113 protein-coding genes (2 of these 113 cut by a window edge) are annotated in these 111407 nt (G+C 67.5%); 56 read left to right on the top strand and 57 right to left on the bottom strand.

The features are described 5' to 3' along the window. The 4 genes in view from ugpE to SNE35_RS06680 are tightly spaced (at most 7 nt apart) and all read left to right on the top strand, a layout consistent with a single transcriptional unit that may run on beyond the window. Positions 1–31: the end of a sn-glycerol-3-phosphate ABC transporter permease UgpE gene (gene ugpE, locus SNE35_RS06665; RefSeq protein ID WP_320422080.1), read on the top strand. 821 nt of this gene lie to the left of the window's left edge; only the last 31 of its 852 coding nucleotides appear in the window; the start codon falls outside the window, past its left edge; the stop codon is at positions 29–31. Positions 32–38: 7 nt separating this feature from the next. Next, complete coding sequence (locus SNE35_RS06670; protein WP_320422081.1) at positions 39–1031, top strand: sn-glycerol-3-phosphate import ATP-binding protein UgpC; 993 nt, start codon at positions 39–41, stop codon at positions 1029–1031. Further along, positions 1028–1780, top strand: coding sequence for a glycerophosphodiester phosphodiesterase (gene ugpQ / locus SNE35_RS06675; protein ID WP_320422082.1), 753 nt, complete (start codon positions 1028–1030; stop codon positions 1778–1780). Before SNE35_RS06670 ends, ugpQ begins: the two co-directional genes overlap by 4 nt. After that, a complete protein-coding gene (locus SNE35_RS06680; RefSeq protein ID WP_320422083.1) occupies positions 1777–2616 on the top strand; it encodes a hypothetical protein in 840 nt (279 codons plus the stop codon). The genes ugpQ and SNE35_RS06680 overlap by 4 nt, the downstream gene beginning before the upstream one ends. Here the strand turns inward: SNE35_RS06680 and SNE35_RS06685 are convergent. The 3 genes from SNE35_RS06685 to SNE35_RS06695 form a co-directional block, all read right to left on the bottom strand. Beyond that, the gene (locus SNE35_RS06685; protein WP_320422084.1) at positions 2608–3174 is read right to left on the bottom strand and encodes a GNAT family N-acetyltransferase; all 567 of its coding nucleotides are present in this window, start codon (positions 3172–3174) and stop codon (positions 2608–2610) included. The genes SNE35_RS06680 and SNE35_RS06685 overlap by 9 nt on opposite strands. Continuing rightward, on the bottom strand, positions 3171–4502 hold the full coding sequence (locus tag SNE35_RS06690; RefSeq protein WP_320422085.1) for an MFS transporter: 1332 nt from the start codon (positions 4500–4502) through the stop codon (positions 3171–3173). The genes SNE35_RS06685 and SNE35_RS06690 overlap by 4 nt, the downstream gene beginning before the upstream one ends. Positions 4503–4665: 163 nt before the next feature. Continuing rightward, complete coding sequence (locus SNE35_RS06695; RefSeq protein WP_320422086.1) at positions 4666–6282, bottom strand: gamma-glutamyltransferase family protein; 1617 nt, start codon at positions 6280–6282, stop codon at positions 4666–4668. Positions 6283–6439: 157 nt separating this feature from the next. Here SNE35_RS06695 and SNE35_RS06700 point away from each other — a divergent pair, with 157 nt between their 5' ends. After that, positions 6440–6646 (top strand): hypothetical protein, encoded by a 207-nt coding sequence (locus SNE35_RS06700; protein WP_320422087.1) that lies wholly within the window; start codon positions 6440–6442, stop codon positions 6644–6646. Between the two features lie 135 nt (positions 6647–6781). Next, positions 6782–7429: an urease accessory protein UreG gene (gene ureG / locus SNE35_RS06705; protein WP_320422088.1), complete on the top strand. Its 648-nt coding sequence runs from the start codon at positions 6782–6784 to the stop codon at positions 7427–7429. On the opposite strand, the gene SNE35_RS06710 is transcribed toward ureG, so the two are convergent. Both SNE35_RS06710 and SNE35_RS06715 read right to left on the bottom strand, forming a co-directional pair. Then, positions 7430–8014 (bottom strand): c-type cytochrome, encoded by a 585-nt coding sequence (locus SNE35_RS06710; protein ID WP_320422089.1) that lies wholly within the window; start codon positions 8012–8014, stop codon positions 7430–7432. Next, complete coding sequence (locus SNE35_RS06715) at positions 8014–9747, bottom strand: pyrroloquinoline quinone-dependent dehydrogenase (protein ID WP_320422090.1); 1734 nt, start codon at positions 9745–9747, stop codon at positions 8014–8016. The genes SNE35_RS06710 and SNE35_RS06715 overlap by 1 nt, the downstream gene beginning before the upstream one ends. A 212-nt stretch (positions 9748–9959) precedes the next feature. Here SNE35_RS06715 and SNE35_RS06720 point away from each other — a divergent pair, with 212 nt between their 5' ends. Beyond that, positions 9960–10613: an ankyrin repeat domain-containing protein gene (locus tag SNE35_RS06720; RefSeq protein WP_320422091.1), complete on the top strand. Its 654-nt coding sequence runs from the start codon at positions 9960–9962 to the stop codon at positions 10611–10613. A gap of 12 nt (positions 10614–10625) precedes the next feature. Here the strand turns inward: SNE35_RS06720 and SNE35_RS06725 are convergent, their stop codons facing one another. Both SNE35_RS06725 and bfr read right to left on the bottom strand, forming a co-directional pair. Further along, a complete protein-coding gene (locus SNE35_RS06725) occupies positions 10626–10886 on the bottom strand; it encodes a (2Fe-2S)-binding protein (RefSeq protein WP_320422092.1) in 261 nt (86 codons plus the stop codon). A gap of 103 nt (positions 10887–10989) precedes the next feature. Continuing rightward, positions 10990–11469: a bacterioferritin gene (bfr, locus tag SNE35_RS06730; RefSeq protein ID WP_320422093.1), complete on the bottom strand. Its 480-nt coding sequence runs from the start codon at positions 11467–11469 to the stop codon at positions 10990–10992. Between the two features lie 178 nt (positions 11470–11647). Between bfr and hemP the strand changes: the two genes are divergently transcribed. The 6 genes from hemP to SNE35_RS06760 all read left to right on the top strand — a co-directional run bounded on the left by hemP (position 11648) and on the right by SNE35_RS06760 (position 17072). After that, positions 11648–11872 carry a hemin uptake protein HemP gene (hemP, locus tag SNE35_RS06735; protein WP_320422094.1) on the top strand — a complete coding sequence of 75 codons (225 nt, stop codon included), beginning with the start codon at positions 11648–11650 and terminating at the stop codon, positions 11870–11872. 98 nt (positions 11873–11970) lie between these two features. Further along, on the top strand, positions 11971–13059 hold the full coding sequence (locus tag SNE35_RS06740; protein WP_320422095.1) for a hemin-degrading factor: 1089 nt from the start codon (positions 11971–11973) through the stop codon (positions 13057–13059). Further along, positions 13056–13910 (top strand): heme/hemin ABC transporter substrate-binding protein, encoded by an 855-nt coding sequence (locus SNE35_RS06745; protein ID WP_320422096.1) that lies wholly within the window; start codon positions 13056–13058, stop codon positions 13908–13910. Before SNE35_RS06740 ends, SNE35_RS06745 begins: the two co-directional genes overlap by 4 nt. 11 nt (positions 13911–13921) lie before the next feature. Continuing rightward, on the top strand, positions 13922–14965 hold the full coding sequence (locus tag SNE35_RS06750; protein ID WP_320422097.1) for a FecCD family ABC transporter permease: 1044 nt from the start codon (positions 13922–13924) through the stop codon (positions 14963–14965). Then, positions 14962–15771: an ABC transporter ATP-binding protein gene (locus SNE35_RS06755; protein WP_320422098.1), complete on the top strand. Its 810-nt coding sequence runs from the start codon at positions 14962–14964 to the stop codon at positions 15769–15771. Before SNE35_RS06750 ends, SNE35_RS06755 begins: the two co-directional genes overlap by 4 nt. Before the next feature lie 11 nt (positions 15772–15782). Next, complete coding sequence (locus tag SNE35_RS06760; protein ID WP_320422099.1) at positions 15783–17072, top strand: DUF2325 domain-containing protein; 1290 nt, start codon at positions 15783–15785, stop codon at positions 17070–17072. A gap of 217 nt (positions 17073–17289) precedes the next feature. On the opposite strand, the gene SNE35_RS06765 is transcribed toward SNE35_RS06760, so the two are convergent. Next, positions 17290–18384 (bottom strand): DUF5677 domain-containing protein, encoded by a 1095-nt coding sequence (locus SNE35_RS06765; RefSeq protein WP_320422373.1) that lies wholly within the window; start codon positions 18382–18384, stop codon positions 17290–17292. Between the two features lie 463 nt (positions 18385–18847). Here SNE35_RS06765 and SNE35_RS06770 point away from each other — a divergent pair, with 463 nt between their 5' ends. Together SNE35_RS06770 and udk are read left to right on the top strand one after the other, a co-directional pair. Further along, positions 18848–19657, top strand: a complete 810-nt coding sequence (locus SNE35_RS06770) for a PEP-CTERM sorting domain-containing protein (protein ID WP_320422100.1) — start codon at positions 18848–18850, stop codon at positions 19655–19657. 70 nt (positions 19658–19727) lie between these two features. Continuing rightward, positions 19728–20390 carry a uridine kinase gene (udk, locus tag SNE35_RS06775; RefSeq protein ID WP_320422101.1) on the top strand — a complete coding sequence of 221 codons (663 nt, stop codon included), beginning with the start codon at positions 19728–19730 and terminating at the stop codon, positions 20388–20390. Here udk and SNE35_RS06780 read toward each other — a convergent pair. The 7 genes from SNE35_RS06780 to SNE35_RS06810 all read right to left on the bottom strand — a co-directional run bounded on the left by SNE35_RS06780 (position 20323) and on the right by SNE35_RS06810 (position 27325). Further along, positions 20323–20988 carry a phosphatase PAP2 family protein gene (locus SNE35_RS06780; RefSeq protein WP_320422102.1) on the bottom strand — a complete coding sequence of 222 codons (666 nt, stop codon included), beginning with the start codon at positions 20986–20988 and terminating at the stop codon, positions 20323–20325. The two genes, udk and SNE35_RS06780, sit on opposite strands and share 68 nt — an antisense overlap. A gap of 92 nt (positions 20989–21080) precedes the next feature. Next, entirely contained in the window at positions 21081–23921 is a 2841-nt protein-coding gene (locus SNE35_RS06785; RefSeq protein ID WP_320422103.1) for a serine/threonine-protein kinase, read from the bottom strand. A 19-nt stretch (positions 23922–23940) separates the two neighbouring features. After that, positions 23941–24495: an ECF-type sigma factor gene (locus SNE35_RS06790; protein WP_320422104.1), complete on the bottom strand. Its 555-nt coding sequence runs from the start codon at positions 24493–24495 to the stop codon at positions 23941–23943. 99 nt (positions 24496–24594) lie between these two features. After that, positions 24595–25374, bottom strand: coding sequence for a hypothetical protein (locus SNE35_RS06795; protein ID WP_320422105.1), 780 nt, complete (start codon positions 25372–25374; stop codon positions 24595–24597). A gap of 108 nt (positions 25375–25482) precedes the next feature. Beyond that, positions 25483–25752 carry a hypothetical protein gene (locus tag SNE35_RS06800; RefSeq protein WP_320422106.1) on the bottom strand — a complete coding sequence of 90 codons (270 nt, stop codon included), beginning with the start codon at positions 25750–25752 and terminating at the stop codon, positions 25483–25485. Then, positions 25749–26312: a PEP-CTERM sorting domain-containing protein gene (locus tag SNE35_RS06805; protein WP_320422107.1), complete on the bottom strand. Its 564-nt coding sequence runs from the start codon at positions 26310–26312 to the stop codon at positions 25749–25751. The genes SNE35_RS06800 and SNE35_RS06805 overlap by 4 nt, the downstream gene beginning before the upstream one ends. Then, on the bottom strand, positions 26309–27325 hold the full coding sequence (locus SNE35_RS06810) for a hypothetical protein (protein WP_320422108.1): 1017 nt from the start codon (positions 27323–27325) through the stop codon (positions 26309–26311). Before SNE35_RS06810 ends, SNE35_RS06805 begins: the two co-directional genes overlap by 4 nt. Before the next feature lie 181 nt (positions 27326–27506). On the opposite strand from SNE35_RS06810, the gene SNE35_RS06815 reads away from it, so the two are divergent. The 4 genes from SNE35_RS06815 to SNE35_RS06830 all read left to right on the top strand — a co-directional run bounded on the left by SNE35_RS06815 (position 27507) and on the right by SNE35_RS06830 (position 32234). Further along, positions 27507–28559: a helix-turn-helix domain-containing protein gene (locus SNE35_RS06815; RefSeq protein WP_320422109.1), complete on the top strand. Its 1053-nt coding sequence runs from the start codon at positions 27507–27509 to the stop codon at positions 28557–28559. Between the two features lie 65 nt (positions 28560–28624). Then, positions 28625–29260: a ParB-like protein gene (locus SNE35_RS06820; RefSeq protein ID WP_320422110.1), complete on the top strand. Its 636-nt coding sequence runs from the start codon at positions 28625–28627 to the stop codon at positions 29258–29260. Beyond that, complete coding sequence (locus SNE35_RS06825) at positions 29257–30876, top strand: SulP family inorganic anion transporter (RefSeq protein WP_320422111.1); 1620 nt, start codon at positions 29257–29259, stop codon at positions 30874–30876. Before SNE35_RS06820 ends, SNE35_RS06825 begins: the two co-directional genes overlap by 4 nt. Positions 30877–30884: 8 nt before the next feature. Then, complete coding sequence (locus SNE35_RS06830; protein WP_320422112.1) at positions 30885–32234, top strand: serine hydrolase; 1350 nt, start codon at positions 30885–30887, stop codon at positions 32232–32234. A 7-nt stretch (positions 32235–32241) separates the two neighbouring features. Here SNE35_RS06830 and SNE35_RS06835 read toward each other — a convergent pair whose 3' ends face one another. Further along, positions 32242–32661, bottom strand: a complete 420-nt coding sequence (locus tag SNE35_RS06835; RefSeq protein WP_320422113.1) for a PaaI family thioesterase — start codon at positions 32659–32661, stop codon at positions 32242–32244. A gap of 89 nt (positions 32662–32750) precedes the next feature. On the opposite strand from SNE35_RS06835, the gene SNE35_RS06840 reads away from it, so the two are divergent. Continuing rightward, positions 32751–33566, top strand: coding sequence for a DUF72 domain-containing protein (locus tag SNE35_RS06840; RefSeq protein WP_320422114.1), 816 nt, complete (start codon positions 32751–32753; stop codon positions 33564–33566). Between the two features lie 7 nt (positions 33567–33573). Here SNE35_RS06840 and SNE35_RS06845 read toward each other — a convergent pair whose 3' ends face one another. The 6 genes from SNE35_RS06845 to SNE35_RS06870 all read right to left on the bottom strand — a co-directional run bounded on the left by SNE35_RS06845 (position 33574) and on the right by SNE35_RS06870 (position 38167). Continuing rightward, a complete protein-coding gene (locus SNE35_RS06845) occupies positions 33574–33891 on the bottom strand; it encodes a hypothetical protein (RefSeq protein ID WP_320422115.1) in 318 nt (105 codons plus the stop codon). Between the two features lie 138 nt (positions 33892–34029). Beyond that, the gene (locus tag SNE35_RS06850) at positions 34030–35016 is read right to left on the bottom strand and encodes a lytic transglycosylase domain-containing protein (RefSeq protein ID WP_320422116.1); all 987 of its coding nucleotides are present in this window, start codon (positions 35014–35016) and stop codon (positions 34030–34032) included. Between the two features lie 11 nt (positions 35017–35027). Then, positions 35028–36071 (bottom strand): S49 family peptidase, encoded by a 1044-nt coding sequence (locus SNE35_RS06855; protein ID WP_320422117.1) that lies wholly within the window; start codon positions 36069–36071, stop codon positions 35028–35030. 14 nt (positions 36072–36085) lie between these two features. Next, positions 36086–36484, bottom strand: coding sequence for a Rieske (2Fe-2S) protein (locus SNE35_RS06860; RefSeq protein ID WP_320422118.1), 399 nt, complete (start codon positions 36482–36484; stop codon positions 36086–36088). Continuing rightward, entirely contained in the window at positions 36477–37139 is a 663-nt protein-coding gene (locus tag SNE35_RS06865; RefSeq protein WP_320422119.1) for an HAD family hydrolase, read from the bottom strand. Before SNE35_RS06865 ends, SNE35_RS06860 begins: the two co-directional genes overlap by 8 nt. Further along, complete coding sequence (locus tag SNE35_RS06870) at positions 37136–38167, bottom strand: RluA family pseudouridine synthase (protein WP_431312722.1); 1032 nt, start codon at positions 38165–38167, stop codon at positions 37136–37138. Before SNE35_RS06870 ends, SNE35_RS06865 begins: the two co-directional genes overlap by 4 nt. Positions 38168–38852: 685 nt before the next feature. On the opposite strand from SNE35_RS06870, the gene SNE35_RS06875 reads away from it, so the two are divergent. From SNE35_RS06875 to SNE35_RS06900, 6 genes are all read left to right on the top strand, one after another. Continuing rightward, complete coding sequence (locus SNE35_RS06875; RefSeq protein ID WP_320422121.1) at positions 38853–41882, top strand: Rne/Rng family ribonuclease; 3030 nt, start codon at positions 38853–38855, stop codon at positions 41880–41882. Positions 41883–41972: 90 nt separating this feature from the next. After that, positions 41973–43532, top strand: a complete 1560-nt coding sequence (locus SNE35_RS06880; protein ID WP_320422122.1) for a POT-type proton-dependent oligopeptide transporter — start codon at positions 41973–41975, stop codon at positions 43530–43532. Between the two features lie 90 nt (positions 43533–43622). Further along, positions 43623–44537: a hypothetical protein gene (locus tag SNE35_RS06885; protein WP_320422123.1), complete on the top strand. Its 915-nt coding sequence runs from the start codon at positions 43623–43625 to the stop codon at positions 44535–44537. Positions 44538–44622: 85 nt separating this feature from the next. Further along, complete coding sequence (locus SNE35_RS06890) at positions 44623–45015, top strand: GntR family transcriptional regulator (protein ID WP_320422124.1); 393 nt, start codon at positions 44623–44625, stop codon at positions 45013–45015. Beyond that, positions 45012–45905, top strand: coding sequence for an ABC transporter ATP-binding protein (locus SNE35_RS06895; protein ID WP_320422125.1), 894 nt, complete (start codon positions 45012–45014; stop codon positions 45903–45905). The genes SNE35_RS06890 and SNE35_RS06895 overlap by 4 nt, the downstream gene beginning before the upstream one ends. Then, positions 45902–47296, top strand: coding sequence for a hypothetical protein (locus tag SNE35_RS06900; protein ID WP_320422126.1), 1395 nt, complete (start codon positions 45902–45904; stop codon positions 47294–47296). The genes SNE35_RS06895 and SNE35_RS06900 overlap by 4 nt, the downstream gene beginning before the upstream one ends. A gap of 3 nt (positions 47297–47299) precedes the next feature. Here SNE35_RS06900 and acpS read toward each other — a convergent pair whose 3' ends face one another. The 21 genes from acpS to SNE35_RS07005 all read right to left on the bottom strand — a co-directional run bounded on the left by acpS (position 47300) and on the right by SNE35_RS07005 (position 64946). After that, positions 47300–47695 carry a holo-ACP synthase gene (gene acpS / locus SNE35_RS06905; RefSeq protein ID WP_320422127.1) on the bottom strand — a complete coding sequence of 132 codons (396 nt, stop codon included), beginning with the start codon at positions 47693–47695 and terminating at the stop codon, positions 47300–47302. Continuing rightward, positions 47692–48162 (bottom strand): GNAT family N-acetyltransferase, encoded by a 471-nt coding sequence (locus SNE35_RS06910; protein ID WP_320422128.1) that lies wholly within the window; start codon positions 48160–48162, stop codon positions 47692–47694. The genes acpS and SNE35_RS06910 overlap by 4 nt, the downstream gene beginning before the upstream one ends. Continuing rightward, positions 48155–48922, bottom strand: a complete 768-nt coding sequence (locus SNE35_RS06915; protein ID WP_320422129.1) for a pyridoxine 5'-phosphate synthase — start codon at positions 48920–48922, stop codon at positions 48155–48157. The genes SNE35_RS06910 and SNE35_RS06915 overlap by 8 nt, the downstream gene beginning before the upstream one ends. 1 nt (position 48923) lies before the next feature. Continuing rightward, the gene (gene recO, locus SNE35_RS06920; RefSeq protein ID WP_320422130.1) at positions 48924–49679 is read right to left on the bottom strand and encodes a DNA repair protein RecO; all 756 of its coding nucleotides are present in this window, start codon (positions 49677–49679) and stop codon (positions 48924–48926) included. 2 nt (positions 49680–49681) lie between these two features. Then, complete coding sequence (gene era, locus SNE35_RS06925; RefSeq protein ID WP_320422131.1) at positions 49682–50593, bottom strand: GTPase Era; 912 nt, start codon at positions 50591–50593, stop codon at positions 49682–49684. Between the two features lie 11 nt (positions 50594–50604). After that, the gene (gene rnc, locus SNE35_RS06930; protein ID WP_320422132.1) at positions 50605–51318 is read right to left on the bottom strand and encodes a ribonuclease III; all 714 of its coding nucleotides are present in this window, start codon (positions 51316–51318) and stop codon (positions 50605–50607) included. A gap of 14 nt (positions 51319–51332) precedes the next feature. After that, on the bottom strand, positions 51333–51692 hold the full coding sequence (locus tag SNE35_RS06935) for a DUF4845 domain-containing protein (RefSeq protein ID WP_320422133.1): 360 nt from the start codon (positions 51690–51692) through the stop codon (positions 51333–51335). A 36-nt stretch (positions 51693–51728) separates the two neighbouring features. After that, on the bottom strand, positions 51729–52694 hold the full coding sequence (gene lepB, locus SNE35_RS06940) for a signal peptidase I (protein ID WP_320422134.1): 966 nt from the start codon (positions 52692–52694) through the stop codon (positions 51729–51731). A 42-nt stretch (positions 52695–52736) separates the two neighbouring features. After that, positions 52737–54545, bottom strand: coding sequence for a translation elongation factor 4 (gene lepA / locus SNE35_RS06945; protein WP_320422135.1), 1809 nt, complete (start codon positions 54543–54545; stop codon positions 52737–52739). A 532-nt stretch (positions 54546–55077) separates the two neighbouring features. Beyond that, positions 55078–56577 carry a Do family serine endopeptidase gene (locus SNE35_RS06950; RefSeq protein ID WP_320422136.1) on the bottom strand — a complete coding sequence of 500 codons (1500 nt, stop codon included), beginning with the start codon at positions 56575–56577 and terminating at the stop codon, positions 55078–55080. A gap of 61 nt (positions 56578–56638) precedes the next feature. Continuing rightward, entirely contained in the window at positions 56639–57223 is a 585-nt protein-coding gene (locus SNE35_RS06955; protein ID WP_320422137.1) for an RseA family anti-sigma factor, read from the bottom strand. Between the two features lie 25 nt (positions 57224–57248). Then, the gene (gene rpoE / locus SNE35_RS06960) at positions 57249–57857 is read right to left on the bottom strand and encodes an RNA polymerase sigma factor RpoE (RefSeq protein WP_320422138.1); all 609 of its coding nucleotides are present in this window, start codon (positions 57855–57857) and stop codon (positions 57249–57251) included. Beyond that, positions 57854–58315, bottom strand: a complete 462-nt coding sequence (locus tag SNE35_RS06965; protein WP_320422139.1) for a hypothetical protein — start codon at positions 58313–58315, stop codon at positions 57854–57856. The genes rpoE and SNE35_RS06965 overlap by 4 nt, the downstream gene beginning before the upstream one ends. 16 nt (positions 58316–58331) lie before the next feature. Then, entirely contained in the window at positions 58332–59576 is a 1245-nt protein-coding gene (gene fabF / locus SNE35_RS06970) for a beta-ketoacyl-ACP synthase II (protein ID WP_320422140.1), read from the bottom strand. Positions 59577–59623: 47 nt separating this feature from the next. Continuing rightward, on the bottom strand, positions 59624–59863 hold the full coding sequence (gene acpP / locus SNE35_RS06975; protein WP_320422141.1) for an acyl carrier protein: 240 nt from the start codon (positions 59861–59863) through the stop codon (positions 59624–59626). A gap of 126 nt (positions 59864–59989) precedes the next feature. Continuing rightward, entirely contained in the window at positions 59990–60736 is a 747-nt protein-coding gene (gene fabG, locus SNE35_RS06980; RefSeq protein ID WP_320422142.1) for a 3-oxoacyl-ACP reductase FabG, read from the bottom strand. A 12-nt stretch (positions 60737–60748) separates the two neighbouring features. Further along, entirely contained in the window at positions 60749–61690 is a 942-nt protein-coding gene (fabD, locus tag SNE35_RS06985; RefSeq protein WP_320422143.1) for an ACP S-malonyltransferase, read from the bottom strand. Between the two features lie 22 nt (positions 61691–61712). Next, entirely contained in the window at positions 61713–62702 is a 990-nt protein-coding gene (locus SNE35_RS06990; RefSeq protein WP_320422144.1) for a beta-ketoacyl-ACP synthase III, read from the bottom strand. Beyond that, the gene (plsX, locus tag SNE35_RS06995; protein WP_320422145.1) at positions 62699–63817 is read right to left on the bottom strand and encodes a phosphate acyltransferase PlsX; all 1119 of its coding nucleotides are present in this window, start codon (positions 63815–63817) and stop codon (positions 62699–62701) included. Before plsX ends, SNE35_RS06990 begins: the two co-directional genes overlap by 4 nt. Before the next feature lie 169 nt (positions 63818–63986). Then, on the bottom strand, positions 63987–64172 hold the full coding sequence (rpmF, locus tag SNE35_RS07000; RefSeq protein ID WP_320422146.1) for a 50S ribosomal protein L32: 186 nt from the start codon (positions 64170–64172) through the stop codon (positions 63987–63989). Positions 64173–64376: 204 nt separating this feature from the next. Beyond that, entirely contained in the window at positions 64377–64946 is a 570-nt protein-coding gene (locus tag SNE35_RS07005; protein ID WP_320422147.1) for a YceD family protein, read from the bottom strand. A 32-nt stretch (positions 64947–64978) separates the two neighbouring features. Here SNE35_RS07005 and SNE35_RS07010 point away from each other — a divergent pair, with 32 nt between their 5' ends. Next, entirely contained in the window at positions 64979–65605 is a 627-nt protein-coding gene (locus SNE35_RS07010) for a Maf family nucleotide pyrophosphatase (protein WP_320422148.1), read from the top strand. Next, positions 65602–66390, top strand: coding sequence for an SAM-dependent methyltransferase (locus SNE35_RS07015; protein ID WP_320422149.1), 789 nt, complete (start codon positions 65602–65604; stop codon positions 66388–66390). The genes SNE35_RS07010 and SNE35_RS07015 overlap by 4 nt, the downstream gene beginning before the upstream one ends. 9 nt (positions 66391–66399) lie before the next feature. On the opposite strand, the gene SNE35_RS07020 is transcribed toward SNE35_RS07015, so the two are convergent. Together SNE35_RS07020 and SNE35_RS07025 are read right to left on the bottom strand one after the other, a co-directional pair. Continuing rightward, the gene (locus SNE35_RS07020; RefSeq protein ID WP_320422150.1) at positions 66400–67890 is read right to left on the bottom strand and encodes a DEAD/DEAH box helicase; all 1491 of its coding nucleotides are present in this window, start codon (positions 67888–67890) and stop codon (positions 66400–66402) included. Between the two features lie 27 nt (positions 67891–67917). Beyond that, positions 67918–69063, bottom strand: coding sequence for an MraY family glycosyltransferase (locus tag SNE35_RS07025; protein WP_320422151.1), 1146 nt, complete (start codon positions 69061–69063; stop codon positions 67918–67920). A gap of 152 nt (positions 69064–69215) precedes the next feature. On the opposite strand from SNE35_RS07025, the gene SNE35_RS07030 reads away from it, so the two are divergent. From SNE35_RS07030 to wecB, 27 genes are all read left to right on the top strand, one after another. Continuing rightward, positions 69216–71201 (top strand): SLBB domain-containing protein, encoded by a 1986-nt coding sequence (locus tag SNE35_RS07030; protein ID WP_320422152.1) that lies wholly within the window; start codon positions 69216–69218, stop codon positions 71199–71201. A gap of 2 nt (positions 71202–71203) precedes the next feature. Then, positions 71204–72328: a GumC family protein gene (locus tag SNE35_RS07035; RefSeq protein WP_320422374.1), complete on the top strand. Its 1125-nt coding sequence runs from the start codon at positions 71204–71206 to the stop codon at positions 72326–72328. Between the two features lie 77 nt (positions 72329–72405). Beyond that, on the top strand, positions 72406–72834 hold the full coding sequence (locus SNE35_RS07040) for a MarR family EPS-associated transcriptional regulator (RefSeq protein ID WP_320422153.1): 429 nt from the start codon (positions 72406–72408) through the stop codon (positions 72832–72834). After that, positions 72831–73811, top strand: coding sequence for an NAD-dependent 4,6-dehydratase LegB (locus SNE35_RS07045; protein WP_320422154.1), 981 nt, complete (start codon positions 72831–72833; stop codon positions 73809–73811). The genes SNE35_RS07040 and SNE35_RS07045 overlap by 4 nt, the downstream gene beginning before the upstream one ends. A gap of 18 nt (positions 73812–73829) precedes the next feature. Next, complete coding sequence (locus SNE35_RS07050) at positions 73830–74978, top strand: LegC family aminotransferase (RefSeq protein ID WP_320422155.1); 1149 nt, start codon at positions 73830–73832, stop codon at positions 74976–74978. Further along, on the top strand, positions 74975–76162 hold the full coding sequence (gene neuC / locus SNE35_RS07055; protein ID WP_320422156.1) for a UDP-N-acetylglucosamine 2-epimerase: 1188 nt from the start codon (positions 74975–74977) through the stop codon (positions 76160–76162). The genes SNE35_RS07050 and neuC overlap by 4 nt, the downstream gene beginning before the upstream one ends. Continuing rightward, positions 76159–77226, top strand: a complete 1068-nt coding sequence (gene neuB, locus SNE35_RS07060; RefSeq protein ID WP_320422157.1) for an N-acetylneuraminate synthase — start codon at positions 76159–76161, stop codon at positions 77224–77226. Before neuC ends, neuB begins: the two co-directional genes overlap by 4 nt. 11 nt (positions 77227–77237) lie before the next feature. Continuing rightward, entirely contained in the window at positions 77238–77939 is a 702-nt protein-coding gene (locus tag SNE35_RS07065) for an acetyltransferase (RefSeq protein ID WP_320422158.1), read from the top strand. Between the two features lie 8 nt (positions 77940–77947). Continuing rightward, positions 77948–79003: a nucleotidyltransferase family protein gene (locus tag SNE35_RS07070; RefSeq protein WP_320422159.1), complete on the top strand. Its 1056-nt coding sequence runs from the start codon at positions 77948–77950 to the stop codon at positions 79001–79003. Beyond that, positions 78996–79712 carry an acylneuraminate cytidylyltransferase family protein gene (locus SNE35_RS07075; RefSeq protein ID WP_320422160.1) on the top strand — a complete coding sequence of 239 codons (717 nt, stop codon included), beginning with the start codon at positions 78996–78998 and terminating at the stop codon, positions 79710–79712. Before SNE35_RS07070 ends, SNE35_RS07075 begins: the two co-directional genes overlap by 8 nt. A gap of 50 nt (positions 79713–79762) precedes the next feature. Next, positions 79763–80863 carry a GDP-mannose 4,6-dehydratase gene (gene gmd, locus SNE35_RS07080; RefSeq protein ID WP_320422161.1) on the top strand — a complete coding sequence of 367 codons (1101 nt, stop codon included), beginning with the start codon at positions 79763–79765 and terminating at the stop codon, positions 80861–80863. A gap of 64 nt (positions 80864–80927) precedes the next feature. Continuing rightward, positions 80928–82331 carry a lipopolysaccharide biosynthesis protein gene (locus tag SNE35_RS07085; RefSeq protein ID WP_320422162.1) on the top strand — a complete coding sequence of 468 codons (1404 nt, stop codon included), beginning with the start codon at positions 80928–80930 and terminating at the stop codon, positions 82329–82331. Positions 82332–82351: 20 nt separating this feature from the next. Continuing rightward, positions 82352–83938: a capsular polysaccharide export protein, LipB/KpsS family gene (locus SNE35_RS07090; RefSeq protein WP_320422163.1), complete on the top strand. Its 1587-nt coding sequence runs from the start codon at positions 82352–82354 to the stop codon at positions 83936–83938. Further along, the gene (locus tag SNE35_RS07095; RefSeq protein WP_320422164.1) at positions 83931–84527 is read left to right on the top strand and encodes an acyltransferase; all 597 of its coding nucleotides are present in this window, start codon (positions 83931–83933) and stop codon (positions 84525–84527) included. Before SNE35_RS07090 ends, SNE35_RS07095 begins: the two co-directional genes overlap by 8 nt. Positions 84528–84532: 5 nt before the next feature. Beyond that, the gene (locus SNE35_RS07100) at positions 84533–85453 is read left to right on the top strand and encodes a hypothetical protein (protein WP_320422165.1); all 921 of its coding nucleotides are present in this window, start codon (positions 84533–84535) and stop codon (positions 85451–85453) included. A 1-nt stretch (position 85454) separates the two neighbouring features. After that, positions 85455–86414: an NAD-dependent epimerase/dehydratase family protein gene (locus SNE35_RS07105; RefSeq protein ID WP_320422166.1), complete on the top strand. Its 960-nt coding sequence runs from the start codon at positions 85455–85457 to the stop codon at positions 86412–86414. After that, complete coding sequence (locus tag SNE35_RS07110; RefSeq protein ID WP_320422167.1) at positions 86411–87652, top strand: glycosyltransferase family 4 protein; 1242 nt, start codon at positions 86411–86413, stop codon at positions 87650–87652. The genes SNE35_RS07105 and SNE35_RS07110 overlap by 4 nt, the downstream gene beginning before the upstream one ends. 10 nt (positions 87653–87662) lie before the next feature. Continuing rightward, positions 87663–88502, top strand: a complete 840-nt coding sequence (locus SNE35_RS07115) for a glycosyltransferase (protein ID WP_320422168.1) — start codon at positions 87663–87665, stop codon at positions 88500–88502. Between the two features lie 34 nt (positions 88503–88536). Beyond that, entirely contained in the window at positions 88537–89790 is a 1254-nt protein-coding gene (locus SNE35_RS07120; protein ID WP_320422169.1) for an O-antigen ligase family protein, read from the top strand. A gap of 10 nt (positions 89791–89800) precedes the next feature. Next, the gene (locus SNE35_RS07125; protein WP_320422170.1) at positions 89801–90946 is read left to right on the top strand and encodes a glycosyltransferase family 4 protein; all 1146 of its coding nucleotides are present in this window, start codon (positions 89801–89803) and stop codon (positions 90944–90946) included. A 22-nt stretch (positions 90947–90968) separates the two neighbouring features. Further along, on the top strand, positions 90969–92108 hold the full coding sequence (locus tag SNE35_RS07130) for an N-acetyl sugar amidotransferase (RefSeq protein WP_320422171.1): 1140 nt from the start codon (positions 90969–90971) through the stop codon (positions 92106–92108). Continuing rightward, positions 92105–92716 carry an imidazole glycerol phosphate synthase subunit HisH gene (gene hisH, locus SNE35_RS07135; RefSeq protein WP_320422172.1) on the top strand — a complete coding sequence of 204 codons (612 nt, stop codon included), beginning with the start codon at positions 92105–92107 and terminating at the stop codon, positions 92714–92716. Before SNE35_RS07130 ends, hisH begins: the two co-directional genes overlap by 4 nt. 1 nt (position 92717) lies before the next feature. Continuing rightward, positions 92718–93509: an AglZ/HisF2 family acetamidino modification protein gene (locus SNE35_RS07140; RefSeq protein WP_320422173.1), complete on the top strand. Its 792-nt coding sequence runs from the start codon at positions 92718–92720 to the stop codon at positions 93507–93509. Beyond that, positions 93506–94783, top strand: coding sequence for a glycosyltransferase family 4 protein (locus SNE35_RS07145; protein ID WP_320422174.1), 1278 nt, complete (start codon positions 93506–93508; stop codon positions 94781–94783). Before SNE35_RS07140 ends, SNE35_RS07145 begins: the two co-directional genes overlap by 4 nt. After that, positions 94780–95646, top strand: coding sequence for a dTDP-4-dehydrorhamnose reductase family protein (locus tag SNE35_RS07150; protein ID WP_320422175.1), 867 nt, complete (start codon positions 94780–94782; stop codon positions 95644–95646). The genes SNE35_RS07145 and SNE35_RS07150 overlap by 4 nt, the downstream gene beginning before the upstream one ends. A 30-nt stretch (positions 95647–95676) precedes the next feature. Further along, entirely contained in the window at positions 95677–96687 is a 1011-nt protein-coding gene (locus SNE35_RS07155) for a polysaccharide biosynthesis protein (protein ID WP_320422176.1), read from the top strand. A 4-nt stretch (positions 96688–96691) separates the two neighbouring features. Further along, the gene (gene wecB / locus SNE35_RS07160; RefSeq protein ID WP_320422375.1) at positions 96692–97816 is read left to right on the top strand and encodes a non-hydrolyzing UDP-N-acetylglucosamine 2-epimerase; all 1125 of its coding nucleotides are present in this window, start codon (positions 96692–96694) and stop codon (positions 97814–97816) included. A gap of 71 nt (positions 97817–97887) precedes the next feature. Here wecB and SNE35_RS07165 read toward each other — a convergent pair whose 3' ends face one another. The 11 genes from SNE35_RS07165 to SNE35_RS07215 are packed head-to-tail and all read right to left on the bottom strand — an operon-like array spanning position 97888 to position 109602. Beyond that, on the bottom strand, positions 97888–99759 hold the full coding sequence (locus tag SNE35_RS07165; RefSeq protein ID WP_320422177.1) for a polysaccharide biosynthesis protein: 1872 nt from the start codon (positions 99757–99759) through the stop codon (positions 97888–97890). Position 99760: 1 nt separating this feature from the next. Beyond that, positions 99761–100348, bottom strand: a complete 588-nt coding sequence (locus tag SNE35_RS07170) for a sugar transferase (protein WP_320422178.1) — start codon at positions 100346–100348, stop codon at positions 99761–99763. Next, positions 100345–101508, bottom strand: a complete 1164-nt coding sequence (locus SNE35_RS07175) for a DegT/DnrJ/EryC1/StrS family aminotransferase (RefSeq protein WP_320422179.1) — start codon at positions 101506–101508, stop codon at positions 100345–100347. The genes SNE35_RS07170 and SNE35_RS07175 overlap by 4 nt, the downstream gene beginning before the upstream one ends. Positions 101509–101548: 40 nt before the next feature. Then, positions 101549–102769: a glycosyltransferase family 4 protein gene (locus tag SNE35_RS07180; RefSeq protein ID WP_320422180.1), complete on the bottom strand. Its 1221-nt coding sequence runs from the start codon at positions 102767–102769 to the stop codon at positions 101549–101551. After that, complete coding sequence (locus SNE35_RS07185; protein ID WP_320422181.1) at positions 102766–103836, bottom strand: glycosyltransferase; 1071 nt, start codon at positions 103834–103836, stop codon at positions 102766–102768. Before SNE35_RS07185 ends, SNE35_RS07180 begins: the two co-directional genes overlap by 4 nt. Continuing rightward, the gene (locus SNE35_RS07190; RefSeq protein ID WP_320422182.1) at positions 103833–105143 is read right to left on the bottom strand and encodes a lipopolysaccharide biosynthesis protein; all 1311 of its coding nucleotides are present in this window, start codon (positions 105141–105143) and stop codon (positions 103833–103835) included. The genes SNE35_RS07185 and SNE35_RS07190 overlap by 4 nt, the downstream gene beginning before the upstream one ends. After that, on the bottom strand, positions 105140–106354 hold the full coding sequence (locus tag SNE35_RS07195; RefSeq protein WP_320422183.1) for a DegT/DnrJ/EryC1/StrS family aminotransferase: 1215 nt from the start codon (positions 106352–106354) through the stop codon (positions 105140–105142). The genes SNE35_RS07190 and SNE35_RS07195 overlap by 4 nt, the downstream gene beginning before the upstream one ends. Beyond that, on the bottom strand, positions 106351–106905 hold the full coding sequence (locus tag SNE35_RS07200; protein ID WP_320422184.1) for an acyltransferase: 555 nt from the start codon (positions 106903–106905) through the stop codon (positions 106351–106353). The genes SNE35_RS07195 and SNE35_RS07200 overlap by 4 nt, the downstream gene beginning before the upstream one ends. 5 nt (positions 106906–106910) lie before the next feature. Beyond that, entirely contained in the window at positions 106911–107981 is a 1071-nt protein-coding gene (locus tag SNE35_RS07205; RefSeq protein ID WP_320422376.1) for a DegT/DnrJ/EryC1/StrS family aminotransferase, read from the bottom strand. A gap of 2 nt (positions 107982–107983) precedes the next feature. After that, on the bottom strand, positions 107984–108553 hold the full coding sequence (locus SNE35_RS07210) for an N-acetyltransferase (protein ID WP_320422185.1): 570 nt from the start codon (positions 108551–108553) through the stop codon (positions 107984–107986). Between the two features lie 2 nt (positions 108554–108555). Next, complete coding sequence (locus SNE35_RS07215) at positions 108556–109602, bottom strand: Gfo/Idh/MocA family protein (protein WP_320422186.1); 1047 nt, start codon at positions 109600–109602, stop codon at positions 108556–108558. A 57-nt stretch (positions 109603–109659) separates the two neighbouring features. Here SNE35_RS07215 and lysS point away from each other — a divergent pair, with 57 nt between their 5' ends. After that, positions 109660–111165 carry a lysine--tRNA ligase gene (gene lysS, locus SNE35_RS07220; RefSeq protein ID WP_320422187.1) on the top strand — a complete coding sequence of 502 codons (1506 nt, stop codon included), beginning with the start codon at positions 109660–109662 and terminating at the stop codon, positions 111163–111165. Positions 111166–111213: 48 nt separating this feature from the next. Here the strand turns inward: lysS and SNE35_RS07225 are convergent, their stop codons facing one another. Beyond that, a protein-coding gene (locus SNE35_RS07225) for an enoyl-CoA hydratase (RefSeq protein WP_320422188.1) crosses the window boundary here: on the bottom strand, positions 111214–111407 show its 3' portion. Its footprint extends 595 nt past the window's final position; only the last 194 of its 789 coding nucleotides appear in the window; its start codon lies off the right edge, out of view — the gene reads right to left on this strand; its stop codon occupies positions 111214–111216.

The raw sequence follows: 111407 nt of genomic DNA on the forward strand, positions 1-111407 counted from the left end.
CGTCAAGGGCCTGGTCGACTCTGAAAAGTAAAGCATCCATGGCAAGCGTCTCATTGCGTCAGGTCGTCAAGCGCTATCGCGATCAGGAGGTGATCCATGGCATCGAGGCCGAGATCGCCGACGGCGAGTTCGTCGTCATCGTCGGACCTTCGGGCTGCGGCAAGTCCACCTTGCTGCGCATGGTGGCGGGGCTGGAGGAGGTGAGCGGCGGCGAGATCGCGATCGGCGCGCGCGTCGTCAACGAGATCGAGCCCTCCGAGCGCGACATCGCGATGGTGTTCCAGAACTACGCGCTGTATCCACACATGAGCGTGTTCGAGAACATGGCCTACGGGCTGAAGATCGCCAAGGTGCCGCCGGCGGAGATCCGCACGCGGGTGGACAAGGCGGCGGCGATCCTCGAACTCGGCGGCCTGCTGCAGCGCCGGCCACGCGAACTCTCCGGCGGCCAGCGCCAGCGCGTCGCGATGGGCCGCGCGATCGTGCGCAGCCCGCAGGTCTTCCTGTTCGACGAGCCGCTGTCCAACCTCGACGCCAAGCTGCGCGGCCAGACGCGGCTGGAGATCCAGAAGCTGCACCGCGAGCTGGGCATCACCTCGCTGTACGTGACGCACGACCAGGTCGAGGCGATGACCCTGGCGCAGCGGATGATCGTGATGAACGCCGGCCGCATCGAGCAGATCGGCACGCCGGACGAGGTCTACGCGCGCCCGGCCACGACCTTCGTCGCCGGCTTCATCGGCTCACCGCCGATGAACCTGCTGCGCCACCAGGACGGGAAGAAGATCGTCGGCATCCGGCCCGAGCACCTGTTCATCGCCGCCGACGGCTGGCCGCTGCAGGTCGAGACGGTGGAGATGCTGGGCGCCGAACGCCTGGTGCATGGCCGCCTCGGCGACGAGCAGGCGCTGACCTTGCGCATCGACGCCACCCAAGCCGCACCGCAGCCGGGCGATGCGCTGAAGCTGGCCGTCAGCCCCGATCATCAACACTGGTTCGATGCCGAGACCCGACGGAGAATTCCTGCATGACATGGCCCCTGCCCTTCTGGGTTGCCCACCGCGGTGCCGGCAAGCTCGCACCTGAAAACACGCTGGCGGCCTTCCGCGTCGGCGCGCAGCACGGCTACCGCGCCTTCGAGTGCGACGTGAAGCTGAGCCGCGACGGCCTGCCCTTCCTGCTCCACGACGACACGCTGAACCGCACGACGCGCGAGCGCGGCATCGCCGGCGCGCGTGACTGGGCCGAGCTGTCACGCATCGACGCCGGCGCCTGGCACAGCCGTGCCTACGCCGGCGAGACTCTGCCGAGCCTGGACGCCATCGCGCAGTTCTGCATCGCCAACGGCCATGCGCTGAACATCGAGATCAAGCCGACCACTGGCAGCGAACTTGAGACCGGCGAGGTCGTCGGCCGCGAGGTGCTGCGCCTGTGGACCGGCCAGCCGAACCACCTGCCGCTGTTCAGTTCCTTCAAGCCCGACGCGCTGATCGGCGCCGCCCGCAGCGCGCCCGAGGTGCCGCGCGCGCTGCTGCTGGACGCGCTGAAACCCGGCTGGCTGGAGCAGGCGAAGACCCTCGGCTGCATCGGCGTGGTCGCGAACTACACGCTGATGGATCGGACGACGATCGACGCGATCCACGCGGCGGGCATGAAGGCCGCTGTCTACACGGTCAACGATCCGGCGAGCGCGCAGTGGCTCATCTCCAACGGCATCGACGGGATCATTACGGACGCGGTGGATCGCTTCGCGCCGGCTCAGCCAGGAGGTCGTGCGTGAAGCGACTCGTATCGACAGTGCTTCTTCTTTCCGTCCTCATCGGCCGCGCCGAAGCCGCTGCCGATTGCACTGCGCAGACCCAGTTGGACGTCGCGACCGTGAAGACCCAGGTGTTCGTCGTCGGCGAAATGCATGGCACGGCGGAAGTCCCTGTCTTTGTCGGCGGACTCGTCTGCAGCCTGCTGCAGGCCGGGCGCCCGGTGATGCTGGCGCTGGAGCGGCCAAGCAGCGAGCAGGCCGCGTTGGACCGCTACATCGAATCGGACGGCAGCGAGGCGGAGCGCCAGGCCCTTCTCGGGCAAGGCATGTGGGTCTGGCCGATGCAGGACGGGCGCAACAGCCGCGCCATGCTGGCACTGATCGAAAGCGTCCGTGTGCTACGCCGTGCCGGGCAGCCGATCGGCATTCTCGCCATGCAGCACCAGGCCGATCCGCGTCTGCCCAGGGACCGCCGGGCGATGGTGCTGGCGCACGATCTCGCGAGCCGGATGAACGATCGCCTGATGGCCGACTCGATCGCGGCCTTCTTCGCCGAACATGGCGACTACACGGTTGTTGCCTTCGCCGGGGACTATCACACGGCGACTGTCGCTCCGACAGGAACCGGCCCGGGCTACCGTCCGATGGCCCAGGTGCTGGAGGAGTTTTTGCCGATCTTTGTCGTTGGCCTGGCCTCGACCGAGCCGGGAACGGTCTGGATGTGCTCTCGCAGCAATGATTGCGGCGTTCATCCGGCGATTCAGCAGCCCTTGTTCATCGAAGGCACGCGAATCGACGCCGAGGTGAAACTGGGGCGACTCAGCGCGTCGGAGCCGGCGGCGCGCCCTTCAAAGTGACAGCCGCGCGTAGATGCAGGTATCGCGCAGCACGCCCTGCGGCGTGAGGCCGTCGTTGCGCAGGATGCCTTCGAGCTCGAAGCCGCAGCGCTCGGCCACCGCGCGGCTCCTGGTGTTGTTCGGATCCATGCGGATCTCGACGCGGCGGGCACGCAACTGCTCGAAGGCCATCTTCGTCAGCGCAAGTACCGCCTCGGTGACATAGCCCTTGCCCTGGGCGGAGCTGCGGATCCAGTAGCCGATCTCGAAGCGGCGCACTTCCCAGTCCATGCGCAGCAGGCCGATGCCGCCGAGCAGTTGCCGGCCTTCGGGCGCGCGGTCGTAGATCTGGTAGCGCAGTGCCTCGCGCAGCACGAACTCGGCGATCTGCCGGCGCACGACGGCCTCGGCCTGTTCAAGGTCCGGCAGCTGCTGCGCCCAGTGCAGCCAGGTCTGCAGCAGTTCGGCGGACTCGGCTGCTGCGGCGCTCAGCGCCGGCCCCACGCCAGGGCGCGGCACGGCGATCAGCAGCCGCTCGGTCTCGATCTTCTCCGGCACCTCGATCAGCAGCGGGTTCATGGGTTGGCCAGCTCCGTCGCCAGCGCCGCCTTGTCGCCGGTATCCATCTTCGGCAACTCCCTCACCCGGCGGATGACCGGATGACGCCAGGCCACGGCGCTCAGCAGCAGCGCGCCGACGCCGGCGAACAGCAGTGCCGAGCGCAGGCCGACGTGCTCGCCGAGCCAGCCTCCCAGCAGCGCACCGGGGCCGGCCGGGATCAGGATCAGCCAGCGCATCGTGCTGGTCATCCGACCCAGCATCGGCGCGGGCGTGACGCTCTGGCGCAGCGACAGGAAGTTGATGAAGATCAGCACTGCGCCAACGCCGAAGCAGAACAGCATGAAGGCGAAGGCCGCCACGCCGAAGGCGTTGGCCGGCATCACCGACAGCACCAGCCAGCCCAGGCCCGTCACGGCAGCCCCAGCCACCAGGCAGGGGCCGGGGCCCAGGCGGCGGCTGATGCGGTGGCCGAAGACGCTGGCCAGCACCGTGCCCGCGCCCAGCGCCACGTAGCAGAGGCCCACGCTCTGGCCGCTCAAGTGCAGTTCGCGCGTGGCGAACAGGATCTGCACGACCTGGGCCGCGTTGTTGCACATCTGCCAGGCGCCGACGGTGGCCGCCAGGCTCACCAGCAAGCGCCGCTCGCGCACGAAGCGCAGGCCGGCCTTCAGGTCACGCCAGAAGTCGCCGTCGGCCTTCTTCACCAGTTGTTCCTCGATGCGGATGCCGCGCAGGATCATGGCCGAGCCGAACACCAGCAAGGCATCGACGGCCAGCGCCAGCGGCGCGCCGAGGATCTTGATCAAGAGGCCGGCCACACCAGGCCCGGCCACCTCGGCGCCGGACGAGGCCAGCGCGTTCTTGGCATGGGCCTCGACGAGCCGGTCGCGCGTGACGACCTGCGTCAGCACGATCTGCGCCGCGCTGCCGGCGCCGGTATTGACGCAGCCGAGGATGAAGCCGACGAAGTACAGCCAGTTCATCGTCAGCCAGCCGGCCCAGTGCGCCACCGGCACGGTGCCGACGGCCAGCGCCAGGGTCAGCTCGCCGCTGACGTAGACGGGCAGCTTGCGCACGCGGTCCAGCCAGACGCCGCAGGGCAGCGAGAACATGACGAAGGGCATGATCTCCATCGCCGTCAGCAGGCCCATCTGCGTGGGGCTGGCGTGCAGCAGCACGGCGGCCGTCAGCGGCAGGGCCAGCAAGGTGATCTGCCCGCCGAGCGAGCTGATCAGGATCGAGGACCAGAGGCGCCGGTAGATGGCGTCGCGCAGCAGGTCGCCAGGCGGCAGGCGCACGGCATTCAAGAGCGCATCGAACCAGGTCATCGGCCGGGTTGTCTGCATGGGGTACTCCAGGAAAAACAGGCGCCGCGGGAGCGGGCGCAGGACCAAGGGCTGCGCGGGAGCGCAGCGGATCAATTCATCGTCAACGCGAGGTCGCTGGCGAGCAACGTCGGGTGCGGTCGAGGAGCTTGGTCATGGTCGGGCGATCTTAGCTGCGCGGCGCTCAGAAGCCAACGGCCGCACCGTCGCGGCGTGGGTCGCTGGCGGCGACGTAACCCGCCCCGTCCTCCGGGAGCCGCCAGATGAACTGGCCGGCGCCGAAGTCCTGGTAGCTGTCGTGAATATCGCCAATCTGATGGCCCAGCGCGGCGAGGCCGGCGATCGTGTCCGGCGGCATGTGGGGCTCGACATTGATCGACAAGCCCTCATTGAAGCGCCAGCGCGGCGCGTCGCAGGCGGCCTGCGGCTGCTGGCGGTAGTCCAGCATGCGCAGCAAGGTCTGCACATGGCCCTGCGGCTGCATATTGCCGCCCATCACGCCGAAGCTCATCTGCGGCTGGCCGTCCTTGGTCAGGAAGGCCGGGATGATCGTGTGGAAAGGCCTCTTGCCCGGCGCGACGACGTTGGCATGGCCCGGCTCCAAGGTGAAGCCGTGGCCGCGGTTCTGCAGCGAGACACCATAGCCCGGCACAACCAGGCCCGAGCCAAAGCCCATGTAGTTGCTCTGGATGAAGCTGACCATCATGCCGCTCTCGTCGGCGGCGGTCAGGTAGATCGTGCCGCCCTTGACCGGGTTGCCGGCCTGGAAATCCTGGGCGCGGCTCATGTCGATCAGCGCCGCGCGCCGCTTCAGGTAGGCCGGGTCCAAAAGCTCATCGACGCTGACCTGCATGGACTCCGGCGCGCTGACGTAGCGATACACGTCAGCGAAGGCGAGCTTCATCGCCTCGATCTGCAGGTGCGTGGAGGCGACGCCGTCGACCGGCAGCGCGGCCACGTCGAAATGCTTCAGCAGGCCCGGCGCGATCAGTGCGGCGATGCCCTGGCCGTTTGGCGGGATCTCGTGCAGCTCGTGGCCGGCGTAGGCCTGCGAGATCGGCGTGACCCACTCGGGTTGGTAGGCCGCCAGGTCCGCCTCGCCCATCGCACCGCCGGTAGCGCGCGCGAAGACGGCGATGGCGGCGGCGATCTCGCCACGGTAGAAGGCCTCGCCCTTCGTCTGTGCGATCAGCCGCAGGCTGCGCGCGGCGTCCGGAAAGCGGAACAGCTCGCCCACCTGCGGCGCACGGCCGCGCGGCATGAAGGTGTCGCGGAAGCCGGGTTGCGTGTTCAGTTCGTCCAGCGCCGCGGCGAGCGCCCACTTGCCTTGGACGACGACGGGCACCGCGTAACCCCGCTCGGCGATGTCGATGGCCGGGGCCATCAGGTCGGCGAAAGGCAGCTTGCCGAAGCGCTCGCTCAATGCCATCCAGCCGGCCACGGCGCCGGGCACCGTCACCGAGCCCCAGCCGCGCTTCGGTGGCGTCTTCGCGTCGGCACCGTAGGTCTTGTGCATGAAGTCGGGCGTCCAGGCCTGGGGCGCGGTGCCGGAGGCGTTCAGGCCGTGCAGCTTCTGGCCATCCCAGAGGATGCAGAAGGCGTCGGAGCCGAGGCCGTTGCTGCAGGGCTCGACCAAGGTCATGCAGGCCGCGGCCGCGATCGCCGCGTCCACCGCGTTGCCGCCCGCGGCCAGCATCCGCAGGCCCGCCTGCGCGGCGAGCGGGTGCGAGGTGGAGACAATATTGCGCGCGAAGACGGGGCTGCGGGTGCTGGGGTAGTGGGAGGTCCAGTCGAAGTTCATCGTCGTCGGCTCGCTGATCGGATGCCGACGATTGTGAGCGATCGAACAGCCCGAACGGCCGCTTGTAAGGAAGTGCAAAGGATGGCGGGGCGGTCAACGCACTCGCGAAACACATCGTTGTGCCAGTACCTTCCACCCCTCCCTTGGAGTTCTCCCGATGAAAGCCTTCCTCCTGATGCCCGCCCTGCTGGTTGCCGGTGTTGCCATGGCCGCCGATGCTCCCGAAGATGCCAGCAAGGCCACCGCGGCCCCGGCCGCTGCGACGGCACCGGCAAAGACTGCCAAGCACACCAAGCACCACGCCAAGAAGGCCAAGGGTGACGCGCCGGAAGACGCCGCCAAGGCCGCTTCGGCCGCCAAGTGATCGCACGGTCAGGCAAAGCCTGACCCCAGGTCGCTCGCCGAGATCCGCAAGGTTCGCGCCTTGCGGATTTCTTTTTTGTGGCACCGACTTTGCTAGGCTGTCGTCATCCGCTCCAACTCCAAAGACGAGACTCCGATGACCACCGCCCTGCATGCCATCCCGAACCGCACGAAGAAACTGCCGCCGCTGCGCGTGGGCGTCGGCGGCCCGGTGGGGTCGGGCAAGACGACGCTCGTGGAGGTTCTGTGCAAGGCCTTGCGCGAGCGCTACGACCTGGTCGTCGTCACGAACGACATCTACACGAAGGAAGACCAGCGCCTGCTGACGGTGGCCGGGGCACTGGAGCCCGAGCGCATCATGGGCGTGGAGACCGGTGGCTGCCCGCACACCGCGATCCGCGAAGACGCGTCGATCAACCTAGAAGCCGTCGACCGGATGCTGAAGCTGTACCCAAACGCCGACATCGTCTTCATCGAGTCGGGCGGCGACAACCTGGCGGCCACCTTCAGCCCCGAACTGTCGGACCTGACGATCTACGTGATCGACGTCGCCGCCGGCGAGAAGATCCCGCGCAAGGGCGGCCCCGGCATCACGAAGAGCGACCTGTTCGTGATCAACAAGACCGACCTCGCGCCCTACGTCGGCGCGAACCTCGAGATCATGGAGGCCGACACGAAGCGGATGCGGCCGACGCGACCCTTCGTGATGAGCAACCTGAAGCTGGGCACCGGCCTGGCCGAGGTGATCGACTTCATCGAGACCAAGGGCATGCTGAAAGCCTGATCAGAGCCCAGTGATGTAGTGCGCCAGGTTCTCGATGTCGGCGTCGCTGAGCGTGTTCGCCACCGAGGTCATGCTGCCGGCGTCGTTGGTCCGCGTACGGGCCTTGAAGTCCTTCAGCTGCTTGACGATGTAGGCGAAGTTCTGGGCCTTGACGACCGGGATCTCGTTCTGCCCGGTGAAGCCGCCCAGGTGGCACATCGAGCACAGGGTTTCATCGGCCTTGGCTTTGCCCAGCGCCGCCTTCTTCGGGTCGGCGACGAAGGCTTGCGGCAGCGGCGTCTGGGCGGCGAAATAGGCGGCCAGTTCCTGCATCTCATCGCGGCTTAGGCCGGCCACCATCGGCGTCATCAGCGGGTTCTCGCGCCGGCCCTCCTGGAAGTCCTTCATCTCCAGGTAGAGGTAGCGCGCCGTCTGGCCGGCCAGGCGCGGGTAGTCGTCCTGGATCGGCTTCGCGCCGCCGGGGCCGTGGCAGGCGACGCAGGTAGCGGCCTTGGCGGGCACCGCCACCTCCTGCGCCAGCGAACTGGTGGGCAGTAGGGTCGGCAACAGGGCCGGCAGTGCCAACAGTAGCAACAGCGCGCGCATCAGGGCAGCGCGAAGACCAGCACGGAGTTCCCGCGCTTGAAGTCGAGTTGCGTGTTGCCGCCAGCGGCAACAGCCACGTACTGCTTGCCGCCGACCGTGTACGACACCGCCGGTGCATTGACCCCCGCTCCGCATTGGTATTGCCAGAGCATCTTGCCGGTCTTCGCATCGAACGCGCGGAACAGGCCATTGCCCTCGCCGTTGAAGACCAGTCCGCCGGCCGTGGCCAGCACGCCGCCGATGAGCGGCTGCTCGGTGTCGAACTGCCAGGCGATCTTGCCGGTGTCGAGGTTCACGGCGGAGAGCCGCCCCCACTGCTTCTCGCTGGCGATCGTCTTGAACGCACCGCCGAGCCAGAGCTTGCCGCCGGGGTAGCGAGATTCCTCGACGTGGTAGGTCATCGGCTGGTGCAGGTTCGCCGCATAGGCCAGGTGCAGCGATGGATTGACCGCCATCGGGCTCCACTCGACGCCGCCATTGGCGCCGGGCAGCATGCGCTTGCCTTCCGGCGTCGGCAGCACCCACATGTTCTCCTGCGGGATCATCGCGTCGCTGAAGCGCAGCAGTTCGCCGGTGGAGCGGTCATGGATGTAGATGTGGCCGGTCTTGCCGCCGTGGATGGCGACCTTGCGCGTGGTGCCGTTCTTGTCCTTGGCCTCGGTCAGGATCACCGGCGAGACGGCGTCCAGATCCCAGACATCGTGGGAGATGTACTGGTAGTGCCACTTGTAGGCGCCGGTGTTCAGGTCCACCGCGACGATCGAGTTGGTGTAGAGGTTGTCACCGGGCCGCTCGCGGCCATAGAGGTCCGGGCTCGGATTGCCGGCGACGAAGAAGACGGTGTTGGTCTCCTTGTCGACCGCCGGCGCCATCCAGACGCCACCGCCCAGCGTCTTGTAGAAGTCGCTGCCCTTGCTGGCCAGTTGCGCCTTCTCGGCCGCGATGTCGCGGTGCATGTCGCGACCGGTGGCGTCGTTCGGATTCCAGACGCCTTCGTGGCCCTTGTCAGGGATCGTGTAGAAGGTCCAGAGCAGCTTGCCGTCGTTCGCGTCGAAGGCCTTGACGAAGCCGCGGATGCCGTACTCGCCGCCGTTGGTGCCGATCAGCACCTTGCCGTTGACGGCCACCGGCGCCATCGTCTCCGAGTAGCCGGCTTCCGGGTCGGCGATCTGCGTCTGCCAAAGCACATTGCCGGTCTTGGCGTCCAGCGCCACGAGCTTGGCGTCCAGCGTGCCCATGTAGAGCTTGCCGTCCAGCACCGCCACGCCGCGGTTGTTCGGGCCGCAGCAATAGGTCGTCACCGCGCCCATCTTGTGCTTGTAGTGCCAGAACTCCTGGCCGGTGACGGCATCCAGCGCGTAGACGTGGTTGTACGAGGTGGTGATGAACATCACGCCGTCGACGACGATCGGCGCGGTCTCCATCGATTCCAGCACCGCCGTCTGGAAGTTGAAGATCGGCTTCAGCGAGGCGACGTTGCCGGTGTTGATCTGCGCGGCAGCGTAGTAGCGTGTCTGCGCGTAGCTGCCGTTGGAATGCAGGAAGTTGCTGCCGTCGCCGGCGGCGGCATCCAGCCTGGCCTGAGGCACCGAGATGGTCTTCGGTACCGGCTGGCCCGTCGCCGCCGCGCCGCCCTGGATCTCGGCCTGGGACCAGGCGCTACTCCAGCAGCAGGCGGCCAGAAGGCCGAGCACGATGCGGCCGCGGGCCGCCCATTGATTCTGCGATCGCATGGTCTCTCCAAGTGCTTGTGGTTGCTCGTGGAGGGCACGTGGAGGGCTCAGGCTGCGTCGCCTTCGTCAGTCTGCGGGACAGACTGCGGGCTGACACGGTGGCGACAGTCAGGTCGCGCGTATCCTCGGCGGCCGAGAATATCGGGAAAACTTCCCGGCGCACGGGCGACGTCCCCAGTACCGGCGGATGGCTCATCAGATTGAGGGACGACATGAACAAGCGTCTGCGGATCGCCACGCTGGGCCTGTTTCTCGCCGCGGCGTCAGCCGGTGGTCAGACCGTCAGCGATATCAGCCTCAACGCGCAACTGCTCGCGGCGGCCCGGCAGGGCGACCTGCCCTCGGTTCAGCGCTTGCTGGCGATGGGCGCCGCGCCGGATGCGCGCAACCGCATCGGCAAGACGGCCTTGCTGATGGCTGCCGAGCGGGGCGAGACAGCGCTGGCGGACGCCATGCTCGCCGCCGGTGCCGACGTGCAACTGGCCGCGGTGAACAAGGTCACGCCGCTGATGGCGGCCTGCCATGCCGGCGCCACGGATGTTGTGCGCCATCTGCTCGATGCCGGCGCGAAGCTCGACGCCACCGACCAGGTCGACAAGACCGCGATGGTCTATGCCGCCGGCCAGGGGCACGCGGCGATCGTCGACCTGCTGCTCGCGCGGGGCGTGCCGGTCAATGCGGCCTACGACCATCAGCTCACCGCGCTGATGTGGGCCGCAGGCAATGGCCATGCGGAGACGGTCCGACTGCTGCTGGACCGCGGCGCCGACACAGCCGCCCGCGACGACCGCGGGCTGACGGCCCGGGAGATCGCAATGCAGGCCGGCCAAAACGAAACGGCCGCCTTGTTGGCGGCCGCTCATTGAGAGGGAAGGTACTCAGGCGCGAACGAGTTCGATGACGGGGTAGCTCTTCGCCGCCTGGGCCTGGGCCTGCAATTGGCCGGCATCGTCGATGCGGCAGGTACCCGGGCAGGTACCGACGGCCGATTCGAACACCTCGACCGCGCACTCGTGGCAGCAGCCGCAGGCCGAGGCCACGCGGGTTTCGTCCTGCAGAACATCGAAATTGCGCACGCCGGATTCGACACTGCGGCGGATGTCGCGGTCGGAAACTCGGTGGCAGAGGCAGACGATCATGATGCGCTGAGTGCTCGAACTGGATCAGTTCGAGCTGACTCTAACGCAAATGCGAACCCTTCTCAATCATCTTTGCATCAAGACCGTGCAAAGTTTCGGGGAATCACTCCTCGCCTTCACCCATCTGCGTCTGCAGCCAGTTCTGCTCGCCGACCTGGGCCACCAGCGCGATCTGCGTTTCCAGGTGGTCGATGTGCTCCTCGGTGTCCTTCAGGATCTCTTCCAGCACCTCGCGCGAGACGTAGTCGCGCACCGCTTCGCAGTGGGCGATCGCGTCCTTCAGCAGCGGGTGCGAGCCCATCTCGATCTTCAGGTCGCAGGAGAGGATCTCGACGGCACTCTCGCCGATGTAGAGCTTGCCCAGGTCCTGCAGGTTCGGCAGGCCTTCGAGCATCAGGATGCGGTCCATCAGCTTGTCCGCATGCTTCATTTCCTCGATCGATTCCTGGTACTCGTGCTTCGCAAGCCGCGCGAAGCCCCAGTTCTTCAGCATCCGGTAGTGCAGGAAGTACTGGTTGATCGCGGTCAGTTCGTTCTTCAGCTGTGCGTTCAGGAACTCCAGAACCTTGGCATCACCCTTCATGGCTTCTTCTCCTTGTTGTGCAAGAGGTCATTGTGCGTGCAAGCCCGCGCGAACCACGCAATGCCCGCGCACCGACGCTCTGCATGCGAAACATTCTCAGACTCAGTCGTTTAGGTATTTCGACCCTCTTGGTATGATCTATTGCAAATGCGATTAATTCGCATTTAATATAACCACCATGCCGAGCCACCAGCCCCACCCCACTTCCTCCGCTGGCGTCGTCGCGACGCCGCTGCGGCCCGCCATCGACGCCCACCTGCCGCCGATCCCGGCGCCCGTGGCGCCCAAGCGCTGGAGCAGCCGCACGCTGTTCGGGCTCGACCGCGAGGTCGAGATCGAACACGCCGGCCAGCTCTACCGGCTGCGCCAGACCTCGCTGGGCAAGCTGATCCTCACCAAGTAGCCCTCGCTACCCGCGCCGCCCCGGCGCAAGACCTTCCGCACAAGCCAGCAGCAGCGCCAGCCCGTGCAGTCCGCCTCTTTTTCCAGGACTCACGACCGATGCAAGCCAGCCAAGCGCTTCGCCAAGCTTTTGCCGACGCCCGACAGGAACCCCGCAAGGCCCGCCATCGGGACATCGCCGCAGCGCTGCAGATCTCAGAAGGCGAGCTGATCGCCGCCCACCTCGGCGCCTTCGCCCACGAGGAATCCCCGCTGCGGGCCACGCGCCTGCGCGCCGAATGGCCGCGCCTCATCGAGGCGCTGGAGCCGCTCGGCGAAGTCATGGCGCTGACGCGCAACGAGTCCTGCGTGCACGAGAAGGTCGGCGTCTACCGCGGTGCCAGCCACAACGAGGACGCACCGGCCATCGGCCTGGTGCTGGGCGGCGCGATCGACCTGCGCCTCTTCTACTCGCACTGGGCGCACGGCTTCGCGGTGCGCGAGCGCCTGTCCGACGGCGCGCTGCAGCAGAGCCTGCAGTTCTTCGACGCCGCCGGCGACGCGATCCACAAGGTCTTCATGAAGCCGCAGAGCCAGCTCGACGCCTATGGCGCGCTGGTCGCCCGCTTCGCCGACATCGATCAGCAGCCCGGCATCGAGGTCCGCGCCCGCACGGCGGCCGAGGCCGAGAAGCCCGACACCTCGATCGACCTGGCCGCCTTCCGCAGCGGCTGGGCCGCGCTGCGCGATACGCACGAGTTCTTCGGCCTGCTGCGCAAGCACGGCCTGCAGCGCGCGCAGGCGCTGCGCCTGGCCGAGCCCCGCTTCGCGCAGCCGCTGCCCACCAGCAGCGCGCACGAGCTGATCAGCCGCGCCGCGCAGGAAGGCGTGCCCATCATGGTCTTCACCGGCAACGTCGGCATGATCCAGATCCACAGCGGGCCGGTGGCGCGCGTGGCGGTGATGGGCCCGTGGATCAACATCCTCGACCCCGGCTTCAACCTGCACCTGCGCGAAGACCACATCGCCGCCGCCTGGCTGGTGCGCAAGCCCACCGTCGACGGCCTCGTCAGCTCACTGGAGCTGTTCGACGCCGAGGGCCGCCAGATCGCGATGCTGTTCGGCGAACGCAAGCCCGGCCAGGCCGAACGCTGCGACTGGCGCGCGCTGCTGGAAAGCCTGGCCGAACGCGCGGAGAACGCAGCATGAAGCGCCGCCAACTACTCCTGACCCTCAGCAGCCTTCCGCTACTGCATCGCGCGCAGGCGGCGGCATCGCCGGTGCGCCTCGTCAGCATCGGCGGCGCGCTGACCGAGCTGGTCTACGCGCTGGACGCGCAGTCGCTGCTGGTCGGCGTGGACACCACCTCGCTCTACCCGGCCGCCGCGCGCAGCCTGCCCAACGTCGGCTACGCCCGCACCTTGTCGGCCGAAGGCCTGCTGTCGCTGAGGCCTACGCTGATCATCGCCACCGAGGACGCCGGCCCCACCGCCGTGCTGCGCCAGGTCGAAGCCGCCCACGTGCCGCTGCACACGCTGCGCGCCGAGCACCGCTTCGAAGGTCTGCTGGAGCGCACCCGCCAGCTCGGCGAACTGCTGGACCGCCGGCCCGCCGCGACCGCACTCGCCGACCAGTTCAGCGCCCGCTGGCGCACGACGCAGCAGCAGGTGGCCAAGGCCAGCGCCGGCCATGCCGCGCCGCGCGTGCTCTTCATCCTCTCGCACGCCGCCGGCCAGGTCCGCATCGCCGGCCAGAACACCGCGGCCGATGCAGTGATCCGCTACGCCGGCGCCGTCAACGCGCTGCAGGACGTCGACGGCTACAAGCCGCTGACGCCCGAAGCCGTCATCGCCACCGCGCCCGACGCGATCCTCACCACCGACATGAGCCTGGATGCCGGTGGCGGCATCGACGGCATCCTGAAGTTGCCCGGCATCGCGCAAACGCCCGCCGGCCGCGCCCGCCGCGTCGTCTCGCAGGACGCGCTGGAGCTGCTGGGCTTCGGCCCGAGGCTGCCGCAGTCGGTCGCGCGGCTGGCGCAGGCGCTGCACCCGGCATGATCTCGGTCGCGATGGCTGAGCCCCGCGCCGCGCGCCTGCCGCGGATGGCACTGCTGGGCCTGATCCTCGCGTTCGCCACCGTGCTCGCCGCGCAGCTCGGCGCCGTGCCCATCGCCGCGGCGGACTGGCTCACGCCACCCTGGCACGCCGGCAGCGAGCCGCTCTCCGGCAGCGCCTACGTGCTGTGGCAGCTGCGGCTGCCGCGGCTGATGCTGGCGCTGGCCGTCGGCGCCTCGCTGGGCCTGGCCGGCGCGCTGAGCCAGGCGCTGTTCCGCAACCCGATGGCCGACCCCGGCCTGCTCGGCGTCACCAGCGGCGCCGCGGCCGCCGTTGCGCTGGCGCTGACGCTGTTCGCCGGCCTGCAGCTGGCCGTGCCGCCGGAGCTGCGCCTGTGGTTGCTGCCGGCGGTCGGCTTCGCCGGCGCGATCTCGGTCTGCTTCGGGCTGGAGCGCCTGTCGCGCTGGCTGGCCCCGGGCTCGATCGCCGCGCTGCTGCTCAGCGGCCTGGCAATCCAGGCGCTGGCCTTCGCCGTCGTCGGGCTCTGCAGCTTCCTCGCCAGCGACGAGCAGTTGCGCGCGCTGAACTTCTGGACGCTCGGCTCGCTGGCCGGCGCCAACTGGACGATGGCCTTCAGCAGCACCGCGCTGCTCGCCGCAGTGTTCACGCTGACCCGCCAACTCGCGCCCCGGCTCAACGCGCTGGCGCTCGGTGAGGCCGTGGCCGCGCATGTGGGCATCGACGTCGAGCGGCTGCGCGCCGGCGCCGTGTTGGCCGTGGCGCTGCTCAGCGCGCTGGCCGTCGCCTGGTGCGGCAGCATCGGCTTCATCGGCCTGATGGCGCCGCACCTGGCGCGGCAACTGGTCGGCGCCGATGCACGCCAGGTGCTGCCGGCCAGCGCGCTGTGCGGCGCGCTGCTGCTGGTGGCGGCGGACACGCTCGCGCGAACCCTGGCTGTACCGGCCGAGATCCCGGTCGGGATTTTCAGCGCGCTGATCGGCGCGCCCTGGTTCCTGTTCTTGCTGCGTGGCGCACTGCGCCGCATGGGCACCGCATGAGCCATCCCGCCCTGCTCAAGCTGGCTGATGCCAAGCTCAGCCTCGCCGGCCGCACCTTCGGCCCGTTCAGCTTGAGCGTGCAGGCCGGCGAGACGGTCGCGATCCTCGGCCCCAGCGGCGCGGGCAAGTCGAGCCTGCTGAAGCTGATCGCCCGCGAACACCGCCTGGCCGGCGGCAGCATCGTGTTCGACGGTCGGCCGCTGCAGCAGTGGCCCGCCGCCGAGCTGGCGCAGCGCCGCGCGGTGCTGCCGCAGGCCGGCGCGGTGGCCTTCGGCCTGCCGGTATCGCTGGTCGTCGCTTTGGGCCGAGTCTCGCGGGCCAGCGATCCGGCGCAGCAGCGGATCGTGCGCGAGGCCCTGGTGCAGGCCCGCGCCGACCACCTGGCCGAACGACGCTTCGACACCCTCTCCGGCGGCGAACAAGCGCGCGTGCAACTCGCCCGTGTGTTCGCCCAGGCCTGGGATGCACGCGAGGGATTGCTGCTGGTCGATGAACCGCTGGCCGCGCTGGACCCCGGCCTGGCGCTGGAGCTGATGGAAGCGATGCAGCGCTTCGCCCGCGAGCGCGGCCATGCGCTGGTGGCCGTGCTGCACGACCTGACGACCGCGCTGAACCATTTCGACCGCCTGTGGCTGCTGGCCGAGGGCCGCATCCGCGCCGACTGCGGCGCCGTGCCCGCCGCGCTGCCGCTGCTCGAACAGCTCTACGGCGTACGGCTGCGGCTGCTGCGCGATGCGGAGGGCCTGGCTGTCGTCGCCAGCAGCGCCAGCCAGGCCGCTCACAACCCGCAATTCGCCCTGAACTAGGAGTTCAACTTATGTGCGACAAGCCCAACGTCTTCACCGCCCTCGTCGAGGGCGCACCGGCCGAGGCGGCGACGCCGCCGCGCGGCATCCTCGTCGACCTGCCCAGCGGCTCGCGCCGGCGCCGGCTGTGGGAACTGCCCTCGCAGGCGCTGTGCCCGGTGATCGGCGTCTGTCTGCCGATGCCGCTGCTGCGGCGGCGCTTCGACAAGCTCAACGGCGGCACGTCCAAGGCCAACGACTACGAGCTGCACTGCGGCGCGATCAACGAATGCAACCGCCGCACGCCCACCGCCGAGGTGCTGCAGAAGGAACTCGACCAGCGCTACATCCGCGCGCTACGCGATGCGGCCAAATGCAAGACGACGCTGATGCTGCGCGACTGGTGGGACTCGGCGCTGACCGGCAGCAACCCCGCCGGCAGCCTGTGGGCCACGCTGACCCACGCGCGCTGCGACGAACCGCTGATGGAACAGGTGCTGCGCGACATCCACATGCTGCAGCACCAGGTCGGCGCAGCGAACCGCGCCGACCTGCAACGGCTGGAAGAACTGGTCGACGAGAACGCCGTGCTGGGCCGCGAGCTGGCCCGCGCGCAGGCGCGCAGCACCCGCCTTCTGCAGGAGCGGGCCACGCAGATCGAGCAGCAGGCCGCCGACATCGTCAAGCTGCGCGCCGAGCTGCTCGGCCGCGACACGCTGGCCGCCAGCCTCGCTGACGAGATCCGCGCACTGGAGGCCGCCACGCCGGGCCTGCGCAGCCGCCAGGAGCAGGCCGGGCAGATCCGCATGCAGCTCTCGCGCATCCACGAGCTGGAGCGCGCGCTGCTGGCCGCGCAACAACGCGCCGACCGCGAACAGTCCCGCGCCGAGGAACTGCAGCGCGAGCTGGAACGCAGCGCCGCAGCACAAGACCTGACCCCGGCCACGGCCGACGAAGCCGCCGCCCTGCCCCGGCTCGACGAACGCTCGGTGCTCTGCGTCGGCGGCCGCCAGGCCGTCGTGCCCGTCTACCGGCAACTGATCGAACGCATCGGCGGCCGCTTCCTGCACCACGACGGCGGCGAAGAAGACGCCGTCACCAAGCTCGACGCCAGCCTCGCCGCCGCCGACCTCGTCATCTGCCAGACCGGCTGCATCAGCCACGACGCCTACTGGCGCGTGAAGGACCACTGCAAGCGCCACGGCAAGCAGTGCGTGTTCGTCGACAAGCCGAGCGCCAGCGGCCTGCGGCGTGCGCTGGACTCGTTGGGGACCGCGGAGCGTGCGGAAGCGCTGACCCAGCAGCCGGGTCAGCAGGACTGAGTCACTTGGCCGGCTGAGAATGCTTAGCCCGGACCAATTGCCGCAACAGGCTGGTTGCTGTCAGTCTGGATTCGAGCGTCCGATGACGGCGGTTGCCGATACCTGACATTGGTCGACGCGCGCGGCGAGCGACAGCGATTTGCGGGGACCGCCCATGGTTCCTAGAGTTCAGCAGCCATGGCTGAAGTCTGTCTGCTTAGCGATGCCGGTAAGAGGGTTACTCCTCCACCTTCAAATGCAGCGTTCTCGAAGCATGATCGACCTTGAACGCGAACGCTTTTGCGTCGAGAGCTTCGACCTGCGACTGGGTCGTGGGTAGGTTGTTGACAAACACTGTCCAATAGAACCCGTCGAAAAAGTCCAGTGAGGCGCCGTCCGTGTCGGAGTCCGTGCGTCGAAGGACTATGCTGCCAGTCGGCTTGTGGCGGTACACGGATTCCACGGAATCACTGGTCAACATGGTCACCTCGATGGCCAAGTCGCCTGTTTCTGTCAGGGTGATCGTTTCGCCAACTGCCAACCGCTTTCCGCTGACCGGCACATCTGACGTGGCTTCGATCGACGTTTCTGACTTGACCCAATCATCAGCCTGTGACTTGAAGTCCACAAACAACTCGTGAACCTCGTCTCTTGTGGTGACTAGAAACGTGGATGCCAAGCTCAGGCAAAGCGATGTGTATCCTTCCTCCGTTGGGGACGGCAAGCCCCTGCCGCGGTCGCCAATCCGGTAGAAGGACATTGGTAGACCATGTACGTGGGAAGAGAAGAGCACATAGATCCAGCGGAAAACTGATTTCTCGATGCCAGCATGTTCCGCGATGTCCTCCAGAGGCATTAGATAGGCCGTCTGCCCGTGAAGAAACTTTCGTTGCTGGCCTGCTTGCAGAGATGAGAAGAACGGATTCGTCTGCAGTCTTTGCCGAAGCTCGGTGGCATGTGTTTCGAAAGCTGCGACCTGTTCCGGGTTCTGCACAGCAGAAAAGAGACGAATACGGGACACGCAGTCATGCAGATTGAACAGATTCCAGCGGCAATTCCACTCTTCGTCAGGGCATGAATCGACACAGAGGTAGTAGAACGCTACGCGAAGTTCCAGCATCGTGCGGACGATCCCCGCGGCTGAGGCGTAATCCCAGTGCTCAATCCGTTTCTCGGCCCAAGGAGTAAAGGGCATGAGCTGCGCCAGGCTGACCCCCCGTGTGATCAGAGCCGTAAAAAGGACAGAGGCGTAGAAGTGCTTTGATGTCGGCGACTTGATTCCGGCGTAGCTTCGCGACACGTACATGCACTCGCGAACAACGTTGTCGAGCATGTCCACCGTTCGAAGGTAGTCCTTCGATGGAGGGCTACCCAGTCGCGCGTCATCCATGATCGCTTGGTGGTCGTATTCTGTCGGCTGAACCAATTTGAATCTCCGCTCAGGCTGAAATCGGATTCTGCACGTCTGCCCGCTTTAGCTTTCGCCCCGATTGCGGTCGTCCAGCCCTAAGTCAGATTCCTCAGTGACCGCATTGGCGCCAAAACCGTGAACTAGATTTCCACCGGCGAGTGACCGCCAACGCTGCAAAGCAGCCCCCACTTCGATCCTAGACAAAGCACCGGCCGACGCGCGAAGGGCTTCTTCCAGGGCGCGATGGCTTCGGTGAATCCGTACATGGCCTGAACGCCGCGGCGCCGGCGTATTGGCTGACTTCAGCCATGACAGAAGTCAGCCATTTCCGAGAGCAGCTTTACTTCTATGCTGAGTTCACACCACTCCCAAGGAAGGGCTCTCGATGAAGAACGTGTTCGTCCGTACCGTCATTGGCTTGCTCGGAATGTGCGTCGGAATGACTGTCTCCGCGCAATCGATACCCTCACAGGGAACCTGGACCACGACACTGCAGGCCCGGGATCTGGACGGCAATCTTGCCAACGGACCGGAGGCCTACTACGACAGCGCCTTGAACATCACCTGGATGGCCAACGCCAATCTCGGCAAGGGCTCGGTCTATGACACGCAGGATAGCAATGGCGCGATCACCTGGAATCAGGCGCAGACGCTGGTCACCGACTTGAGCGTTGGAGGCGTCACCGGTTGGCGCTTGCCCAAAGTCAGCCCGGTGAACGGCATCGACTGGCAGTACTACAGCGCCAACGATTGGTGGACCGGCTCGCGCGATCAAAGCTACAACATCGTCAGCAAGAACAGCGAGATGGCCTACATGTTCCATGTCGAACTGGGCAACAAGAGCATCGTCGACACCTCGGGCAACGATCAGGAGGGCTACGGCATCACCAATGCGGGGCCCTTCAGCAGCTACGACGCCGGCTGGGGCTACTGGTTCGGAACGAGCTTCGATCAGCACGCGGGCGATCCCCGCTACGCGCCGGCCAGTTGGCTGTTCTATCCCGACTTCGGCTCACAGGGCTGGGCCAAGCAGGAGAACCTCCTGTATGCCTGGGCCGTTCACGACGGCGACGTCGGCGCAGCGATCGCGCCCGTGCCGGAGCCGGAGACCTACCAACTGATGCTCGCCGGTCTCGTCGGACTGGCCGCCGTGGCGCGTCGCCGCCAGCGACTCGCATCGGGCCGCGTTTCCTAGGAAGGTCGCCAGGGATCTGCTCGCCAGCCTGTAAATTCGCAGGCTTCGTCAAATCCCGCAGCGCGACCTCATGCCCAAGAACTCCCACAAACCTTTCGTCATCGGCGTCGCAGGCGGCAGCGGCAGCGGCAAATCGACGGTGACGCGCCAGGTGCTGGCCGCGATCGGGCCGGAGAACGTGGCGGTGGTGATGCAGGATGACTACTACCGCGATCAATCCCACATGCAGCCGGAGGATCGGCGCAAGCAGAACTACGACCATCCCGATGCCTTCGATTGGCCGCTGATGGCGCAGCACCTGGCCGCGCTGCGCAAGGGTGAGGCGATCGAGATGCCGGTGTATGACTTTGCAGCCGACAACCGCTCCAGCCAGACCATCACCGTGAAGCCCGCACCGGTGATCGTGGTCGAGGGCCTGTTCGCGCTGTACGACGACAAGCTGTGCAACATGATGTCGCTGAAGATCTATGTGGACACGGCCTCGGACGTGCGATTCATCCGCCGGCTGCAGCGCGATATCTCGGAGCGTGGCCGCAGCACCGAGTCCGTGGTGAATCAGTACCTGGAAACCGTGCGCCCCATGCACAAGCAGTTCATCGAGCCGACGAAGCGCAACGCCGACGTGATCCTGCCGCACGGTGCCAATGGTCCGGCGGTGGACATCATCACCACCAAGGTGATGAGCTTGCTGCGCGATAAGGCCGCTCATAGCGGTGATTCGCCGGCGCCGTAAGCAGCAATGCCAGGATGCCGACCGCCACACCGGCCGGCACGTCCAGCACATGGTGCTGGTAGGTCGTCAGCACCGAGACCGCGATCAGCGCGAACCAGATCCGCAAGGCCGTGCCCCACACGCCCCGGAGCACCGGCGCGAAGCGGGCCCACAGCAGCACCAGCACGCCGATGTGCAGTGAAGGTGCGCGGTTGTAGGGCATGTCGCAGTGGCCCAGCAGCTCGAACAGCACGCCGATGAAGCCCTCGGTGCGCGGCCGCTCGAAGGTGTAGCGCAGCGGAAACGCCGCATAGCAGAGCAGCGAGACGAGCAGCACGATGGCCAGGCGCAGCACGTGGCGGCGCAGGGCCTCCCGGTCGGTGTCGACGAAGAATGCCCCCACGAAGAAGACGATGATCGACAGGTAGGGGACGATGGTCCAGCCGATGAAGGGGATCGAGCGTTCCCAGTCGAACACGCCGGCGCCTACGTCGGTCCGATGGCTGGTCAGCTGGTTGGACAGCGCGTACAGCGTGACGTAGGCGGCCGAGGTGGCGGCCGCGCAGGGCACGGGCTGCCAGCGCAGCGACGAGAAACGGGTAGCGCTGATCGAACTCATCGGGATCTCCAGGCGGATGCAACCACCCGCTCCTCCCTGGTTACGAGCCCGCGGCCGCAAAGCGGACATGGCCCGTCATCCCGACGACGGATTCAGCGCTGGGGTGCCTGCTCCGCCTGGGTCAGCGCGGCTTGCGCTTCGACCAGCAAAGGGCTCGACGCCGGGTCGTAGATCAGCCGATGCAGGCGCACCGCCTCCTGCAGCACCGGCCGGGCTTCAGCGGCCCGGTGCTGCTGCAGCAGGGCCTGGCCGAGCAGCAAGGTGGCGCGTGCCTCGTGGTCGCGCCGGTAGTCGGCATGGCCGCCATCGCGGATGGCTGCGAGCGCCTGCCGCGCCTGCGCCTCCGCCACGGTGGCGTTGCCGGCGGACAGTTCGAGCCAGGCCGATTCCACCTGGTCCGTCACCGGCTCGCTCGCGGTCGGTGCGGCCGGCAGCTTCTTCGCCGCGCGCCGCGTCTGGAAATCGACCCGCGCGTCCTTGGCCTGCCCGCTTTGCACCAGCCAGCGCCGCAGCGCCACGGCGTACAGATTGCCCGGCGGCTTGCCGGCCGCCTGCTGCAACTGCCGGCTGCGCTCCAGCATCGTGCGAGCCTCGGCCAGCCAGCCGAGGCTGGTCAGCGCCTGCGCGCGGTCCGTCAACACCTGCTCGTCCATGCCGTCCGCGGCATGGGGCGTGCCGACGACGGCCACGTCACCCTTGCTGACCGCCAGCGCCGCCTCCGTCTGCCCGTAGTTCGCCAGCGCGCGGGCCTGCCACATGCGCACCCAGCGGCGCTGCGGCAGGTCGGCCGGGGCGTCCTGGCTCCACTGCCAGGCCGGGGCCAGCGCCGCCAGGCTGTCGCGGAAGCGGCCGGACTGGTTCAGCAGGATCGCGTAGTGGGTCTGCGTCTCCGCGATGCGCACCGGGTTGGCCTTGCGTGCCACCTCCGCCTCCATGCCCTTGCGCATGCTCGTCTCGGCCTCGGCGTAGCGGCCCAGCGCACGCTGCGAGTGGCCGAGGAATTCGTACAGCAGCGACAGATCGCCGGCGCCCAGCGGCGGATGCGCCTCGCAGAGCTGCACCGCCTCGGTGTAGGCCGCTTGCGCGCGCTCGAAGGACTTATTGAACAGGGCCGCGTCGCCCAGGATGTGCAGCACCTGCAGCAGATCGCTGCGGCTGCTGGCCCCGTCGCGGCGGGCGATCGCCAGCGCCCGTTCGGCGAAGCTGATGGCCAGCTCGGGATTCGTGCGGCGGTTCAGCGAGGCCTGCCCGATCTCCACCTGCAGCCGCGCCACAGAGTCGCTATCCCGCCGCGCATCCAGCAGAGCGCTGGCCTGCTTCAACTGCTCGGCGGCTTCGTCCCGCTGGGTGGCGAGGCCCAGCGCATTGGCCAGCGCCGCCATCGCCAGCACCGCCTCGTCGCTGGACGGGCCGTACAGCTCGCGCGCCAGCGCCAGACGCTGGCGTTGCAACTCGACCTCGCGTTCGTTCAGGCCCAGGTCCTGGTACATCGAGGCCAGCACGGTCAGCAGGCGCAGGCGCGCGGCCGGAGCGTTGCGGAGTTCGGCGTCGATGCGCTCGGCACCGCGGTCCAGCAGTTCGCGCGCCGTCGTGTCGCGGGCCTTGGCCGGGTCGGCCTGGTCGGCGGTGTTCGCGCGGAACACGCCTTCGAGAAAGCCCTGCACCGCCTGCGCGGTAGCCGCCTCGGCCTGGGCCTGGCGGGCCTGCCACAGCGCCAGCGAGGCCCCGACCACCAGAGCCAGCACAGCGACGCTGCCGGCCGCCACCGGCAGGCGATGCCGGCGCACGAACTTGGCGGCGCGGTAGGCCAGGCCGTCGGGCCGCGCTTCGACCGGCTGGCCGTCCAGCCAGCGGCGCAGATCCTGCGCGAAGGCCTCCATCGTCGGATAGCGATCGGCGGGGGACTTCTTCAGCGCATGGTTCAGGATCGCGTCGAGGTCGCCGCGCAGTTGCCGGCGCAGTGCGGGGTCGCTGCCGGTGCTGCTCGCCAGCGGCACCTCTGCCGCGGCGATCACCTCCTCCAGCTCGGCCGCGCTGCCCCGCTTCAAGCGGTAGGGCCGCGCGCCGGCCAGCAGCTCGTAGGCGACGACGCCCAGGCTGTAGACATCGCTGGCCGTGCCCAGCGGCTCGCCGCGGATCTGCTCGGGGCTGGCGTAGTCCAGCGTCAGCGCGCGGCCGGACAGTTCGGTCAGCGCCGTGCGCGAGGTGCTGTCACCCTGCAGCAGCTTGGCGATGCCGAAGTCCAGCAGCTTCACCTGCGCGTCCTGCGTCACCAGGATGTTGCTCGGCTTCAGGTCGCGGTGGACGACCAGGCGCGAATGCGCGTGGCCCACGGCCGCCATCACCTGCAGCAGCAACTCGACCCGCTCGCGCACAGACAGAGCGCGGTCACGGCAGAAGGCATCGATCGGCGTGCCGTCAACGTACTCCATCGCCAGGAAGGGCCGGCCCTGGGCGTCGATGCCGGCGTCGTAGAGCCGGGCGATGTGCGGGTGCTCCAGCGTCGCCAGGATCTGCCGCTCGCGCGCCATGCGCTCGGCCAGGCTGTCGCCCCAGACGATGCGCGGCAGCTTCAGCGCCACCCGCCGGTTCACCAGGCCATCGGCCCGCTCGGCCAGCCACACCGTGCCCATGCCGCCCCGGCCGAGTTCGGCGATCAGCCGGTAGGCGCCGACACCGCTGCCAGCGGAGGCGCCCGGGTCGCGCGAGACCTGGTCTTGCGCAAAGAGCGGGGGCAAGGTCTCGAGGAAGTCGTCGGTCTCGACCTGGGCCTGGTGCGCCAGCAGCGCGCGCAGGGCGTCGCGGTGCGCGGCCCGCTCGCCGGCCAGGCCATCGAGCCAGGTGTCGCGCTCATCGCGCGGCAGACCCAGCGCCTCGTCCAGCAGCGCGCTGATCGCGGGCCAGTCGCCTTCGAAGCGCGACAGCCCCTTCATGCCGCTGCCGGCCGCGCCGTCATGCGTGCAGCGCGTGGGCCAGCAGCAGCCGCGCCTTCTCCCAGTCGCGGCGCACGGTGCGGGCGGACAGACCCAGCGCCTCGGCGATCTCCTCGTCCTCCAGGCCACCGAAATAGCGCATCTCGACGACGCGCCCGAGCCGCTCGTCGACCCGGCCGAGATCCTCCAGCGCGGCATGCACGGCGAGGATCTCGTCCGAGGCCTCGGGCTGCGCGACCATCAGTTCGGAATCGAGCGTGACCTGCTCGGCATCGCCGCCGCGGCGATCGGTCTTCGCGCCGCGCGCGGCGTCCACGATGATCGAGCGCATCACCGTCGCAGCGTAGGCCAGGAAGTGCGCGCGGTCCGCGGGCGTCAGGGTCTCGCGCTTGAGCAGCTTCAGGTAGCACTCGTTGACCAGCGCGGTCGTCTGCATCAACTCGTCGCCAGTGCCGCGGGACAGGCGCCGGCGGGCCACCCGACGCAGCTCGGGGTAGAGCAATTCGAAGATCCGGTCGAAGGCGCCGCGATCGCCGTCGCGCGCTTGTCCAATCAGCTGCGTCACTTCCCCCATGTCGCGATTCCGTCCAGAACGTTGCTCGGGACGGGCATGGTAGCGCCGGCACCGGCCTGCCCGGGCAGGTGCATCGACTCAATTGCGGAGCAGCTTGCTTCATCGTGTAACACGCGCCGGCGCAACCAGGCCCGACAGGCGCGGCCGCACGGTCGACAGCAGGCAGGCGCACACGCAGGCCAGTGACAGCGCCGGCAGCGCGCCGGTACGCGGCGCGAGCAGCACGAACACGGCGCCGAACGCCGCCTTGCCGAACAGACCACCGACATAGCCGCGCAGGAAGTGCGCGGAGGCGCGGTGGCCGCCCTGGGCATGTTCGGCCATCGCCACCGAGCCGGTGATCAGCGGCAGCGAGGACAGCAGCCCGGCGGCGAAGCCTCCCATCGCCGGGCCGATCAAGGTGGCCAGCGCGGTGAGCCCGCCCGCGCTGGCCGCGACGAGCAGCATCGAGCGCGGCCGGCCCCGCGGCGGCACGACCTCCGCCCCCATCCTGGGCATCGCCGCGAAGGTGAGCGCGCTGCTGCCCAGCGCCAGCACCAGCGCCCAGCCGAGGTCGGTGCTGGCCGCCCGTGCGGGCAGGGCCATCGCCAGCGCGCCGCCCACGCCGCAGATCAGCGCGAGCAGGCAACCGCCGTAGCGCGCCGCGCGCGCATAGCCCAGCGCGAACACCGCAAGCATCGCGCAGGCCGCGACGCTGCCGATCGCCGCGCTGATGGCGAAGGACATGCCCTCGTCATGCGCCAGCCAGGCCAGGGTCGGCGCGGTGATCGTCGGCAGCGCGGCCACCAGGCCCGCCACCCGTCGGCCGCCGTAGCGGGCCGCCACCATCACCAGCAAAACCGTGGCCGCCGTCAGCAGGGCCTTGAACAAGCCGTCCATCGCACTCCCTTTCGGGAGGGCGCGAAGCAAGACGCCCTCCTTTCCGGGTGTACGAGATCCGCGCCGACGAACGGACATGCCGCTTCATCGAGCGGTCGACCAGGATGCTCAGCCGGCGCAGCGGCGTTGCCGGCGCCCGAACTCCAGCCGCAGCTGACGCAGGCCCAGCGTTTCCGCCGCCTGCATCAGCTGGGACCAATAGCTGCGGCTGACCGGGTGATCCTCGCCCGCCTCTTCGAGCATCAGCAGCGCCTGCTCGGACTTGCCGCCTTCGATGAGCCCGCGGAACTTGCGCGACGCCGGCGTGCCGGGCACCTCCGCGGCGGCGATCTGGAGCATGTCGACCACCAGGGATCGGCGTTCGTCGAGGTCCGTCAAGATTTCCGCCTGCGGATGGTCGCGAGGCCCGCCAGCGCGACGCCCACCAGCGCCAGCGAAGCCGGCTCCGGCACCGCCGCCGCGATGACGGCCGAGACCGTGCCCGCGGTGATCTGCCGGCAGGTGGTGCTGCTCACATCGGTGCACTCCCATCCATCGACGACGGACACGGTGCCACCCGCGTCGGTGAGGGCCGTGGCGAACATCAGGTCGAGGTAGGGCGTGTCCAGCGCATAGCCGGCCCAGGCCAGGCCGGTGGAACCCCACAGATTGCTGAAGTAGCCGATGTTGTTGCCGTCCGCCGAGTTGTAGTTCCAGCCCAGGCCGCCGTTTGTCGAGGTCTGGATGCTGTACTCGCCGTAGTCGCCGCCGGTGTACCAGGGGTCGTCGGTCGCCAGCGTCGGATTCCAGGCCGAGCTGTCCCACTGGAACCAGCCGGTGGCGGTGCTGCCATCGTCGAAGCTCACGTCATTGAGCGTCCAGGTGACGAGGCTGGCCTGGGCGGTCGAAGCCAGTGCCATCGAAAGGACGGCGCCGAGGGCAAGGGCGCGCGGGCTCAATTCCCCAGCTCCTTCAGGTGCTGCTCCAGCAGGCGGCCGGTTTCCACCATGCGTGCCTGCTGCATCTTGAACTCGTTGGCGATGTCGTTCAGCGACTTCTCCAGCTTCGGCAGCGCGAGCTTGGCGTAGAAGCGCTTGCCGTGCAGCGTGCGCAGCGCCTGCATGTCGATCACGACGGTCTTCAAGATGCCGGAGAACTCCTTGCGGCTCGCCTCGCCTTCGTTGAAGAAGCTGTCCTTGATCTTCTGCACCGCTTCGACGTTGTCGAGCGTCAGATAGCCACGGGCACGCGTGATCCGCGTTTCCAGGGACTCGTAGTCGCGCCACAGCGAACCCTGGACATCGGCACCGGGCTTGCCGATGCGCCCCTGGATGCTGGTGGCCTGGGTCACGAACTTGCCCTTCTCCGCCTTCTCCCCCTGCACCAGCTTGGACGCCGTGTCGATGTAGCTTGTCACGCGCTTCACGTACTCGGCAATCCGGTCCCGTTCGCCATTGATCAGCGCGATCTGGTTGATGATCTTTTCTCTGGCGTCGGTGACCGGCTTGGCGAGCTTCAGGATCTCCTTGCCCAGTTCGGTGGTCTTCGTGCATTCGTGATATTCCGTGACCTTCGTCAAGGTCTTCAACCGATCGACGATGACCTCCTGCAGATTCGCTCGGAAGCCGTCGTCGTTGAAGGCATTGGAGTACGCGGTTCCATCGGAGTTGGACTGGCTCTCGATCCTTGTCAGGTCTTTCTGCGATCGCTGCATCTCCAGCAGCAAGGCTTCCGAGTGCTCGTCACCCTTCTTGATCAGCTCCAGATTGCGCTCGACGTCGCCGTACACATCCTTGGCCATGCGCTTGTAGTCGGCCATCGCGCTGTCCAAGGTCTTGAGATTGGTCTGCGCCAGCTTCAGGCAGTCGTCGAGGATCGTGTCGATCTTCTTCAGCATGTCCTTGGTTGAGAGCTTGTCGGTCAAGCCCTTGGCAAGGCGTGTCTTGAAATCGACGTCGGAAAAAGTCGGCATGGTTGGTGGCCCTCCTAGTTTTTTGATGGCGCGAAGCGAGGCTCGCGCAGAGCGCGGCAGCATGCCGCAGCGAGGGAGCGGCCGCCGTGACTTGAGATGCCGCGTCAAGCAATCAAGACGGCGGGTATGCGTGGCCGGCGCGGTCTGCGCGGAAAACGACGCGCTGGCAGAATTCCCGCGCATGACCCGTCCCCCACAAGAGTCGTTCGTCCAGCACCAGGAGATCGAGGTGCCCGCCGACGCGCCGGACAGCTTCGCCAGGTTCCAGATCGTGGTCCGCCCGATGTTCGACGTGGTGCGCCTGCGTGAAGATCTGCCCTTCTTCGCTCGTTCGTCGATCACCTTCCTGCCGGACGTGCTGCTGTCGCACGCCAGGACTTCGGCCTCGCGCTTCGACCGCAACCAGCGTGCCATCGCCCGCTCCGGCATCGACGACATCCTCGTAACGGTCTACCTCAGCGGATCGTTCACATCCGAGATCGACGGCCGGGTGAGCGTCGTGGAGGCCAACGAGATCGCCTTCTTCGACCTGACGCGGCCCTTCTCCATCGAGAGTCGGCAGCCGATCCACAACATCGCGCTGCACATTCCGCGGCGCCGGCTGGCGGCGCTGATGCCAGCGATGACCGACATCCACGGCTTCGTGCTGCGGCAGGGTGCCACGAAGCAGTTGCTGCTGGCCCACCTGCGCGCCTGCGTCGAGGAAGCGCCGCGGATCAGCACGGCCGAATCGCAGGCCGTCAGCGACGCGACGCTGCAGCTGGTCGTCGCGGGCCTGCAGTCCGCCAAGCGCCAGGCCGCCGGCTCGGCCGCCCACGTGGGCCTGGCATCGCTGACCGACATGACGGATTTCATCGAGGAGCAACTGGGCCGCGCCGACCTCGGGCCGGAGGTGCTGGCCGATGAATTCAGCCTCTCCCGGGCCACGCTGTACCGCCTCTTCGAGCCGCTGGGCGGCGTGGCGGCCTTCATCCTCGATCGCCGGCTGAACCGGGCCCTGCAAGCCATCACCGCCCCGCATGCCGCCCACCTGCGCCTGAAGCAGCTGGCGCACGAGCTGGGTTTCGCCCACCCGACCTCCTTCACCCGTGCCTTCAAGAAGCGCTTCGGCATGCCGCCGCACGAGGTGCGCGCACTGCGCAGCTATCCCGACGAGGTGCAGTCGGCGGCGTGGCGGCAGGCGCTGATCACGCATCTGCCCTTGATCGGCGCGGCCACCAAAAGCGCGACATGACGGCCGCCGGCGGGGCGGTGTGACACGGTAGGCTAGCGACCCCACCCAGCCACCGCCACGCCGCCATGCACTTCTCCAAGCCCCTGACCCTCGCCGCACTGAGCGATCTGCGGCCCACCCAGATGGCCTTCGGCGCCGCCGAAGTCCTGGCCAAGCGCGCGGAGTGGGCCCGCCTCAAGCGGCGCGACCGCGCCCAGGCACTCGCGGAGCATTGGTTCCCCGCCGTGCGCGGGCCCGGCGAGCACTTCTACATCGTCGATCACCACCACCTCGGCGCGGCGCTGCTGCAGGAAGAGGTCGAGCAGGTCTGGGTCATGCAGCTGGCGGACTACGCGGACCTGCAGATCGACATGTTCTGGCGCTTGATGGAGTTCCAGCACTGGGCACACCCCTACGACGCCGAGGGCTGCCGCCGCCACTACGAAGACATGCCTTCCCGGCTGGACGACCTGGGCGATGACCCCTATCGCAGCCTGGCCGGCCTGGCACGCCATGCCGGCGGCTTCGCCAAGGACACGGCGCCCTACGCCGAGTTCGTCTGGGCCGAGTTCTTCCGCCGGCAGCCCGGCCTGCGCAAGCTCGGCGCGCTCAAGCCCGGCAGCTCGATCCCGACCGCCAAGCTCAAGCTCGCGATGGAGCTTGCGCACGGCCCGGACGCACGACACCTGCCCGGCTGGAGCGGCAAGGCCGAGGCGGCATGAAGACTCCGGCGCTGCGCCCGGCCGACCTGATCGCCGGTCTGTCGATGGCCGGCCTGCTGCTTCCCGAGGCCGTCGCCTACGCCGGCCTCGCCCGGATGCCGCCGCAAGCAGGCGTGATGGCGCTGTTCGCCGGCCTGCTGGTGTACGGGCTGCTGGGCAGCAGCCGCTTCGCCATCGTCTCCGCCACTTCGTCGTCGGCCGTGCTGCTGCTGGCCGCCATGACCAGCATGACCGCTGACCTGGCGCCCGGCGCGCCCGATCAACGGATGGCGCTCGCGGCGGGCCTGGTGCTGCTCACCGGCGCGCTGTTCGTGCTGGCCGCGCTGGCGCGGCTCGGGGCTCTGTCCAGCCTGGTCGCCAAGCCCGTGCTGCGCGGCTTCTCGATGGGCCTGGCGCTGACGATCGTGCTGAAGCAATGCCCGACCCTGCTGGGTGTCCAGCTCGAACACAGCGACTTCTTCCGCCTCGCGTGGGACCTGGTCGCGGCGCTGCCGCGCTGGAACTGGGGCAGCGCCGCGGTCGGCGTCGCAGGACTGGTGCTGCTGAAGCTGTTCTCACGCTGGCGCACACTGCCCGGCGCGCTGGTCGTGATTGCGCTGGGCGTCGCGTTCGACCTGGCGGGTGGCGACCGCCTGTGGAACATCCCCGCCGTCGGCACGCTAACGCTCCATTTCGACGGACTGCGCTGGCCGATGCTCGCGCGCGAGACGTGGCTGCGCCTGGGCGAGCTGGCCTTCGCGCTCGCCCTGATCCTGTATGCCGAGTCCTATGGCTCGATCCGCGGCTTTGCGGTCCGGCACGGCGATCCAGTCAATGCCAACCGCGATCTGCTCGCGCTCGGCGCCGCCAATCTGCTGGCCGGCCTGCTGCAGGGCATGCCGGTCGGTGCGGGCTACTCGGCCACCTCGGCCAACGAGGCCGCTGGCGCAACGAGCAAGGCGGCGGGGCTGCTGGCCGCCGCGGTGGTGCTGCTGGCCGCGCTGACCCTGCTGCCGTGGATCGCGCACACGCCCCAGCCGCTGCTGGCGGCGATCGTGATCCATGCGGTCGGCCACACCCTGGCCCCCGGCGGGCTCGCCCCCTATTTCCGCTGGCGGCGCGACCGGCTGATCGCCCTGTTTGCCTTCGCGGCCGTGCTGCTGCTGGGCGTGCTCGATGGCCTGCTCATCTCGATTGCCGCCAGCCTGGCCCTGCTGTTGCGCAGTCTCGCGGCCACGCGCATCAGTTGGCTGGGCCGGCTGGGCGACAGCCATGACTTCGTAGACCTGGCGCGCCATGCGGATGCACGCGCGCCGGCTCGCACACTGATCGCACGGCCGGACGTGCCGCTGTTCTTCGGCAACGCCGATGCGGTGTTCGCGGCGCTGCGGGATCGCGTCGCCGCCGCATCCGACGTGGACCGGGTGATCCTGAGCCTGGAGCAATCGCCGGACCTCGACGGCACCAGCCTTGAAGCACTCGCCGAGTTCGCGGCCTGGGTCCAGGCTCGCGGCCAGCGCCTGCTGCTGGCCCGCGTGAAAGATGAGCTGCAGGACCTGCTCGCCCGAGCCGCCCTGCCCGGCCTGCCATCGGCCGACGCCTACTGGAGCGTGGACGACGCCGTTGTCGCGGCATGATGGCGACCATGAAACGTCGCGATGCACTGATCCTGATGGCCGCCACGCCGGCACTCGCCGCCCGGGCGCAATCCTCTCCGACGAGCGAGGGCAGCCTGCAGGCCCTTGTCGAGCAGCGGGCCGGCGCGCAAGACCTGACGCCGGACACCGCGCTGGCCGCCGCGCGCATCGACGGCATGAAAATCGAGCTCGGCGCACGCGCCTGCGGGCCCGATTCGCTGTTCGAGATCGGTTCGATCACCAAGACCTTCACCGCCCTGCTGCTGGCCGACGCCGTCGTGCGGGGCAAGCTGAAGCTCGAGGATCCGGTCGAGCAGGTGCTGCCGCAATCGATCAAGCTGCGCGACAGCAAGGACCAGCCGCTGCGCTGGCTGGACCTGGCCACGCAGCGCTCCGGCCTGCCGCGCCTGCCATCCAATATGGCGCCGCGCACGCCGGCCAACCCTTACGTCGACTACGACGACGAGGCACTGCTGAGCTTCCTGAAAGACTGGCATCCGACGCGCGAGCGGCAGGCCGTCTACGAGTACTCCAACCTCGGCTTCGGCCTGATGGGCCGGGCGCTGGCCTGGAAGGCCGGCAAGCCCTATGCAACGCTGCTCGAGGAACGCGTGCTCAAGCCGCTGGCGCTCGACGAGGTGATGCTCGTGCCCTCGGGCTCACGCCGTCTGGTGGACGGCCACGATGCGAAGGGCAAGGTCGTGCCGCACTGGGGCTTCACCGAGGCCATAGCCGCCGCGGGCGCGCTGCTGGCCACGCCGCGTGGTCTGGCCCGCTACGCGCAGGCGGCGGTGGGTGCCTTCGAGCATCCGCTGAAGGAGGCGTTCGCGCTGTGCCTGCAGCGTCGTGCCGACGGTGCCGCGCCGAAGAACCCGATCGGCCTGGCCTGGAACCTCGCGCCGCTGGATCAGCGCTGGATCTACGGCCACGACGGCGGCACCTTCGGCTTCTCCAGCAGCTTGTGGCTGGATGTCGACCGGGCCCGCGCCTCGCTCGCGCTGTGCGCTGCCTTCGTGCCGGTGACCGACCTCGGCCTGCACCTGATCGATTCGCGCATCCCGCTGCAGGACTTTTCCAGCACCAAGCAGGCAGCTGTCACTGTCGACGCTGAGCAGCTCGCCGCGCTGGACGGCACCTACGCGATGAACCCGCAGTTCAAGATCACCATCAGCGCCCGCGGTGCCCGCCTGTTCGCCCAGGCCACCGGCCAGGGTGAGTTCGAACTGTTCGCCAAGGGCCCGCGCGAGTTCTTCGCTCGCGTCACGCCGCTGCCGATCAAGTTCGACGGCGACACCGGCCCGACCCCGGGACTGACGGTGCTGCAGGGCGGCCAGCATCTGCGCTTCGTGAAGGAGTAGCTCGGGCTCAGCCCTTGCCGTACAGCACCATCTGCGTGCAGCGGAACAGCGCGATCGTCTTGCCCGTCTCGCGGTGCGTGACGACCGCGTCCCACACCTGCGTCGTGCGGCCCAGGTGGGCGGCGGTGGCCACGCACTCGATCGTGCCCTCGCGCGCGGTGCCCAGGTGATTGGACTTCAGCTCGATCGTCGTGAAGCCGACGGCACCTTCCGGCAGGCTGGCCACGCAGCCGTAGCCCGAGGCGGTATCAGCCAGGGTGACGACGCTGCCCGCATGCAGGAAGCCGTTCGGCGCCATCACGCTCTTCTGTACCGGCAGCTCCGCCCGCACCTCGCCGCGCGCGATGCTCTTGATCACGATGCCCAGGTGGCCCGGCAGCATCTCGGCACCGCGGCGGTTGAATTCTTCAGGATCGATCATCGTCATCCCTGCCCACTGTGTATGCGTCCATGAACAGCCATTGTCGGGGAGAACACCGCCTTGACGGCCCGGCCGCCTCGGGCACCATGCGGCCCATGAGCACCACCCCACGCATCCGCACCGGCATCGGCGGCTGGACCTTCGAGCCCTGGCGCGACGGCAACTTCTATCCCAAGGGCTGGCCGCACGGGCGCGAGCTGGAGTACGCCAGCCGCAAGCTCAGCGCGATCGAAGTGAACGGCACCTACTACAGCTCGCAGAAGCCGGCCACCTTCGCGAAATGGCGCGACGAGGCGCCCGACGATTTCGTGTTCTCGCTGAAGGCCAACCGCTTCGCGACGAACCGGCGCGTGCTGGCTGAGGCGGGCGAGTCGATCGAGCGTTTCATCGGCAGCGGCATCGTCGAGCTGGCGCACAAGCTGGGGCCGATCGTCTGGCAGTTCGCACCGACGAAGCGCTTCGATCCGGCCGACTTCGAGGCCTTCCTGAAGCTGCTGCCGGAGAAGGCCGATGGCATCGCGCTGCGCCACGTGCTGGACGTGCGCCACGAGACCTTTCTGTGCCCCGAGTTCCTCGCGCTGGCGCGGCGCTACAAGGCCGGCACCGTGTTTACCGATTCGGACGACTACCCGAGCTTCGCCGACCTCACGGCAGACTTCGTCTACACGCGGATGATGCGCACCGACGCCTCGCTGCCACTGGGCTGCACGCCGGAGACCCTGGACGCGCTGGCCGCCTGCGGCCAGGCCTGGCGCGATGGCGGCGAGCCGGCCGGCGTGCCGCGCGTGGAAGCTGGCACGCCGCCGGAGGCGAAGCCACGTGACGTGTTCATGTTCTTCATCAGCGGCGCCAAGGAGAAGGCGCCGGCCGCGGCGATGGCGCTGAGGGAGCGCCTGGAATCGCCGCAATAGGCCGCGATTACTTCTTGGCGGCGGTCGGGCGGCCGGCGGCCGTCGGGTAGGCCGACATCACGCGGGTCGGGTCCTGCGTGTCGAGGTAGGCGACGTACTGGCCTTCGGTGCAGGGCAGCGCCTTGCCGGACTGGAGCTCGCCCTTGTACTCGCCCTTGGCGTAGACGAAGTGGTAGCTGTTGGCGGCGCCATCATCCTTGGTGTCGAGCTTGGCGCTGTACTTGGCGGCGCATTCGGTGCGCAGCGTTTCGACGGTGACGCCCTCGGCGGCATGGGCGAAGGAAGCGGCGAGGGCCAGGGAAGCAAGCGTCAGCAGCGATTTCATGGGTCTGGGATTCAAGGTGGATGAGCGATGACGCAGCGTAGCAAGCGCCCCTGCTCGCGGCCACCCATAACTGCGGGGTTCAGCGGAGTTTCGAGCTCCGGAATTACCCTGGCAACACCTGACCCCCGATGACGAAGATCAGGGTTTGCGCAGCAAGCCGAGCATCGGCGAGGGCGGCGTGATCGAGGCGTCGAACGGGTGTTCGCGCAGCCCGCCGATGGACGCAATGATGCGGCGCACGTACATGCGCGTCTCCGCATAGGGTGGCACGCCGCGGTAGCGTTCGACGGCGCGCTCGCCGGCGTTGTAGGCCGCCAGCGCCAGCGACACGTCGCCCTCGAAGTAGGCCAGCAGCCAGCGCAGGTAGGCCATGCCGCCGCGGATGTTCTGCACGGGATCGCTGAGCTTCCTGACCTTGAAGCGCGTGGCGGTGTCGGGCAGCAACTGCATCAGGCCCTGGGCGTTCTTGGCCGAGGTGGCGAGCGGGTCGAAATTCGACTCCGTCGCCATCACGGCCAGCACCAGCGCAGGCGCGAGCTTGTACTCGGGCGCCTCCAGCTTGACGAAGCGGACCAGCACGTCCGGCGCATTGGGCGGCAGCGGCTGCGCGTTCAGCAGCTGCATGCTGGTCATCGGGGTGCGCTTGGGTGCGGCCGCCAGCGGCGCGGGATCGGTGTCGGGCGGGCGCAGGCAGGCCGGCGGCGGGCCCAGCGGCGTGCCCATCGACTTGATCATGTTCTGCGCCTGCACCATGCCCTGCTCGGCCGCGGCGGCGAACAGGTGCGCGGCCTGCGCGTCGTCGCGCTCGATGCCGCGCGAATTCGTCAGCATCCAACCCAGTGCGTACTGCGCCAGCGGATCGCCGTAGCGCGCGGCGCGGCAATAGAGCTTGGCCGCCTGCACCGGATCGCGCGGCATGCCGTTGCTGCCGTACTCGTAGGCCTCGCCCTCTTCGCGCCAGCGCTGTACCTGCGAAGGCACGACCGGCCCGACCTCGGGCGGCGGCGTGCTGGGGCGCGGCAAGGATTCGAGCGTCAGGCCAGGCAGGTCAACGCCGTTGCTGTTCTGCGCGAGGCAGGCAGCGCTTGCCGACAGCAGCAGGCATGACAGCAGCGCTGCACGCATCGGGCTCAAGCTCAGCGAATCGAAGGGAGGCTGCGCAGCGACTTCACCGCGGTCTCGCCGAAGGCGGCGCCGAAGCGCTTGGCCAGGCGCTCGGCGACGTTGTCGCGCGGCGTGTAGTCGATGACGTCCTCGGCCTTGACGACCTCGCGGGCGACGAAGTCGAGGTTGCCGTAGTGGTCGGCCAGGCCCAGCTTGATCGCTTCCTCGCCGTTCCAGAACAGGCCCGAGAACATCTCCGGCGTTTCCTTCAGCCGCTCGCCGCGGCCTTCCTTGACGACGGCGATGAACTGGCGGTGGATCTGGTCCAGCATGGCCTGCGCATAGCCGCGCTGCTTGGGGTTCAGCGGGGTGAACGGATCCAGCATGCCCTTGTTCTCGCCGGCGGTCAGCAGGCGGCGCTCGACACCGACCTTGTCCATCAGGCCGGTGAAGCCGAAGCCGTCCATCAGCACGCCGATCGAGCCGACGATGGAAGCCTTGTCCACGTAGATCTCGTCGGCGGACGCAGCGATGTAGTAGGCGCCGGAAGCGCAGATCTCCTCGACCACGGCATAGACCTTCTTGCCGTGGATTGCCTTCAGCCGCTTGATCTCGTCGTAGACGATGCCGGCCTGCACCGGGCTGCCGCCGGGCGAGTTGATGCGCAGCACAACGGCCTGCGCGTTCGGGTCCTCGAAGGCGCTGCGCACGGCCGACAGGATCAGCTCGGCGCTGGCGTCGGTGTCGCTCGCGATCTCGCCGCGCACCTCGACCAGGGCCGTGTGCGGGCCGGTCGGCACGGCCATGCCGTGGCGGTTCTGCGTGAAGACGAACCAGATGGCGCCGAACAGCAGCACCAGCCAGAAGATGCGCACGAAGCGGCTCCACAGGCGCTGGCTGCGGCGGTCACGCAGGTACTCGCGGGCGAATTCGGCCAGCAGTGCTTCGTAGTTCGCAGGCCGAGCGGAAGAAGCGGACGCGGAGGCCGGTGCCGCAACCGGTGCAGCAATAGGCACAGGCGCCGGCGTCGGATCCGGAATCGGCGGGGGCAGCTGGGTTTCGTCGTTGGGGCTCATGAACCGCTTCTTCTTCAGTCTTCGAACGCAGGCCGCGTGTCGCGGGAAGGATACCAATACACCTGTCCCTCACGCTCCTCGACGGCGATCTTGGTCAAGCCCATGCGGCCGCACATGCCCATCACGCAGCGGCCGGTCTTCGGGTCATACACCGCCCCGTGGATCGAGCAGATGATGTACTGCTTGCCACTGTCCAGGAACTCGCCCTCCTGCCAGTCCATCTCGGTCGGCACGTGGGCGCAGCGGTTCAGGTAGGCATGGACCTCGCCGTCGAATCGCAGCGCGAAGGCCGTGGCCGACTGGCGGTACTGCATCACGTCGAAGCAGTGGGCCTTGCCGCGCTCCTGCAGTTCGGCGGAGGGGCACAGCGGCAGCGGTGCGGCCGCGTTGTCGTTCTTGTCGTTGTCAGGCATGGTCGATCAGCCATTGGTGGAGTTCCGCCGTCGTGTGGGCAACGAACAGCGGCTTGAACTCGGCGAAGCTCTCATGGTCGTGCGCGCCGTAGCTGACACCGACGCAGGGGCAGCCGGCGTTGACGGCCATCTGAAGGTCGTGCGTGGTGTCGCCGATCATCAGGGTGCGCTCGGGCTCGGCGCCGAACTCGCGCATCAGTTCCAGCAGCATCTGCGGATGCGGCTTGCCCTGGGTCTCGTCGGCCGTGCGCGTGCCGTCGAACATCGCCGCCAGGCCGGAGACCTGCAGCACCTCGTCCAGGCCGCGGCGATTCTTGCCGGTGGCCACCGTCAGCCAGTGGTGGCGCGCCTTCAGCGCGGCCAGCATCGCCTCGGTGCCGTCGAACAGGGTCACCTCGTGCTGCGCGCCCAGGTAGTGGTGGCGGTAACGCAGGCCCATTTCCTTGTAGCGCTCGGGCGGCAGTTCGGGCACGGCATGGGCCAGCGCCGGGTACAGGGCCATGCCGATCACGTAGCTGGCAGCCTCGTCCGACGGGCGCGGCAGGCCCAGGTCGACGGCGGCGTTCTGGATGCTGCGCGTGATCAGGGCGGTGGAATCGAACAGGGTGCCATCCCAGTCGAAGGCGATCAGGTCGAACTGCTGGGGTCGGCTCATCGTTTCAGGTCTGCAATCAGTTTTTCGCACTCGGGGGGCAAGGGCGCCTCGAGTTCCAGGGTCTCTTCGGGCCGCGCCGGATGCGCAACGCGCAGGCGCTTCGCATGCAGGAACATGCGCTCGAACTTCAGCGGACCGCGGGCGATCGCGCGGTTGGCCTCGAAATCGCCGTACTTCGGGTCGCCGACGATCGGATGGCCGGCGTGCTGCAGGTGGACGCGGATCTGGTGGGTACGGCCGGTCTTGATGGTCACATCGAGCAGCGAGTAGCCGGGGAACTTCTGCGCCACCTTGACAAGGCTGATCGAGCGCTTGGCCTGCTCGGCCTGTGGGTCGTGCGAATTCTCCACCGCGCGCACCCAGCGCTCGCCGTCGCTGCCGGTGAACTTCAGCAGCGCCACGTCGAGCACCTTCTTGTTGCCGGGCCAGTCGCCGATCACCAGCGCCGCATAGGTCTTGCCGGTCTCGCGTTCGCGGAACTGGTCCTGCAGATGTGTCAGCGCGCTGCGCTTCTTCGCGATCAGCAACAGGCCGGAGGTTTCCTTGTCGAGCCGGTGGACGAGTTCGAGGAACTTCGCCTCGGGCCGCGCGCGGCGCAATTGCTCGATCACGCCGAAGCTGACGCCGGAGCCGCCATGCACGGCCACGCCGGCCGGCTTGTTGACGGCGATCAGGTGATCGTCTTCGTAAATCACAGGAAACTCACGGGCGGGCACGTGGGCCGCCGCGGCCTCGCCGCTCGCCCGCTCGGGCAGGCGCACGGGCGGTACGCGCACCTCGTCACCCAGCTCCAGCCGGGTGTCGGCCTGCGCGCGGCCCTTGTTGACGCGCACCTCGCCGGCGCGGATCACCCGGTAGACGTGCGTCTTCGGCACGCCCTTCAGTTCGCGCAGCAGGAAGTTGTCCAGACGCTGGCCGGCGGAGTTCTCATCCACCGTAACCCGGCGTACCGCCGGCGCGGGGCTAACGTTCAAAGTCAGCGCACGCTCACCGGCGGGGCCAGGTTTTGCGCTAACTGTCTGTTTCAGCGCAGTACGGCTCGGGTGGGGATTTCCAGCGGCCGGCGGCTTATGTTTGGCCCTTATAATATTGCTCGCCACGTTACCGCCGTAAGTATTTGATTTATCTGATTTTAGCGGCGGCAGCAGGTACCAAGGTGATGCAACGCAGGATGATCGGTTCGGGCCTTGTCCCCAAGTGACAAGGCGGTTCCGGCCACCATGCGGCAGAGCAATGAAGAACGAACCATGCCGGGCCGGACACTGAAATCGGCCGGGCAAAGAAAAAGGTTTCCACGGCGCGAGGCAGGTCGATCAAGAGTCTGACAGCCTCCCGCCAGCGTCCAACAGTCCCTTCGGATGATCCCTCCCCTCACCCCCCACCGCATGCGATTCGCAGCGCCGGCCGTCGTGGCCGACGTCGCTGCTCCGCCTCGCCGTGGCCGGGCCGCAGCGCCGCCGCACCTGTTGCGCGCGCTGTGTTCGGGAGCGTCGTCCGCCGCGGCTGTCGTGTCGCACGCGCCAACGCTGACCTCCTGAAGCGCCACAGCCGAACCAACGGCGGCGTCTCATCAGGCCAGTCCAGGGCGATTCCTTCCTCGGTTCGACTCCAGCGCTCGTGCATTGAATGGTTGCCGCCGGGTTCATGCCCTGCGGCAACGCGATGCTGCGCGCCGCCCCACACACAAGAACGGGTGGCGCAAGGAGTGATGACATGAAACGCATGCTGATCAATGCGACGCAGCCGGAAGAGCGGCGCCTCGCGATCGTCGATGGCCAGAAGCTGCTGGACTTCGAGACCGAAATCGAAGGCCGCGAGCAGCGCAAGGGCAATATCTACAAGGCCGTCGTGACGCGCGTCGAGCCCTCGCTGGAAGCCTGCTTCGTCGACTACGGCGAGGACCGCCACGGCTTCCTGCCGTTCAAGGAAATCTCCCGCCAGTACTTCCGCGACGGCGTCGAAGTGCGCAACGCGACGATCAAGGACGCGATCAAGGAAGGCCAGGAACTGCTGGTCCAGGTCGAGAAGGAAGAGCGCGGCAACAAGGGCGCGGCGCTGACCACCTTCGTTTCGCTGGCCGGCCGCTATCTGGTGCTGATGCCCAACAACCCGCGCGGCGGCGGCGTGAGCCGTCGCATCGAGGGCGAAGACCGTGAAGAGCTGAAGGAAAACCTCGACCAGCTCGAGTACCCGAAGGGCATGAGCCTGATCGCCCGCACCGCCGGCATCGGCCGTTCCGCCGCCGAGCTGCAGTGGGACCTGAACTACATGCTCAAGCTCTGGACGGCCATCGACGATGCGTCCAAGGGCGGCAAGGGCGCCTACCTGATCTACCAGGAATCGAGCCTGGTGATCCGCGCGATCCGCGACTACTTCACCGCCGACATCGGCGAGATCCTGATCGACACGGACGACCTGTTCGAGCAGGCCCACCAGTTCATGAACCACGTGATGCCCGACCAGGGCCATCGCGTGAAGCGCTACCGCGACGATGCGCCGCTGTTCAGCCGTTTCCAGATCGAGCACCAGATCGAGACGGCCTTCAGCCGTACGGTCAACCTGCCCTCGGGCGGCGCCATCGTGATCGACCACACCGAGGCGCTGGTCTCGGTGGACGTCAACTCGGCCCGCGCCACGCGCGGCGGCGACATCGAAGAGACCGCCACCCGCACCAACCTCGAAGCGGCCGATGAAATCGCCCGCCAGATGCGCCTGCGCGACCTGGGCGGCCTGATCGTCGTCGACTTCATCGACATGGAAGAGTCGAAGAACCGCCGCGAAGTGGAACAGCGCCTGCGCGACGCGCTGCGCCAGGACCGCGCCCGCGTGCAGTTCGCCTCGATCAGCAAGTTCGGCCTGCTGGAACTGAGCCGCCAGCGCCTGCGCCCGGCTCTGTCTGAGGGCAACCACATCACCTGCCCGCGCTGCAACGGCACCGGCCACATCCGCGACACCGAGTCCTCGGCGCTGCAGATCCTGCGCATGGTCCAGGAAGAGGCGATGAAGGACAACACCGCCGCCGTGCATGTGCAGGTGCCGGTGGAAGTGACCTCGTTCCTGCTGAACGAGAAGCGCACCGAGATCACCAAGATCGAGCTGAAGCAGCGCGTGACCGTGCTGCTGGTGCCGAACAAGCATCTCGACACGCCCAACTACAAGCTGGAGCGCCTGCGCCACGACGATCCGCGCCTGGAGAACCTGCAGGCCAGCTACACGATGATCGAAGAGCCGACCGATGAGGTCGGCATCACCCGCCGCGATGCGGGCGAGAAGAAGAACAAGCAGGAACCGGTAATCAAGGGCATCCTGCCCGAGCAGCCGGCACCGGTGGTCGCACCGAAGCCCGAGCCGGTCAAGCCGGCTCCGGCGCCGGTGGTCGCGCCCCCGGTGGCCGCTCCGGTGCCCGCCGGTGGTGGCTTCTTCGGCTGGATCAAGAGCCTGTTCGGCGGCGGCGAAGCTGCGCCGGCCAAGACCGAAGCGGCACCGGCCGTGGCGCCGGTCAAGCCGGCCGGCGCGGCGGGCGACAAGCCCAAGCGCGAAGGCGGCCGCGATGGCCGTGGCCGCGGCGGCAACCGCGGTGAGCGTGGCGAACGCGGTGACCGTGCGGAGCGCGGCGATCGTGGCGACCGTGGTGGCGAGCGCAATGCCAAGCGCGAAGGCCGCGAGAACAAGCCGCAGCAGGCCGATGGCCAGCCGCAGCAGCCGCGTGCCGAGCGCGGTGACCGTGGCGGCGAGCGTGGTGAACGCGGCGAACGTGGCAATCGCCGCCCCGAGCGCGCCGACAAGCCGGAAGCGGGCAACAACGAGGTTCGCGCCGAGCGCCAGGAACGCGGCGAGCGTCCCGAGCGTGGCGAACGTCGCCCGCGTGGCGAGCGCGCCGAGCGTCCGATCGAGGACGTGAACAACGCCCCGGTGCAGACGACGCTGGCCGACATCCCGCCGGCTTCGCACGACACGCCGGCCTTCGTCGACTCGCAGGCCGAGGGCATCGAAGGCGCTGCCGCCGGTGATGCTGCCTCGAACGAGGAACGTCAGAACCGCAACCGCCGCCGCCGCCGTGGTGGCCGTGGTGGCGAAGGCGCTGCCAACGGTGCCGGTGTCGAGAACGAGCAAGGCTCGGAAAACTCCGAAGCGGCTGAGGCAGCCGCCGTCGTGGAAGCCGCGGAAGCCGCTGCCACCGAAACGGCCGAGCGCGTCGAAGCCGCCGAGGGCGACGACAACGGCGAAGGCCAGGGCCGTGACGGCCGCCGCCGCCGCAGCCGTGACCGCTATCGCCGCGAACGCCGTGACGGCCAGCCGGCGGACGGCCAGGTCGAAGGCGAAGCAGGTGTGGACGCCGTTGCTGCGCAAGTACCGGTCGAACCCGCCGTCGCTACCGACGAGCACGCCGTGGCCACGGCCCAGGCCGTGCCGACCAGCGAAGCGGCAGCCCCCGTGGCCGTCGCCGAGCCGGTCGCCGTGCAGGCACCGGCCGTGGTTGCCGCTCCGGTCGCCCCGGCAGCGCCCGCCTTCGTGCTGTCCGTCGACGCGCTGCAAGCAATCGCCGAGGGCGCTGGTCTGCAGTGGGTGAATTCGGATGCCGACAAGATCCGCGCCGCGCAGGAAGCGATCGCCGCCGAGCCGAAGCCGGTCCACGTGCCGCGCGAGCGGCCGCCGGTGGTGGTCGTCGATGAAGGTCCGCTGGTGCTGGTCGAGACCCGCAAGGATCTGGCTCAGATCAAGCTGCCGTTCGAGCAGCAGTAAGTAAGCGGCAAGCGCGCCGCGCTTCCCACCAAACGCCGCCGGGTTCGCGCCCGGCGGCGTTTCCACATCAACCGAGACCCAGGACACGACATGAGCACCACCCTTGCCGCCGTCGACGCCCACGCCGGATCCGCCAGGCCCACGATGCCGCCGCAGATCCCGTACATCATCGCCAACGAAGGCTGCGAACGCTTCAGCTTCTACGGCATGCGGAACATCCTCACGGTGTTCCTGATGAGCAGCCTGCTGCTGGCGATCCCCGAGGAACTGCGCAAGGGCGAGGCCAAGGAGGTGTTCCACACCTTCGTGATCGGCGTCTATTTCTTCCCGCTGCTGGGCGGCTGGATCGCCGACCGCTTCTTCGGCAAGTACAACACCATCTTCTGGCTGAGCCTCGTCTACTGCGCCGGCCACGCCTGCCTGGCGATGTTCGAGAACAGCATCCGCGGCTTCTACACCGGCCTGTTCCTGATCGCGCTGGGCTCGGGCGGCATCAAGCCGCTGGTCGCCTCCTTCATCGGTGACCAGTTCGACAAGAGCAACCGGTCACTGGCGCAGAAGGTGTTCGACGCCTTCTACTGGATCATCAACTTCGGCAGCTTCTTCGCCTCGCTGCTGATGCCCATCTTCCTGGAGAAGCTCGGCGCCTCGGTGGCCTTCGGCATTCCCGGCGTGCTGATGGCAATCGCCACGCTGTGCTTCTGGGCCGGCCGGCGCAAATACGTGCACATCCCCGTGGCGACGACGAAGGACCCGCACCGCTTCCTCGCCGTCGTGCGCACCGCGCTGGCGGCCGGTACGGCGGGCAAGGTGTTCGCGGGCCTGGGCGTGCTGCTGTCGATCGGCGCGCTGGCGCTGACGCCGGACATCGGCATCGTCGCGGCCCTATGCCTGGTGCTGGTGCTGACGCTCGGCTTCGGCGGCGCGGGCGCATGGATCCAGCTCGACCGCGCCCGTACGGCGCATCCGGCCGAAGCGGTCGATGGCGTGCGCGCGGTGCTGCGCCTCCTGGTGCTGTTCGCGCTGGTGACGCCGTTCTGGTCGCTGTTCGACCAGAAGGCCTCAACCTGGGTGCTGCAGGCCGACCAGATGAGCAAGCCCGAGTGGTTCAAGTCCTCGATGATGCAGGCGCTGAACCCGATGCTGGTGATGATCCTGATCCCGCTGAACAACCTCGTGCTCTATCCGCTGCTGGAGAAGGCCGGCCTCAAGCTGACGGCGCTGCGCCGCATGGGCGCCGGCATCGCGCTGTCGGGCGTGGCGTGGATCGTCGTCGGCATGATGCAGCTGTGGCTGGACGACAAGGCCGAGGTCTCGATCGTCTGGCAGGTGCTGCCCTACGCGATCCTGACGCTGGGCGAGGTGCTGGTCTCGACCACCGGGCTGGAGTTCGCCTACAGCCAGGCGCCGGCGTCGATGAAGGGCGTGATCATGAGCTTCTGGAACCTGTCGGTGACGATCGGCAACCTGTGGGTGCTGCTGTCCAACTCCAGCCTCAAGAGCCCGGCCGTGACCGCGTCGATCGCCGGCACGGGCCTGTCGACCACCGCCTTCCTGATGTTCTTCTTCGCCGGCTTCGCACTGCTGGCGGCCAGCCTCTTCGGCCTCTACGCGCGGCGCTATCCGATGCAGGACAACTACCGGAGCTGAAATCGGCCTCATCGTCCGAGCGGGCCCGTATGAAATCCATACGGCGGCCTTGGCATGATGGGTCCGTCTGAAACTTTCAAAGGATTGTTCGTGCGCACACTGGTACTCGCTCTGCTCCTGCCCCTGCTGGCCTCGCCGGCCCTCGCCGCCAAGGCCGAACCGCAGGAGGTGGAACTGCGCTTCCAACCCCAGCCCGGCGACAAGCTGCGCCAGACCATCAACATGAACATGCAGATGGCCATGAACATGCTGCCCGGGCCCGACACCAACGAAGAACAGCGCGCCAAGCTGCAGGAAGGCGCCAAGAAGCTGGGCAAGGGCATGAGCATGGACATGAAGATGGCCATGCGCGTCGAGGCCAGCGACGCCGATGCCAAGGGCGACTACCTGCTGCACCTACGCGGCGAAGGCGGCCAGATGAACTTGAAGATGGCCGACCAGCCGCCCAAGGCCATGCCCAATCCCGTGGGCGACCTGGAGCTGGACACGCTGACGAACGTCGACCACAACAAGATGGAGATCCTGCGCATCAAGAGCGCGCAGCCCGCACTCAAGGATTCCAAAATGCTGGAGAGCATGGGCCAGGGCCTGATCAAGCAGGCCTTCGGCGCGATGAGCGAGCTGGAAGGCCGGCGCATGAAGATCGGCGACTCGGCCGAGATCCCGTTCGACGTGCAGATGCCGATGGCGCAGTTGCCGGCCAACGCGCACATCGTCGCGACCCTCGGCTTCACCCTCAAGAGCATCCGCGGCGGCATCGCGAACTTCGACACCGTCGTCAAGATGAAGATGGACATGGCCTCCAACGAAGGCGAGGCGCAACAGATGAAGATGGCGATGACCGGCGGTGGTACCGGCACCATGGCCTACCGGATCGCCGACCACCTGCCCATGCGCAACGACATGCTGCTCTCCATGCGCATGGACATGCAGATGCCGGCCGACGTGTCCATGCAGATGGACATGACGATGAAGATGGACGCCCGCGGCGAGCGCTATCGCTGAAAGCCCCAAGCTTCCAGCTTCGAAGAGCCACCCGTTCGAGGGTGGCTTTTTTATTACTCATGTGTATTATTGAATCAATACACCAATGCACATAGACTTCGACATTTCGCCCCAGGACACGCTGCCGATCTACCGGCAGATCGTCGAGCAATTGCGCCGAGGCATCGCCGGCGGCCAGTGCCGGCCCGGCGACGAGCTGCCCAGCGTGCGCGCGCTGGCGCAGCTCCATGCGATCAATCCGATGACGGTCAGCAAGGCTTACAGCCTGCTCGAGGCCGAGGGCCTGCTGGAGCGCAGGCGCGGCGTGGGCATGGTGGTGGCGAGCACACAGCCGCTGCGTGCGGGCAAAGGCGAGCGGCTGGCACTGCTGCAGCCCGCCTTGCAGGCGGCTGCGTCACAGGCCGTGCAGCTGGGCCTGGATGAGCAAGCGGCGCTGCGGCTGTTCCAGCAGTGCCTGCAAGAGGAGATGAACAAATGACGACAACGATGTCGAGCCCAAGCCCGATCGCCTTCGAGGCCGAAGCGCTGAGCCTCAGCTATCCGAAGCGCTTCGTCGGCGAGACGCGCGTCCTGCAGGATGTCAGCTTCCAGTTGCCCGAAGGCGCCGTCATCGGCCTCGTCGGCCGCAACGGTGCCGGCAAGAGCAGCCTCCTGCGCTGCCTGCTCGGCCTCGCACTGCCGACCTCGGGCAATTCCCGTTTGCTGGGGTGCCCCTCGCAGGCGCTGACCGATGACCTACGCGAACGGCTCGGCTACGTGGCGCAGACGCCCGACCTGTTTGGCTGGCTCAACGGCCATGAACACCTGCACGAGCTGGGCCGGCTGTATCGCGACTTCGATGAGCGCCGCGCGCTGGCGCTGGCCACGCGACTTGACCTGACGATGAGCACGCGGGCCGACAAGCTCTCGCTGGGTGACCAGCAGAAGCTCTCCGTCGTGCTGGCGCTGGCCCACGACCCAGACCTGCTGCTGATGGACGAGCCGGTCGCCAGCCTCGACCCGCTGGCGCGGCGCGACTTCATGCGCGCGCTGTTCGCCGAGCGCAGTCCGGCCAAGGCGGATCGGCCGCGCAGCGTGCTGCTGTCCAGCCACCTGCTGGGCGACCTGGAGCGGGTCGTCAGCCACGTGATGTTCCTGCGCGAAGGCCGCGTGCAGCTCGTTGACGAATGGGATGCACTGGTCGAGAACCTGCGGCTGCTGAAGCTCGATGCGGAACCGGACGCGGCGCTGCCCGGGCTCGTGCACTGCCGACCGGCGGGCCGCGGCGTCTGGCATGCACTGTTCGACCTGCGACACGTAGACGGCATCGGTGCCGACCGGGGCCAAGTCTTGCGCATGGACGACCTGTTCGAGGAGTTGAACGCATGAATGCCAGGCTGCGCCTCGTGCCGGAGTTCCCGCCCCTATTCTTCAGCCCGAGCTGGCCGATCTGGCTACTGCTGCTCGGGCTAAACGGATTCGTGGCGCTGGCCATCGCCGGCTTTCGCGTCTTCATGACGCAGCAGCCGGTGTCCGACGAAGCGCAGTTGCTGCTGTGCATGCTGCCGGGTGGTTTGCTGGCCGCCGCCGCGGCCTCGGGCGGCAACAGCCTGGCCCGCGCCCTGGCCGTCGTGCAGGCTCGCGTCAGTCCGCAGCGGGGCGTGGCCGGTGTGCGGCAGGGTCTTCTGAACGCGCTACTGGCCGCCTGGGTGTTCAGCACTCTGCCACTGGTGCTGCTGGCAGGCGCCAACGTCTATGGCAGCGGCGACTTCAGCTCGCTCGCCGCGGCGGCCGCGGCACTGGCGCTGGCCTTGGCGCTGGGCCTGCTCGGCGGCACGCTCTGGTGGGGTCCGCTGACCCGCATCGGCTTGCTGCTGCCGGTGCTGCTCGTGCTGGCAATCGACACCGACCCGCTGCTGCGCCCGTGGTCGCGCTGGATGCATGCCTGGCCGCTGCACCTGCTGCTGCTGGTTGGTCTGCCCTGCTTGCTGCCACACCTGCTGCCACGCTCGGTGGCGACAGGCCGCCGCGCTCCCAGCGAACTGTTCGAGCGCTGGATGAAGCGCTCGGCCACGGGTTTCCAAGGCATCAACTACCGCACCATGTGGCGCGCCTGGGGCATGCTGTATGCGAGCGGCATCATCTTCTGGACCAGCAACTCGCTGGTCGGCACGCCACTGCTGGCCGACTGGGGCATCGAGCTCGACTGGCGCTGGGGCCTGCGGCTGCTCGTGCTCTGCGTGATGACGGGCTCCCTGCTGCGCTGCCCGGGTCTCGAGTGGCGCCGCCTTCTGGCACCCGGTGGCATGACGCGAGAGCGCCTGGGCCTGCACGTGCTGCGCCACACGCTGTGGGGCATTGGCCGTGTGCTGCTCCTGCTCGTGCCGCTGGTGCTGCTGTCGCAGGGCCTGATCTCCCACAGGGGCTGGGCAGCAGTCATCACCGAAGCGCCCGGGCAATGGCTGCCGCTGCTCGCCGAACTGGCGCTGGCGACCAGCCTGGCGGTGATCGCTCGCGGCTTCGCCGGGGAGGACACGGGGTCGATCGCCGTGGCAGGCCTCGCGGCCTTGGTGGGCGTGCTGCTGCTGGGCGCCCTGTGCTGGCAGCGGCCAGCGGTGGACGCAATGATTCACTGGCCGCGCGGCTTCGCCCACATCGCTGCATGCCTGCTGGCCGGCGCCGCGCTGTTGCCCCTCGTGCGCCGGGCCTGGAGCAGGACCAACCTGGCCCGGCTCTCGCTGCAAATCAACGGCGCGAAGCGCGAGCCGGAAGACGCCTGAGACTCAGCGCGTCTCGACAACGACGAAGGCCGCGGCGTACTCCGTCTCGTCGGTCACGGTCACATGGGCGCGCAGACCCTTCGCCTCGAACCAGGCGGCCAGTTCGCCATGCAGCCGGATCTCCGGCTTGCCGCTGGGGGCCTTGACGATCTCGCAGGCGCGCCAGGTCATTGGCATCCGCATGCCCATGCCGATGGCTTTCGAGAACGCCTCCTTGGCGGAGAAGCGGGTGGCGAGGTAGGCGACGCCGCGGGCTTCGACCTTGGCCTTGCGCTCGCGGAAGACGGCCATCTCGTGCGGGCCGAGCACCTTCTCGGCGAAGCGTTCGCCTCGGCGTGCCAGGGTCTCGCGGATGCGGCGGATGTCGCAGATGTCGGTGCCGATGCCGTAGATGCTCATGGCTGCAATGCCTCCCAACCCAGGACTTCGTTGCGGTGGCGCTGGCCGTCGAGCTCGAACCAGGTCTCGCCGAGCAGTGACGCGCCTTTGCGGCGGTAGAAGCGCAGTGCGCCTTCGTTGCCCTCCCAGGCGCTGAGCCAGAGCGGGCGCCGTGGATCATGCTCACGCGCACGGCGCAGCAGCCGCGCGCCCAGGCCGCGGCCCCGGCAGCGCGGTGCCACGTAGAGGCGCATCAGCTCGACACCCTGCTCCGCCTGCGGATCGAGCTGCGCCCAGGCCAGCAGGAACTCACCTTCTTCGATCACCCACATCGGGCCGTTCAGCCGATCAGGCGAGAAAGCCTGCTCGACGTAGCCGGCGAAGCTGTTGCTGACGCCCTGCGCGGCATAGCTGTCCAGCCAGACCCAGCGCGCCAGCGCAGCGATGCGCGGCAGATCGGCCGGCTCGGCGGGGCGAAGTTCAGGCATAGGCGCGCTGGATGCAGCGCTGGTAGTCGCGCACCGTCTCGGCATAGCCGAGTTCCAGCGCATCGGCGATCAGCGCGTGACCGATCGACACCTCCTGCACGCCGGGCACGGCCTGCAGGAACTTCGTCAGGTTGTCGCGGCTGAGGTCGTGGCCGGCATTGATACCCAGGCCCGCGGCCAGGGCCGCTTGCGCGGTGGCGGTGAAGCCGGCCAGCACCTCGGCCTCGCGCGCGGTGCCGAAGGCGCTGGCGTAGGTTTCGGTGTAGAGCTCGATGCGCTCGGCACCCAGGGCGGCGACCTGGCGCATCACCTCGGGCAACGGGTCCATGAAGAGGCTCACGCGAACACCGAGCGAGCGGCACTCGTCGATCAACGGCTTCAAGCGTTCGTTGTCAGCCGGCAGGTTCCAGCCGTGATCGGAGGTGAACTGGTCTTCGCTGTCGGGCACGAAGGTCACCTGGTGCGGGCGCAGCTCGCGGACGAAGTCCATCAGGTTCTGCGTCGGGTTGCCCTCGATGTTGTATTCGGCCTGCGGCCACTGCTTCATCAGCGCGGCGAGCTCGTGGACGTCCTGCGTGCGGATGTGGCGCGCGTCGGGCCGCGGGTGCACCGTGATGCCCTGGGCGCCGGCCAGCAGGCACAGCTCGGCGGCCCTCAGCACGCTGGGGATGCCCAGGTGGCGCGTGTTGCGCAGCAGCGCGACCTTGTTGACGTTGACCGAAAGGGCGCAGCGCGCGCCGGGGCTCATCAATGGGTTCATGTCATTCCATCAGTTTCTGCACGTCCAGCATCACCTGCCGCGTGCGCAGCGGTTTGCCTGCCAGATGGTATTGCAGCAGCGCGCGCAACTGGCTACGCAGGGCCGGCAAGGCGGGCGCGCAGGCCTGGCGCAGCGCCGGCAGGCTGCCGTGCAGCAGCGCGGCCTGGATGTTCACCAGCGTGGCGCCATCGAGCTCGCCACCGGGCATCACGCCCGACTCGGGCGAGATGGCGTAGCCGGCGCCAGCCTGCAGCGGCGTCTGCGTCAGGGTGGCCAGGCTCAGGTCGGGCAGCAGGCCCAGCTCCGCCAGCAGGCGCAGCTCGAAGGCGCGCAGCGCGGCCTGGGACTGGGCGTCCTCGGCGGCATGCAGCTCGGGCAGGGTCTGGGCGTAGAGGTCGAACAGCAGCGGCTGCGGGTCCTGGCGGGCCAGCAGCTTGAGCAGCAGCTCGTTGAGGTAGTAGCCGCTGAACAGCGCAGCGCCGGCCGGCATGGTGCTGCCGCCGGCCCACTCGGCAGCGCGCAGGGTGACGACGCCCTCGCTGCCATCGTCGCTCTTGACCGGCTTGGACAGGGTGACCTGGATGCGCTGGAAAGGCAGCAACACCGCGCGCAACTGCGAGTACGGCCGCTTGGCACCCTTGGCGACGACGGCCATCCGCCCCTGCTCACGGGTGAACAGGTCCAGGATCAGGCTGGACTCGCTCCAGTCATAGTGGTGCAGGACGAACGCTTGCTGAACCGCCGGGGGGCGTTTCACGGTCACTCGTAGCCGTAGGTGCGCAGATGCTCTTCCGTGTCGGCCCAGCCGGAGCGGACCTTGACCCACAGCTCCAGAAACACGCGGCCGTCCATCAGGTGCTCGAGCTCCTGACGGGCCTCGGAACCGATGCGCTTCAGGCGCTCGCCGCCCTGGCCGATGATCATGCCCTTGTGGGCGTCGCGCTCGACGACGATGGAGGCGCTGATGCGGCGCAGTTCGCCCTCGTCTTCCCACTTGTCGATGATGACGGTGGAGGTGTAGGGCAGCTCGTCGCCGGTCAGGCGGAACAGCTTCTCGCGGATGATCTCGCTGGCGAGGAACTTCTCGCTGCGGTCGGTGAGCGCATCTTCCTCGTAGAACCAGCCCTGCTCGGGCAGGTAGGGCTTGAGGATCTTGAACAGGCGCGCGACGTCGGCTTCCTTCTTGGCCGACAGCGGCACGAATTCGCTGAAGTTGCGGCGGTCCTGCATGCTCTTGAGCCAGGGCACGAGATCCGTGCGGCGCTGCACGGCGTCGAGCTTGTTGGCGATCAGCACGACCGGCTTGTCCTCGGGCAGCAGGGTCAGCACCTTGGCGTCGTCGATGCCGAAGCGGCCGGCCTCGACGACGAACAGCACCACGTCCACATCCGACAGCACGCCGTGCACGGTGCGGTTCAGGTTGCGGTTCAGCGCGGCGTTGTGGCGGGTCTGGAAGCCTGGCGTGTCGACGAACACGAACTGCGCCTCCTCGACGGTGCGCACGCCGGTGATGCGGTGGCGGGTGGTCTGCGCCTTGTCGGAGGTGATCGAGACCTTCTGGCCGACCAACGCGTTCAGCAAGGTGGACTTGCCGACGTTCGGACGGCCGACGATGGCGATCAGGCCGCAGCGCTGGGCCGGCGCTTCGGGAGTGGGAGTGGGCTGGTTCATGGCGGGGCCGGTCAGTCGCGCAAGCCGGAGCCGGGCTTGTCGCGTGCAATCAATTCGTCGAGCAGGCGGCGGGCGGCATCCTGCTCGGCGGCGCGGCGGGAGCGGCCCTCGCCTTTGGTCAGAAGGCTCAGCGCGGGTACCGCGCACTCGACCTCGAAGGTCTGCGCATGCGCCTGGCCGCGGGTCTCGCTGATGCGATAGCTGGGTACGGCGAGCTTGCGGGCCTGCAGCCATTCCTGCAGCGCCGTCTTGGCATCCTTGCCCCAGGTCTCGGAGCTGCCGCTGGCGGCATCGGCGATCGCGTCGGACAACAGCCGCGTGACGAGCGCGCGCGCTGCCTCGTAGCCGGCATCGACGAAGGTGGCGCCGATGATCGCTTCCATCGCGTCGGCCAAGATCGACGGACGCTGCGCGCCGCCGCCCTTGGCTTCTCCGTCGGACATGCGCAGCACCTGCGGCAGGCCGAGGCCCAGCGCCAGCCGGTGCAGGCTGTCCTCGCGCACCAGGTGGGCGCGGATGCGGGTCAGGTCACCTTCGTCGGAGCCGGCGAAGCGCTCGTACAGCAGGCTGCTGACGGCCAGGCTCAACACCGCGTCGCCGAGGAACTCGAGCCGCTCGTTATGGTCCGCGCCGAAGCTGCGGTGCGTCACCGCGCGCTGCAGCAGTTCGGGCTGGCCGAACGGGTGCGCGAGGCGTTGCTGGAGGGCGGCGAGTTGCGGCGTCATGCGCGTGTCGGGGCTCAGTTGGACTGGCCTTCGTACTTGATCAGCAGGTAGACCGGGCCGCCCAGCTCGATCTGCTTGTCGTAGGCGAAGCTGATCTGCAGCTTGTCGTTGTCCTTCGTGACGACGAGATCGGCGGACGAGATGCTCTCGATCGAGTACTCGACCTGCTTGGCGCGGTCGAACTCGGCGCGCACGGCCGGCACGGTGGTCGGGTTGCTGACGACGATGCGGTTGATCACGCGCTTGATCGTGTAGTACTCGAGCACCGTCGGGAAGGTCTTGGCCGCAACCACACCGACAAAGGCAATCACCACGCCCCAGAACAACAGGCCGATGAGGCTGATACCGCGCTGACGACGTCCGGCTTGATGCATTGATCGCATTCCTTTTTTCGATTCCTGCGCGCCCGCTCAGTGGAACGAGCCGATGCGCTTGAGGTTACCGAAATTCATCCAAACAAAGAAGGCTTTGCCGACGATGTTCTCGTCCGGGACGAAGCCCCAGAAGCGCGAGTCTTCCGAGTTGTCGCGGTTGTCGCCCATCATGAAATAGTGGCCCGCGGGCACTTTGCAAGTGACGCCCTCGACGCTGTAGCGGCAGTTCTCGATGAAGGGGAAGTTCAGGCGCGGCACCGGCGGCGTTTGGCGCGTCGGGTCGACGAGGATGTTGTGCTCCACGCCGGTCAGCTTCTCGGTGAACTGTGGGCGGTAGACCATCGCGTCGTCGTCGTAGAAGTTGCCGAGCGACTGCTCCTCGATCGGCTGGCCGTTCACGAAGAGCTTCTGGTTCAGGTAGGCGATCTCGTCGCCCGGGATGCCGACGACGCGCTTGATGTAGTCCTGCGTCGGGTTGACCGGGTAGCGGAACACCATTACGTCGCCGCGCTGCACGTCATGGTTGGAGATGATCTTCTTGTCGATCACCGGCAGGCGGATGCCGTAGTGGAACTTGTTGACCAGGATCAGGTCGCCGACGCGCAGCGTGGGCACCATCGAGCCGGACGGGATCTTGAAGGGCTCGAACAGGAAGGAACGCAGCAGGAAGACGATCAGGATCACCGGGAACAGGCCGGCGGTCCAATCGAGCCACCAGGGCTGCTGCAGGATCTGCTGGCGGGCGCCTTCGACGTCGCCGTCCACGCGCTCGATGCCCTGCGCGGCCAGCTTCTCGCGGCGTTGCGCGTCGTTGGCCACCAGCTCGGCGGCGGCCTTGTCGCGCGCCGGCTTGAAGTGGAAGCGTTCGGCCAGCCAGTAGGCCAGCGTCACCACGGTGAGGATGAACAGCAGCAGCGAGAAGTTGCCCGTCCAGTAGCCGAAATACCAACCGCCCAGATAGGCGACGAGGATGGCGTAGAGAAATCCGGTCAATGCACTCATCAGGAAATCGGTCAGTTGAGGTGTCGGGTTAGGCGCCGGGTTTCAATCGTCGACCTGAAGGATGGCCAGGAAGGCTTCCTGAGGCACCTCGACCGAGCCGATCTGCTTCATGCGCTTCTTGCCGGCCTTCTGCTTTTCGAGCAGCTTGCGCTTGCGGGTGATGTCGCCGCCGTAGCATTTTGCCAGCACGTTCTTGCGCATCGCCTTGATGTTCTCGCGGGCGATGATGTTGGCGCCGATCGCCGCCTGGATGGCCACGTCGTACATCTGGCGCGGGATCTGCTCGCGCATCTTCGCGGCCACGCCGCGGCCGCGGAACTGGCTCTGCGCGCGGTGCACGATGATCGAGAGCGCGTCCACGCGGTCGCCGTTGATCAGAATGTCGACCTTCACGACGTCGGAGGCGCGGTATTCCTTGAACTCGTAGTCCATCGAGGCGTAGCCGCGCGAGACGCTCTTCAGCTTGTCGAAGAAGTCCAGCACGATCTCGGCCAGCGGCATCTCGTAGGTCAGCATGACCTGCTTGCCGTGGTAGGCCATGTTGATCTGGTTGCCGCGCTTCTGGTTGGCCAGGGTCATCACCGGGCCGACGTAGTCCTGCGGCATGTACAGGTGCACGGTGACGATGGGCTCGCGGATCTCCTGGATCTGGCCGATCTCGGGCATCTTGGACGGGTTCTCGACCTCGATCACATCGCCGTTGCCGATCACGACCTCGTAGACGACGCTGGGCGCGGTGGTGATCAGGTCCTGGTCGAACTCGCGTTCCAGGCGCTCCTGCACGATCTCCATGTGCAGCAGGCCGAGGAAGCCGCAGCGGAAGCCGAAGCCCAGGGCCTGCGAGACCTCGGGTTCATAGCGCAGCGACGAGTCGTTGAGCTTGAGCTTCTCCAGCGCGTCGCGCAACTGGTCGTACTCGCTGGCTTCGGTCGGATAGAGGCCGGCGAAGACCTGCGGCTGGATCTCCTTGAAGCCGGGCAGCGCGGTCTCGGCCGGCCCGAGATTGTTCGGCAGCTTCTTTTCCAGCGTGATGGTGTCGCCGACCTTGGCGGCCTGCAGTTCCTTGATGCCGGCGATGATGAAGCCCACCTCGCCCGCGTTCAGCTGGTCGCGCGACTCCGACTTGGGCGAGAACACGCCCAGGTTGTCGGCCGGATAGACGGCGTTGGAAGCCATCATGCGGATGCGCTCGCCTTTCTTCAGCGTACCGTCGACCACCCGCACCAGCATCACGACGCCGACGTAGGCGTCGTACCAGGAGTCGATGATCATCGCGCGCAGCGGCGCATCGACTATGCCCTTGGGCGGCGGCATGCGGGCGATCACCGCCTCGATGATGTCGTCGATGCCCATGCCGGTCTTGGCGCTGCAGGGGATCGCGTCGGTGGCGTCGATGCCGATGACGTCCTCGATCTCCGACTTCGCGTTCTCAGGATCCGCGTTGGGCAGGTCCATCTTGTTGAGCACCGGCACGACCTCGACGCCGAGCTCCAGCGCCGTGTAGCAGTTCGCCACGGTCTGCGCCTCGACACCCTGGCTGGCGTCGACGACCAGCAGCGCGCCCTCGCAAGCCGACAGCGAGCGCGAGACTTCGTACGAGAAGTCCACATGCCCCGGCGTGTCGATCAGGTTGAGGTTGTAGACCTGGCCGTCGCGGGCCTTGTATTTCAGGGCGGCCGTCTGCGCCTTGATCGTGATGCCACGCTCGCGCTCGATGTCCATCGAGTCCAGCACCTGCGCTTCCATCTCGCGGTCCGAGAGCCCTCCGCAACGCTGGATGATGCGATCGGCCAGCGTGCTTTTGCCGTGGTCGATGTGGGCGATGATGGAGAAATTGCGGATGTGGTTCATGCTGAATCGCGCGAAGGTCGGGCCGATGATGCAAGGGCAAAGCCGTTGCGACGGAGACTCATATCGCGCAGCGATGTGAAGGCCTCGCAGAGGCCGTGCGGGACATAAAAAAAAGGCACGTCGAATCGGTGACGCGCCTTCCAACAAAACTTATGGCAACTGCTTGTTGGGCTTCCATTGTAGCCAAAAGGCCTCGCTGGGAACCGCACCGCTGCTCGTTTTCCGGTCGTTGCGGTCCGCCAACAAGAAAATCCATCCACAGCTTATCCACAGATTCGGCGGGACAAGCTGTGCACGACTTTTCGATTCTGGTTTGCCCTAGTCGACCCGCGGACGTCATGCGCGAAATCGCTCGAAACGGGCGCCAAAAACGCCGATTCTATCCGAGCACGCCAACAATCGGGTTCGGGGTGAGACAGAGTTAGCAAGCACCAACAAACATCTTTCCACAATCATCCGACCGAGCGGTCGCTAGCAGCTTGCTGTAGTCCCATGATGTGGAAAGACCCGCGCCGGCAGTCCGCTTTGTTTCTCAGCGGCCGGGGCGCAGCAACACAAAGCTGACCACGTCGTCACGGCGCACCATCAGGTTGACCGGCTTGGACTTGTCCAGCTTGGCGAGCTGAGCCAGGAACTGCTTGACGCCGCCGACTTCCGCATTGTTCAGCGCCAGGATCAGATCCCCTTCGCGCAGGCCGGCGCGCGCGGCGGCATCGGTCGCCGCGTCGATGCGCACGCCGCCTTGCAGCTTCAGTTCGCGCCTCTGCGCCGGGGTCAGGTCGCTGACGCGCAGCCCCAAGGCCGCCGCCGCGGGCTGCGGCTTGGCGCCAGCACCGCCCTTGCCTTCGGGCTCTTCCTCGCCACCGGCCGCTGCCTTGCGTTCATCGGGCAGCTCGCCGATCGTCACGCCGATGTCCTTGTAGGCACCGCGGCGGTAGACCTGCAGCGTGACCTTGCTGCCAGGCTTGATGGCCGCGATCAGCCGGCGCAGATCCAACGCCTTCTCGACCGTCTTGCCATCGATCTTCGTGATCACGTCGCCGCCTTCGATGCCGGCCTTGTCGGCCGGGCCATCGGCCGTGATGCGGCGGACCAGCGCGCCGGTGGGCTTGCCCAGGCCGATCGCTTCGGCGATCTCCTTGCTCAGGTCGTCCGGGTACAGGCCCAGCATGCCGCGCACGACCCGGCCGGAGCCACGCAGTTGCTCGGACACGCGGATCGCGCTGTCGATCGGGATCGCGAACGAGATCCCCATGAAGCCGCCGGACTGGCTGTAGATCTGCGAGTTCACGCCGACGACCTCGCCGCGCATGTTCAGGAGCGGTCCGCCCGAATTGCCGGGGTTGATCGCCACGTCGGTCTGGATGAAAGACTGCAGGTCACCGGTGTCGCGCTCCTTGGCGCTGACGATGCCGGCCGTCACCGTGTTGCTGAAGCCGAAGGGCGAACCGATGGCCATCACCCATTCGCCGACCTTCAGCTTGCTCACATCGCCGATCTTCACCGCCGGCAGGCCGGTGGCCTCGATCTTGAGCACGGCGATGTCGGAACGCTCGTCGGCGCCGATGATCTTGGCCTTGAACTCGCGCTTGTCCGTCAGCGTCACGAAGACCTCGTCCGCATCGGCAACGACGTGGGCATTGGTCATCACGAAACCGTCGGCGCTGAGGATGAAGCCCGAGGCCACACCGCTGCGCTGCGGGCTGTCATCGTCGTCGTCATCGCTGCCGGGATCGGCGGGATTGCCCGGCGCCTTGCGAGGCGGCGTGCCCTTGCGCGGCGGAATCGGGATGCCAAAGCGACGCAGGAACTCCTGCATCTGCTCGTCGATCTGCGGATTGCCGGTGGCGCCGCCGATCTTCAGGTGTTCGGAGGTGCGGATATTGACGACGGCAGGGCCGACGCGCTCGACCAGTTCGGTGAAGTCCGGCAGCGTCACCGTGTCCGCGGCGGCGGGAAGCGATGCCATGCCGAGGCCCAGACCGAGCACGGCGGTTGACAGCAGCAGGGACAGCGATCGTGAAGCGGGCATGGTCATGATGGAAGGTCGAAGCGACAAGACGCACGGCGAGAGGCCGCCGTGCATGATGCCATCAACGCGCGGCCGGCCTCGGCGCGGACGGAGCAGCGGCCGGCACCGCCAGCTCGAACGGCGCGACCGCATCGGCGTTGCCAGCGGGCTGCCAGACCGTCTCGATCACCGGCACGGAAGGTTCGGCCACGCTCTGCGCGAAGCTCGGCTGGTTGCCGGCAAGCGTCGATCCCGCTGCAGCAACACCCGATGGCGTCTGCAGCGCGAACTGCTCATTGCCCTGCCGGCCGCCCAGCATCGACTGCAGCCCCGGCACCGCGAGCGCGACGACGACGAAGCTCGCCGCGACGGCCAGCGGCGCCAGCCAGGCCTGCCAGCGGCGCGGGCGCAGCGGCACCGGCTCGGCAGCCAGGCGACCGCGCAGCTCGGCGAGGAAATCGGCCGCCGGTCGGGCCTCCTGCGCCAGCTCGGCGGAACGAAGCGTGTCGCCGATCAGATGGATGGCGTGCCAATCGCGCCGTATCTCGGGGTTCCCCTTCCAGGCGGCGGCCAGCGCACCCGCCTGCCCGGCGCCGGCGCGGCCATCGGCGAGATCGGACAAGGCCTGCCGCCAGGGCTCACCCGTCACATCGCTTTCTTCCTTCATGGCGCTTGCCCCCTCGTTATGTCTCTCACCATCGATCGCCGCCGCGCGTGCCCAGCAACGGCCGCAACTGCGCCGCCACGGCTTCGCGGGCCCGGAAGATCCGCGAACGCACGGTACCGACCGGGCAGCCGAGCAGCTCCGCGATCTCCTCGTAGCTCATGCCGTCCACTTCACGCAGCAGCAACGCACGCCGAAAATCCTCGGCCAGGCCGTCGACGGCGGCACTGACCGCCTGCGCCAGCTCCTTGGCTGCGAGCTGGCTTTCCGGTGTCACGCCATCGCTGAGAGTCGCGCTGGGGCGGAAAAGTTCCTGATCTCCATCCCCCGATTCCAGGGTCGACTCGCTGACGAGAAGATCCCGCTGCAGCCGGCTCATGTGGCGCTTGGTAGTGTTGACGGCAATGCGGTAGAGCCAGGTGTAGAACGCGCTTTCGCCGCGAAAGCCCGGCAGCGCTCGGTAAGCGCGCAGGAAGGTGTCCTGCGCGACATCGGCCACCAGATCCACGTCACGCAGCATGCGAGCGATCAGGCGTTCGACGCGGCGCTGGTACTTGACGACCAGCATCTCGAAGGCCTGCATGTCGCCACGCTGCGCCCGCTCCACCAGCGGTGCATCCGGGTCGTCGATGGTCATGCTGCGGCCGGTCGCCGGGGCCGCGCCGAATACAGCGTCGCGCGCAGGCGCCCCCAATCGGCGCCGACCGCCCGCCGGCTCAGTGGCAGGTAGCTGCGCCGACGCGGCAGCAAGCCTGCGCCCGGAGGCTGCGCACGCAGCAGCAGCCAGTCACCGAAGTCGAACAGGGATTCCAGGTCGACGTCCGCGCCGGGCTCGACCTGCGAGTCCGGGCCGAGGCGCCAAGTCTGCCCATCCCATTGCAGCCGGCGGGGCTCGACGCGGGCGAGCCGCCAGCCAGCCAGCCCGACCACGGGCACGGCCGGCATCAACCAGGCCAGGCCGGGCAGGTGCTGCGCCAGGCCGGCGACAAGACTGGTCCAGGAAAGCATGGTAAGCAGCGCAATGGCGGCCTGCAGCCGCGGCTGCGCGCTCACCTCGATACGAAGGGCGGGCGGGTGGCGCTGGGCCGTGCTCACGGCCCACTCACCCCGCTCAGACGCGCTTGAAGATCAGCGTGCCGTTGGTGCCGCCAAAGCCGAAGTTGTTCTTCGCGGCGTACTCCATCTTCATCGGCCGCGCCTCGTTGGCGCAGTAGTCCAGGTCGCACTCGGGATCCTGGTTGAAGATGTTGATCGTCGGCGGCGCGACCTGGTCGCGCATGGCCAGGGCCGTGAACACCGATTCGATGCCACCGGCGCCGCCCAGCAGGTGGCCGGTCATCGACTTGGTCGAGCTGACGACCATCTTCTTGGCGTGGTCGCCGAACGCGAGCTTGATCGCGTTCGTCTCGTTGACGTCACCCAGCGGCGTAGAGGTGCCGTGAGCATTCATGTACTGGATCTGGTCCGGGTTCAGGCCGGCGTTGCGCAAGGCAGCCTTCATCGAACGCTTGGGGCCGTCGACGTTCGGTGCGGTCATGTGGTACGCATCCGCACCCATGCCGAAGCCGACCAGTTCGCAATAGATCTTGGCGCCGCGGGCCTTGGCGTGTTCATACTCTTCGAGCACCAGCACGCCGGCACCCTCGCCCAGCACGAAGCCGTCGCGGTCCTTGTCCCAGGGGCGCGAGGCCGTCTTGGGATCATCGTTGCGAGTGGACAGCGCGCGGGCCGCGGCAAAGCCGCCGATGCCCAGCGGCGAAACCGTCGATTCGGCGCCGCCGGCGATCATCACGTCGGCATCGCCGTACTCGATCATCCGGCCGGCCTCGCCGATGGCATGCAGACCGGTGGTGCAGGCGGTGACGATCGCAAGGTTCGGCCCCTGGAAGCCGAACTTGATGGACACGTGGCCGGAGATCATGTTGATGATCGACGCCGGCACAAAGAATGGAGACACGCGGCGCGGGCCGCGAGCCACCAGTTCAGCGTGGGTTTCCTCGATCATCGGCAGACCGCCGATGCCCGAGCCCACGAGCACGCCGATGCGCTCGGCCTGCTCTTCGGTCAACTGATCGCCGGTTGGCAGACCCGCGTCCTTGATCGCCTGGGCAGAAGCCGCGAATCCGTAATGGATGAACGTATCCATCGTCCGCGCCTCTTTGGAATTGAGGTACTCGCTGACGTCGAAACCCTTCACCTCGCCTGCGAACTGGCAGGCGAAGTTGGTGGGATCGAAACGGGTGATGCGGTCAATGCCGGTCTTGCCGGCCAGGATGTTGGCCCAGCCCTCAGCGACCGTGTTGCCCACGGGGCTGATCAGACCGAGACCGGTGACGACGACGCGACGACGGCTCATGCGGTGCGGAAATCAGTTGAAACGGTGTGGCTTGAGCGGTGTGCCGCTCAGGCCTTCTGGTGATTGACGGCGTAGTCGATCGCCAGTTGCACCGTGGTGATCTTCTCGGCCTCTTCGTCCGGGATCTCGATGCCGAACTCGTCTTCGAGGGCCATCACCAGTTCGACCGTGTCGAGCGAATCAGCGCCCAGATCGGCAACGAACGCCTTTTCGTTCGTCACGTCCGCTTCGGGCACGCCGAGTTGTTCGGCGACGATTTTCTTGACACGGGTTTCGATATCGCTCATGACTCCTCCAGGAGTGGATTGCTAAGAACAGCCCGGGATTCTAAGGCCTCGAAGACGGTCGTCTTCCGAGGCCCTCACCGGCCGGGCCGATCCGGTGGGTGGCCGCTGCAAACGCCAGCGACCGCCTCAGTTCATGTACATGCCGCCGTTGACGTGCAGTTCGGTGCCGGTGATGTAGCCCGCGCGCGTCGAGGCGAGGAAGGCCACCGCATCGGCGATCTCCTTCGGCTCGCCCAGCCGGCCGGCGGGAATCGAAGCCAGCAGCGCGGCCTTCTGGGCCTCGGGCAGGACTTCGGTCATGTCGGTGGCAATGAAGCCCGGCGCCACGCAGTTGACGGTGATGCCGCGGCTGCCCAGTTCGCGCGCCAGCGAGCGCGTCATGCCGGCCACGCCGGCCTTGGCCGCCGCGTAGTTGGCCTGGCCCGGGTTACCGGATGCGCCGACGACCGAGGTGATGTTGATGATGCGGCCGTAGCGCTGCTTCATCATTGTGCGCATCACCGCGCGGCTCATGCGGAACACGGCCTTCAGGTTGGTGTCGACGACGGCATCCCACTCGTCGTCCTTCATCCGCATCGACAGGTTGTCGCGCGTGATGCCGGCGTTGTTGACCAGCACCTGCAGGCCGCCGTCCGTCTTGACGATGGCGTCGATGGCCACATCGACGGCCGCCGCGTCGTTGACGTTCAGCGCGATGCCGCGACCACCAAGGCTCGCCAGCGCTTCCGTGATGCCGGCGGCGCCGACCTCGGTCGTGGCGGTGCCGATGACGGTGAAGCCCTGCTCCGCCAGCGCCAGTGCGATCGCGCGGCCGATGCCGCGGCTGGCACCGGTGACCAGCGCCACCTGCTTGTTCGTGTTCTCAGTAGACATAAGAGGTTCTCGTCAGCCCAGCAGGGCCTTGGCTTCGGCCAGCGAGGCCGGGTCCAGCACCGTGGTGCTGGCGAGTTCGCCGTCGATGCGCTTGACCATGCCGGCCAGCACCTTGCCCGGGCCGCATTCGATGATGTGCGTCAGACCGCGGGCCTTGAGCGCCTGGATCACCTCGACCCAGCGCACCGGGCCGAAGGCCTGGCGGTACAGCGCATCACGCAGCGCCGCAGCATCGGGCGTGACGGCCACGTCGATGTTGTTGACGACCGGGAAGGCCTGCGCGCCGAAGTTCACCGCAGCGAGCTTCTCGCGCAGCCGCTCGGCGGCCGGCTTCATCAGACTCGAATGGAAAGGCGCAGACACCGACAGCGGCAGCGCGCGCTTGGCGCCCGCGGCCTTCAGCGCCTCGGCGGCCTTGTCCGCACCGGCCTTGCTGCCTGCGATGACGGTCTGCTTCGGGTCATTGAAATTGACAGCCTCGATCACCTCGCCACTGTCGGCCGCGACCTGCTTGCAGACCGTGCGCACCGTTTCGCCATCCAGGCCCAGCACGGCATACATCGCGCCCACACCGACCGGCACGGCCTCCTGCATCGCCTGCGCACGGAAGCGCACCAGCGGCAGCGCATCGGCCAGGCTCAGCGCGCCGGAAGCGACCAGCGCCGTGTACTCGCCCAACGAATGGCCGGCGGCGGCGGCGGGAACGAGGCCCGTCTCGGCGATCCAGGCGCGGTAGCAGGCGATGCCGGCGGTCAGCATCACGGGCTGGGTGTTGGTCGTCAGGTCCAGCTGTTCCTTGGGGCCGGCCTTGATCAGGGCGCCGATGTCCTCGCCCAGTGCGGCGGAGGCTTCAGCCAGCGTGCGCGCCACTTCGGGGTGGTCGCCCCAGGCGTCCAGCATGCCGACAGCCTGCGATCCCTGGCCGGGGAACACGAATGCAAACGTTGCGCTCATAGGTAACTATCGATTGAATAACTCAGAAGTCCAGCAGCACCGCGCCCCAGGTGAAGCCACCGCCGACGCCTTCCAGCATCACGGTGTGGCCGGGCTTGATGCGGCCATCGCGCACGGCGACATCCAGCGCCAGCGGGATCGAGGCGGCCGAGGTATTGCCGTGCTCGTCGACCGTGGCGATCAGTTTCTCCAGCGGCATCTTCAGCTTCTTGGCCGTGCCTTGCATGATGCGGATGTTGGCTTGATGGGGCACCAGCCAGTCGATGTCCGATTCGCTGCGGCCAGCCTTCTGCAGCACCGAACGGGCCACCTTTTCCAGCACGTTGACGGCCTGCTTGAACACTGCCTGGCCGTCCATCTTCAGGAAGGGATCGCCCAGCACCTTGCCGCCGGCGACATTGCCGGGCACGCAGAGGATGTCGACGTGGCGGCCATCGGCGTGCAGTTCGCTGGCAACGATGCCGGGTTCGTCACTGCCCGCCAGCACGACGGCGCCGGCGCCGTCGCCGAACAGCACGCAGGTCGTGCGGTCCTTGAAATCGAGGATGCGGGAGAACACTTCGGCGCCGATGACCAGCGCCTTGCTCGCAGCGCCGCTCTTGATCATTGAATCGGCCACCGTCAGCGCATAGACAAAGCCGGAGCAGACGGCCTGCACATCGAAGGCCGGGCAACCGTGGATGCCAAGCTTGTGCTGCAGCAGCGCGGCGGTGGACGGGAAGATCATGTCCGGCGTCGAGGTCGCGACGATGATCAGGTCGATCTCCTCAGCCTTCACGCCGGCGGCTTCGAGCGCGGCGCGCGCGGCCGGCAGCGCCAGGTCGCTCGAAGTGACGTCCGGCTCGGCGAAGTGGCGGGCGCGGATGCCGGTGCGCTCGACGATCCATTCGTCGGACGTCTCGATGTCGTCCTTGGCGAGTTGCACCGCCAGATCGGCGTTGGTCAGTCGTCGCGGTGGCAGGAAACTGCCGGTGCCGATGATGCGTGAGTAGCGGGGGGAAGCGGTGGTCATGCAGTCTGGGGGATGTCTAGCGCCCCGTCTCCTGTGACAGTCGTGTCATCGGCCGGAGCCGCAGGCATCGCCTGCAAGGTTTCGACGATGCGGTCGTGGACCCGGTCGAGCAGCCGGTTGCGGGCCGCATCATAAGCTCTGTTCAGAGCCTGCTCGAAGGCGAAGGCATCGGCCGAACCATGGCTTTTGAAGACCAGGCCGCGCAGGCCCAGCAGGGCCGCGCCATTGAAGCGGCGATGATCGACACGCCCACGGAAACGCTGCAGGACCGGCATCGCCACCAAGGCGGACAGCTTCGTCAGCCAACTGCGGCTGAATTCCTCTTTGATCATCGCGCCCATCATCGTGGCCACGCCCTCGGCGGTCTTCAGTGCGACGTTGCCGACGAAGCCGTCGCAGACGACCAGATCGGTCGTGCCCTTGAAGATGTCGTTACCTTCGACGTTGCCGTAGAAGTTCATGTGGCCGTCGGCCGCAGCCTGGCGGAGCAGTTCGCCGGCGCGCTTGATCGTCTCGCTGCCCTTGATCATCTCCTCGCCGATGTTCAGGAGGCCGACGCTCGGGTCTTCCTTGCCGTCGACAGCCGCGACCAGCGCGCTGCCCATCACGGCGAACTGCAGCAGGTGCTCGGCCGTGCAGTCGACGTTGGCACCAAGATCCAGCACCGTCGTGTAGCGACCGGCCTGGTTGGGCATCACGGTGGCGATGGCCGGACGATCGATGCCATCCAGCGTCTTCAGCAGATAGCGCGCGACGGCCATCAGGGCGCCGGTGTTGCCGGCGGACACACAGGCATGGGCCAGTGGCGACGCACCATCGGCCGCCTTCAACTGGGTGATCGCGACGCGCATCGAAGACTGCTTCTTCTTGCGCAGCGCGACCTCGATCGGGTCGTCCATCGTGACGACTTCGGCGGCGTAGACGAGCCGGCAGCGCGCCCAGCCGGCAGCCGGCGCCAGCGCCTCGGGCAGGCCGACGAGTACCAGCTCGGCCTGCGGATGCGCGGCCAGGAAGGCCTGGGCGGCAGGCAACGTCACCGACGGTCCGTGATCCCCGCCCATGCAGTCGATGGCAATGCGGATCACATCGGAAGGAGCGGCGGCGGCAGTGGGCATATGCAGATCAGTCCAGGCACGAGGCCCGGCAGATGGGAGACGGCGGCGACTTTACGCCAGCATTGCGACAGAGGTCACAACGCAAAAACCCGGCACTGCAACAAGGCACAGGCCGGGTATTTGTCTGAACAGACGATCGTGCGGCAATCGCCGCACGAAACCTGATCGATCAGGAGGCGTCAGCCTTGGTCTTCAGGACCTTGCGGCCACGGTAGAAACCGGTGGCGCTGATGTGGTGACGCAGATGCGTTTCGCCGGTGGTCGGCTCGATCGCGGTGCCCGGGGTGACCAGGGCGTTGTGCGAGCGGTGCATGCCACGCTTGGAGGGCGACTTCTTGTTTTGCTGAACGGCCATGAAATTCTCCTAAGGCTCCGATGAGTGGACCGCCTGATCACAGACGCCACACCCCGGATGCCGCAATTGATGTGCACGAGTTCATGCGCACCATGCGCCAGCCGCCGCCTTGCAGCGCGCTACTGTGAGACTCGAACCGGGGAAAGCCCAAAATTCTAGCACGCTATTGCGTTTTGGCGAAATAGCGAGCCCGCCGGCTTCGGACTACTGCGTCGGGCCGCCCTTCTTCAGAGCGGCCAGCTTGGCAAATGGATTAGGACGCTGCTCTTCATCAGCCCCTTCATCCTCGGCCAACCCACCGCCCTGCGCCGACAGCGGCTCCGGACAGCTCTCGTGGCGAGGCACCAGCGGCAGCGCCAGCAGCAGCTCATCCTCGATCAGCTCGCGTGCGTCGAGGTGGCGCGTCAACGCAAGAACATCTTCCTCGGCCTCGGCGTCCAGGCTTGCCGCCTCGTCTTCGCTGCCGACGAACTGGAACCAGCGCGAAACGTCCAGCCGTTCCTCGACCGGCTGCAGGCAGCGCTGGCAAGTCAGCCAGGCACCGCCGCTCGCTTCGACCTGCAGCCACAGCTGGGGATCGGCGCGGCGCTGTTCGCGCAACTGCCCCTGCAGACGCCACCGAACCGGCGGCCAGCCGTCAGCAGGCCGCTCCGGTGCCGCCGACGCGGCAAACCGGGCCAAGTCGCTCGCCGGCCATTCGCCCTCGAGGCTCGCCTCATCCTTGATGAAGTTTTCGACGTCCAGTTTCTCGGGAACAAATGCGCGCTTCTTCATGGGCGCAAGTGTAAGGGTGGGACACTTGCGGAATGCCCGAAACCAGCCTCACAAGCCCCTCCCCCACGCTCATTCTCGGCTCGACCTCGCGTTATCGGCGCGAATTGCTGGAGCGCCTGCGGCTGCCCTTCTCCGTCAGTCCTCCCGACATCGACGAGACGCCGCAGCCCGGTGAAGCACCGGCCGCGCTGGCCACCCGTCTCGCACTCGCCAAGGCCTGGGCGGTGGCCCGCAAGTTTCCCGATGCGGTCGTGATCGGCTCGGACCAGGTTGCGGACCTGAACGGTGAGCCGATCGGCAAGCCCGGTACGCACGAGCGTGCCGTCGCGCAGTTGCACTCGATGAGCGGTCAGTCGGTCGTATTCCAGACGGCGGTGGCCGTCGTCTGCGCCGCCAGAGGCTTCGTCCGGCAGGGACTGGCGCCGGTGCGGGTACGCTTTCGCACCTTGGCCGACGCTGAAATTGAGAGCTACCTGCTCGCCGAGCAGCCGTACGACTGCGCCGGCAGTGCGAAGTCGGAAACGATGGGCATCGCGCTGCTCGATGCGATCGAATCGGATGACCCTACCGCGCTGGTCGGCCTGCCGCTGATCCGCACCTGCGCCATGCTGCGTGAGGCGGGCATCAATCCACTACTGCATTCGGGGACGCCAACATGACTGCACCAGCCAAAGGAAGGCTCTACCTGGTGCCGAACACCCTGGATTTCGGCATCGAAGGCGCAGCGGCTACCGACCTGCGCGAAGTGCTGCCGCAACAGGTGATCGACATCGCCGCGCGGTTGGGCCACTGGGCCGCGGAAAATGCGAAGACAACGCGTGCCTTCCTGAAGCGCGTCGACGCCTTGGTGCCGCTGGTAACGCCGCTGCAACAGCAGGACATCAAGGAACTGCCGCGCGCACCGAAGGGGCGAGCCGGCGACGCTGCCAGCCAGAACGCCGCCTGGCAGGCATTGCTAACGCCGATATTCGACGGACAGGATCTGGGCTTGATATCGGAGGCCGGCCTGCCCGCCATCGCCGATCCCGGCGCACTCCTGGTGGCAGCGGCGCACGCGGCCGACATCGAGGTGGTGCCGCTCAGCGGTCCGAGTTCGCTGCTGATGGCGCTATCCGCGAGCGGGCTCAACGGACAGAGCTTCGCCTTTGTCGGCTATCTGCCGGTGGACGCGCCGGCACGAACGACGCGCATCCGCGAACTGGAAGCACTGTCGGGCAGGCACCAGCAGACGCAGTTGATGATCGAGACGCCGTATCGCAACAGCGCCCTGCTACAGGCACTGCTTGCGACACTGAAGCCGCAGACGCGGCTGTCGGTGAGCTGCGGCCTCAGCGTGCCGCAGGGTTGGACGCGGAGCGCGACCGTGGCGCAATGGCGCAAGCTTGCCGGCGATCAAGCCGGGCTACCGGACAAGGTTCCGGCCGTATTCGCCCTGCTCGCCTGAACGGCCGGCTCAGGATTCCTGCACCGGCTCCGGGACCTTCTTCGCACCGAACAGCGCTGCCACCTTCTTCTTCGGCTTGATGTAGGCCGAGAGGCCCTTGGGCGGCGTCGCAGCGTGGCCCCTGTCCCAGGCGGGCAGATCGCCGCCGGCGGCACTGGCCTCGTAAGGCTTGTCGAAGAAGGGATCGCGCGGCGAAGGAGCCGGCGCACGGTAGGCCGGGCGAGGTGCCGCGGCGGCACCGCTGCCAGCGGCCTCCGAAGCACGCGGCGGCGCTTCGTAGTCACGACGCGGACGGCGCTCGCGCCGCTCTTCCTCGACCTCCAGCGCTTCGAGATCGATCTTGCGCTTGATTAGCTTCTCGATGTCGGCCACGAGGCGGGCATCGGAGCGCGTCACCAGCGTCACCGCAATCCCGGAAGCGCCGGCACGACCCGTGCGGCCGATGCGGTGCACGTAGTCCTCGGCGTTGAACGGCACGTCGAAATTGAACACCGCCGGCAGATCGGCGATGTCGAGGCCGCGGGCTGCGACGTCGGTCGCCACGAGCAGGTCCACTTCGCCGCGCTTGAACGCATCGAGCGACTTCAGCCGCTCGTCCTGCGACTTGTCGCCATGCAGCGCCGCCGTGCGCAGACCGTCGCGCTCGAAGGCGCGAGCCAGCCGCGCCACGCCAAGCTTGGAGTTGCCGAACACGATCGCCTGCTTGATCTCGCGCTGCCGGATGATCTGCTTGATCGCGTTGCGCTTGTCCTCGTCGGCAACACTATAGAACAGCTGTTCGACGGTCGAGGCGGTGGCATTGGGCCGCGCCACCTCGACCAGGATCGGCTCCTGCAGATAGCTCTGCGCGAGACGCTTGATCTCCGGCGAGAACGTGGCCGAGAACAGCAGCGTCTGACGGGTCTTGGGCAGGTAGCTCAGGATGCGCTGCAGGTCGGGCAGGAAGCCGATGTCCAGCATGCGGTCGGCCTCGTCGAGCACGACGTACTCGACCTGGTTCAGCACGCAGTTCTTCGCCTCGATGTGATCCAGCAGGCGACCGGGGGTGGCGATCAACACCTCGACACCGGCCTTCAGTTCGGCCGTCTGCGGCTTCATGTCGACACCGCCGAACACGCAGGCCGCGCGCAGTTGCGTGTGCCTGGAATAGGCCTTGACGTTGTTGGCCACCTGGTCCGCCAGTTCGCGCGTCGGCGCGATCACCAGCGCCCGCACCGGATGCCGCGCCGGCGACACGCTCGCGGTTTCGTGCTTCAGCATGCGCTGCAGCAGCGGGATCGAGAATGCGGCGGTCTTGCCGGTGCCGGTCTGGGCCGCGCCCATCACGTCACGCCCGGCCAACACGATCGGAATGGCCTTGGCCTGGATCGGCGTCATCGTTGCGTAGCCTTGGTCGGCCACGGCGCGGAGGAGCTTGGGGTCGAGCGGGAGGGTGTCGAATCGCGCTGATGCGGCAGGGGCCTGAGCGTCGATCTCGGCGGCTTGTTGGGCTTCGGTCATCCTCCGATTATCCGCCATGCGCGGAAATCAATCGGGTTTACCCAGACTTTGCTTCCCGAGCGCGGATTCATCGACATCGCGAAGGCTACCCCGCAGCACCAGCCATTTGGGCGTCTTGAAGCGCACGATGCGCCAGTAGAGGCTCACATAGCCGACGGAGAACAACAGCATGCAGCCGGCGATCAGGGGCGTCGAATCCCAGAACAGCAGGGCCGGCATCAGCGCGAACACGCACAGCGTCCAGAGGTAGGGCGCCGTCATCGAATTGCGCCGCGTCATCGCCCGCGCATCGCGTGCCCCGATCGCCCAGCGCATCAGGCGGCGGTAGATCAACGAATGCAAGTGGATGCCGTCCGGCTGGCCCGGCGAAGCATCGCGCAGCACGCGGCGGCGGTAGATCGAGAACAGGGTCTCGAAGACCGGATAGATGCACACCATCACGCCAAACAACGGCGAAACCTCGTGATGCCGGCTGATCAGCAGCACGCCCACTTCGGCCAAGAAAAAGCCCATGAAGTAGGCACCACCATCGCCCAGGAAGATCAGACCCGCCGGGAAATTCCAGACGAAGAAACCCATCACCGCGCCGACGCCAACCAGGGCCACCAGCGCGAGTTCGTTGTCGCCGACCTGGTAGGCCACATAGGCAAAGGCCAGCAGCATCAGGCTGACGCACATCGACGAAAGACCATTGAAGCCGTCGATGATGTTGATCGAGTTGGCGACGCCGGCAACGCCGAAGACGGTGATGATCAGGGCGCCGACGCCGAAGGAGACGATCCAGTCAAGGCCAGGAATGTCGGTGCGGTCAATGAGGGCATTGAGCAGCACAGCCCCAACGACGGCCGATATTGCAGTGGCAAGAAGGCGCTTGCCAGGGGAAACCTTCTTCGTGAAGTCTTCAATCAGACCCACCACGAATGCAGGCAGCCCTGCAAGTAGCAGTAGCGCCAATTCGGTGCGACTGCGGTCGGTGACGTACATCAGCAACGCAGCGATTGATACCCCGGCGACAATACCGACGCCGCCGATGCGGGGGACAGGGCGAGCGTGAAACTTCTGCGGCCCCGACAAATCATGGTCCGCGGATAGATGACCGTGCCTGGTGGACGAGCGGACGACGAAAAGCGTGACCGCCGCGGCGACGAAGAAGGCTGTCAGCAGATACAACATGGGCGAAGTATAGGTTGCCAACTTCCGCCCGATCCGCAGGCCAAGCCCGGCTAAGCTCGCTTCGCCGGACCGCGCAAATCCCAACCTAGAATGCGCACCGCAAACGCCGGTTACGGCCGTCTGCCCATTTCTCTCTTCGGATGAATATCCCCATGGACTTCACATTCGCCGGCGTTCGCGCCGGCTTGCGGCCTGCCTCACATGAGCGCGCAAACATCGTCGTAGCCATGCTTGCCGCGGTCTGCTTGTGCATTGGCACCTCTGCAGTTGCGGCGGACAGCACGGATGTCAGTTCGACGTCAACAAGCTCGAACGGCCCCTTCCGACTCTCGGCACAGACGAGCGCCCAACAAGATCTGAGCACAGGCCAGCGCAATGCAGACTCGGAGCGCCGCACGATTTCAGGGCGGCCCGCTCGCTACGAGCCCGGAGAGTTCGAGCTGTACGTAAATAAACTGCTCGGCGTCGACGTGCAGCCGTACACGACGGTACAGAGGATGCCCGCGGAAACGACCGCCTCCGGAGAGGTTCGCGAACCCCGGCCTCAGTTGATCGTGCGCAGGCTCGGCGCCGACCTGATGCTGGATGGCCGCGACGGCATGGCAGACGGACCGCGCGCGGTTGGCGAAGACTACGTGCTAGGTATCGGCGACGAAGTACAGATCACGCTATGGGGTTCGGTCGACGCTGATTTGCGTCTGGTCGTTGACCGGCTCGGTCGCATCAATGTGCCGCGCGTGGGCCCGATCATGGTGGCGGGCGTTCGCTACGGGCAGTTGAACGACGTCGTCCAGTCTCGCGTGGCCCAGACCTTCAAGAACTTCCAGGTCACAACAGCACTGGGACGCCTGCGCAGCTTCCGCATTTACGTCACCGGCTATACGCAGCACCCGGGCCCGTATACGGTGAGCAGCCTCTCGACGGTCGTGACCGGCTTGATGCAGGCCGGAGGCCCATCGGCCGCTGGCAGCTTCCGAAACGTCGAACTCCGCCGATCCGGCAAGACCATCGCTCATTTCGACGCCTACGACCTGCTGCTGCGGGGCGACAAGAGTACCGATGTGCCTCTACAGGCAGAAGACGTCCTTTACATCGGCCAGGTCGGCGCCCAGGCAGCCGTACTCGGCAGCGTGAACAAGACCAGCATCATCGAACTCAAGGCCGGTGAGACTGTCGCGGATGCCATCAACATGGCTGGCGGCTTCAGCGCCGTCGCCGACCGATCGCGCATCTCCGTCGAACGACTGAGCGACCGCAACGACAAGCGCGTTGTCCAACTCGACCTGCCCGCGCAGAGCGGCGCACCAGTCTCCAACGGCGATGTGCTGCGCGCCTTCAGCGCAGTCGACGCCGAGTTGGCGCAAGATCGGCAATACAAGCGTGTGCGTGTCGAAGGGGAAGTCCTGCGCCCGGGCGACTACTTGCTTCCGCCCGCCAGCACGCTGCAGGACGCACTTCAGGCTGCAGGCGGTCTAACCCCGCAAGCCTATGTCTTCGGTACAGACTTCTCGCGCGAGAGCGTGCGCAAGGTCCAGCAAGACAATTACGACCGCGCGTTGCGAGATATGGAAACGGACTTCACACGCACTACGTCAACCCAAAGGGCGCTGACGGCCGACGAGGCTGCCACTCAAGCACAGCGGGCAACCGGGGCATCACGGCTCATCGAACGACTGCGCACCGTCCGGCCGACTGGACGAATTGTCCTTCAGCTTGATCCCGCAGGCAGCACACTGCCGCAGTTGGTCGTCGAAGACGGCGACCGACTGACTGTGCCACCCCGGCCAACAACAGTTGGCGTATTTGGTAGCGTGTTCAATGCCGGCAGCTACCTGTTAACCCGTGGCAGCACGCTGAACGATGTCATGAAACTAGCCGGTGGGGCCAAAAAGGGAGCAGACGAAGGAAGCGTCTTCGTATTGCGCGCGAATGGTAGTGTGGTCAGCTCGCGGCAAACAGACAGCGGCTGGCTCAGCATGGGCTCTGGCATCAATAACCTGCCCGCGCTGCCTGGGGACACGATTTTCGTCCCGGAAGAACTCGACAAGACGACCTTCGCTCAGTCCGCTCAGCAGTGGACGCAAATCTTGTATCAATTCGGCTTGGGCGCCGCCGCGCTGAAGACTATTCGCAATTGAGTATGCAACAAGACCATCAGATGTTGGCAAGCCCTCAAGCCTCGCCGCTGAACGAATTCGGGCTCGACGTCATAGTGGGCCAACTTTGGAAGCACAAGTTGAAGTTGTGCTTTGGAGCGCTATTGATTGGTGCCGCGGCATTCGGACTCTCGTTCCTTCTGGCACCCCAATACACCGCTAGGACCGCATTCATCCCACCGCAGAGCTCCGGCGGTACGCTGAATGCAGCGCTTTCAGCCTTGGGTCCACTAGCCGGACTTGCCGGTAGCTCGGGCCCATCCAGCGTTTCGGGTGAGACTTTCGTTTCTTTGCTGAAGAGCGAAACCATCGCAGACCGATTGATCGAACGCTTCAAGCTGAAAGAGCTGTACAAGGCAAAGTTCCAATTCGAGACCCGCGGCATCCTGATGAATCGGACTCGCATCACATTCGGTAAACGCGATGGCATCATCAATTTGGAAGTCGACGACGCGGACCCCAAGCGAGCCGCAGACATCGCAAACCAATACGTTACGGAACTCAAGATTTTCAGTGCATCGATGAATTTGACTGATGCCCAGCGTCGGCGCGCCTTCTTCGAGCAGCAAATGAAACAGACTCATGACCGTCTGATTGCGGCTGAACAAGCCCTACAGACCAGCGGGTTTGACCCAGGTGCCATTCGCGCCGAACCGAAGACTGCCGCAGAAGAGTACGGACGCACAAAGGCCCAATTGACGACGCTGGAAGTGCAACTCCAGGTTATGCGCACCCGCCTCACCGACACTGCCCCAGAAGTTCGCCAACTTGCTTCAACGGCTGCGGTCTTGCGCGAGCAGCTTCAGGCAATGGAGCTACGCACAAACACATCGCAGAACGCTAACTATTTGAACAAGTACCGCGAATACAAGTATCAGGAAGCACTCTACGAGCAACTGTCCAAGCAGTACGAGGCTGCGAGACTTGATGAGAGTCACGATAACACTGCAATCCAAATTATCGATATTGCCCAGGTTCCTGAATGGAAGAGTAAGCCGAAACGGGCAATCATCGGCGTCGTCGCAACATTGGTCGCGTTCCTGCTTTTGAGCGTAGTGACGATCACCCGCCACATCAGGACCTCGTTGACCGAGAGCGCCGCGACTTAGCCCAGTTGACACGAAGAGGCGCCGCATGTGAGGCGCCTGTCATGCTACAGTTGGCGTTCAACGCTTGAACACCAACCTTGAGCATCGCCCCGCCATTCGCCCCCGTCCCGCTGCCTGCCGCGCATGATGACGCGCGGCTTATGGTTCTCCGCGAGCTGGAACAGGATCCACACATTTCGCAGCGCCTTCTTGCTAAACGGCTCGGCGTGAGTCTGGGCAAGGCTCACTATCTGTTGCAGGCCTTGCTAGCGAAAGGGCTAATCAAGGTACGGAACTTTGAACAGAGCGGGCAGAAGTTGGCCTACAGCTATCTACTCACACCCACAGGGTTACGTGAGAAGGCTCAGATGACCCGTGAATTCCTTGCCCGTAAGGAGGCGGAGTTCGAATCGCTGCGATTGATGATCGATCAACTTCATGCGGAGCTTGCGACTCCGCAGGTTGAAGATGCGGCAGCCCGGAACGCCCTCGCAGATAGACAGACATTCGATTCAATAAAACCATGAAACGCGTACTCGTTACTGGCGCCGATGGCTTCATCGGCTCTCACCTCGTCGAATTGCTCGTCCGCGAAGGCTTCGAGGTCAAGGCACTCAGTCAATACAACTCCTTCAACAACTGGGGCTGGCTGGACGACATCGACTGCGCGAAAGATGTGGAGGTCATCAGCGGCGACGTCCGCGATCCCCACTTCTGCCGCAAGGTCACGCAGGGACAGGACGCGGTGTTCCACTTGGCGGCGCTGATCGCGATCCCCTACTCGTATGTGGCGCCAGACAGCTACGTCGACACCAACGTCAAGGGCACGCTCAACATCTGCCAGGCTGCGCTGGACAACGGCGTGCAGCGCGTGATCCACACCTCGACGAGCGAGGTCTACGGCACCGCGCGCTACGTACCCATCGACGAGAAGCACCCGCTGCAGCCGCAGTCGCCGTACAGCGCGTCCAAGATCGGCGCGGACGCGATGGCGATGAGCTACTTCAACGCGTTCAACCTGCCGCTGACGATCGCGCGCCCGTTCAACACCTACGGCCCGCGCCAGTCGGCGCGCGCGGTAATCCCGACAATCATCACGCAGATCGCCTCGGGCATGAAGCAGATCAAGCTGGGCGACACCACGCCCACGCGCGACTTCAACTACGTGGCCGACACCTGCCGCGGTTTCCTCGAGCTGGCGCGCTGCAAAGAAGCCATCGGCGAGACCGTGAACATCGGCTCCAACTTCGAGATCTCGGTGGGCGACACGCTCAACCTGATCAAGGAACTGATGGGCAGCGACGTAGAGTTCATCACCGACGACCAGCGCATCCGCCCGGAGAAGTCCGAGGTCTTCCGCCTGTGGTGCGACAACACCCGCATCCACGCGCTCACCGGTTTCGAGCCGCGTCACGACATCCGCGACGGCCTGCGCCGCACCATCGAGTGGATGACGCAGCCGGCCAACCTGGTGAAGTACAAGGCCCACATCTACAACGTCTGAGCCCCGGGGAGACAAGCCGTGTTCGATCGCCTGGTCGGTTTCATCCGCGAGCAGTACGCCACCAACGAGTTCATCCCGCTGCACGCGCCCGTGTTCCGCGGACGCGAACGCGAGTTGCTGGTGGACACCATCGACTCGACCTTCGTGTCGAGCGTGGGCGCTTATGTCGACCGCTTCGAGAAGGGCATGGCCGCCTTCACCGGTAGCCCGCGCGCGGTGGCGGTAATGAACGGCACGGCGGCGCTGCACATCGCGCTGGTGCTGGCCGGCGTGAAGCGGGACGACCTGGTGGTGACGCAGGCGCTGACCTTCGTGGCGACCTGCAACGCGATCGCGTACTGCGGCGCGGAGCCTCTGTTCATCGACGTTGACCGACACACGCTCGGGCTGTCGCCGACGGCGCTGGATGCGTGGCTCGATGAGCATGCGCGAATCGACGACGACGGCGTATGCCGCACGCGGGACGGCGGCCGGCGCATCCGCGCCTGCCTGCCGATGCACACCTTCGGCCATCCGGTCGAGCTGGACGCGTTGGTCGCGGTGTGCGAACGCTGGCACCTGGTGCTGGTCGAGGACGCGGCTGAATCGCTGGGCAGCACCTACAAGGGCGGCCATACCGGCAACTTCGGCCGCATCGGCGTGCTGAGCTTCAACGGCAACAAGATCATGACCACCGGCGGCGGCGGCATGGTGCTGGCAGACGAGGTCATCGGCAAGCGGGCCAAGCATCTGACGACGACGGCCAAGATCCCGCATCCGTACGAGTTCTTCCACGACGAGGTCGGCTACAACTACCGCATGCCCAACCTGAACGCGGCGCTGGGCTGCGCGCAGTTGGAGCAGCTGCCGGCCTTCCTGGCCTCCAAGCGCGCGCTGGCGGAGCGCTACATCGCGTTCTTCGCCGGGTCGGACCTGCAGCCCATCGTCGAGCCCGAACACTGCCGCTCCAACTACTGGCTCAACGGCGTCATCTGCGAGACGCCGGCGCAGCGCGACGCGCTGCTCAAGGCGACCAACGACGCCGGCGTGATGACGCGCCCGATCTGGGCGCTGATGAACCGCCTGCCGCTGTACGCGAACGCGCCGCGCGGTCCGCTGGACAACGCGGAATGGCTGGAAGCGCGCGTCGTGAACCTGCCCAGCAGCGTGACGCCGGACGCGACATGACCCCGCGCCGCATTGCCGTCTTCACCAGTACGCGGGCCGAGTACGGCCTGCTGCGCCCGTTGATGCGCGAGATCGCGGACCGGGACGGACTGGTGCTGCGGGTCATTGCCAGCGGCACCCACCTGTCGCCGCAGCACGGCCTGACCCGCCGCGACATCGAGGCTGACGGTTTCTTGATCGACGCCGCGGTCGACATGCTATTGACCGGCGACAGCGCCGTGGCCACAGCCAAATCGGCCGCACTGGCCATGATGGGCACGGCGGAAGCGCTGGATCGGTTGCACCCCGATCTCCTCGTGTTGCTCGGCGACCGCTACGAGCTGCTGGCGGCGGCGCAGGCGGCGGTACTGGCGCGGGTGCCGATCGCTCATCTGCACGGCGGAGAGACCACCGAGGGCGCGATCGACGAGTCGATCCGCCATGCCGTCAGCAAGCTGGCCCACCTGCACTTCCCGGCCGCCGAACCGTATGCCGAGCGCCTGCGCCAGATGGGAGAGTCGCCGGCCCGGATCTGGAACGTCGGCGCGCCGGCGATGGACAACATCGCGGCGCTGGACGCCGTGCCGCGCGAGGCGCTGGAACAGCACCTGGGGCTGACGCTGCGTTCGCCCAGCTTCCTGGTGACCTACCACCCCGTCACCCTCCGCGAAGACGCCGGGCTGGGCGCCATGAAGGCGTTGCTGACCGCCTTGGACGAGACCGGCGGCAGCGTCGTCATCACCGGGACCAACGCCGACCCCGGCGCGTCGGGCATCCGCCAGACGCTGGAGCGTTTCGCCGCGCAACGTCCTGGGCGCGTGGTCCTGGTCGAGTCGCTCGGCGCGCGCCGCTACCTGAGCCTGATGGCGCAGGTCGACGCCGTCGTCGGCAATTCGTCGAGCGGCCTGCTCGAGGCGCCCGCCATGGGCGTGCCCACCCTCGACATCGGCAGCCGCCAGCAGGGCCGGCTGCGGGCACCGTCGGTGCTGCATTGCGGCGAGGACCTCGACGCCATCCGCGCCGCGCTGGCGCAGGCGTTGAGCGACGACCACCGCCGCCTAGCCCAGGACCGCGACACCCCGTACGGCCGCCCCGGCGCGGCGCGGCGCATCGTCGACGTCCTGGAGAGCGTCTCGCTGGCCACGCTCGAGAAGCCTTTCGTGAATCGCACCCCCACCGGCGCGCCGAGCGTCAACGCCCCATGAACCCTGTCTACGTCATCGCCGAGGCCGGCGTGAACCACAACGGCGACCTGGCGCTCGCGCGCGAACTCGTCGACCGGGCCGCCGACGCAGGTGCCGACGCGGTCAAGTTCCAGACCTTCGACGCGAAGAAGCTGGCCAGCCGCACCGCGCCCAAGGCCGGTTATCAGAAGCAGACCACCGAGGCGGCGGAGTCGCAGCTCGACATGCTGCGCAAGCTCGAACTGCCGCGCGAGTGGCACTACGAACTCCGTGAACGCGCGCTGTCCCGCGGCATCCAGTTCCTGTCCACGGCCTTCGATCCGGACAGCCTCGATTTCCTCGAATCGCTCGGCATGCCCTTCTACAAGGTGCCGTCGGGCGAGATCACCAACGGGCCGCTGCTGTGGAAGTTCGCACGCCAGCGCAAACCCCTGGTGGTGTCGACCGGCATGGCGACGTTGTCGGAGGTCGAGCAGGCGCTGGCGGTGATCGTGCACGCCTTCAACGTCGACGAGGAGCCGCGCCACGTCGACGAGGTGTGGCAGGGCTGGAGCCGGGCCGAATGGCGCCGCTCGCTGCAGGGCCGGGTCACGCTGCTCCATTGCACCTCGCAGTACCCGACGCCGATGCACGAGGTGAACCTCATCGCGATGGACACGCTGCGTCATGCGTTCGGCCTGCCGGTCGGCTACTCCGACCACACCGAAGGCGTCCTCATCCCCGTGGCCGCCGTGGCGCGCGGCGCGGTGCTGATCGAAAAGCATTTCACCCTCGACCGCACGATGCTCGGGCCGGACCACCGCGCCTCGCTGGAACCGGACGAACTGTCCCGCATGATCCGCGAGATCCGCGCCATCGCGCTGGCCCTGGGGGACGGCGTCAAGAGCCCGCAGGCCAGCGAATGGGACACCCGCAAGGCGGCGCGCCAGCAAGTGGTCGTGACCCGCGACCTGAGCGCCGGCGACACCTTCGCGCGCGCCGACCTGTCGACTGCGCGCAGCGGCCAAGGGCTGCCTCCGACGGCGCTGTGGGGCCTGGTCGGGACCGTCGCCGTGCGCGACTACCAAGGCGGCGACACCGTCTGAACATCAGCACCATGACGCCGCATCCCGCCCCCACCGCCCTCCCCGTGCATGCACCGCCGCTGATCCTGCTCGGCGCCGGCGGGCACGCGAAGGTCGTGGCCGCGCTCGCGCGGGCCGCGGGACGCTGGCTGGCGGGCGTGTGCGACCCGTCGCTCGCGGCCGCGGGCGTGCGCGAATGGCGCGGGCTGCCGGTGCTGGGCGACGACAGCGCGCTGACGCGTTTCGCGCCCGATGGTCACGAACTGGCGCTGGGCATCGGCACGGCGCCCGGCTCGCGCCTGCGCGCGGAGCGCTTCCGCGCGCTGACGGCGCTCGGCTACCGCTTCCCGGCGCTGATCCACCCGTCGGCGCTGGTGGACGAATCGGCGGTCGTCGCGGACGGCGCGCAGTTCATGGCCGGCGTCATCGTCCAACCCGACGTCCGCATCGGCCGCAACACCATCCTCAACACCGGCGCGACGATCGATCACGACGGCGACATCGGCGAGCACGTCCACATCGCTCCGGGCGCCGTGCTGTGCGGCGGTGTGCGCGTGGGCGACGAGAGCTTCGTCGGCGCGTCGGCGACGCTGCTGCCGCTGGTGAAGCTCGGCCGCGGCTGCCTCGTCGCCGCCGGCAGCACGCTGGCGCGCGATCTGCCCGACGGCGCATGCCACGCGCCGCACCGGCGCACCGGCGCGACCTCCGCGTCGAACGCCCCCTCTCTGGACTGACGACAAGCATGACTTCCTGGGATTCCGTCCTCATCGCCCCTGACCTGCCGCTGCAAGCCGCCATGGGCGTGCTGGACCGCGGCGGGCTGCAGATCGCCGTCGTCGTCGACGCGCAGCGCCGCATCCTCGGCACCGTCACCGACGGCGACGTGCGCCGCGCGTTGATCCGCCAGGTGCGCCTCGACGCGCCGGTCGCCGACGTGATGGCGCGCCAGCCGCGCACCGCGCCTGCCGGCTCGACCAAGGAGCGCATCCTGCAGTTGATGGAACGCCACCAGGTCTCGCAGATCCCGCTGGTCGACGCCGACGGCCGCGTCGTCGGCATCGAGACGCTGCACGGCCTGCTGCACGGCAAGCGCCGCGACAACGCGGTGTTCCTGATGGCCGGCGGCTTCGGCACCCGGCTGCAGCCGCTCACCGACAACTGCCCCAAGCCGCTGCTCAACGTCGGCGACAAGCCCATCCTCGAGATCATCATCGAGAACTTCGTCCGTGCCGGCTTTCACCGCTTCTTCATCTCCACGCACTATCTGCCCGAGATGATCCGCGAGCACATCGGCGATGGCAGCCGCTGGGACATCGAGGTCCAGTACGTGCACGAGGACGAGCCGCTGGGCACCGGCGGCGCGCTAGGCCTGCTGCCGCGCGACGCGATCCGCGAGCCGATGTTCATGATGAACGGCGACCTGCTGACCAACCTCGACTTCAACAAGCTGCTGGATTTCCACGACAGCCACGACGGCATCGCCACCATGTGCGTGCGCGAGCACGAGCACCGCGTGCCCTACGGCGTCATCGAGGGCGACGGCCTGCGCATCACCTCGATGGTCGAGAAGCCGGCCTACCGCTACTTCATCAACGCCGGCATCTACGTGCTGTCGCCGGCCGTCCTGGAAGGCGTCGCGCGCGGCCAGCGCATCGACATGCCCACGCTGCTGCAGCAGCGCATGGACCTGGGCCAGCCGGTCAACATGTTCCCGGTCCACGAGTACTGGCTGGACATCGGCCGCATGGAAGACTTCCAGCGCGCCCAGTACGACGTCGCGGGGCTGTTCCATGGCTGATCTGCCGCGCCTGCTCGCGCTCGTGCCCGCCCGCGGCGGCAGCAAGCGGCTGCCGCGCAAGAACGTGCTGCCGCTCGGCGGACGTCCGCTGATCCAGTGGTCGATCGCGGCGGCGCTCGAGAGCGGCGTCTGCGCCGACGTGCTGGTGAGCACCGACGACGAGGAGATCGCCGAGACGTCCCGCGCCGGCGGCGCGATGGTGCCCTGGTTGCGGCCGACCGAACTGGCGACCGACACCGCCGGCAGCGCGGGCGTCATCACACATGCTCTGGCCTGGTACGAACAGACGCACGGCGCCGTCGACGCGGTGCTGCTGCTGCAGCCAACCAGCCCGTTCCGGAGCTCCGAAGCGATCCGCGGTGCGGTCCGTGCCTACGCCGATCAATCCGGGCCAACGCGCCACCCGGTCGTCAGCGTCAGCCCCGCGGCTTCGCACCCGGCTTGGACTTTCTCCTGGCTGGACGGCGAGCTGCGTCCGAGCCTCGGCTGGGAACCACTGTCGCTGCGCTCGCAAGACCTGACCCCGGCCTACGCGCTCAACGGCGCGCTCTACGTGATCCCGGCCGAGGACGCCCGCGCCGGCCGCCCCATCGTGCGGCCTGGCGTCCTGCCCTTCGTAATGACCGACGCTCGCGAGAGCCTGGACATCGACACCGCCGACGACTGGGCGCTGGCTTCGCACTGGGCCGACGCGCCCGGTGCCCGCTGATTCTGCCCGTCCCTCGTCCCACTCCCACGCATTTCATCGAACGCGCAGCCATGAATCAAAAAGTCGCTCTCATCACCGGCATCACCGGCCAGGACGGTGCCTACCTGGCGGAGTTCCTGCTCGGCAAGGGCTATGTCGTGCACGGCATCCGCCGACGTTCGTCGTTGTTCAACACCGACCGCATCGACCACCTGTACCAGGATCCGCACCTGCCCGATACGCGGCTGTTCCTGCACTACGGCGACATGACCGACTCGTCCAGCTTGGTCCGCATCATCCAGCAGGTCCAGCCCGACGAGATCTACAACCTGGCCGCGCAGTCGCACGTGCACGTAAGCTTCGAGGAGCCCGAGTACACGGCCAACTCCGACGCCATCGGCCCGCTGCGCATCTTGGAGGCGGTCCGCCTGCTGGGTCTGCAAAGGAAGACCCGCTTCTACCAAGCCAGCACCTCCGAGATGTATGGCCAGGTGCAGGAGATCCCGCAGAAGGAGACCACGCCCTTTTACCCGCGCAGCCCGTACGGCGTGGCCAAGCTCTATGGCTACTGGATCACGGTGAACTACCGCGAGTCCTACGGCATGTACGCGTGCAACGGCATCCTGTTCAACCACGAGTCCCCGCTGCGCGGCGAGACCTTCGTGACGCGCAAGATCACCCGCGCGCTGGCCCGCATCAAGCTGGGCCTGCAGAACTGCCTCTACCTGGGCAACATGGACTCGCTGCGCGACTGGGGCCATGCGAAGGACTACGTCGAAGCGCAGTGGCTGATGCTCCAGCAGGACACGCCCGAGGACTACGTTATCGCTACCGGCGTGCAGTACAGCGTGCGCGACTTCGTCAAGGCCGCCGCCAGGGAACTGGAGATGACGCTTCGCTGGGAAGGCAGCGGCATCGACGAGAAGGCCTACCTGGTCGACGCGGCCGGCGGCGAGCGCGTCGCCGTGGCGGTGGACCCGCGCTACTTCCGTCCGGCCGAGGTCGAGACGCTGCTGGGCGACCCCAGCAAGGCGAAGAAGCAGCTCGGCTGGTCGCCCAAGATCAGCTTCGAGGAGCTGGTGCGCGAGATGACCCGCGAGGACCTGATCAGCGCGCAGCGCGACGAGCTGGTCAAGGGCCATGGCTACAAGGCGCTGAACGCGCACGAGTGAGGGCGTGCGCGGCATGCGGTCTCCGGACGGGGACGCGCGCCCGTGTCCCCTCCCGCGACACCCCATGGACACCCGACGTCTCCTCTCCTCAAGCGCCCTCTACGGCTTGGCCGACGTGGCCGTGGTCGCCGTCGGCGGCTTCCTGCTGCTGCCGCTGTACACCCGTGCGCTCAGCCAGGCGGAGTTCGGCCACTACGTGGCGGTCCGGGCCAACATCGACATCCTGACCTACGCACTGCACCTCGGGATTCCCTCCGCCGTGGCACGGCTGTATTTCGATCGCCGCAAGGCCGGCGAGCAGCACGCGTACATCAGTTCGGTGCTGTGGATGTTCCTGGCCACGCTGGCCCTGCTGGGCGGCGTCTCGCTGCTCTGGGGCGGCCCGCTGTGGCGCCTGATGTCGCCCGCGGTGCCGGTGCGACCGGCGTTGCCCTTCGCGCTGGCGATCTCAGCCGCCGGCTTCCTGGGCGCGCTGTCGGTGGTGTGGCTCCGCTCCGAAGGCAAGGTGTTCGCCGTGGTCGGCCTGCAACTGGGTGCCTCGGCGGTGATGGCCGCGGTGGCGACCGCCGCGCTGCTCGCGGGACAGATGCGGCTCGAGGGCATCCTGCTGGCGCTGCTGATCAGCGCCCTGGTGCCGGCGACCGCGCTGCCGGCCCTGCTGGGCCGGCGCTTTCACTGGTGGCCGCGTCGTGCCGACCTGGTCCAGACGCTGAAATTCGCGCTGCCCGTGCTGGTAGGCTATCTGGCCTACTTCGTGCTGAGCCGCTTCAGCACGCTGCTGCTGCAACGCCACGTGTCCTCCGAGGAGCTCGGCGTCTTCGGCCTGGCGCAGCAGCTGTCGATGATCGTGGCCATGGCCTGCACCTCCTTCGGGGCCGCGCTGCAACCGATGATCTTCGGCAGCGATGCCGCCCATGTGAACGAGGCACTGGCCAAGGCCGGCCGGCTGCTGCTGCTCATGATGACGGCCGTGTTCGCCGCGCTGATGCTCTTCGCGCACGAATTGATCGCCGTCGTGGCACCGCACGGCTACGGCCACGGGCTGGACGCGATGACGGTGCTGGCGGTCGGCAATTTCACGCTGGCGGCGACGCTGGTATCCGAGACGGCCCTGCTCTACCACCACAAGATCAAGACGTCGGTGACGATCAGCATCGCGAGCGCGGTGGTTGCGGCGGGGCTGGGCCTGTGGCTGGTGCCGACGCATCATGTCGCTGGCGGCGCGTTGGCCGTGGCCGGCGGCTTTCTGGTACGCATGCTGATGAGCCAGTGGGCGGCCTGGCGACTGACAGGCACGTCCCGCTGGCGTTCGGCGCTGGGCGGCACGGCCGCGGCGGCCGGCATTGGCTGGACCGCGCTGCAGATCCAGGCGCTGCCGCTGGCAGCGCCGGCGCTGATCGGCATCAAGGCCGCGATTCTGGCGCTCGTCGGCATCGCGCTGTTCCTCTTCCATCGCAAGTCTTCCTAACCCGGGCTCCCCTTCGCGTCATGTCCTCCACGTCGTTCCTGCCGGAATCCCTCAAGACCCTAAAGCGCCGCCTTTGGGACGAGCCGACGCTCGTCCAGTGGCTGGGCGACACCTGGCGCATGCTCCGCTTCGTGCGGCAGGCGCCGTCCGCGCCAGCCGGCGCCGAGGCGCCGCGCGCGGCCGCGGTCATCACGCCCTGGTTCGGATCGCCGGTACCATGGTTCTCGATGGCCGTCGGCCTGCTACTGGCGGGCCGGGGCCAGCGCGTGACCTTCGTGCTGGACGACCAGCTTTTCGGCGCCGACAGCCGCATCTGGCGCCTGCAGCTGAGTTGTCTACGCGCGGTGCTGGCGGTCGTCGGCCGCCGGCACCCGGTGCTGCGGCTAAGCGACTACCGCACCGCCAGCGACATCGACATCGACACCGACACCCGCGCCGCCATCGACCGCCTGGCCTACCTGAACGCCGTCTGGGTCCGCAAGGGCGAGACCGGGATAGATGCGGAGGGAATGCGGTGCTCCGCCGCACAGCTCGTCGACGCGCAGCGGGCGATCACGTCCCTGCTCGACCGGCATCCGCAGGACCTGCTCTTCGTGCCCGGCGGCATCTGCGCCACCTCTGGCCTGTGGCTGCGCACCGGCCGGTCGCGCGGCATCCGCGTGTCGACCTACGACTCGGGCGGCTACGGCGTGCTGCTGCTGGCCGCCGACGGCATCGCCTGCCAACTGCACGACATCCCGCGCGCCTACGCCACGCTGCGGGACGAGACGCAGGCGGCCGAAGAACGCCTGCTCGTCATCGGTTTCGCCGAGGAGGAGATCGGCAGGCGCCGCGCCGGCACCGACAAGTTCTCGTCGCAGGTCAAGGGCGCTTCGGGCAAGCGGCCCGAATACGAAGGCGGCGTGCTCATCGCGCTGAACTCGCCGTGGGACTCCGCGGCGCTGGGGCTGCATGCGGTGTTTGAGACCACGCAGGACTGGATCGTCCAGACGGTGCGGCACGTGCTGGAGCACTCCCAGGCGCCGGTGCTGGTGCGCCAGCATCCGGTCGAGCGCCTGCCCATCGCCCGCAGCGTGGACGACACGCGCGCACTGCTGCGCCAGCACTTCGGCGACCATCCGCGGCTGCACTTCATCGGCGCCGAGGATCCGGTCAACAGCTACGACCTGATGGAACAGGTCGCGGCCGTGGTCGTGTACTCCTCCACCGTTGGCGTTGAGGCGGTAGCCCACGGCAAGCTGGTCATCACCGAGTCGACGTCCTATTACGCCGACCTCGGCTTCGTGCTGAAGGCGACGACGGCCCAGGCCTACTTCGGCTTCCTCGACGACGCCGTAGCCGGCAGACGCGCGGTGACGCCAGTGATGCGCGAGGACGCGCTGTGCTGCTACTACATCACGCAGTGCTGCAACTGGATGCAGACCTCGTTCACCGTGCCCGATTTCCCGGCCTGGAGCCGCCGGCCGTTCGCCGAACTGGCCCAGGACCCGACCGTGGACACGGTGATGAGTTCGGTAGCTTCGGACACTCCGGTGTCGCTGCTCAACCACCACCGGCGCTGGGCCTCGCTGGGCCGGCGGACCGCGGAGGCCGCGCCCCATGTCTGAGCTCCGCCACGCCCAGCCGCGCCATGAGGACTGGCTGGACCGGCTGCGGTCCGTCCAGCTCCGGCTGCACACGGAGCTGCAGCGCTGGCGCTTCGCGCAGTGGGGGCCGCGCTCGCGCCTCGAGTACCCGGCCAAGCTGATGTCGCCGCACCTGGTGAACGTGGGTAACCACGTGCACATCTGCGCCGACGCCTGGCTCAACGCCAAGGACGACCGCGGCGACGGCCAGCCGACGCTGCGCATCGGCGACGGCACCTACATCGGCCGCATGGTCCAGATCAACGCCTGGCGCGAGGTCGACATCGCCGCCAACGTGCTGATCGGCGACCGCGTGCTGATACTGGACGCCGACCACCATTTCGACCGCCCCGACCTGCCGATCCGCGCCCAGGAAGACGGCTTCAAGGGGCCGGTCCGCCTGCTCGAGGGATGCTGGATTGCCGCCGGCGCCGTCATCCTCCCGGGCGTCACCATCGGGCGCAACGCCGTCGTTGCCGCCAATGCCGTCGTCACCCGCGACGTGCCTGATCGAACCGTGGCCGGCGGTGTACCGGCCAAGATCCTTCGCCATCTCAACCAGGGGAATTGAGTGCCATGCTGAAGAGAATCCTGAGAACCTACCGGCGTTTCAACTCGCTGTCGGAACGACTCATGCGCGTGCAGGAAGCGCTGGGCCGGATCGAGCAGCGACAGACCAGCGCCGCCACGCTTGAAGAAGCCGAGTTCCGTGTCTTCTCCCAGTGGGGCGAGGACGGGATCATCCAGCACCTCATCCGCCGCGTGCCGATCAAGCGCCGCGTCTTCGTCGAGTTCGGCGTCGAGAACTACGTCGAGTCCAACACCCGCTTCCTGCTGACCAACAACCAGTGGTCGGGCCTGGTGATGGACGGCTCGCCCGAGAACATTGCCTATATCAAGCAGGACGTCATCTACTGGGCGTCCAACCTGAAGGCCGAGTGCGCCTTCATCGACAAGGACAACATCAACCAGCTGCTGCGCGCCAACGGCATGAGCGGCGACATCGGGCTGCTGTCGGTGGACATCGACGGCAACGACTACTGGGTCTGGCAAGCGATCGACGCGGTCTCGCCGCGCATCGTCATCTGCGAGTACAGCAGCCAATTCGGCCCCGACGCCGAGGTCACCACGCCCTACGACCCGGCCTTCGTCCGCGGGCAGGCGCACCATTCCCGCGTCTACTACGGCGCGTCGATCTCGGCGCTGACCGCGCTGGCGGCGCGCAAGGGTTACTCGTTGGTCGCCGGCAACCGGGCCGGCAACAACGTCTTCTTCGTGCGCGACGACGTGCTCGGCGACCTGCCGGTGAAGACGCCCCACGAGGTCTACCGCCGCGCGCAGTTTCGCGAATTCCATGACGAGCAGGGCCAGCTGACCTTCGACGACTTCGAGACCCGGCTCGCCAAGATCGGGGACCTGTCGCTGTACGACCTGCGCACCGGCCAGCTCAGAAAGATCCGCGACCTGGTCCGCGCCGACGACGGAGTCCGCCACTAACATGACGCGCACCGTGCTCGTGACCGGCGGCGCCGGTTTCCTCGGCCAGGCCTGCGCGCGGCGCTTCCGCGCCGCGGGCTGGCGGGTCGTGGGCCTCGGTCATGGCCGCTGGACCGACGACGAGGCCCGCGTCGCCGGCTACGACCGCTGGGTCAATGCCGGCGTGACGGCCGAGGCGCTCACCGGCCTGGCCGATCTCGGCCAGAATCTGCGCGCGGTGGCGCATTGCGCCAGCAACGGCTCCGTGCCGTACTCGCTGGAGCAGCCGCTGGACGCCTACGAGCGCACCGTCGGCAGTACGGTGATGCTCCTGGAGCACCTGCGCCGGCATGCACCGGTCGCCGTGGTGCTCTATCCGTCGAGCGCGGCCGTCTACGGCGCGGCGCCGGACCGGCCGCTGCTGGAGTCGGACACTCCGAACCCGGTCTCGCCCTACGGCTTCCACAAGCAGATGGTGGAGACGCTGCTAGCGGCGCACGCCGCCTGCTTCGGCCAGCCGGCAGTCGCGGTGCGCTTCTTCTCCATCTACGGCCCCGGCCTGCGCAAGCAACTGCTGTGGGACGCGTCGGGGCGGCTGCTGTCGGGCGAATCGCAGCAGACCTTCTTCGGCACCGGCGACGAGACCCGCGACTGGATCCACGTCGAGGACGCGGCGGCGCTGATGCTGCACCTCGCCAACCGCGCCACGGCAGCGCCAGTGATCCCCGCCCGCCTGGAGATCGTCAACGGCGCCTCCGGCGAACGCGTGACCGTGCGCGAGGTGCTGGAACGGCTGGCCCGCTTGCTCGGCAGTCACGCGGAGATCCGTTTCAACGGCACCGTCCGCGCCGGCGATCCCCGCTTCTACCTCGCCGCCGTCGAACGGATGCACGCCACGGGGTGGCGTCCGGAGACGTCGCTGGACGACGGCCTTGCCGACTACGCCGCGTGGGCCCGCGCCGCCCGCCCTCCCGCCCCATGACTGCCACGACACCCGTGACCGCCTCCCCCGAAAAGCCGATCCATGTCGGCTTCTGGTTCGACTTCGGCCTGGCCTATGCCGGCGGCCTGAACTATTTCCGGAACCTGCTGCATGCGGTGCACGCCGCGCGGCCGGCGCACCTGCGCGTCACGCTGTTCATCGGCAAGGACCTGCCGGACCGGCTGCTGGCGGAGTTCCAGGCCGTGGCCGAGGTCGTCCAGCTGGACATCCTCACCCGCGGCACGGTGCCCTGGTTCTTCCACCGGTTGGCCTACCGCGGCCTGCGCTCGCAGGTGTTCGTCGAACGCGAACTGCGCCGCCACGGCGTGGACGTCGTGTCGCACCCGTCGATGGTGGAGCGCCTGAGCCCGCGCTTCCGGCTAATCTCCTGGATCCCGGACTTCCAGTACCTGCACCTACCCCACCTCTTCCCGGGACTGGATGTCGACCGCCGCAGCGCCGACCTGCGCGCGCTGCACCGCCGCAGCGACGCGGTGGTCGTCAGCAGCGAGGACGCGCGCAAGGACTTCGCCCAGGTGACGGGCGAGGCCCGTCCGGCGCGGACCCACGTGCTGCCCTTCGTCTCTCAGCTGCACCTCGGTCCGGCCAACGCCGAGGCGACGCGCGCGCTGCTGGACAGGCACAGCCTGCCGGAGCGCTTCTTCTTCCTGCCCAATCAGTTCTGGGCCCACAAGAACCACCGGGCAGCCTTCGAGGCTGTCGGCCAGCTCAAGCGGGAGGGCCTGGATGTCACGCTAGTGTGCACCGGCTGGATCAAGGACCCGAACGGGAACACGCTGGCCGAAGAGGCCCTGCGCGTCCGCGACGAGCAGGATCTGCACCAGCACGTCCGGCTGCTGGGCAGCATCGCCTACGCCGACGTGCAGGGGCTGATGCGCGCCAGCGTCGCGGTGGTCAACCCCTCCTTCTTCGAGGGCTGGAGCAGCAGCGTCGAGGAGTCCAAGTCCATGGGCAAGCCACTGATTGCCTCAGACCTCGCCGTGCACCGCGAGCAGGCCCATCCCCAGGCGGTCTACTTCGACCCGAAGGACTCCGCGGCGCTGGCCGCGCTGCTCCGTAAGGCCTGGCAGTCGCTGCCCAGCGGCGTTGACGAGGCCGCCGAGGCCGCCGCTAGAATCGCGCTCCACCGACGGACTGTCGAGTTCGGCCAACGCTACCTTCAAATCCTGGGCACGGTGGTCGATGCGCCGCGCGTGCTCCGCCCCACCTCCCGTTGACCGTTTCCCCATGTCCCCCGACCTTGGCTTCGTCGTCCTGAACTACGTCAACCACGACGAGACAGTGCGCTGCGTCGACAGCATCCTCGCACTGGCCGGCGCGGCACCGGTCGTCATCGTCGACAACGCCTCGCCGAACGGCGCGTTCGACGTGCTGGCGCGGCATTTCGCCGGTCATGCCCGTGTAAGCGTGCTGCAGGCGGGTCGCAACGGCGGCTATTCGGCCGGCAACAACGTCGGAATCCGCGCGCTGCGGGAGCGGGGCATCCTCAACGTCGTCATCGCCACCAGCGACACTCGCGTCGAGTCGCCCGATCTCATCGCGCGCTGCGTGGCCGCGCGCGACGCCGGCATCGCCGTCGCCGGCCCCTATGTGCGCGGCGACGAAGCCGGCTCAGACAACCCGATGCTGCCGCAGTTGACCCTGCAGTACATCGCGGCCATCCACCTGGGCAAGCTGTGGACGGCACTCAAGCGGATCGCGATGCACACGGTGGTCAAGCCGCGTACCACCCGAACGCCGGATCCGAGCGGACCGGATGCGCCGGGAGTCGCCGATGTCTACATGGTCCACGGCTGCTTCCTGTTCCTGTCCGAACACTACCTGCGCGCCTTCGGTGAACTGGACGAGGACATTTTCATGTACGGCGAGGAGGATCTGATCGCCTTCAACTGCGTCCGTCGCGGCCTGCGTGTGGTTTACGACCCGCGCATGGTGATCTATCACGGCGACGCCAAGAGCACGAGCCCAGGCGAGTTCCGCCTGCGCGCGGCCGCGGCGTCGATGACCACGCTGCGGCGCAAGATGCGCGTCGGGCCGCTGATCCATGCGTACTTCCGTTCTCGCTGAACTCCCCGTACCGTCGTCAACGCCTGCTATGCGGTTGAAACGACTGCTGCTGCTGCTGGCCTGCGGGTCGCTGGGCTTCTACCCGCTGCTGGAGCAGTTCATCGCCCCGGCGATGGTGTTGTCGTTCGCGGTGGCGGCCCTGCTGGCCTCGGCCGGCCTGGTGCGTCGCCGCCTCCGCGTGCCGTCCAGCTTCGTGTGGGGCATCTGGGCTGCCATGCTGGTCGTCCACGTCGGGTGGTCGGGCGTCGCGCTCGTGCACGGCAACCTGAGCCGGTACATCGTGACCGATTCCGCCGGCTTCCTGCTCTACGTCTTCGTGCTGCCGGTGCTCTACCTGCTGGTCACGCAGAACGGCCTGCAACGGTCGTTCTTCCGGCTGATCGACCAACTGTCGATCGCGATCGCGGTGATCAGCGTCGCATTGGCGGTGGGCTTCTTCGTACTTTTCGGATCGATCGAATCGGAGCCGCTGCTGTTGGTCAACGCCTTCCTCGCCGGCCTGGGCCTGTCCTGGAAGATCGACAACAACTCGGGCATGCTGGGTCTTTACACCAACATCGCGCATCTGATGATGCTCGGCCTCGCGCTATCGCTCTATCGTTTTTCACAAACACAGCGGCGACGGGAGCTGCTGCTCTCGCTGTTATATATGGTGGCGCTAGTGTTGGACGGTCGCCGCGCCCTAGTGATTGCGACGGCGCTGCAGTTGCTCATCGTCGCGCCCCGCCTGCTGATGACCCTACCGTCCCGTGCACGGCTGCGACTCATCCTAGGCTCGCTGCTGGCGCTCACGCTCACCATCGGAGCCAACCTCGACTGGATCCAGCAGCGTTTCGAGTTCTCCGACAACGACATCTCCTCCGCCGAGCGCTATGCCCAGATCCCGGCGCTGCTGGACAAGATCGTCGAGAACCCCGTTCTGGGAGGCGGTTTTGGCACCGTCGCCGCCTATACCCGCAGCGAGGAACGTCCCTTCAGCTACGAGGTCGACTTCCTCGCCACCTTGATGAAGCTCGGCCTGGTCGGCAGCCTGCTGTATTTCGGCAGCTACGTCTACGGCGTGCTCCAGGCACGCCGCATCCGCGATCCGCTGGGCCTGTTCCTGATGTCCGCGGGTTTCTCGTTCCTCTTCTATATGGGCACGAACGGCAATCAGGCGATGTCCACCGACAGCGCGGTGTTCCACATCTACCTGTTCCTGCTGATCGCCTTCGCCATCGAGCCGCGTCGGACCCTCGATGCGCCCCCGTCCGTCGCGTCGCGACAGCCGCCACTCGCGCCGACCTGAGCCGCCCCTCATGCAGACAGTCCTGATCTTCGTCCCCAACTACTTCCCCGGCTACATGTCGGGCGGCATCGCGCGCACCGTGCTGAACACGGTTGAGTGGCTGGGCGACGAGTTCTCCTTCCTCATCGTTACGCGCGACCGCGACCTGGGCTCGGACCGGCCCTACGACGTCCCCCGCGGCGAATGGGTGCCGATGGGCCGCGCCCGCGTGCGCTACCTCGCGCCCGAGGAACTGGGCATGCCGGCGCTCGCGGAGATGGTCAACGGCACACCGCACGACATCCTGCACCTGAACAGCTTCTTCGACCCCGTCTTCACCATCAAGCTGCTGCTGCTGATGCGACTGGGCCTCATCCGGCCGCGGCGCGTAGTGATGTCGCCGCGCGGCGAATTCGTCGAAGGCCCGCTGCGCATCAAATATCCGAAGAAGAAGCTCTACATGGAACTCTCGCGCTTGGCTGGTTTCTACGGCCGCGACATGCGATGGCACGCCTCGAGCCCGCACGAGGCCCAGGGCATCATGCAGGCGATGCGGCTGCCGGACGAGCGCGTGCGCTCCGCCATCGACCTGCCGATCCGCGACGCCACCGCCCTCGCCCCGGAAGCACCGCCGCAGCCGCGCCTCCGGGTCGTCTTCCTGTCGCGCCTCACCCGCGAGAAGAACCTCGACGGCGCGCTGCGCATCCTGCAGCACGTGCGCCGCCCGATGGACTTCGACATCATCGGCCCGCAAGAGGATCCGGTGTACTGGTCCGAATGCGCGGCCCTGCTGAAGCAGCTGCCCGCGCAGATCCATGCCCGCTACCTGGGCCCCGTGGCGCCGGAGGAGGTCTTCCAGCGCCTGGCCGGCTACGACGTGTTCCTGTTCCCATCCCACGGCGAGAATTACGGCCACGTCATCGCGGAATCGATCGCCGTCGGCACCCGCGTGCTGATCAGCCAGAACACACCGTGGCGCGGCCTCGCGGCCGACGGCGTCGGCTGGGACCTCGACCTCGCCGACACCGGCGCCTTCGCCCGCGTGCTGGACGAACTCGCGGACCAGCCGCCGGAGGCCCGTGCCGCTGTGCGACCGGCCGTCCGGCAGGCCGCCGCCGCCCGGCTGTCCGACCCCGTCGCGCTCGAACACAACCGCCACCTCTACTCGACCATCTGAATCTCTCCAGGGACTGTCCGCCGTGTCACAACAGAACTACCGCATCTGCGCCAACTGCATCATGGACACCAGCGATGCGGGCATCACCTTCGATGCCCGCGGCTGGTGCGACTACTGCAACAACTATCACGACAACATCTTGCCGCACTGGCACACGGATGAACGTGGCCAGGCCGAGATCGACACCATGGTCGCCAAGATCCGCAAGGACGGCGAAGGCCGCGAGTACGACTCGCTGCTGGGCATCAGCGGCGGTGTCGACAGCTCCTACCTCGCCTACCTCGCCAAGGAGAAATTCGGCCTGCGGCCGCTGATCTTCCACGTCGACGCGGGTTGGAACTCGCAGCAGGCGGTGCACAACATCGAGCGCATCGTCGAGGGTCTGGGCCTGCACCTGCACACCGAGGTAATCAACTGGCAGGAGATGAAGGACCTGCAGCTGGCCTACTTCAAGGCCCAGGTGCCCCACCTGGACACGCCGCAAGACCACGCGTTCTTCGCCTCGCTCTACAACTTCGCGGCCAAGCACAAGATCAAGTACATCCTCAACGGCGGCAACTACTCGACCGAGTGCGTGCGCGAGCCACTGGAATGGGCCTACCACGCCTCCGACCTGGCGCAGCTCAAGGACATCCACGGCAAATTCGGCAAACGGCCGCTCAAGACCTTCCCGCTGTCGGACATCTTCACCTACAAGCTGTACTACCGCTACATCAAGGGCGTGCAGGTCTGGCGCCCGTTGAACTGCGTGCCGTACATCAAGGACGAGGCGATGCAACTGCTGATCGACAAGTTCGGCTGGCAGAAGTACGCGCACAAGCACTACGAGTCGCGCTTCACCCGCTTCTACGAGGGCTACTGGCAGCCGACCAAGTTTGGCTATGACAAGCGCCGCGCCCACTTTTCCAGTCTGATCCTGACCGGACAGATGACCCGCGACGAGGCGCTGGAGAAGATCGCCAAGCCGGCCTACGACGAGGCCACGATCGCCCAGGACTTCGAGTACATCGCCACCAAGCTCGACATTTCGGTCGACGAGCTGCGTGCGCTGCACGACGGTCCGAACAAAAGCTGGCGCGACTACAAGTCCCGCCAGGGCCTCATCGACCTCGGCACAAAGGTCATGCGCGCCGTGGGCATCCAGCGGGCGATCATCCGATGATCAGGATCATCGACTACGGTCTCGGGAACATCCTGGCCTTCCAGAACATGTACAAGCGGCTCAACGTCCCGGTGGGCCTGGCGAAAACGGCGGACGACCTGTCGGACGCGACCCGCCTGATCCTGCCGGGCGTGGGCGCCTTCGACCATGCGATGGAGGAGCTCGACCGCTCCGGCATGCGAGCCCGTCTGGACGAACTGGTGCTGGGCGAGAAGAGGCCGGTGCTGGGCATCTGCGTCGGCATGCAGATGCTGGCCGACCGAAGCGACGAAGGGAAGCTGCCCGGCCTGGGCTGGATCCCCGGCGACGTGAAGGGCTTTAAGAGCCTGAATCAGCCCGATCTGCTGCTGCCCCACATGGGCTGGAACGACGTCCGCCCGGCCGCCGGCCACCGCCTCTTCAATGAGCTGACGACCGACGCCCGCTTCTACTTCCTGCACTCGTTCTACTTCGAGTGCGCGGACCCGGCGCACGTCGCCGCGGTGTCGAGCTACGGCAAGGAATTCAGCTGCGCCGTCAGCGCCGGCCACATCCATGGCGTCCAGTTCCACCCGGAGAAGAGCCACCATTTCGGCGCCCAGCTCCTGAAAAACTTCGCGGAGCTCTGACATGCTGCGTCCCCGCATCATCCCCTGCCTGCTGGTCCACGACGACGGCCTGGTCAAGACCGTCAAGTTCAAAGATCCCAAGTACGTCGGCGACCCGATCAACGCGGTCAAGATCTTCAACGAGAAGGAAGCGGACGAGCTGATCGTCCTAGACATCGACGCCACCGTGCAGAGTCGCGAGCCCAACTTCCGACTGATCGCGCAATTCGCCGCCGAATGCCGCATGCCGCTGTGCTACGGCGGCGGCGTGCGCACCGTCGAGCAGGCCAAGCGCATTATCGGCCTGGGCGTCGAGAAGGTCGCGCTGAGTGCCGCCGCGGTCGAAGACCCCACGCTGATCTCGCGCATCGCGGCCGAGGTCGGCAGCCAGAGCGTGGTCGTCGTGCTGGACGTCAAGACCAGCCTGTTCGGCAAGCAGGAGGTCTGGACCCACAACGGCCGCAAGAACAGCGGCAAGTCCCCGCTGGAGCTGGCCAAGGAAGCCGAACGCCTGGGCGCCGGCGAGGTCGTCATCAACTCGATCGACCGCGACGGCCAGATGAAGGGCTACGACCTGGCGCTGGCGCGCAAGATCCGCGACGCCACCCGGCTGCCGATGTCGGTGCTGGGCGGCGCGGGCTCGCTGCAGGACATCGGCGCGCTGATCAAGGAATGCAGCGTGGTCGGCGCGTCCGCGGGCAGCTTCTTCGTCTTCAAGGGCCAGTACCGCGCGGTGCTGATCAGCTATCCGTCGCCGGAGCAGAAGGACGAGCTGCTGCGTGCGTCGCTGCCGGCCGCCGCCGTCCGCGCATGAGGGTGCTGATCCTCAGCCAGCACTTCTGGCCTGAGACCTTCCGCATCAACGAGGTCGCGGAATCGCTGATCGCAGCGGGCTGCGAGGTGACCGTACTCACCGGACAGCCCAACTATCCCGAGGGCCGGATCTTCGACGGCTACCGGGCCGCGGGCCTGGCCGTGGAGACGCACCCGTCGGGGTACCGCATCCACCGAGTGCCGCTGTGCCCGCGCGGCGCCGGCGGCGCGAAACGGCTGGTCGCGAACTACTTGTCCTTCCTGACGGCAGCCTCCGTGCTGGGACCCTGGTCGCTGCGCGGTCGTCACTTCGACGTGATCTTCGTCTACGGCACTTCGCCGATCCTGCAGGCCATCGCCGGTATCGTGCTCAAGCACGTCAAGCGTGCCCGGCTGGTGACCTGGGTGCAAGACCTGTGGCCCCAGAGCCTGGAGGTCACCGGCTTCGTGCGCAGCCCACAGCTGCTCGGCGCCGTCGCCAGCGTGGTGCGCTGGATCTATCGTCGCAACGACTTGCTGCTGGTGCAGTCGCAAGCCTTCGAGCCGCCGGTGCGGGCGATGGCGGGCGCAACACCGGTCGAATACCACCCGAATCCCGGCGAGCTCGCCTTCAGCGCGCCAGCCGGCACCGGGCCGGCGGCGCTGACGCTCCCCGAGGGCTTCAACGTCGTATTCGCCGGCAACTTCGGCACGGTGCAGGCGCTGGAGACCGTGGTCGAGGCTGCCGCCCTGCTGCGCGACCGCGCCGATTTGTCACCCGGCATCCGCATCGTGATGGTCGGCAGCGGTAGCCGCGGCGCGTGGCTAGAGGCAGAGATCGCGCGCCGCGGCCTGGACAACTTGGTGCTAGCCGGCCGATTCCCGCCGCAGGCCATGCCCGGCCTCCTCGACCAGGCGGCCGCAGTGCTGGTGAGCCTGAACCGCGGCGAGATCCTGTCTCAGACGGTGCCAAGCAAGGTTCAGGCCTATCTCGCCGCCGGCCGCCCCATCATCGCCTCGCTCGATGGTGAAGGCGCTCGCGTCGTCGAGGCCGCTGGCGCCGGCATCGCTGTCACGGCCGAGGACGCCGCCGCACTCGCCGAAGGCATACTGCGGCTCCACGCGATGACGCCGCAGACGCGCCAGGCGCTGGGCGATGCCGGTCGGCGGTACTACGAGCGGCATTTCGCGCCGGAAGCACTGGCCGCCCGCCTGGCCGCGCGTTTCCAGCAATTGGTGGTCGGATCGCGCGGCGACTGGCCCTTCACCGACGCACAAGACAAGCAATCCCCATGAATTCTCGCACCCACGTCCTGGTGATCGGCGCCTCCGGCATGCTCGGAAACGCCGTACTGCGCCTATTCGCCGAGAGCGACGGCTACCGCGTGTCCGGCTCGGCGCGCTCCGCCGCGCTGCTGCGCAAACTGCCCGTCAAGCTGCATTCACACATAGTTACCGGCGTTGACGTCGACAACGCCGACAGCCTAGCGCGCCTGTTCGCCGTCACGCGACCGGATGTCGTTGTCAACTGCGTCGGCCTGATCAAGCAACTGGCCGAGGCGGACGACCCACTGGCCGCGATCCCGATCAACGCGTTGCTGCCGCACCGGCTAGCGCGCCTCTGCGAGGTGGCCGGCGCCCGGCTGGTCCACATGAGCACCGACTGCGTGTTCTCCGGCAAGGCCGGCAATTACCGCGAGAGCGCCACGCCCGACGCGACCGACCTCTACGGCCGCAGCAAGCTGATGGGCGAGGTCGACTATCCCCACGCCGTCACGCTGCGCACCTCCATCATCGGCCACGAGCTCGACAGTGCGAACGGGCTGGTCGGCTGGTTCCTGTCGCAGACCGGTGGCGTCAAGGGCTTCACCCGCGCGATCTTCTCCGGCCTACCCACTGTCGAGCTGGCCCGCGTGATCCGAGACCATGTGCTGCCCCGCCCCGAACTGCGCGGCCTGTATCACGTATCGGCCACGCCTATCGACAAGCACGCGTTGCTAACGCTGGTCGCGAAGGCATACGACCGCGACACCCCCATCACGCCGGACGATCGCCTCGTGATCGATCGTTCGCTTGACTCCTCCCGCTTCCGCGAAGCTACCGGCTATCAGCCCCCGAACTGGCCCGAACTCGTGCGTCGCATGCGCGCGTTCGGCTGAGCCTCCGATTCCACCGACACGGTTCCGATCATGTTCAAAGACAAGACTCTCCTCATCACCGGCGGCACCGGCAGCTTCGGCAACGCCGTACTACAGCGCTTCCTGCACTCCGACTTCGCGGAGATCCGCATCTTCTCGCGCGACGAGAAGAAGCAGGAGGACATGCGCATCGCGCTGAAGAATGACAAAGTGAAGTTCTACATCGGCGACGTGCGCGACTACGATGCGGTCCACGACGCGCTGCGCGGCGTCGACTACGTCTTCCACGCGGCCGCGCTCAAGCAGGTACCCTCCTGCGAGTTCTACCCGATGGAAGCGGTGCGCACCAACATCGTCGGTGCAGAGAACGTCATCCGCGCCGCGATCGCCAACGAGGTAAGTCGCTGCGTCGTGCTGAGCACCGACAAGGCCGTCTACCCGATCAACGCCATGGGCATGTCCAAGGCGATGATGGAGAAAGTCATGGTCGCCAAGTCACGCCTGTGCGACCCCGGCAAGACTGTCCTGAGCGCCACGCGCTACGGCAACGTGATGGCCTCGCGCGGCTCGGTGATCCCGCTATTCCTGGACCAGCTCCGCGCAGGCAAGCAGCTGACGGTCACTGATCCGGCGATGACGCGCTTCCTGATGTCGCTCGACGAGTCCGTGGACTTGGTGCTGTACGCGTTCGAGCACGCGAGCCCGGGCGACATCTTCGTGCAAAAGGCGCCCGCCTCCACCGTGGGCGACCTGGCGCAGGCGCTGCGCGAGCTGCTCAAGGCGCAGACGGAGGTGAAGGTCATCGGCACGCGTCATGGCGAGAAGCTGTACGAGTCGCTAGTGTCGCGCGAGGAGATGGCCCGCGCCGAGGATCTGGGCGGCTACTACCGCATCCCGGCCGACTCCCGCGACCTGAACTACGACAAGTACTTCGTGCAGGGCGAGACCGCGATCTCGCGCATCGAGGACTACACGTCCCACAATACGCATCGCCTGGACGTCGAGGGCGTCAAGGAAGTGCTGATGAAGCTGGACATAGTGCGGGAGGCCGTCCGTGCTTAAGGTGATGACGGTCGTCGGCACGCGGCCGGAAATCATCCGGCTGTCGCGCACGATCGACAAGCTGGACCGCTTCTGCGAGCACGTGCTGGTGCACACGGGTCAGAACTACGATTACGAGCTCAACGAAGTCTTCTTCAGCGACCTGGGCATCCGCAAGCCCGACCACTTCCTGGAAGCGGCCGGCGGCACGGCCGCGGAGACCATCGCGCAGGTCATCATGAACGTGGACAAGGTGATCGAGCAGACGCGTCCCGACGCGCTGCTGATCCTGGGCGACACGAACAGCTGCCTCGCCGCGATCGCCGCGAAGCGTCGCAAGGTGCCGATCTTCCACATGGAAGCAGGCAACCGCTGCTTCGACTTCCGCGTGCCCGAGGAGATCAACCGGCGCATCGTCGACCACACCTCCGACATCAACCTCACGTACAGCCAGATCGCCCGCGACTACCTGCTGCGCGAAAACCTGCCGCCCGATCAGGTTATCTGCACCGGCAGCCCAATGCGCGAGGTGATCGAGCATTACCGCGACGGCATCGAGGCCTCCGACGTGCTGACCCGCCAGGGCCTGACCGCGGGACGCTACTTCGTCGTGAGCTCGCATCGCGAGGAGAACGTCGACTCAGCCGAGAACCTGCAGCGCCTGCTAGCGGTGCTGAACACGCTGGCCGAGCGCTACGACGAGCCGGTCATCGTGTCCACGCATCCGCGCACCCGCAAGCGCCTGGAGCAGCTGGGCGATGCGGTGAAGGTGCATCCGCAGGTGCAGTTCATGAAGCCGTTCGGCTTCCTCGACTACATCCACCTGCAGACCCGCGCCCGCGCGGTGCTGTCGGACAGCGGCACCATCACCGAGGAATCGTCCATACTGAACTTCCCCGCGCTGAACCTACGCGAGGTCCACGAGCGTCCCGAGGGCGTCGAGGAAGCCTCCGTCATGATGGTCGGCCTGGATGTCGAGCGTGTGCTGGACGGCCTGCGCGTGCTGGACGGCCAGCCGCGCGGCGACGAGCGCCTGCTGCGCCTGGTCGATGACTACGCGCCGGCCAACGTCTCGGACAAGGTGCTGCGGATCATCATCAGCTACACCGACTTCGTGAACCGTAAGGTCTGGAAGAAGACGCGCACCTGAACGTGCGCCAGGAGGCCTCGGCGCGTGAGCGCCCGGGTCTCCCCCATCGCTGCGCCCCGTCCCTCCCCGCCTCAAGCCCTGCCGCTGTAACTCAACGGCAAGCGCCCCAGCAGTTCCCGGACGGCCGAGCCCTCGCCGGCGCATCCGCCCGACTCGAGTGCCGCCAACACCATATTCACCGCCTCGTCGTCCGCCACGCGGTCGCCCAGCCGGGCAACGCGCAGCGCCGGAACCCGCGTGGCCAGCGTCGTGTCCTCGTCACCCAGCAGTTCCTCGTAGAGCTTCTCGCCCGGCCGCAGCCCGGAGAACTCAATCCGGATGTCCTTCAGGTCCCTGCCACTCATGCGGATCATGGTCCGCGCTAGGTCCAAGATCTTCACCGGCTCGCCCATGTCGAGCACGAACACCTGCCCCGACTCCCCGATCGCGCCCGCCTGCACCACCAGCCGCGCCGCCTCGGGAATCGTCATGAAGTAGCGCGTGATCTCTGGGTGCGTCACCGTCAACGGTCCACCCTTGGTGATCTGTTCCTTGAACTTCGGGATCACGCTCCCGCTGCTGCCCAGCACGTTGCCGAAGCGCACTGCCATGAACTTCGTCGCGTGGCCCCGCCCCGCCATGTGGCTGATGACCAGCTCCGCCGCGCGCTTGGTCGCGCCCATCACGTTGGACGGATTCACCGCCTTGTCGGTGGAGATCAGCACGAAACGCTCCACGCTCGATTCCGCCGCCGCCAGGCAGGCGTGGTAAGTACCCAGCGTGTTATTTCGAACGCAGGCCCACGCGTTCTCCTCCTCCATCAACGGCACATGCTTGTACGCCGCCGCATGGAAGACGATCTGCGGCTTGTACTTGCCGAACACGTGGCGCAGATGCTCCAGGTCCTTCACGTCACCAACCAGCCGCACCAGCGGAATATGCGGGAACTTCTCCCCCAGTTCCTGCTCGATCGCGTAAAGCGCGAACTCGCTCAGCTCGTACAGCACGATCTTCGCGGGGCCGTAGCGCGCGACCTGCCGGCACAGCTCCGAGCCGATCGAGCCGCCCGCGCCGGTGATCAGCACGACCTTGCCGGAGAGGCATTCGCTGATGCCGCCCTCGTCCAGTTCCACCGGCTCGCGGCCGAGCAGATCCTCGGGTTCGATGTCGCGGACCTGGTCGACGTGGCGGCCCTGCATCAGCTCGGCGCTCGACGGCACCGTCAGCACCGGCAGGCCGGTCTGGCCGGCCAGGTCCAGCGCGCGGCGGCGCTCGGCCAAGGTCGCGCCGGGCATCGCGACGACGAGGTGCGTGATGCCGTGCATCTCCGCGAAGTGGCTGGCTCGTTCCAAGGGCCCCAGCACCGGCACGCCGCTGACGCGCGCGCCCTGCTTTGTCTTGGCGTCGTCCAGGAAGCCCACGACCACCCAGCCCTGGTTGTTCTGGATGCCCGCCACCAGTAACCGCCCGGCATCGCCTGCGCCCATCACGAGCGCCCTGCGTTGCTCCAGCGCACTGCCGCTGATCTTGCCGCGCATGTGCTCGTAGAGCATGCGGTAGCCCATCCGCATCATCGACAGCGCCATCAGCGCGAACACCGGATGCAACGCCAGCACCGCGCGGGGAATGCCGTTCAGGTGGGCCATCAGCACGACCGTCGCGCCGACCAGGCCGGCGATCGCGCAGGCCGCCGCCAGACGCTTGATCTCGCCGAAGCCAGAGAAGCGCCACATGCCCTTGGGCACCTTCAGCAGCCACAGCACCAGCACGTAGAGCAGTACCAGGCCGGCCAGCACGGCGCCGTCATAGGGCGGCCGTTCGTCCAGCCAGTTGCGAAAGCCCAGGCGGAACAGATAGGTCGCCTGCCAGGCCAGCGCGACGACGATCGCGTCGAGCAGCAGCGAGAGCCGCTCGCGGTGCGGGCGGATGCGGGTCAGGAAGGTGTCGAGGGTGAGCCAGTTCATGTCAGTGGAAGATCGTCGCCAGCGTGCGCCACATCAGGCGCAGGTCGCTGGCCAGCGTGGCCTCGCGCACATAGTCCGCGGCCGCGCGCAGCTTGGCCGGCATCACGGTCTCGACGTACTCGCGCTCCGGGTCGGCCGCCTGCGCCAGCAGTTCGCTCTCGTTGCGGAAGCGCAGGCTGGCCGGATCGGTGATGCCGGGCCGCACGGACAGCACCAGCTCGCGCAGATCGGCCGGGTACAGCGCCACGTAGCGCGGCACCTCGGGCCGCGGGCCGACGAGGCTCATCGCGCCGCGCAGCACGTCCCACAACTGCGGCAGTTCGTCGAGCTTGGTACGGCGCAGCCAGACGCCGGCGCGCGTGATGCGGCTGTCGGCACCAACAGTGATCTGCGGTCCGGCGTTGTCCACGCGCATCGTGCGGAACTTGTGGATCAGGAAGGTCTGGCCGAAGCGCCCCACCCGCTCCTGGCGGAACAGCGCCGGCCCCGGCGAATCGAGCTTGATCCACAGCGCCAGCACCAGCAGCAGCGGCGCCAGCAGCAGCAGGCCCAGCGCGGTGCAGACGATGTCGAACAAGCGTTTGCTCATCGCCCGAGGATGGAGCGCACGGCGGCGATCACGCGCTGCACGTCCGCGTCCGTCATCGCCGTGTACAGCGGGATGCTGACCATCCGCTCGAAGGCCTTCTGCGAATGCGGGAACTGCTCCGCTTTCAGACCATAGCGGTCGCGCCAGTACGGGTGCAGGTGCAGCGGGATGTAGTGGACGCTGCAGCCGATGCCGGCGGCATACATCTTCTCGATGAACACGTCGCGCTCCAGCGCGGCCGAGTCGCCCAGGCGGAGCACGTATAGGTGCCATGAGTGCACGTCGCCCTCGGGCGCGCGGGGCGGCAGGATCAGCGGCAGGTCGGCGAAGGCCTCGTCGTAGGTCTTGGCAATCTGCTCGCGGCGCTGCTGGAAGCCCGGCAGGCGCTTCAGTTGATGGATGCCCAAAGCGGCGGCGATGTCGGTCAGGTTGTACTTGAAGCCCGGGGCGACGATCTCGTAGTACCAGCTCGGCACCTTGGCGGTGAAGCGGTCGAAGGCGTCGCGGTTCATGCCGTGCAGGCGCATCACGCGGGCGCGCTTGGCCAGTTCGGCATTGCGCGTCACCAGCATGCCACCCTCGCCGGTCGTCATCGTCTTGTTGGCGTAGAAGCTGAACACGGTGGCATCGCTGCCCATGGTGCCGATCAGCTCCTTCTCCAAGGTCGTCGGCAGCGCATGCGCGGCGTCTTCCACCACGCGCAGGCCGTGCCGGCGCGCAATGTCGAGGATGGCGATCATGTCCACCGCCAGGCCTGCGTAGTGGACCGGCACGATGCACTTCGTGCGCGGCGTGATCGCGGCCTCGACGAGCTTCGGATCGATGTTCAGCGTGGCCGGATCGATGTCCACCAGCACCACGTCCGCGCCGAGGTAGCGCACCACTTCGGCGGTGGCGGTGAAGGTATGCGTCGTCGTGATCACCTCGTCACCGGGGCCGATGCCCAGCGCCTCCAGCGCCAGATGCAGGCCGGCGGTGGCGGAGTTGACGGCGATGCACTCGATCTGCGGCTCAGCGAGGAATTCTGCAAACGCCGCCTCGAACTGCTTGGCCTTGGGTCCCGTCGTGATCCAGCCGGAGCGCAGCGTGGCGACGACTTCCTGGATCTCCTCCTCGCCAATCTCGGGCAGGGCGAACGGAAGGAAGGCGGGGTCACTCATGATGGATTCGGTGGTCGGGGAAGCCTGGCATTGTCGGCGATCAGCCCAGCGCGGCCAGGAAGCGCCCGGCCAGCACGGGATAGGTGTGGTTCGCGAGCACGAAGGCCCGGCCGCGCTCGCCCATGGCGGCCAGATCCTGCGGCGTGCGGCCGATCAGCGCCAGCACGCCATCGGCCACGGCGCGCGCATCCTCCGGCTTCACCGTCAGCCCCGCACCGGCCTCGGCTACCGGATCGTTGCCCGCCTCCACCGAATGCAGCACCGGGCGGCGCGCCATCATGTAGTCCATCAGCTTGTTCGGCGCGATGCCGAAGCGGTAGATCGGCGTGCGCTGCCAGCCGATGTAGGCGATATCGAAGGCCGCCAGCAGGCTCGGGATCTGGCGCTTGGCGATCGCTCCGAACATCGCGACGTTGGCGATGCCCTCGTCGCGCACTCGCTGCTCCAGCCGCACCCGCTCGTGCCCGCCGCCGACGAGCACGAAGGCCACCTGCGCCTCCTTCAGCAGCTTGGCCGCGTCCAGCAGCACGTCCAGCGCGTTCGGCAGGCCGTGCGAGCCGGCGTAGCCGATCACGCGGCGGCCGGCGGCGCGCTGCAGCGCGATGTGGGCGGCGATCTGCGCATCCAGCGGCTCGGCCGCATCCGTGGCCCATTCGTCCAGCGTGATGCCGTTGGGCACGATGGCGAGCTTCTTCAGGTCGAGCCCGTGCGCGGCCATGTGCTCGTGCACCTTGGGCAGCATCGAGATCACCGCGTCGCTGTCGCGATAGGCGTCGTTCTCGGCCTTCTGGCACAGCATCGCGAACGGGTGTCGCGGGCTCATGCCAGACAGCTCGATCGGCGACAGCGGCCACAGGTCGTGCACCTCGTAGACGAGCTTGGCCTTCGCTTTCCTCGCCACGCGCCGCGCCACCCAGACGTCCATCGGATAGGTGCTGGAGGCGATCACCGCATCGGGCGCGAACGATTCGGCCAGCGCGTCGGCATCGCCCCACACCTGCCGGCAGAAGGACCAGATGTTCTTCACCCGGCCCAGGCCGTTGCCTTCGTAGGCCGGCGTGCGGTACCAGCAGTAGGAAATGCCATCGATCACCTCGACGCCGGCACCCGGCGGCTGCGTGCTGCGCACATGCGAATACGAGGCCGCCAGGACCAGCACCTGATGGCCCATGCGCACCCATTCGCGGGCCAGGTAGTAGGGGCGGAACTCCATGCCGTGCTTCGGCGAGCCGGCATAGTGGTTGATCAGCAGGATCTTCAATTCGGTTTCTTCGTCTTCAACTCGTTCAGGCGCGCCAGGAAACGCTTCACCGCGGGCGCGAACAGGCCGTGTTCGGCCACCCAGGCGCGGTTGGCCTTGCCCGCAGCCTCGGCGTCTATGGCCTCCAGCAGCGACGGCAAGCGGGCCGGTGCAGGCAGGACCACGCCCTGCCCTGCATCGGGCCCGACCAGTTCATGGTTGGCCGGCAGGTCGGACAGGATGGGCACGCATTCGTGCGCCATCGCCTCCAGCACAGACACAGCCACCGAATCGCTCTCCGGCAGGCTCAGGTACCAGCGCGCGCGGGCGTAGTGGCCGCCCTGGGCCTGCGGATGCAGGCGGCCGACGAACTCGACCTTGTCGGTCAGGCCCAGCGAGGCTGTCTGAGCTTCCAGGGCGCCTCGCAAGGACCCATCGTTGGCGACGACCAGCCGGGCCTCCGGCCGCTGCGCCGCCACCGCGGCAAAGGCCTCGATGACGAGCTGCGGCCGGTAGATCGGCTCCAGCCCTCGGTTGGCATAGAACAGCCAGGGCGTTTTGCGCACGTTCTGCCGCGGCATCTCCTCCAGGCCGAAGGGGAAGGTCATCACCTCCCCGGCGCCGAGTTCCTGCATGCGCGCCGTCATGTGGCGCGAGTCGGAGGTGCACAGCGCGCAGGCCTGCAGCACCTTCTGTGTCAGCCAGCGGTAGGCCGCACCCTGGTTCGGCGTGACGAGGATGTCGCTGCCCCAGGCCGAGCCGGCGATCTGCGCGCGCAGGCGCCAGCCCTTGCGCGCGGCCCAGGCCAGGGTGCCGTGCGAGGTCAGGTAGTGCGCATGCAGCCAGTCGGCATCCACCTCGGCGAGCCAGCGGCCCAGCTTGGGCAACTGCGCCAGCACGGCGATGTTGCCGCCGCCGTGAGCCGGGTTGGTGTCCAGCGAGAGGCGCTGCCGGCGCGGGATCAGGAAATCGAACTCCGGCGCGAAGCCGCGCGTGGACGCGGCCCACAGGTCCACCTCCGGCGCCAGCGCCCGTGCCCATTTCAGCAGGTGCGGGCTCTGGCCGTCGCCGATCAGCACGAGCTTCACGCCGAGCGTCCCTTCAACAGGGAAGCTTGCGGCGCGGCACCGCGCAGCAGCCAGCGCAGGTACAGCGCGAAGTAGACCGGCAGCAGCACCGAGATCGCCGCGAGCGCCTGCACCAGCGCGCCGCCACGGCTCATCAGCACCGCCGCGATCGGCAGCACGTACAGCACATTGCCGACGAGGCTGAAGGCGAGTGCGCCGCGCTGACGGCCGGTCACCATCGGCGTCACCGTCAGCGGCGCCGCGATGAAATGCGCGGCCACGTAGGGCGCTAGCCAGCGGCCGTATTCGCCGGAGCGCGACCAGTCCGCACCGAGCAGCCAGCCGAACAGCGCAGGCCCGGCGGCGATCAGCAGCAGCGCGCATGGCAGCGCGATCATCGCCAGCAGGCGGATGGTGCGCACGAGCCGCGGCCGCAGGTCCACGCCGCGCTGCCAGTCGCGCGCCAGCTCGCTCACCAACGCCTCGGACAGCGCCCCGCCGACGAGGCTGGCCGGTGCCTTCACGAGCCGCACCATCAGCGCGTAGTAGCCGGCCGTCGCGACGTCGGCGAAAGCGGCAATCAGCGCCAGCACCAGCGTCTCCTGCGCCGCGTTCGCGAATGCATGCGGGCTGTTCAGCAGCGGGAACTGCTGGTAGCGCGATGCCAAGCGCCGCAGGTGGCGCCAGTGCCAGGTCTTGCCTGCGCTGTCCAGCCGCGTCGCCCGGCGCCAGCGCGTGCCGCGGCGCAACAGCCACAGCGGCGCCAGCAGCGCTGCGACGGTCTGCGCCACGACCAGCGCGCCGACGCTCGTCCAGCCCGTCAGCACGGCCAGTGCCTGCGCTGCGGCCATGCCTCCCTGCTGCAGCACGCGCGCCTGCGCGATCACGGCGATCCGCCCCTGCCGGTTGTTCCACAGGCTCAAGGCCTGCTGCATGCCGGCCAGCGCGACGACCGGCGCCAGCATCAGCAGCCAGGGATCGAGTGCCGAGAGCGACGCCCAACGTCCGCCGAGCTTCACGTGATGCGCCATGCCGAAGTGCCAGACCGCCGTACCCAACGCCGTCAGAAGCCCCATGCCCACGGCGATCCAAAGCGCCAGTTGCAGCAGCAACGCCGCCTCGCCGTCGCGGCGCGGCAGCACGATCGCGAATTCGTAGCGGGCATTGGCGATCGTCGCCAGGTTGGCCGCCACCGCCGCGAACAACGCCCAGTGGCCCAGTGCGCTTGCCCCGTACCAGCGCGTCAGCATAGGGGCGACGAGCAGCGGCAGGGCCTGCGACAGCGCCGAAGCGCTGGCCAGCTGCGCGAAGCGGACACGCAGCGTCATCGCCCGTCCCCGCCCGCGATCCTGCGCACCGCTTCGCGCTGCGCCGCGTCGAGCCGCGCGTGCAGGCCCAGCGGCAGGTTCAGCACCGTGCGCGCAGCCAGCTCGCCGATCGGGCAATCACCGGCGTTATAGCCGAAGCGGAAGCTGCCGCGCGGATGGACGACGTCGTCGAACCAGGTGCCGCCGACGATGCCAGCAGCCTCGAGCGCGCGCAGCGCCGTATCGCGCGAGGCCGCATCCGGCAGCAGCACTGGATAGCGCAGCAGCACCGTGCCCGCGGCGCGCCCCGGACGGCGCCAGGTGGGTGCATCGGCCAGCAGCGCGTCGAGTTCAGCCGCCTGCGCAACGCGCAAGGCGTGCAGCGATACCGCCCGGCGCGCCTGCCTCCAGCCAAGCGCAGCGCCGAGCGGATGCAGCGCCAGCGCGTAGTCGGGCCAGCTGTCGCCGGCGACCTCGCTGTCGGGCGTCTTCGCCACCAAGCCCAGCGCGCGCGACGGCGCGCGCAAGACCGCTACCAGCGCCTGCAGCGCCGCGTGCGGCAGGCTCATCGTCAGCCGATGCCATGCGAGCGTCAGCCCCTGGCGCAACATCGCCGCATTCGAGGCCGTGTGCAGCTCCGGTACCTGCGCGAGCGGTCCGACCAGCGCGCCGCCGATGCCGCAGCTCAGCGGCTTCGAATACTCGAAACTGAAGAAGGCAGCGTCGCCGAGCGTGCCGGCCAGCCGCCCGGTCGCATCGGCGCTACCCCAGGCATGGGCGCAGTCCTCGACGAAGACGACACCCGGATGCCGCCGCCGCAGCGCCGCCAAGCCTTCAGTGACGAGGCCGAAATTGTGCGGCACGACGACGAGCCGCGTCGCCGGGGCTATCGCCGCCGACCAGGCTTCGGCGCTCGGGTTGAAGCCACCGGGCTCGATGTCGACGTAGCGCACCGACAGTCCCAGGTGCATGAACACGTTCGGCACGACGACACAGGTGTAGCCGGGCAGCAGCACCTCGGCGCCGGCCGGCAGCTTCAGCGAGGCAGTGAACGCATGCAGCGCGGCGCGGCCGCTACCGAACAACTGCACCTGGTCCGCATCGACGCCGAGGCTGCGCGCGAACGCGCGGCGGAAATCGTCGCGACTACCCTCGACGCCACGCTGCAGGCAGTGCAGCAGCGCCGCAGGAAGGTCGCGCCAGCGCAGTGCGCTGACGATGTGGCCCTTCATCGCGCCTCCTTTCCGTCCAGCAGGCGGATCGGCCGCGCCGGCACGCCGCCGTAAACCCAGCCGGATTCGAGTCGGCCACGCACCAACGAGTGCGCGGCGACGACGACACCGTCGTCGATGCGGCTGCCCGGCAGTACGGTCACGCGAGCACCGATGAAGACATTGCTGCCGATGCTCACGTCCGCGCGTTCGTAGCACTCGCGGTGTAGCCGGTCGAACTCGTAGCCGATGGCGTTCGATTCGCAGAACAGCATCAGTCCCGGGCCGATCGCGACGTCGTCGCCAATGGTCAGCCGCTGCCCGCCGATCAGCAAGTAACCATCCGGCGCGATATGACTGCGTGTGCCTATCGTGAAGCGACCGGCACCCGTGGCGAGCAATTGCACCCGGCGGTAGACGGTGCTGCCGGCGCCGATCGCGCTGCCCGGACCGCTGCGGATGCGCGAGCCGGGATGCAGTTGGACCCGCGCGCCGACGCGCAGGCCCAGGCAGGCGGCGGCGAGTGCGCGCAGCCATCCGCGTGCAGCATCGAGCCGGTAGCCCCAGAGCATCGCCGTCAGCTCAGCGCCGCGCGCAGCGCCGCGACGACGGTGTCCTGCTGCGCGTCGCTCAGGTCCGCGCTCATCGGCAGGCTGATCACTCGCTCGGCGGCGCGTTCGGCATTGGGCATGTCGACGGGCTGGGCATAGGCCGGCTGACGGTGCAGCGGCTTCGGGTAGTGGATGGCCGTCGGGATGCCGGCTTCGGTCAGCCGGGATTGGACGTTCGGGCGATCGTCCACCATCAAGGTGAACTGCGCCCAGACGCAGTCGCGGTTGTCGCGCACGGCAAGGCGTTGCACCGGCAGATCCGCCAGCAGCGCCTGGTAGCGCGCGCCGATCGCCAGGCGCCGTTCGATTTCCCAGTCGAAGCGCTCCAGCTTCGCCAGCACGACGGCGCACTGCAGCGTGTCCATGCGGCCGCCGACGCCCAGCCGCGTGTGCGTGTAGCGGGCGCTCTGGCCGTGCACGCGGATCTCGCGCGCGGCCTGGGCCAGCACGTCGTCGTCGGTGAACAGCGCGCCGCCGTCGCCGTAGCAGCCCAGCGGCTTGCTGGGGAAGAAGCTGGTCGCGCCCCAGGTGCTGAGGCCGCAGCTCTTGCTGCCTTTGTAGCTGGCGCCGAAGCTCTGGGCCGCATCCTCGATCACCGGCAGGCCCAGCGCGTTGATTTCGTCCATGTCGGCCACCTGGCCGTACAGGCTCACGGGCATGATCGCGCGGGTCCTCGGCGTAATCGCGGCCTTGATCTTCGAGGCGTCGATATTGCAGCTGTCCGGCTCGATGTCCACGAAGACCGGTTTCAGGCCGGCCAGCACGATGGTCTCGACGGTGGCGGCGAAGGTGAAGGGCGTGGTGATCACCTCGTCGCCGGGCTTCAGGTCCAGGCTCATCAGCGCGATCAGCAGCGCCTCGGTGCCGCTGGCCACGGTAACGCAGTGCTTCACGCCGACGTAGGCCGCGAGCTTCTCCTCCAGCTCCTTGACCTCCGGGCCCATGATGTACTGGCCGTGATCGAGCACGCGCTGGATGCGGGCGTCGATGGAGGTCTTCAGCGCCGCGTACTGCGCCTTGAGGTCGATGAAGGGCAGGTTCAAAGCAGTTCCACTTTCTCGCCGTTGAGGCGATAGCGTTCACCGGTGGCGGGGCAGGCAGCTTCGCCATCCGCATTGAATTCGAGGCGCTCGCCGTGGCGGCTCATCCAGCCGATGCGCCGCGCGGGCACACCCACCATCAGCGCGAAATCGGCCACGTTCTTCTGCACGACGGCGCCCGCGCCGACGAAGGCATAGCGCCCGACCTCGACGCCGCAGACGATCGTGCAGTTCGCGCCCAGCGTGGCACCGCGACGCACGGTGGTGCGGCGGTATTCGTCCTTCTTCACCACGGCGGCGCGCGGGTTGTAGACGTTGGTGAACACCATGCTGGGGCCGCAGAAGACCTCGTCCTCCAAGGTCACCGCGTCGTAGACCGAGACGTTGTTCTGCACCTTGCAGCCGTCGCCGATGACGACGTCGTTGCCCACGTACACGCCCTGGCCCAGCGAGCAGCGCGTGCCGATGCGTGCGCCCGGACTCACGTGCGCGAAGTGCCAGACCTTGGTGCCCTCGCCGAGCTGGGCGCCTTCGTCGACGATGGCGCTCTCGTGTTTCCAGTAGCTCATGTTCAGAAGACCAGGGGAAGGCCGACGCGCTGGCCGTCGCGCGCGCTGCGGTAGGCGGCGACCAGGATCTCCAGCGAGCGCAGGCCCTCGTAGCCGTCCACCGCCGCGTCGCCTTCGCCGCGCAAGGTCTTGATCACGTTGTCGTAGTAGGCCGCGTGGCCGAAGCCGTAGACGCTGCCCGTCTCATAACTCGCCGCCTTGACGGCATCGTCGTCGGCATGCGGTTCGGCGAACTGCCAGTGCTCGATCTTGTTGACCGCCGTGCCGCCGACCTTGACCGTGCCATTCTCTCCGAGGATCGTGATCGAGCCTTCGAGGTTCTGTGGGTAGGTCAGCATCGTCACGTTGATCGAGGCCAGGCCGCCATGGCGCAGGCGCAGGCTCATCACGCCGGTGTCCTCGGCCTCGATGTCGCGGTCCAGGGTGGCCGTGTAGGCATGGACGTTGTCCACCGGGCCGACCAGCCAGTCCAGCAGGTCCACGTAGTGGCTGGCCTGGTTCATGAACGCGCCGCCGTCCAGATCCCAGCGGCCGCGCCACTTGGCCGCGTCGTAGTAGCTCTGAGGCCGGGTCCAGAACACGTTGACCGTGCTCATGAAGATGCGGCCGAAGCGGCCCTGCTCGATCGCGCGCTTGACCAGTTGCACCGTCGCGTTGAGCCGGTTCTGCTTGACGACGAAGAGCTTGACGCCGGCATCGCGGCAGGCGCGCACCATGGCCATGCCTTCGTCGAGCTTGGTCGCCATCGGCTTCTCGGTCAGCACATGGCGGCCGGCGCGCGCCACCTCGATCGCCTGCTGCGAATGCAGGCCCGACGGACTCGCCAGCACGACCACGTCCGGCTCGCAGCCGGCCAGCAGCTCGGCCCGGCTGGCGAAGCCCGGCGCGCCGGTCGCGGCGGTGGCCGAGGCCAGCGCGGCGGCATTCGTATCGCAGACACCGACCCACTCGGCACGACCGGCATGGCGGGCCAGCGCCTCGATATGGTTCTTGGAAATGCGCCCGCAGCCGACAAGGGCAAAACGGACAGGGCGGTCGGGAATCAGCATGGGCCGGGATTCTACGTAGCCAGCATCTAAAATCCCGCGCTCACTCCAACGCTGCCCATGAACACGACGACCACACCCGCCGCGCCCGACGAGAACAAGCTGATCACCGAACGCCGCGAGAAGCTGGCCGCCATCCGCGCCAAGACCGCGGTGCCCTTCCCCAACGACTTCAAGCCCCAGCACCGCGCGCTGCCGCTGTCGCAGAGCTATGGCGAGGTGGCGAACGAGGAACTGGAGCCGCAGGCGATCGCCGTCAGCGTGGCCGGGCGGCTGATGCTCAAGCGCGTGATGGGCAAGGCCGCTTTCGGCACCATGCAGGACTCGACCGGCCGCATCCAGCTCTTCGTCACCAAGGATGGCGTCGGCGAGGAGAGCTACGACGCCTTCAAGCACATGGACCTGGGCGACATCGTGGGTGCCGAGGGCACGCTGTTCCGCACCAAGACCGGCGAGCTGTCGGTGCGCGTCACGACCTTGCGCCTGCTGACCAAGAGCCTGCGCCCGCTACCCGACAAGTTCCACGGCATGGCCGATCAGGAACAGAAGTACCGCCAGCGCTACGCCGACCTGATCTCGGACGACAGCGCCCGCGCACGCTTCGTCGCCCGCTCGAAGGCCGTCGCCTCGATCCGCAGCTACATGGTCGACAACGGCTTCCTGGAGGTCGAGACGCCGATGCTGCATCCCATCCCGGGTGGCGCGAACGCCAAGCCCTTCATCACGCACCACAACGCGCTGGACCAGGAGATGTACCTGCGCATCGCGCCCGAGCTGTACCTGAAGCGCCTGGTCGTCGGCGGCTTCGAGCGCGTGTTCGAGATCAATCGCAACTTCCGCAACGAAGGCATCAGCGTCCGGCACAACCCGGAATTCACGATGATGGAGTTCTACGCGGCCTACTGGAACCATCACGACGTGATGGACTTCACCGAGCAGGTGCTGCGCCACGCCGCCATCGCCGCCACCGGCAGCGCCGCCATCAGCTATGCCGGCAAGGCGGTGGACCTGGACAAGCCCTTCGCGCGCCTGTCGGTGCGCCAGTCGCTGATCGTCCATGCGGGCCTGAGCGAAGCCGAGGCCGATGACAAGACCGTGCTCGCCGCGCGCATCAAGGCCAAGGGCGAGCAGGTCCATGCGCACTGGGGCTTGGCCGAGCTGCAGTTCGGCCTGTTCGAGGCCGAGGTCGAAGAGAAGCTCTGGCATCCGACCTTCATCATCGACTACCCCGTAGAGGTCTCGCCGCTGGCCCGCGCCTCCGATGCCGACCCGAAGATCACCGAACGCTTCGAGCTGTTCATGACCGGCCGCGAGTACGCGAACGGCTTCTCCGAGTTGAACGACGCCGAAGACCAGGCCGCACGCTTCCAATCGCAGGTCGCCAACAAGGACGCCGGCGACGAGGAAGCCATGTTCTTCGACGCCGACTTCATCCGCGCGCTGGAATACGGCATGCCCCCGACCGGCGGCTGCGGCATCGGCATCGATCGCCTGATGATGCTGATCACCGACTCGCCGAGCATCCGCGACGTGATCTTGTTCCCGGCGTTGCGGCGGGAGGCGTAAGCAGAAAACGGCCCCTCGGGGCCGTTTTTCATCGCCGCATCGCCGGCTTCAGGAATGCTTGAACGCCGGCGCCCGCTTCTCCAGGAACGCGCCCATCCCCTCGCGCTGATCCTCGCTGCCGAACAGCGCGTGGAAGTAGCGGCGCTCGACGCCGACGCCTTCGGATAGCGGCGCCTGGTAAGCCAGATTCACCAGTTCCTTGATCAGCATCACCGAGGGGCCGCTGAAGCCGTTGATCGTCT

Source organism: Roseateles agri, from assembly GCF_034043675.1.
Classification (GTDB): Bacteria; Pseudomonadota; Gammaproteobacteria; order Burkholderiales; family Burkholderiaceae_C; genus KK5.

Bases quoted from the DNA above. Each gene is read 5' to 3' on its own strand.
- SNE35_RS06850 (WP_320422116.1), bottom strand. From the start codon at position 35,016: ATGCGTGCAGCGCTGCTGTCATGCCTGCTGCTGTCGGCAAGCGCTGCC.
- SNE35_RS06815 (WP_320422109.1), top strand. From the start codon at position 27,507: ATGACCCGTCCCCCACAAGAGTCGTTCGTCCAGCACCAGGAGATCGAG.
- SNE35_RS06795 (WP_320422105.1), bottom strand. From the start codon at position 25,374: ATGGACGGCTTGTTCAAGGCCCTGCTGACGGCGGCCACGGTTTTGCTG.
- SNE35_RS06745 (WP_320422096.1), top strand. From the start codon at position 13,056: ATGAAGCGCCGCCAACTACTCCTGACCCTCAGCAGCCTTCCGCTACTG.
- lysS (WP_320422187.1), top strand. From the start codon at position 109,660: ATGAACACGACGACCACACCCGCCGCGCCCGACGAGAACAAGCTGATC.
- SNE35_RS07045 (WP_320422154.1), top strand. From the start codon at position 72,831: ATGAAACGCGTACTCGTTACTGGCGCCGATGGCTTCATCGGCTCTCAC.
- SNE35_RS07025 (WP_320422151.1), bottom strand. From the start codon at position 69,063: ATGTTGTATCTGCTGACAGCCTTCTTCGTCGCCGCGGCGGTCACGCTT.
- SNE35_RS06695 (WP_320422086.1), bottom strand. From the start codon at position 6,282: ATGAACTTCGACTGGACCTCCCACTACCCCAGCACCCGCAGCCCCGTC.
- neuB (WP_320422157.1), top strand. From the start codon at position 76,159: ATGAACCCTGTCTACGTCATCGCCGAGGCCGGCGTGAACCACAACGGC.
- SNE35_RS06780 (WP_320422102.1), bottom strand. From the start codon at position 20,988: ATGAGTTCGATCAGCGCTACCCGTTTCTCGTCGCTGCGCTGGCAGCCC.
- neuC (WP_320422156.1), top strand. From the start codon at position 74,975: ATGACCCCGCGCCGCATTGCCGTCTTCACCAGTACGCGGGCCGAGTAC.
- rpoE (WP_320422138.1), bottom strand. From the start codon at position 57,857: ATGACCATCGACGACCCGGATGCACCGCTGGTGGAGCGGGCGCAGCGT.
- SNE35_RS07210 (WP_320422185.1), bottom strand. From the start codon at position 108,553: ATGAGCTACTGGAAACACGAGAGCGCCATCGTCGACGAAGGCGCCCAG.
- SNE35_RS07165 (WP_320422177.1), bottom strand. From the start codon at position 99,759: ATGAACTGGCTCACCCTCGACACCTTCCTGACCCGCATCCGCCCGCAC.
- fabG (WP_320422142.1), bottom strand. From the start codon at position 60,736: ATGTCTACTGAGAACACGAACAAGCAGGTGGCGCTGGTCACCGGTGCC.
- SNE35_RS06810 (WP_320422108.1), bottom strand. From the start codon at position 27,325: ATGCCGACTTTTTCCGACGTCGATTTCAAGACACGCCTTGCCAAGGGC.
- acpP (WP_320422141.1), bottom strand. From the start codon at position 59,863: ATGAGCGATATCGAAACCCGTGTCAAGAAAATCGTCGCCGAACAACTC.
- SNE35_RS06770 (WP_320422100.1), top strand. From the start codon at position 18,848: ATGAAGAACGTGTTCGTCCGTACCGTCATTGGCTTGCTCGGAATGTGC.
- SNE35_RS06900 (WP_320422126.1), top strand. From the start codon at position 45,902: ATGAATGCCAGGCTGCGCCTCGTGCCGGAGTTCCCGCCCCTATTCTTC.
- ureG (WP_320422088.1), top strand. From the start codon at position 6,782: ATGACCACCGCCCTGCATGCCATCCCGAACCGCACGAAGAAACTGCCG.
- udk (WP_320422101.1), top strand. From the start codon at position 19,728: ATGCCCAAGAACTCCCACAAACCTTTCGTCATCGGCGTCGCAGGCGGC.
- SNE35_RS07010 (WP_320422148.1), top strand. From the start codon at position 64,979: ATGCCCGAAACCAGCCTCACAAGCCCCTCCCCCACGCTCATTCTCGGC.
- SNE35_RS06880 (WP_320422122.1), top strand. From the start codon at position 41,973: ATGAGCACCACCCTTGCCGCCGTCGACGCCCACGCCGGATCCGCCAGG.
- SNE35_RS06835 (WP_320422113.1), bottom strand. From the start codon at position 32,661: ATGACGATGATCGATCCTGAAGAATTCAACCGCCGCGGTGCCGAGATG.
- SNE35_RS06685 (WP_320422084.1), bottom strand. From the start codon at position 3,174: ATGAACCCGCTGCTGATCGAGGTGCCGGAGAAGATCGAGACCGAGCGG.
- SNE35_RS07170 (WP_320422178.1), bottom strand. From the start codon at position 100,348: ATGAGCAAACGCTTGTTCGACATCGTCTGCACCGCGCTGGGCCTGCTG.
- SNE35_RS07200 (WP_320422184.1), bottom strand. From the start codon at position 106,905: ATGCTCTGGGGCTACCGGCTCGATGCTGCACGCGGATGGCTGCGCGCA.
- SNE35_RS06690 (WP_320422085.1), bottom strand. From the start codon at position 4,502: ATGCAGACAACCCGGCCGATGACCTGGTTCGATGCGCTCTTGAATGCC.
- wecB (WP_320422375.1), top strand. From the start codon at position 96,692: ATGACGGTCGTCGGCACGCGGCCGGAAATCATCCGGCTGTCGCGCACG.
- SNE35_RS06875 (WP_320422121.1), top strand. From the start codon at position 38,853: ATGAAACGCATGCTGATCAATGCGACGCAGCCGGAAGAGCGGCGCCTC.
- SNE35_RS07125 (WP_320422170.1), top strand. From the start codon at position 89,801: ATGCAGACAGTCCTGATCTTCGTCCCCAACTACTTCCCCGGCTACATG.
- fabF (WP_320422140.1), bottom strand. From the start codon at position 59,576: ATGAGCCGTCGTCGCGTCGTCGTCACCGGTCTCGGTCTGATCAGCCCC.
- SNE35_RS06860 (WP_320422118.1), bottom strand. From the start codon at position 36,484: ATGCCTGACAACGACAAGAACGACAACGCGGCCGCACCGCTGCCGCTG.
- SNE35_RS07015 (WP_320422149.1), top strand. From the start codon at position 65,602: ATGACTGCACCAGCCAAAGGAAGGCTCTACCTGGTGCCGAACACCCTG.
- SNE35_RS06670 (WP_320422081.1), top strand. From the start codon at position 39: ATGGCAAGCGTCTCATTGCGTCAGGTCGTCAAGCGCTATCGCGATCAG.
- SNE35_RS07090 (WP_320422163.1), top strand. From the start codon at position 82,352: ATGTCCTCCACGTCGTTCCTGCCGGAATCCCTCAAGACCCTAAAGCGC.
- SNE35_RS06755 (WP_320422098.1), top strand. From the start codon at position 14,962: ATGAGCCATCCCGCCCTGCTCAAGCTGGCTGATGCCAAGCTCAGCCTC.
- SNE35_RS06700 (WP_320422087.1), top strand. From the start codon at position 6,440: ATGAAAGCCTTCCTCCTGATGCCCGCCCTGCTGGTTGCCGGTGTTGCC.
- SNE35_RS07095 (WP_320422164.1), top strand. From the start codon at position 83,931: ATGTCTGAGCTCCGCCACGCCCAGCCGCGCCATGAGGACTGGCTGGAC.
- SNE35_RS07175 (WP_320422179.1), bottom strand. From the start codon at position 101,508: ATGAGTGACCCCGCCTTCCTTCCGTTCGCCCTGCCCGAGATTGGCGAG.
- SNE35_RS06720 (WP_320422091.1), top strand. From the start codon at position 9,960: ATGAACAAGCGTCTGCGGATCGCCACGCTGGGCCTGTTTCTCGCCGCG.
- SNE35_RS07070 (WP_320422159.1), top strand. From the start codon at position 77,948: ATGACTTCCTGGGATTCCGTCCTCATCGCCCCTGACCTGCCGCTGCAA.
- SNE35_RS06715 (WP_320422090.1), bottom strand. From the start codon at position 9,747: ATGCGATCGCAGAATCAATGGGCGGCCCGCGGCCGCATCGTGCTCGGC.
- SNE35_RS07195 (WP_320422183.1), bottom strand. From the start codon at position 106,354: ATGAAGGGCCACATCGTCAGCGCACTGCGCTGGCGCGACCTTCCTGCG.
- SNE35_RS06935 (WP_320422133.1), bottom strand. From the start codon at position 51,692: ATGCATCAAGCCGGACGTCGTCAGCGCGGTATCAGCCTCATCGGCCTG.
- SNE35_RS07140 (WP_320422173.1), top strand. From the start codon at position 92,718: ATGCTGCGTCCCCGCATCATCCCCTGCCTGCTGGTCCACGACGACGGC.
- ugpQ (WP_320422082.1), top strand. From the start codon at position 1,028: ATGACATGGCCCCTGCCCTTCTGGGTTGCCCACCGCGGTGCCGGCAAG.
- SNE35_RS06840 (WP_320422114.1), top strand. From the start codon at position 32,751: ATGAGCACCACCCCACGCATCCGCACCGGCATCGGCGGCTGGACCTTC.
- SNE35_RS07150 (WP_320422175.1), top strand. From the start codon at position 94,780: ATGAATTCTCGCACCCACGTCCTGGTGATCGGCGCCTCCGGCATGCTC.
- rnc (WP_320422132.1), bottom strand. From the start codon at position 51,318: ATGACGCCGCAACTCGCCGCCCTCCAGCAACGCCTCGCGCACCCGTTC.
- SNE35_RS07100 (WP_320422165.1), top strand. From the start codon at position 84,533: ATGCTGAAGAGAATCCTGAGAACCTACCGGCGTTTCAACTCGCTGTCG.
- rpmF (WP_320422146.1), bottom strand. From the start codon at position 64,172: ATGGCCGTTCAGCAAAACAAGAAGTCGCCCTCCAAGCGTGGCATGCAC.
- lepA (WP_320422135.1), bottom strand. From the start codon at position 54,545: ATGAACCACATCCGCAATTTCTCCATCATCGCCCACATCGACCACGGC.
- SNE35_RS06830 (WP_320422112.1), top strand. From the start codon at position 30,885: ATGAAACGTCGCGATGCACTGATCCTGATGGCCGCCACGCCGGCACTC.
- SNE35_RS06915 (WP_320422129.1), bottom strand. From the start codon at position 48,922: ATGAACCCATTGATGAGCCCCGGCGCGCGCTGCGCCCTTTCGGTCAAC.
- SNE35_RS07005 (WP_320422147.1), bottom strand. From the start codon at position 64,946: ATGAAGAAGCGCGCATTTGTTCCCGAGAAACTGGACGTCGAAAACTTC.
- SNE35_RS06785 (WP_320422103.1), bottom strand. From the start codon at position 23,921: ATGAAGGGGCTGTCGCGCTTCGAAGGCGACTGGCCCGCGATCAGCGCG.
- hemP (WP_320422094.1), top strand. From the start codon at position 11,648: ATGCCGAGCCACCAGCCCCACCCCACTTCCTCCGCTGGCGTCGTCGCG.
- SNE35_RS07065 (WP_320422158.1), top strand. From the start codon at position 77,238: ATGACGCCGCATCCCGCCCCCACCGCCCTCCCCGTGCATGCACCGCCG.
- SNE35_RS06910 (WP_320422128.1), bottom strand. From the start codon at position 48,162: ATGCCTGAACTTCGCCCCGCCGAGCCGGCCGATCTGCCGCGCATCGCT.
- SNE35_RS06765 (WP_320422373.1), bottom strand. From the start codon at position 18,384: ATGCTCGACAACGTTGTTCGCGAGTGCATGTACGTGTCGCGAAGCTAC.
- acpS (WP_320422127.1), bottom strand. From the start codon at position 47,695: ATGAGCATCTACGGCATCGGCACCGACATCTGCGACATCCGCCGCATC.
- SNE35_RS06845 (WP_320422115.1), bottom strand. From the start codon at position 33,891: ATGAAATCGCTGCTGACGCTTGCTTCCCTGGCCCTCGCCGCTTCCTTC.
- SNE35_RS07110 (WP_320422167.1), top strand. From the start codon at position 86,411: ATGACTGCCACGACACCCGTGACCGCCTCCCCCGAAAAGCCGATCCAT.
- SNE35_RS06710 (WP_320422089.1), bottom strand. From the start codon at position 8,014: ATGCGCGCGCTGTTGCTACTGTTGGCACTGCCGGCCCTGTTGCCGACC.
- SNE35_RS07155 (WP_320422176.1), top strand. From the start codon at position 95,677: ATGTTCAAAGACAAGACTCTCCTCATCACCGGCGGCACCGGCAGCTTC.
- SNE35_RS06760 (WP_320422099.1), top strand. From the start codon at position 15,783: ATGTGCGACAAGCCCAACGTCTTCACCGCCCTCGTCGAGGGCGCACCG.
- SNE35_RS06855 (WP_320422117.1), bottom strand. From the start codon at position 36,071: ATGAGCCCCAACGACGAAACCCAGCTGCCCCCGCCGATTCCGGATCCG.
- fabD (WP_320422143.1), bottom strand. From the start codon at position 61,690: ATGAGCGCAACGTTTGCATTCGTGTTCCCCGGCCAGGGATCGCAGGCT.
- gmd (WP_320422161.1), top strand. From the start codon at position 79,763: ATGAATCAAAAAGTCGCTCTCATCACCGGCATCACCGGCCAGGACGGT.
- SNE35_RS06750 (WP_320422097.1), top strand. From the start codon at position 13,922: ATGGCTGAGCCCCGCGCCGCGCGCCTGCCGCGGATGGCACTGCTGGGC.
- SNE35_RS06865 (WP_320422119.1), bottom strand. From the start codon at position 37,139: ATGAGCCGACCCCAGCAGTTCGACCTGATCGCCTTCGACTGGGATGGC.
- SNE35_RS06725 (WP_320422092.1), bottom strand. From the start codon at position 10,886: ATGATCGTCTGCCTCTGCCACCGAGTTTCCGACCGCGACATCCGCCGC.
- SNE35_RS07075 (WP_320422160.1), top strand. From the start codon at position 78,996: ATGGCTGATCTGCCGCGCCTGCTCGCGCTCGTGCCCGCCCGCGGCGGC.
- SNE35_RS07085 (WP_320422162.1), top strand. From the start codon at position 80,928: ATGGACACCCGACGTCTCCTCTCCTCAAGCGCCCTCTACGGCTTGGCC.
- SNE35_RS07145 (WP_320422174.1), top strand. From the start codon at position 93,506: ATGAGGGTGCTGATCCTCAGCCAGCACTTCTGGCCTGAGACCTTCCGC.
- SNE35_RS07215 (WP_320422186.1), bottom strand. From the start codon at position 109,602: ATGCTGATTCCCGACCGCCCTGTCCGTTTTGCCCTTGTCGGCTGCGGG.
- SNE35_RS06950 (WP_320422136.1), bottom strand. From the start codon at position 56,577: ATGCCCGCTTCACGATCGCTGTCCCTGCTGCTGTCAACCGCCGTGCTC.
- SNE35_RS07115 (WP_320422168.1), top strand. From the start codon at position 87,663: ATGTCCCCCGACCTTGGCTTCGTCGTCCTGAACTACGTCAACCACGAC.
- era (WP_320422131.1), bottom strand. From the start codon at position 50,593: ATGAACCAGCCCACTCCCACTCCCGAAGCGCCGGCCCAGCGCTGCGGC.
- SNE35_RS07030 (WP_320422152.1), top strand. From the start codon at position 69,216: ATGGACTTCACATTCGCCGGCGTTCGCGCCGGCTTGCGGCCTGCCTCA.
- plsX (WP_320422145.1), bottom strand. From the start codon at position 63,817: ATGCCCACTGCCGCCGCCGCTCCTTCCGATGTGATCCGCATTGCCATC.
- SNE35_RS06890 (WP_320422124.1), top strand. From the start codon at position 44,623: ATGCACATAGACTTCGACATTTCGCCCCAGGACACGCTGCCGATCTAC.
- SNE35_RS07105 (WP_320422166.1), top strand. From the start codon at position 85,455: ATGACGCGCACCGTGCTCGTGACCGGCGGCGCCGGTTTCCTCGGCCAG.
- SNE35_RS06825 (WP_320422111.1), top strand. From the start codon at position 29,257: ATGAAGACTCCGGCGCTGCGCCCGGCCGACCTGATCGCCGGTCTGTCG.
- SNE35_RS06895 (WP_320422125.1), top strand. From the start codon at position 45,012: ATGACGACAACGATGTCGAGCCCAAGCCCGATCGCCTTCGAGGCCGAA.
- SNE35_RS07035 (WP_320422374.1), top strand. From the start codon at position 71,204: ATGCAACAAGACCATCAGATGTTGGCAAGCCCTCAAGCCTCGCCGCTG.
- hisH (WP_320422172.1), top strand. From the start codon at position 92,105: ATGATCAGGATCATCGACTACGGTCTCGGGAACATCCTGGCCTTCCAG.
- bfr (WP_320422093.1), bottom strand. From the start codon at position 11,469: ATGAAGGGTGATGCCAAGGTTCTGGAGTTCCTGAACGCACAGCTGAAG.
- SNE35_RS06790 (WP_320422104.1), bottom strand. From the start codon at position 24,495: ATGGGGGAAGTGACGCAGCTGATTGGACAAGCGCGCGACGGCGATCGC.
- SNE35_RS07020 (WP_320422150.1), bottom strand. From the start codon at position 67,890: ATGACCGAAGCCCAACAAGCCGCCGAGATCGACGCTCAGGCCCCTGCC.
- SNE35_RS06820 (WP_320422110.1), top strand. From the start codon at position 28,625: ATGCACTTCTCCAAGCCCCTGACCCTCGCCGCACTGAGCGATCTGCGG.
- lepB (WP_320422134.1), bottom strand. From the start codon at position 52,694: ATGAGTGCATTGACCGGATTTCTCTACGCCATCCTCGTCGCCTATCTG.
- SNE35_RS06955 (WP_320422137.1), bottom strand. From the start codon at position 57,223: ATGAAGGAAGAAAGCGATGTGACGGGTGAGCCCTGGCGGCAGGCCTTG.
- SNE35_RS07190 (WP_320422182.1), bottom strand. From the start codon at position 105,143: ATGACGCTGCGTGTCCGCTTCGCGCAGCTGGCCAGCGCTTCGGCGCTG.
- SNE35_RS06740 (WP_320422095.1), top strand. From the start codon at position 11,971: ATGCAAGCCAGCCAAGCGCTTCGCCAAGCTTTTGCCGACGCCCGACAG.
- SNE35_RS06990 (WP_320422144.1), bottom strand. From the start codon at position 62,702: ATGACCACCGCTTCCCCCCGCTACTCACGCATCATCGGCACCGGCAGT.